Source organism: Allobosea sp. LjRoot90 (genome assembly GCF_964254315.1).
Taxonomy (GTDB): Bacteria; Pseudomonadota; Alphaproteobacteria; order Rhizobiales; family Beijerinckiaceae; genus Allobosea.
The window spans coordinates 54,601-164,569 of record NZ_CAXUTF020000009.1 but is presented as its reverse complement, the minus strand read 5'-3'; the positions used below and the strand labels follow the sequence as shown (position 1 = coordinate 164,569).

The 109,969-nt window shown below is 66.6% G+C and carries 112 protein-coding genes and 1 tRNA gene (2 of these 113 running past the window's edge); 66 read left to right on the top strand and 47 right to left on the bottom strand.

All coding sequences use genetic code 11. The features are described from left to right. From ACSQ3M_RS25605 to ACSQ3M_RS25575, 7 genes are all read left to right on the top strand, one after another. Positions 1–773 carry the 3' portion of a carbohydrate ABC transporter permease gene (locus ACSQ3M_RS25605; protein WP_436152893.1) on the top strand. The gene continues 79 nt to the left of window position 1, outside the view, so 773 of the gene's 852 nt are visible here — the last part of the coding sequence; the start codon falls outside the window, past its left edge; its stop codon occupies positions 771–773. 46 nt (positions 774–819) lie between these two features. Further along, positions 820–1,917, top strand: coding sequence for a Gfo/Idh/MocA family protein (locus ACSQ3M_RS25600; RefSeq protein ID WP_436152892.1), 1,098 nt, complete (start codon positions 820–822; stop codon positions 1,915–1,917). 17 nt (positions 1,918–1,934) lie between these two features. Beyond that, positions 1,935–2,576: a ThuA domain-containing protein gene (locus tag ACSQ3M_RS25595; RefSeq protein WP_436152891.1), complete on the top strand. Its 642-nt coding sequence runs from the start codon at positions 1,935–1,937 to the stop codon at positions 2,574–2,576. Next, positions 2,576–3,625 carry a LacI family DNA-binding transcriptional regulator gene (locus tag ACSQ3M_RS25590; RefSeq protein ID WP_436152890.1) on the top strand — a complete coding sequence of 350 codons (1,050 nt, stop codon included), beginning with the start codon at positions 2,576–2,578 and terminating at the stop codon, positions 3,623–3,625. Before ACSQ3M_RS25595 ends, ACSQ3M_RS25590 begins: the two co-directional genes overlap by 1 nt. A gap of 481 nt (positions 3,626–4,106) precedes the next feature. Next, positions 4,107–5,024 carry a LysR family transcriptional regulator gene (locus ACSQ3M_RS25585; protein ID WP_436152889.1) on the top strand — a complete coding sequence of 306 codons (918 nt, stop codon included), beginning with the start codon at positions 4,107–4,109 and terminating at the stop codon, positions 5,022–5,024. A 90-nt stretch (positions 5,025–5,114) separates the two neighbouring features. Then, entirely contained in the window at positions 5,115–7,166 is a 2,052-nt protein-coding gene (locus ACSQ3M_RS25580) for a hydantoinase/oxoprolinase family protein (RefSeq protein WP_436152888.1), read from the top strand. A 2-nt stretch (positions 7,167–7,168) separates the two neighbouring features. Further along, positions 7,169–9,172 carry a hydantoinase B/oxoprolinase family protein gene (locus tag ACSQ3M_RS25575; RefSeq protein ID WP_436152887.1) on the top strand — a complete coding sequence of 668 codons (2,004 nt, stop codon included), beginning with the start codon at positions 7,169–7,171 and terminating at the stop codon, positions 9,170–9,172. A 10-nt stretch (positions 9,173–9,182) separates the two neighbouring features. On the opposite strand, the gene ACSQ3M_RS25570 is transcribed toward ACSQ3M_RS25575, so the two are convergent. Genes ACSQ3M_RS25570 through ACSQ3M_RS25555 form a run of 4 tightly spaced genes read right to left on the bottom strand, consistent with a single transcriptional unit; the run spans position 9,183 to position 13,488 of the window. Further along, complete coding sequence (locus ACSQ3M_RS25570; RefSeq protein WP_436152886.1) at positions 9,183–9,896, bottom strand: MOSC domain-containing protein; 714 nt, start codon at positions 9,894–9,896, stop codon at positions 9,183–9,185. After that, positions 9,893–10,783, bottom strand: a complete 891-nt coding sequence (locus tag ACSQ3M_RS25565) for an ABC transporter permease (RefSeq protein WP_436152920.1) — start codon at positions 10,781–10,783, stop codon at positions 9,893–9,895. Before ACSQ3M_RS25565 ends, ACSQ3M_RS25570 begins: the two co-directional genes overlap by 4 nt. 5 nt (positions 10,784–10,788) lie before the next feature. Next, positions 10,789–11,745, bottom strand: coding sequence for an ABC transporter permease (locus ACSQ3M_RS25560; protein WP_436152885.1), 957 nt, complete (start codon positions 11,743–11,745; stop codon positions 10,789–10,791). Between the two features lie 60 nt (positions 11,746–11,805). Further along, on the bottom strand, positions 11,806–13,488 hold the full coding sequence (locus tag ACSQ3M_RS25555; protein WP_436152884.1) for a peptide ABC transporter substrate-binding protein: 1,683 nt from the start codon (positions 13,486–13,488) through the stop codon (positions 11,806–11,808). Between the two features lie 279 nt (positions 13,489–13,767). Here ACSQ3M_RS25555 and ACSQ3M_RS25550 point away from each other — a divergent pair, with 279 nt between their 5' ends. Both ACSQ3M_RS25550 and ACSQ3M_RS25545 read left to right on the top strand, forming a co-directional pair. Further along, a complete protein-coding gene (locus ACSQ3M_RS25550) occupies positions 13,768–15,096 on the top strand; it encodes an NAD(P)/FAD-dependent oxidoreductase (protein ID WP_436152883.1) in 1,329 nt (442 codons plus the stop codon). Positions 15,097–15,160: 64 nt separating this feature from the next. Next, complete coding sequence (locus tag ACSQ3M_RS25545; RefSeq protein WP_436152882.1) at positions 15,161–16,483, top strand: NAD(P)/FAD-dependent oxidoreductase; 1,323 nt, start codon at positions 15,161–15,163, stop codon at positions 16,481–16,483. Between the two features lie 3 nt (positions 16,484–16,486). Here the strand turns inward: ACSQ3M_RS25545 and argE are convergent, their stop codons facing one another. Beyond that, positions 16,487–17,629 (bottom strand): acetylornithine deacetylase, encoded by a 1,143-nt coding sequence (gene argE, locus ACSQ3M_RS25540; RefSeq protein WP_436152881.1) that lies wholly within the window; start codon positions 17,627–17,629, stop codon positions 16,487–16,489. A 213-nt stretch (positions 17,630–17,842) separates the two neighbouring features. On the opposite strand from argE, the gene ACSQ3M_RS25535 reads away from it, so the two are divergent. Continuing rightward, positions 17,843–18,511 (top strand): haloacid dehalogenase type II, encoded by a 669-nt coding sequence (locus tag ACSQ3M_RS25535; RefSeq protein WP_436152880.1) that lies wholly within the window; start codon positions 17,843–17,845, stop codon positions 18,509–18,511. A gap of 4 nt (positions 18,512–18,515) precedes the next feature. Then, positions 18,516–19,985 carry an aldehyde dehydrogenase family protein gene (locus ACSQ3M_RS25530; RefSeq protein ID WP_436152879.1) on the top strand — a complete coding sequence of 490 codons (1,470 nt, stop codon included), beginning with the start codon at positions 18,516–18,518 and terminating at the stop codon, positions 19,983–19,985. A gap of 13 nt (positions 19,986–19,998) precedes the next feature. Here ACSQ3M_RS25530 and ACSQ3M_RS25525 read toward each other — a convergent pair whose 3' ends face one another. Further along, positions 19,999–20,952, bottom strand: a complete 954-nt coding sequence (locus tag ACSQ3M_RS25525; RefSeq protein ID WP_436152878.1) for a LysR family transcriptional regulator — start codon at positions 20,950–20,952, stop codon at positions 19,999–20,001. Between the two features lie 230 nt (positions 20,953–21,182). On the opposite strand from ACSQ3M_RS25525, the gene ACSQ3M_RS25520 reads away from it, so the two are divergent. From ACSQ3M_RS25520 to ACSQ3M_RS25495, 6 genes are read left to right on the top strand one after another with little or no spacing between them, the layout of a single operon-like run. Beyond that, positions 21,183–22,268 (top strand): ABC transporter ATP-binding protein, encoded by a 1,086-nt coding sequence (locus ACSQ3M_RS25520; RefSeq protein WP_436152877.1) that lies wholly within the window; start codon positions 21,183–21,185, stop codon positions 22,266–22,268. 27 nt (positions 22,269–22,295) lie between these two features. Further along, positions 22,296–23,000, top strand: a complete 705-nt coding sequence (locus ACSQ3M_RS25515; RefSeq protein WP_436152876.1) for an HAD-IA family hydrolase — start codon at positions 22,296–22,298, stop codon at positions 22,998–23,000. A gap of 5 nt (positions 23,001–23,005) precedes the next feature. Next, the gene (locus tag ACSQ3M_RS25510; protein ID WP_436152875.1) at positions 23,006–24,322 is read left to right on the top strand and encodes an NAD(P)/FAD-dependent oxidoreductase; all 1,317 of its coding nucleotides are present in this window, start codon (positions 23,006–23,008) and stop codon (positions 24,320–24,322) included. A gap of 37 nt (positions 24,323–24,359) precedes the next feature. Beyond that, on the top strand, positions 24,360–25,415 hold the full coding sequence (locus tag ACSQ3M_RS25505) for an ABC transporter substrate-binding protein (RefSeq protein WP_436152874.1): 1,056 nt from the start codon (positions 24,360–24,362) through the stop codon (positions 25,413–25,415). Between the two features lie 51 nt (positions 25,416–25,466). Beyond that, positions 25,467–26,336, top strand: coding sequence for an ABC transporter permease (locus ACSQ3M_RS25500; RefSeq protein WP_436152873.1), 870 nt, complete (start codon positions 25,467–25,469; stop codon positions 26,334–26,336). Then, a complete protein-coding gene (locus tag ACSQ3M_RS25495) occupies positions 26,333–27,118 on the top strand; it encodes an ABC transporter permease (RefSeq protein WP_436152872.1) in 786 nt (261 codons plus the stop codon). The genes ACSQ3M_RS25500 and ACSQ3M_RS25495 overlap by 4 nt, the downstream gene beginning before the upstream one ends. Positions 27,119–27,364: 246 nt before the next feature. On the opposite strand, the gene ACSQ3M_RS25490 is transcribed toward ACSQ3M_RS25495, so the two are convergent. Further along, positions 27,365–28,642 (bottom strand): NAD(P)/FAD-dependent oxidoreductase, encoded by a 1,278-nt coding sequence (locus ACSQ3M_RS25490; protein ID WP_436152871.1) that lies wholly within the window; start codon positions 28,640–28,642, stop codon positions 27,365–27,367. A gap of 169 nt (positions 28,643–28,811) precedes the next feature. Between ACSQ3M_RS25490 and ACSQ3M_RS25485 the strand changes: the two genes are divergently transcribed. Then, the gene (locus ACSQ3M_RS25485) at positions 28,812–29,675 is read left to right on the top strand and encodes a GNAT family N-acetyltransferase (protein WP_436152870.1); all 864 of its coding nucleotides are present in this window, start codon (positions 28,812–28,814) and stop codon (positions 29,673–29,675) included. A 3-nt stretch (positions 29,676–29,678) separates the two neighbouring features. On the opposite strand, the gene ACSQ3M_RS25480 is transcribed toward ACSQ3M_RS25485, so the two are convergent. From ACSQ3M_RS25480 to ACSQ3M_RS25450, 7 genes are all read right to left on the bottom strand, one after another. Beyond that, positions 29,679–30,155: an Lrp/AsnC family transcriptional regulator gene (locus ACSQ3M_RS25480; protein ID WP_436097952.1), complete on the bottom strand. Its 477-nt coding sequence runs from the start codon at positions 30,153–30,155 to the stop codon at positions 29,679–29,681. Positions 30,156–30,290: 135 nt separating this feature from the next. Next, positions 30,291–31,685: an aminotransferase class III-fold pyridoxal phosphate-dependent enzyme gene (locus tag ACSQ3M_RS25475; protein WP_436152869.1), complete on the bottom strand. Its 1,395-nt coding sequence runs from the start codon at positions 31,683–31,685 to the stop codon at positions 30,291–30,293. A 9-nt stretch (positions 31,686–31,694) separates the two neighbouring features. Then, positions 31,695–32,138 carry a helix-turn-helix domain-containing protein gene (locus ACSQ3M_RS25470; protein ID WP_436152868.1) on the bottom strand — a complete coding sequence of 148 codons (444 nt, stop codon included), beginning with the start codon at positions 32,136–32,138 and terminating at the stop codon, positions 31,695–31,697. A 149-nt stretch (positions 32,139–32,287) separates the two neighbouring features. Continuing rightward, positions 32,288–33,757: an NAD-dependent succinate-semialdehyde dehydrogenase gene (locus ACSQ3M_RS25465; RefSeq protein WP_436152867.1), complete on the bottom strand. Its 1,470-nt coding sequence runs from the start codon at positions 33,755–33,757 to the stop codon at positions 32,288–32,290. Positions 33,758–33,769: 12 nt separating this feature from the next. Then, positions 33,770–34,696, bottom strand: a complete 927-nt coding sequence (locus ACSQ3M_RS25460) for a 2-hydroxyacid dehydrogenase (protein ID WP_436152866.1) — start codon at positions 34,694–34,696, stop codon at positions 33,770–33,772. Between the two features lie 19 nt (positions 34,697–34,715). After that, a complete protein-coding gene (locus tag ACSQ3M_RS25455; protein WP_436152865.1) occupies positions 34,716–35,576 on the bottom strand; it encodes a GNAT family N-acetyltransferase in 861 nt (286 codons plus the stop codon). A gap of 36 nt (positions 35,577–35,612) precedes the next feature. Beyond that, the gene (locus tag ACSQ3M_RS25450) at positions 35,613–36,320 is read right to left on the bottom strand and encodes a cupin domain-containing protein (RefSeq protein WP_436152864.1); all 708 of its coding nucleotides are present in this window, start codon (positions 36,318–36,320) and stop codon (positions 35,613–35,615) included. A 386-nt stretch (positions 36,321–36,706) separates the two neighbouring features. Between ACSQ3M_RS25450 and ACSQ3M_RS25445 the strand changes: the two genes are divergently transcribed. The 11 genes from ACSQ3M_RS25445 to ACSQ3M_RS25395 all read left to right on the top strand — a co-directional run bounded on the left by ACSQ3M_RS25445 (position 36,707) and on the right by ACSQ3M_RS25395 (position 49,879). Continuing rightward, entirely contained in the window at positions 36,707–38,557 is a 1,851-nt protein-coding gene (locus ACSQ3M_RS25445; protein WP_436152919.1) for an ABC transporter substrate-binding protein, read from the top strand. Positions 38,558–38,657: 100 nt separating this feature from the next. Next, positions 38,658–39,662, top strand: a complete 1,005-nt coding sequence (locus ACSQ3M_RS25440; RefSeq protein WP_436152863.1) for an ABC transporter permease — start codon at positions 38,658–38,660, stop codon at positions 39,660–39,662. Further along, positions 39,662–40,525, top strand: coding sequence for an ABC transporter permease (locus tag ACSQ3M_RS25435; protein WP_436152862.1), 864 nt, complete (start codon positions 39,662–39,664; stop codon positions 40,523–40,525). Before ACSQ3M_RS25440 ends, ACSQ3M_RS25435 begins: the two co-directional genes overlap by 1 nt. Continuing rightward, entirely contained in the window at positions 40,522–41,532 is a 1,011-nt protein-coding gene (locus tag ACSQ3M_RS25430) for an ABC transporter ATP-binding protein (protein WP_436152861.1), read from the top strand. The genes ACSQ3M_RS25435 and ACSQ3M_RS25430 overlap by 4 nt, the downstream gene beginning before the upstream one ends. Then, on the top strand, positions 41,529–42,374 hold the full coding sequence (locus ACSQ3M_RS25425) for an ABC transporter ATP-binding protein (RefSeq protein ID WP_436152860.1): 846 nt from the start codon (positions 41,529–41,531) through the stop codon (positions 42,372–42,374). Before ACSQ3M_RS25430 ends, ACSQ3M_RS25425 begins: the two co-directional genes overlap by 4 nt. Beyond that, complete coding sequence (gene arfA, locus ACSQ3M_RS25420; protein WP_436152859.1) at positions 42,371–43,906, top strand: arabinosylfuranosidase ArfA; 1,536 nt, start codon at positions 42,371–42,373, stop codon at positions 43,904–43,906. The genes ACSQ3M_RS25425 and arfA overlap by 4 nt, the downstream gene beginning before the upstream one ends. Before the next feature lie 19 nt (positions 43,907–43,925). After that, the gene (locus ACSQ3M_RS25415; protein ID WP_436152858.1) at positions 43,926–44,954 is read left to right on the top strand and encodes an ArsR/SmtB family transcription factor; all 1,029 of its coding nucleotides are present in this window, start codon (positions 43,926–43,928) and stop codon (positions 44,952–44,954) included. Positions 44,955–45,157: 203 nt separating this feature from the next. Next, positions 45,158–46,219, top strand: a complete 1,062-nt coding sequence (chvE, locus tag ACSQ3M_RS25410; RefSeq protein ID WP_129158153.1) for a multiple monosaccharide ABC transporter substrate-binding protein — start codon at positions 45,158–45,160, stop codon at positions 46,217–46,219. 91 nt (positions 46,220–46,310) lie between these two features. Next, entirely contained in the window at positions 46,311–47,840 is a 1,530-nt protein-coding gene (gene mmsA / locus ACSQ3M_RS25405) for a multiple monosaccharide ABC transporter ATP-binding protein (protein ID WP_436152857.1), read from the top strand. 11 nt (positions 47,841–47,851) lie between these two features. Next, entirely contained in the window at positions 47,852–49,036 is a 1,185-nt protein-coding gene (mmsB, locus tag ACSQ3M_RS25400) for a multiple monosaccharide ABC transporter permease (RefSeq protein WP_436152918.1), read from the top strand. A 102-nt stretch (positions 49,037–49,138) separates the two neighbouring features. Next, positions 49,139–49,879, top strand: coding sequence for a FadR/GntR family transcriptional regulator (locus ACSQ3M_RS25395; RefSeq protein WP_436152856.1), 741 nt, complete (start codon positions 49,139–49,141; stop codon positions 49,877–49,879). Between the two features lie 235 nt (positions 49,880–50,114). Here ACSQ3M_RS25395 and ACSQ3M_RS25390 read toward each other — a convergent pair whose 3' ends face one another. Continuing rightward, positions 50,115–50,642 (bottom strand): hypothetical protein, encoded by a 528-nt coding sequence (locus ACSQ3M_RS25390; RefSeq protein ID WP_436152855.1) that lies wholly within the window; start codon positions 50,640–50,642, stop codon positions 50,115–50,117. Between the two features lie 170 nt (positions 50,643–50,812). Here ACSQ3M_RS25390 and ald point away from each other — a divergent pair, with 170 nt between their 5' ends. Both ald and ACSQ3M_RS25380 read left to right on the top strand, forming a co-directional pair. After that, entirely contained in the window at positions 50,813–51,928 is a 1,116-nt protein-coding gene (gene ald / locus ACSQ3M_RS25385) for an alanine dehydrogenase (protein ID WP_436152854.1), read from the top strand. Between the two features lie 100 nt (positions 51,929–52,028). Further along, positions 52,029–52,526, top strand: coding sequence for a transposase (locus ACSQ3M_RS25380; RefSeq protein WP_436152853.1), 498 nt, complete (start codon positions 52,029–52,031; stop codon positions 52,524–52,526). 13 nt (positions 52,527–52,539) lie between these two features. Here ACSQ3M_RS25380 and ACSQ3M_RS25375 read toward each other — a convergent pair whose 3' ends face one another. The 5 genes from ACSQ3M_RS25375 to thrS all read right to left on the bottom strand — a co-directional run bounded on the left by ACSQ3M_RS25375 (position 52,540) and on the right by thrS (position 57,688). Next, entirely contained in the window at positions 52,540–53,163 is a 624-nt protein-coding gene (locus ACSQ3M_RS25375; protein WP_436152852.1) for a GDYXXLXY domain-containing protein, read from the bottom strand. Next, positions 53,160–54,449, bottom strand: coding sequence for a DUF2157 domain-containing protein (locus ACSQ3M_RS25370; RefSeq protein ID WP_436152851.1), 1,290 nt, complete (start codon positions 54,447–54,449; stop codon positions 53,160–53,162). The genes ACSQ3M_RS25375 and ACSQ3M_RS25370 overlap by 4 nt, the downstream gene beginning before the upstream one ends. 96 nt (positions 54,450–54,545) lie before the next feature. Further along, positions 54,546–55,043, bottom strand: coding sequence for a hypothetical protein (locus ACSQ3M_RS25365; RefSeq protein WP_436152850.1), 498 nt, complete (start codon positions 55,041–55,043; stop codon positions 54,546–54,548). Between the two features lie 42 nt (positions 55,044–55,085). Continuing rightward, a complete protein-coding gene (locus ACSQ3M_RS25360; protein WP_436152849.1) occupies positions 55,086–55,514 on the bottom strand; it encodes a hypothetical protein in 429 nt (142 codons plus the stop codon). Between the two features lie 173 nt (positions 55,515–55,687). After that, a complete protein-coding gene (thrS, locus tag ACSQ3M_RS25355; RefSeq protein WP_436152848.1) occupies positions 55,688–57,688 on the bottom strand; it encodes a threonine--tRNA ligase in 2,001 nt (666 codons plus the stop codon). Between the two features lie 283 nt (positions 57,689–57,971). On the opposite strand from thrS, the gene ACSQ3M_RS25350 reads away from it, so the two are divergent. Further along, positions 57,972–60,515 (top strand): hypothetical protein, encoded by a 2,544-nt coding sequence (locus ACSQ3M_RS25350; RefSeq protein WP_436152847.1) that lies wholly within the window; start codon positions 57,972–57,974, stop codon positions 60,513–60,515. Here the strand turns inward: ACSQ3M_RS25350 and yidD are convergent. Continuing rightward, entirely contained in the window at positions 60,496–60,837 is a 342-nt protein-coding gene (gene yidD, locus ACSQ3M_RS25345) for a membrane protein insertion efficiency factor YidD (RefSeq protein WP_436152846.1), read from the bottom strand. The genes ACSQ3M_RS25350 and yidD overlap by 20 nt on opposite strands. A 181-nt stretch (positions 60,838–61,018) precedes the next feature. Here yidD and ACSQ3M_RS25340 point away from each other — a divergent pair, with 181 nt between their 5' ends. Further along, positions 61,019–61,651 carry a phosphatase PAP2 family protein gene (locus ACSQ3M_RS25340; protein WP_436152845.1) on the top strand — a complete coding sequence of 211 codons (633 nt, stop codon included), beginning with the start codon at positions 61,019–61,021 and terminating at the stop codon, positions 61,649–61,651. Between the two features lie 2 nt (positions 61,652–61,653). Here the strand turns inward: ACSQ3M_RS25340 and ACSQ3M_RS25335 are convergent, their stop codons facing one another. Beyond that, positions 61,654–62,103, bottom strand: a complete 450-nt coding sequence (locus ACSQ3M_RS25335) for an iron-sulfur cluster assembly scaffold protein (protein ID WP_436152844.1) — start codon at positions 62,101–62,103, stop codon at positions 61,654–61,656. A gap of 154 nt (positions 62,104–62,257) precedes the next feature. On the opposite strand from ACSQ3M_RS25335, the gene folE reads away from it, so the two are divergent. The 3 genes from folE to ACSQ3M_RS25320 all read left to right on the top strand — a co-directional run bounded on the left by folE (position 62,258) and on the right by ACSQ3M_RS25320 (position 64,781). Beyond that, positions 62,258–62,899, top strand: coding sequence for a GTP cyclohydrolase I FolE (folE, locus tag ACSQ3M_RS25330; RefSeq protein WP_436152843.1), 642 nt, complete (start codon positions 62,258–62,260; stop codon positions 62,897–62,899). Positions 62,900–63,098: 199 nt separating this feature from the next. Beyond that, the gene (hisI, locus tag ACSQ3M_RS25325) at positions 63,099–63,551 is read left to right on the top strand and encodes a phosphoribosyl-AMP cyclohydrolase (RefSeq protein WP_436152842.1); all 453 of its coding nucleotides are present in this window, start codon (positions 63,099–63,101) and stop codon (positions 63,549–63,551) included. Between the two features lie 270 nt (positions 63,552–63,821). Then, positions 63,822–64,781, top strand: coding sequence for a patatin-like phospholipase family protein (locus ACSQ3M_RS25320; RefSeq protein ID WP_436152841.1), 960 nt, complete (start codon positions 63,822–63,824; stop codon positions 64,779–64,781). A gap of 54 nt (positions 64,782–64,835) precedes the next feature. Here ACSQ3M_RS25320 and ACSQ3M_RS25315 read toward each other — a convergent pair whose 3' ends face one another. Both ACSQ3M_RS25315 and ACSQ3M_RS25310 read right to left on the bottom strand, forming a co-directional pair. Further along, on the bottom strand, positions 64,836–65,267 hold the full coding sequence (locus ACSQ3M_RS25315) for a CBS domain-containing protein (protein ID WP_436152840.1): 432 nt from the start codon (positions 65,265–65,267) through the stop codon (positions 64,836–64,838). Between the two features lie 190 nt (positions 65,268–65,457). Beyond that, a complete protein-coding gene (locus tag ACSQ3M_RS25310) occupies positions 65,458–66,276 on the bottom strand; it encodes a rhomboid family intramembrane serine protease (protein ID WP_436152839.1) in 819 nt (272 codons plus the stop codon). A 369-nt stretch (positions 66,277–66,645) separates the two neighbouring features. Here ACSQ3M_RS25310 and ACSQ3M_RS25305 point away from each other — a divergent pair, with 369 nt between their 5' ends. From ACSQ3M_RS25305 to ACSQ3M_RS25295, 3 genes are all read left to right on the top strand, one after another. Next, positions 66,646–67,218, top strand: a complete 573-nt coding sequence (locus ACSQ3M_RS25305) for a PAS domain-containing protein (RefSeq protein ID WP_436152838.1) — start codon at positions 66,646–66,648, stop codon at positions 67,216–67,218. A gap of 63 nt (positions 67,219–67,281) precedes the next feature. Continuing rightward, complete coding sequence (locus ACSQ3M_RS25300) at positions 67,282–67,896, top strand: PilZ domain-containing protein (RefSeq protein ID WP_436152837.1); 615 nt, start codon at positions 67,282–67,284, stop codon at positions 67,894–67,896. 465 nt (positions 67,897–68,361) lie between these two features. Continuing rightward, positions 68,362–68,994 (top strand): transglutaminase-like cysteine peptidase, encoded by a 633-nt coding sequence (locus ACSQ3M_RS25295; protein WP_436152836.1) that lies wholly within the window; start codon positions 68,362–68,364, stop codon positions 68,992–68,994. 203 nt (positions 68,995–69,197) lie between these two features. Here ACSQ3M_RS25295 and ACSQ3M_RS25290 read toward each other — a convergent pair whose 3' ends face one another. Both ACSQ3M_RS25290 and ACSQ3M_RS25285 read right to left on the bottom strand, forming a co-directional pair. Further along, on the bottom strand, positions 69,198–69,728 hold the full coding sequence (locus ACSQ3M_RS25290) for a gamma carbonic anhydrase family protein (RefSeq protein WP_436152835.1): 531 nt from the start codon (positions 69,726–69,728) through the stop codon (positions 69,198–69,200). 50 nt (positions 69,729–69,778) lie between these two features. Next, positions 69,779–70,108: a DUF6949 family protein gene (locus tag ACSQ3M_RS25285; RefSeq protein ID WP_436152917.1), complete on the bottom strand. Its 330-nt coding sequence runs from the start codon at positions 70,106–70,108 to the stop codon at positions 69,779–69,781. A gap of 174 nt (positions 70,109–70,282) precedes the next feature. Here ACSQ3M_RS25285 and ACSQ3M_RS25280 point away from each other — a divergent pair, with 174 nt between their 5' ends. Further along, entirely contained in the window at positions 70,283–71,008 is a 726-nt protein-coding gene (locus tag ACSQ3M_RS25280; RefSeq protein ID WP_436152834.1) for a hypothetical protein, read from the top strand. A 125-nt stretch (positions 71,009–71,133) separates the two neighbouring features. Here ACSQ3M_RS25280 and ACSQ3M_RS25275 read toward each other — a convergent pair whose 3' ends face one another. Beyond that, positions 71,134–71,346 carry a DUF3126 family protein gene (locus ACSQ3M_RS25275; protein WP_436152833.1) on the bottom strand — a complete coding sequence of 71 codons (213 nt, stop codon included), beginning with the start codon at positions 71,344–71,346 and terminating at the stop codon, positions 71,134–71,136. A 170-nt stretch (positions 71,347–71,516) separates the two neighbouring features. On the opposite strand from ACSQ3M_RS25275, the gene ACSQ3M_RS25270 reads away from it, so the two are divergent. Next, a complete protein-coding gene (locus tag ACSQ3M_RS25270) occupies positions 71,517–72,881 on the top strand; it encodes a serine hydrolase domain-containing protein (protein ID WP_436152832.1) in 1,365 nt (454 codons plus the stop codon). Positions 72,882–73,063: 182 nt separating this feature from the next. On the opposite strand, the gene glyA is transcribed toward ACSQ3M_RS25270, so the two are convergent. Further along, positions 73,064–74,389: a serine hydroxymethyltransferase gene (gene glyA, locus ACSQ3M_RS25265; RefSeq protein ID WP_436152831.1), complete on the bottom strand. Its 1,326-nt coding sequence runs from the start codon at positions 74,387–74,389 to the stop codon at positions 73,064–73,066. A 120-nt stretch (positions 74,390–74,509) separates the two neighbouring features. Here glyA and ACSQ3M_RS25260 point away from each other — a divergent pair, with 120 nt between their 5' ends. Then, the gene (locus ACSQ3M_RS25260; RefSeq protein ID WP_436152830.1) at positions 74,510–75,391 is read left to right on the top strand and encodes a LysR substrate-binding domain-containing protein; all 882 of its coding nucleotides are present in this window, start codon (positions 74,510–74,512) and stop codon (positions 75,389–75,391) included. Between the two features lie 183 nt (positions 75,392–75,574). Further along, positions 75,575–76,159, top strand: coding sequence for a DUF6647 family protein (locus ACSQ3M_RS25255; protein ID WP_436152829.1), 585 nt, complete (start codon positions 75,575–75,577; stop codon positions 76,157–76,159). Between the two features lie 190 nt (positions 76,160–76,349). On the opposite strand, the gene rpsI is transcribed toward ACSQ3M_RS25255, so the two are convergent. From rpsI to ACSQ3M_RS25240, 3 genes are all read right to left on the bottom strand, one after another. Next, positions 76,350–76,829 (bottom strand): 30S ribosomal protein S9, encoded by a 480-nt coding sequence (rpsI, locus tag ACSQ3M_RS25250; RefSeq protein WP_436152828.1) that lies wholly within the window; start codon positions 76,827–76,829, stop codon positions 76,350–76,352. 2 nt (positions 76,830–76,831) lie between these two features. Further along, a complete protein-coding gene (gene rplM / locus ACSQ3M_RS25245; protein ID WP_129155826.1) occupies positions 76,832–77,293 on the bottom strand; it encodes a 50S ribosomal protein L13 in 462 nt (153 codons plus the stop codon). A 171-nt stretch (positions 77,294–77,464) separates the two neighbouring features. Then, positions 77,465–77,881 carry a PaaI family thioesterase gene (locus ACSQ3M_RS25240; protein WP_436152827.1) on the bottom strand — a complete coding sequence of 139 codons (417 nt, stop codon included), beginning with the start codon at positions 77,879–77,881 and terminating at the stop codon, positions 77,465–77,467. A gap of 106 nt (positions 77,882–77,987) precedes the next feature. On the opposite strand from ACSQ3M_RS25240, the gene ACSQ3M_RS25235 reads away from it, so the two are divergent. Next, positions 77,988–78,794, top strand: a complete 807-nt coding sequence (locus ACSQ3M_RS25235; RefSeq protein WP_436152826.1) for an enoyl-CoA hydratase — start codon at positions 77,988–77,990, stop codon at positions 78,792–78,794. A gap of 67 nt (positions 78,795–78,861) precedes the next feature. On the opposite strand, the gene ACSQ3M_RS25230 is transcribed toward ACSQ3M_RS25235, so the two are convergent. After that, positions 78,862–79,302, bottom strand: a complete 441-nt coding sequence (locus ACSQ3M_RS25230; protein ID WP_436152825.1) for a hypothetical protein — start codon at positions 79,300–79,302, stop codon at positions 78,862–78,864. A 155-nt stretch (positions 79,303–79,457) separates the two neighbouring features. Between ACSQ3M_RS25230 and ACSQ3M_RS25225 the strand changes: the two genes are divergently transcribed. The 4 genes from ACSQ3M_RS25225 to ACSQ3M_RS25210 all read left to right on the top strand — a co-directional run bounded on the left by ACSQ3M_RS25225 (position 79,458) and on the right by ACSQ3M_RS25210 (position 83,616). After that, the gene (locus ACSQ3M_RS25225; RefSeq protein WP_436152824.1) at positions 79,458–79,988 is read left to right on the top strand and encodes a CoA-binding protein; all 531 of its coding nucleotides are present in this window, start codon (positions 79,458–79,460) and stop codon (positions 79,986–79,988) included. A gap of 65 nt (positions 79,989–80,053) precedes the next feature. Next, entirely contained in the window at positions 80,054–81,028 is a 975-nt protein-coding gene (locus ACSQ3M_RS25220) for a Bug family tripartite tricarboxylate transporter substrate binding protein (protein WP_436152823.1), read from the top strand. Between the two features lie 14 nt (positions 81,029–81,042). After that, positions 81,043–82,266, top strand: a complete 1,224-nt coding sequence (locus ACSQ3M_RS25215; protein ID WP_436152822.1) for an FAD-dependent oxidoreductase — start codon at positions 81,043–81,045, stop codon at positions 82,264–82,266. A 72-nt stretch (positions 82,267–82,338) separates the two neighbouring features. After that, a complete protein-coding gene (locus tag ACSQ3M_RS25210) occupies positions 82,339–83,616 on the top strand; it encodes an O-acetylhomoserine aminocarboxypropyltransferase (RefSeq protein WP_436152821.1) in 1,278 nt (425 codons plus the stop codon). Between the two features lie 123 nt (positions 83,617–83,739). Here ACSQ3M_RS25210 and ACSQ3M_RS25205 read toward each other — a convergent pair whose 3' ends face one another. Then, a complete protein-coding gene (locus ACSQ3M_RS25205) occupies positions 83,740–84,798 on the bottom strand; it encodes a COX15/CtaA family protein (protein ID WP_436152820.1) in 1,059 nt (352 codons plus the stop codon). A 128-nt stretch (positions 84,799–84,926) separates the two neighbouring features. Here ACSQ3M_RS25205 and ACSQ3M_RS25200 point away from each other — a divergent pair, with 128 nt between their 5' ends. Both ACSQ3M_RS25200 and ACSQ3M_RS25195 read left to right on the top strand, forming a co-directional pair. Then, complete coding sequence (locus tag ACSQ3M_RS25200) at positions 84,927–85,136, top strand: DUF2842 domain-containing protein (RefSeq protein ID WP_436152819.1); 210 nt, start codon at positions 84,927–84,929, stop codon at positions 85,134–85,136. 246 nt (positions 85,137–85,382) lie between these two features. Further along, positions 85,383–86,393 carry an amino acid ABC transporter substrate-binding protein gene (locus ACSQ3M_RS25195; protein ID WP_436152818.1) on the top strand — a complete coding sequence of 337 codons (1,011 nt, stop codon included), beginning with the start codon at positions 85,383–85,385 and terminating at the stop codon, positions 86,391–86,393. A 197-nt stretch (positions 86,394–86,590) separates the two neighbouring features. On the opposite strand, the gene ACSQ3M_RS25190 is transcribed toward ACSQ3M_RS25195, so the two are convergent. Continuing rightward, entirely contained in the window at positions 86,591–87,643 is a 1,053-nt protein-coding gene (locus ACSQ3M_RS25190) for a polysaccharide deacetylase family protein (protein WP_436152817.1), read from the bottom strand. 116 nt (positions 87,644–87,759) lie between these two features. Between ACSQ3M_RS25190 and ACSQ3M_RS25185 the strand changes: the two genes are divergently transcribed. Further along, complete coding sequence (locus ACSQ3M_RS25185; protein WP_436152816.1) at positions 87,760–88,995, top strand: GNAT family N-acetyltransferase; 1,236 nt, start codon at positions 87,760–87,762, stop codon at positions 88,993–88,995. 69 nt (positions 88,996–89,064) lie between these two features. Beyond that, on the top strand, positions 89,065–89,436 hold the full coding sequence (locus ACSQ3M_RS25180) for a GFA family protein (protein WP_436152815.1): 372 nt from the start codon (positions 89,065–89,067) through the stop codon (positions 89,434–89,436). Positions 89,437–89,442: 6 nt separating this feature from the next. Here the strand turns inward: ACSQ3M_RS25180 and ACSQ3M_RS25175 are convergent, their stop codons facing one another. Further along, the gene (locus tag ACSQ3M_RS25175) at positions 89,443–91,620 is read right to left on the bottom strand and encodes a GumC family protein (RefSeq protein ID WP_436152814.1); all 2,178 of its coding nucleotides are present in this window, start codon (positions 91,618–91,620) and stop codon (positions 89,443–89,445) included. 185 nt (positions 91,621–91,805) lie between these two features. Here ACSQ3M_RS25175 and ACSQ3M_RS25170 point away from each other — a divergent pair, with 185 nt between their 5' ends. The 6 genes from ACSQ3M_RS25170 (at position 91,806) to ACSQ3M_RS25145 (ending at position 96,794) form a co-directional block, all read left to right on the top strand. Further along, positions 91,806–92,363 carry a polysaccharide biosynthesis/export family protein gene (locus ACSQ3M_RS25170; protein ID WP_436152813.1) on the top strand — a complete coding sequence of 186 codons (558 nt, stop codon included), beginning with the start codon at positions 91,806–91,808 and terminating at the stop codon, positions 92,361–92,363. Between the two features lie 24 nt (positions 92,364–92,387). Then, positions 92,388–93,551: a glycosyltransferase gene (locus ACSQ3M_RS25165; protein WP_436152812.1), complete on the top strand. Its 1,164-nt coding sequence runs from the start codon at positions 92,388–92,390 to the stop codon at positions 93,549–93,551. Positions 93,552–93,678: 127 nt separating this feature from the next. Next, positions 93,679–94,206 carry an RNA polymerase sigma factor gene (locus ACSQ3M_RS25160; protein ID WP_436152811.1) on the top strand — a complete coding sequence of 176 codons (528 nt, stop codon included), beginning with the start codon at positions 93,679–93,681 and terminating at the stop codon, positions 94,204–94,206. Further along, the gene (locus ACSQ3M_RS25155; RefSeq protein WP_436152810.1) at positions 94,190–94,954 is read left to right on the top strand and encodes an anti-sigma factor family protein; all 765 of its coding nucleotides are present in this window, start codon (positions 94,190–94,192) and stop codon (positions 94,952–94,954) included. Before ACSQ3M_RS25160 ends, ACSQ3M_RS25155 begins: the two co-directional genes overlap by 17 nt. A 101-nt stretch (positions 94,955–95,055) precedes the next feature. Further along, positions 95,056–96,429 (top strand): sulfite oxidase, encoded by a 1,374-nt coding sequence (locus ACSQ3M_RS25150; RefSeq protein WP_436152809.1) that lies wholly within the window; start codon positions 95,056–95,058, stop codon positions 96,427–96,429. A 5-nt stretch (positions 96,430–96,434) separates the two neighbouring features. Next, positions 96,435–96,794 carry a hypothetical protein gene (locus ACSQ3M_RS25145; RefSeq protein ID WP_436152808.1) on the top strand — a complete coding sequence of 120 codons (360 nt, stop codon included), beginning with the start codon at positions 96,435–96,437 and terminating at the stop codon, positions 96,792–96,794. 175 nt (positions 96,795–96,969) lie between these two features. Here the strand turns inward: ACSQ3M_RS25145 and mdtI are convergent, their stop codons facing one another. Both mdtI and ACSQ3M_RS25135 read right to left on the bottom strand, forming a co-directional pair. Further along, positions 96,970–97,308 (bottom strand): multidrug/spermidine efflux SMR transporter subunit MdtI, encoded by a 339-nt coding sequence (gene mdtI / locus ACSQ3M_RS25140; RefSeq protein ID WP_436152807.1) that lies wholly within the window; start codon positions 97,306–97,308, stop codon positions 96,970–96,972. Next, positions 97,305–97,673, bottom strand: a complete 369-nt coding sequence (locus ACSQ3M_RS25135; protein WP_436152806.1) for a DMT family transporter — start codon at positions 97,671–97,673, stop codon at positions 97,305–97,307. Before ACSQ3M_RS25135 ends, mdtI begins: the two co-directional genes overlap by 4 nt. Before the next feature lie 515 nt (positions 97,674–98,188). Here ACSQ3M_RS25135 and ACSQ3M_RS25130 point away from each other — a divergent pair. Next, on the top strand, positions 98,189–99,730 hold the full coding sequence (locus tag ACSQ3M_RS25130) for an undecaprenyl-phosphate glucose phosphotransferase (protein WP_436152805.1): 1,542 nt from the start codon (positions 98,189–98,191) through the stop codon (positions 99,728–99,730). Continuing rightward, positions 99,727–100,980, top strand: coding sequence for an O-antigen ligase family protein (locus ACSQ3M_RS25125; RefSeq protein WP_436152804.1), 1,254 nt, complete (start codon positions 99,727–99,729; stop codon positions 100,978–100,980). Before ACSQ3M_RS25130 ends, ACSQ3M_RS25125 begins: the two co-directional genes overlap by 4 nt. Here the strand turns inward: ACSQ3M_RS25125 and ACSQ3M_RS25120 are convergent. The 5 genes from ACSQ3M_RS25120 to ACSQ3M_RS25100 form a co-directional block, all read right to left on the bottom strand. After that, the gene (locus ACSQ3M_RS25120) at positions 100,953–101,765 is read right to left on the bottom strand and encodes a class I SAM-dependent methyltransferase (protein WP_436152803.1); all 813 of its coding nucleotides are present in this window, start codon (positions 101,763–101,765) and stop codon (positions 100,953–100,955) included. The two genes, ACSQ3M_RS25125 and ACSQ3M_RS25120, sit on opposite strands and share 28 nt — an antisense overlap. 235 nt (positions 101,766–102,000) lie before the next feature. Beyond that, a complete protein-coding gene (locus ACSQ3M_RS25115; RefSeq protein WP_436152802.1) occupies positions 102,001–102,435 on the bottom strand; it encodes a translation initiation factor 2 in 435 nt (144 codons plus the stop codon). Positions 102,436–102,741: 306 nt separating this feature from the next. Further along, a tRNA-Pro gene (locus tag ACSQ3M_RS25110) sits at positions 102,742–102,819 on the bottom strand. A 68-nt stretch (positions 102,820–102,887) separates the two neighbouring features. Beyond that, entirely contained in the window at positions 102,888–103,091 is a 204-nt protein-coding gene (locus tag ACSQ3M_RS25105; RefSeq protein WP_436152801.1) for a hypothetical protein, read from the bottom strand. A 116-nt stretch (positions 103,092–103,207) separates the two neighbouring features. Next, entirely contained in the window at positions 103,208–103,543 is a 336-nt protein-coding gene (locus tag ACSQ3M_RS25100) for a hypothetical protein (RefSeq protein ID WP_436152800.1), read from the bottom strand. Positions 103,544–103,614: 71 nt separating this feature from the next. On the opposite strand from ACSQ3M_RS25100, the gene ACSQ3M_RS25095 reads away from it, so the two are divergent. From ACSQ3M_RS25095 to ACSQ3M_RS25085, 3 genes are all read left to right on the top strand, one after another. Further along, positions 103,615–103,917, top strand: coding sequence for an SH3 domain-containing protein (locus ACSQ3M_RS25095; RefSeq protein ID WP_436152799.1), 303 nt, complete (start codon positions 103,615–103,617; stop codon positions 103,915–103,917). Between the two features lie 99 nt (positions 103,918–104,016). Continuing rightward, positions 104,017–104,850: a 3-keto-5-aminohexanoate cleavage protein gene (locus tag ACSQ3M_RS25090; protein ID WP_436152798.1), complete on the top strand. Its 834-nt coding sequence runs from the start codon at positions 104,017–104,019 to the stop codon at positions 104,848–104,850. A gap of 106 nt (positions 104,851–104,956) precedes the next feature. Then, positions 104,957–105,106 carry a hypothetical protein gene (locus ACSQ3M_RS25085; protein ID WP_436152797.1) on the top strand — a complete coding sequence of 50 codons (150 nt, stop codon included), beginning with the start codon at positions 104,957–104,959 and terminating at the stop codon, positions 105,104–105,106. Positions 105,107–105,112: 6 nt separating this feature from the next. Here the strand turns inward: ACSQ3M_RS25085 and ACSQ3M_RS25080 are convergent, their stop codons facing one another. Together ACSQ3M_RS25080 and ACSQ3M_RS25075 are read right to left on the bottom strand one after the other, a co-directional pair. Continuing rightward, complete coding sequence (locus ACSQ3M_RS25080; RefSeq protein ID WP_436152796.1) at positions 105,113–105,742, bottom strand: alpha/beta hydrolase; 630 nt, start codon at positions 105,740–105,742, stop codon at positions 105,113–105,115. Positions 105,743–105,811: 69 nt separating this feature from the next. Next, on the bottom strand, positions 105,812–106,744 hold the full coding sequence (locus tag ACSQ3M_RS25075) for a ring-cleaving dioxygenase (protein WP_436152795.1): 933 nt from the start codon (positions 106,742–106,744) through the stop codon (positions 105,812–105,814). 184 nt (positions 106,745–106,928) lie between these two features. On the opposite strand from ACSQ3M_RS25075, the gene ACSQ3M_RS25070 reads away from it, so the two are divergent. From ACSQ3M_RS25070 to ACSQ3M_RS25060, 3 genes are all read left to right on the top strand, one after another. Then, a complete protein-coding gene (locus tag ACSQ3M_RS25070; RefSeq protein ID WP_436152794.1) occupies positions 106,929–107,354 on the top strand; it encodes a DoxX family protein in 426 nt (141 codons plus the stop codon). 94 nt (positions 107,355–107,448) lie between these two features. Next, positions 107,449–108,417, top strand: coding sequence for a LysR family transcriptional regulator (locus tag ACSQ3M_RS25065; RefSeq protein WP_436152793.1), 969 nt, complete (start codon positions 107,449–107,451; stop codon positions 108,415–108,417). Positions 108,418–108,421: 4 nt separating this feature from the next. Further along, positions 108,422–108,592, top strand: a complete 171-nt coding sequence (locus ACSQ3M_RS25060) for a hypothetical protein (protein ID WP_436152792.1) — start codon at positions 108,422–108,424, stop codon at positions 108,590–108,592. Between the two features lie 30 nt (positions 108,593–108,622). On the opposite strand, the gene sugE is transcribed toward ACSQ3M_RS25060, so the two are convergent. The 3 genes from sugE to ACSQ3M_RS25045 form a co-directional block, all read right to left on the bottom strand. Continuing rightward, positions 108,623–108,937 carry a quaternary ammonium compound efflux SMR transporter SugE gene (gene sugE, locus ACSQ3M_RS25055; protein ID WP_436152791.1) on the bottom strand — a complete coding sequence of 105 codons (315 nt, stop codon included), beginning with the start codon at positions 108,935–108,937 and terminating at the stop codon, positions 108,623–108,625. Between the two features lie 130 nt (positions 108,938–109,067). Then, positions 109,068–109,622 carry a MerR family transcriptional regulator gene (locus tag ACSQ3M_RS25050; RefSeq protein ID WP_436152790.1) on the bottom strand — a complete coding sequence of 185 codons (555 nt, stop codon included), beginning with the start codon at positions 109,620–109,622 and terminating at the stop codon, positions 109,068–109,070. A 35-nt stretch (positions 109,623–109,657) separates the two neighbouring features. Continuing rightward, on the bottom strand, positions 109,658–109,969 hold the 3' portion of the coding sequence (locus ACSQ3M_RS25045) for an integration host factor subunit alpha (RefSeq protein ID WP_284173039.1). Its footprint extends 3 nt past the window's final position; only the last 312 of its 315 coding nucleotides appear in the window; the start codon falls outside the window, past its right edge; its stop codon occupies positions 109,658–109,660.

Sequence of the window (109,969 nt, the reverse complement as noted above, 5' to 3'; positions counted from 1 at the left end):
CCGCCTTCGTCGTCGTGCCGCTGCTCGCCACCGTGCTCGGCGGCTTCAAGACGCTGGGCGAATTGCGCACCAACCCGTTCGGGCTGCCCGAGAGCTGGGAATGGGAGAACTATGCCGGCATCCTGTTCTCGGGGCGCTACTGGCAGATGCTCTGGAACTCGCTGGTGATCTCCAGCCTGACCGTGGTGCTGACGCTGATCGTCGCCTCGATGGCGGCCTTCGCCTTCGCCCATATCCACTTCTTCGGTAGCTCGATGATGCTGAGCTACCTGACCATGGGGCTGCTCTTCCCCGCCGCGACCGCGATCCTGCCGCTGTTCATCAAGGTGCGCGATCTCGGCCTGCTCGACAGCTATCTCGGCGTGGCGCTGCCGCAGGTCGCGTTCGGGCTGGCGATGAGCATCCTGTTGCTGCGGCGCTTCTTCAAGGACCTGCCGCATGAGCTGCTCGAGGCCGCGCTCGTCGACGGCTGCAGCTATGTCGAGTTCTTCCGCCATGTGACGCTGCCGCTGTCGCGGCCGATCCTCGCCACCGTCGGCACCATCACCTTCGTCCATAGCTGGAACAGCTATCTCCTGCCGCTGGTGATGCTGAATTCGGAAGCGCTCTATCCCTGGCCGCTCGGCATCATGATCTACCAGGGCGAGTTCTCGGCCGACTGGCATCTGATCCTGGCGTTTATCACGCTGACCCTGCTGCCGACGATCCTGCTGTTCATCTTCGCCCAGAAGCACATCGTTGCCGGCCTGACCGCCGGCGCCGTCAAGGGCTGAGCAGTCCCGGCGGACCGGCCCCCGACAATCAGCAATGGAGACAAGCATGCGCAGGGTAGGTATCGGCGTCATCGGCTGCGGCAACATCAGCACGAAGTATCTGGAAGCGATGCAGCGCTTCCCGGTTCTCGAGCTCAAGGCGGTCGCCGACATGCGCAGCGCGGCGGCGGAGAAGCGCGGCGCCGAATTCGGCGTGCCTGGCCTGCGCGTCGACCAGCTCTTGAGGCGCGACGATGTCGAGATCGTCGTCAACCTCACCGTGCCGCTCGCCCATACCGATGTCAGCCTCGCCGTGCTCAACGCCGGCAAGCACGTCCACTCCGAAAAGCCGCTCGGCATCAACACGACCGAGGCGCGCAAGGTGATGGACCTTGCCGCGCAGATGGACCTGCGCGTCGGCTGCGCGCCCGACACCTTCCTCGGCGGCGGCCACCAGACGGCGCGCAAGCTGATCGACGACGGCGCGATCGGCAGGCCGGTCGGCGGCAGCGCCTTCTTCGGCTGCCCCGGCCATGAAAGCTGGCACCCAGCGCCGGGCTTCTATTATCTGCGCGGCGGCGGGCCGATGCTCGACATGGGTCCGTACTACATCACCGATCTGGTGCAATTGCTCGGGCCGGTCGCGTCCGTGATGGGCTCGACGGCCCGGCCGCGGTCCGAGCGCCTCGTCACCAGCCAGCCGATGAACGGCGCGCTGATCCCGGTCGAGGTCGAGACCCATGTCGCCGGCACGCTGGAATTCGAAAGCGGCGCCGTCGTCTCGGTCACGATGAGCTTCGACGTGCCCCAGCACGCTCATGCGCCGATCGAGATCTATGGCGACAAGGCCAGCCTTCTGGTGCCGGACCCCAACAAGTTCGGCGGCGAGGTCAAGGTGGCGAAGCCGCGCGGCGCCTGGGAGGCAGTCGTGCTGACGCATGGCCATGCCGACGGCGAGTTCCGCTCGATCGGCGTCGCCGACATGGCGACGGCGATCGTCACCGACCGGCCGCACCGGGCCAGCGGGGCGCTCGCCTTCCATGTGCTGGAGGTGATGGAGGCCTTCCAGCTCTCCGCCGACGAGGGCCGCCGGGTCAGGATCGAGAGCCGCGTCGACAGGCCGGCTGCCCTGCCCGCCGGGCGCGAGATTGGTCAGATCGACTGAGTGAGGGGATCAAGGTAATGCGCAAGGCAATGATCGTATGGGGCGGCTGGGCCGGGCACGATCCCGATCTCTGCGCCTCGATGATGCGGGGTTGGCTGAAAGCGGAGGGCTTCGAGGTCCGCGTCGAGACGCAGACGGCCGCCTTCCTCGATCCGGCGATCCGCGATCTCTCGCTGATCATCCCGATCTACACCATGTCGAAGATCGAGAAGCCCGAAGCGCTGGCACTGTGCGAGGCGGTGCGCGGCGGCGTCGGCCTCGCCGGCCATCATGGCGGCATGGGCGATGCGTTCCGCGAATCCGTAGACTACCAGTTCATGTGCGGCGGGCAATGGGTTGCCCATCCTGGCAACATCATCGACTACAAGGTCGACATCACCCGGCCCGACGATCCCGTCATGGCGGGGATCGCCGGGTTCGAGCATCGTTCGGAGCAGTATTACATGCATGTCGACCCGGCCAACGAGGTGCTCGCGACGACACGATTCAGCGGCGAGCATGCCGCCTGGATCGAGGGTGTCGAGATGCCGGTGGTTTGGAAGAAGCGTTATGGCGCAGGCCGGGTGTTCTACTCCTCGCTCGGCCATCGCGCCTATGAGCTCGACGTGCCGGAGATTCGCACCATCATGATCCGTGGGATGCTCTGGGCGGCACGCTGATGACGAATGGCGAGGCACGCCTGGCCGCCCGGGCGAGGTTGGAGGATGTGGCGCGCGAGGCCGGCGTCTCCCTCGCGACTGCCGACCGCGTCGTCAACCGCCGCGACGGCGTGCGCGAAAAGACGATCGCGCGTGTCGAGGCGGCGGTCGCGCGGCTCGGCTATCGCGCCGACCCCGCCGCGGCCCGCCTCGCCCGCAACCACAGCTTCCGCTTCCTTTTCATCCTGCCGACCGGCGCCAACAGCTTCATGACCCTGCTCGCCGAGCAGGTCGAGCGCACGGCGGAGTGGCTCGCCAGCCAGCGCGCCTTCATCGATATCCGCCATGTCGATGTGTTCGAGCCGGAGGCGCTGGCGGCCACGCTGGAGACCGTGCCGCCCGGCTATCATGGCGTCGCCACGGTCGCGCTCGACCATCCGCGTGTCAGGGCGGCAATCGACGATCTCGCCGATCGCGGCGTGCCAGTCGTGACCCTGGTATCGGACGTGCCGAGCTCGCGCCGCCTGCATTATGTCGGCATCGACAATCCGGCAGCGGGCCGGACGGCAGCGACGCTCATGGGCCGCTTCCTGTGTGGCCGCAAGGGCGTCATCGGCGTCATCGCCGGCTCGCTGGCCCTGCGCGATCATGCCGAGCGCCAGTTCGGCTTCACCCAGGTGATCTCGCGCGAATATCCAAGCCTCGTCGTCCTGCCCGCGGTCGAGGGGCGCGACGACAGCGAGCGCACCCGCCTCGCTACCGCGACCTTGCTCGAACGGGAGAAGGATCTGATCGGCCTTTACAATGTCGGCGCCGGCAATCGCGGCGCCGCCGCGGCACTGAAGCAGGCCGGGCGGAGCGGAGAGATCGTCTGGATCGCGCATGAGCTGACCGCGCATAGCCGCCGCTGCCTGCTGAACGGCGAGATCGCCGCACTGATCAGCCAGAATCCAGGGCATGAGGCCCGCTCGGCCGCGCGCGTGCTCCTGGCCTATTGCTCAGGCGATCCGCTGGTGCCGGATCAGGAGCGCATCGGTATCGACATCTTCCTGCGCGACAACCTGCCATAGTCGCTCACCGACACACCGAAGCAGTTTTACGACGGACTGCAGCGGGAACACCAGTACATCCTTGAGGGCCTAAGTCGTAATCGCGGCTTCGTCGGCAAGGTGATCATCGGCTTTTTCGTAATTCAATTCCCCTAATTTACATGAATTCTGGGGGCGACTGAGGAGTTCACAGCTGTTGGCGCGTTCTATGCCGGTTAAGCCTTGGCCTATTGAAGCATTTTGCGGATCGCCGCTGGCGGGAAGCTATCCAGATCGGGTGGAGCGACAGCCCCATTCACCCGTCTGACGGCGTTGCCTGCCGCTGCGATGGCCTTGTCGCTAAAGCCGCTTGAAGATGCCAGCTGCTGACAGCCGCTGGGCTTGCTTCTAGAGTATTTCCGCGCTTCTCCGAATCGCAGAAATGCTCCAGGCCCTTGTTTTATCGCATTTTCTTCACGCGAACCGGTACCCACTTCGCTCGAAAATGCTCTAGGATCAGGCCATGCGTGCGCGCCAGATCGAAGTCTTCCGCATGGTCATGCGCTGCGGCACGCTGACCGGCGCCGCCGAGGCGCTCAACGTCTCACAGCCGGCGCTCAGCCAGATCCTGCTGCACACCGAGGACGAACTCGGCTTCAAGCTGTTCCTGCGGGTCAAGGGCAGGCTGATCCCGACCCCGGAAGCGGAGGAGATCTACCCCGAGGTCGAGCGCCTGTTCGGCGACCTTGAAATGCTCAGGCGGCGCACGCGCGACCTGCGCCATGGCAAGGCCGGCCTCGTGCGCCTCGCCGCCTCGGCGCCCCCATCCCTCTCCTTCGTTCCGGAGGCGCTGCGTCATTTCCGCGCCGCCCATCCGAACACGCGCGTGCGCTCCTATGTCGTGCCGGCCGAGGTCATCCTCACCATGCTCGACCGTGACCAGGCCGGGCTCGGCATTGCCATGATGGACCAGCCGACGCCCTTCATCGAAACCGAGGTCGTCGGCTACACCCGCGTCGTCTGCGTGCTGCCCGCCGGCCATCCGCTGGCCGAGCGCGACGCCATCGGCGCCGAGGATCTCGATGGCGAGACGCTGATCTCGTACCGCGCCGAATCGTTGCCCGGGCAATTGCTGCGGGATGCGCTGGCCAAGGAAGGCCAGCCGTTCCGGCCCGAGATGGAGATCGACGTCTCGATCATCGCGCTTGCCTTCGTGCAGCAGGGGCTCGGCGTCGCCGTGGTCGACGGCCTGCTGCCCTGGCACAATTTTCCCGGCCTGGTGACGCGTCCGTTCCGGCCGCATATCGCCTTGCCGCTCTGCCTGCTCACCAGCACGCGCCGGCCGCTCTCGCGCAGCCACGAGTTGCTGCGCAACCACATCCGCACGGCCTGCCAGCAGCTCGACCTCGACCGGCCCGAGCCCAAGACGCCCGAGGCATAAGGCCGGCTTATCCAGCATCGTGGTTTTGGTGTTGGACCCTTGCAGGCGCCCCCGCCAAGACTGGCATGTCCTTCCTTGAGCGGGCCCATCATGAGCTGGCGTATCGGCGTCGACATCGGCGGCACCTTCATCGACTTCTGCGCACTGGAAAGCGGCAGCGGTCGCGTCGAGACGATCAAGGTGCTGACCACACCCGATGCGCCGGGGCGCGAGCTTCTCGCCGGGCTCGACCTGCTGAACGAGCGCCATGCCGTCCCATCGGAGGAGATCGTCTCCTTCGTCCACGGCACCACGGTCGGCATCAACACCATCATCCAGCGCAAGGGCAGTCGCCTCGGCCTGATCACCACCGCCGGCTTCGAGGATGTGATCGAGCTAGCGCGCCTGCGCATGCCGGACATGTATTCGCTGTTCTGCGCCCGTCCGGAGCAGCTCATCCCGCGCGACCGCGTCTTCGGCGTTGGCGGGCGCATCCTCTCCGACGGCAGCATCGCCGAGCCGCTCGACCGCGAGGCGCTCGCGGATGCGGTTGCCAAGCTCAAGGCGCGCAGCGTCGACGGCGTGATCGTCTCCTTCCTGCACGCCTACCGCAATCCAGTTCATGAGGCAGAGGCGCGGGCGCTGATCGCCGAGCTCGCGCCGGATCTCTTCGTCTTCAGCACCAGCGAGGTCTGGCCGGTCATCCGCGAATATGAGCGCACCACGACCGCGATCCTGAACGGCTATGTCCATCCACGCGTCTGCGGCTATCTCGAAGCCCTCGAGGAGGCGCTCGCCTCGCGCGGTGTGCCCGCCGGCCCGATGCTGACCAAGTCGAATGGCGGGGTGATGAACGCCGCGACCGGCAAGCGCGCCTGCGTCAACATGCTGCTCTCGGGCACGGCCTCGGGGGTGATCGGCGCGGCCTATCTCGCCGAGCAGGCGGGCGCGAAGAACATCCTCACCCTCGACATCGGCGGCACCAGCGCCGACCTTGCCCTGATCATCGAGGGCCAGCCGCAATTCGGCACCGGCGAGGTCGTCGGCGACTTCCCGCTTTATGTGCCGAGTGTCTCGGTGACCTCGATCGGCGCTGGCGGCGGCTCGATCGCCTGGGCCGACGCCTTCGGCCTGCTCAAGGTTGGCCCCGAAAGCGCCGGCTCGACGCCCGGCCCCGCCTGCTATGGACGCGGCGGCGCCCGCGCCACGGTCACCGACGCGATGGCGACCTGCGGCCTCCTCGGCCACACCGCCCTCGCCTACGACCAGATCGGCATGCGCCGCGACCTGGCGGAGAAGGTCGTCGGCGAGGTCGCCGCAATGCTCGGCCGCAGCGCCGAGGCCACCGCCGAGGCGATCATCGCCATCGCCGTCTCCGAGATGTTCGTCGAGGTCAACAAGCTCGTCGCCCGCTACGGCGTCGACCTGCGCGATTTCGCGCTGATGCCGTTCGGCGGCGCCGGGCCGATGCTCGGCTGCTTCCTGGCGCGCGAACTCGGCATCCCACGCGTGCTGGTGCCGCGCCGCCCGGGTGTCGTCAGCGCCCTCGGCGGGCTGATCGCCGATGTGAAGGGCGACTTTATCCAGAGCCTCTTCGCAGCGGCGGAGCCCGCCTCGCTGCCGCAATTGCGCCAGGCGCTGGCGCGCCTGAAGCAGGACGGGATCGCCTGGATTCGCGACGACCAGCGTTTCACCGGGCCCGTCGTCGAGAGCCTGAGCGCCGACATGCGCTATCACGGCCAGTCCTTCGAGATCGAAGTGCCGCTCTCGGAAAGCTGGCTCGCCGAGGGCGACCTCGCGGCGATACGCGCCGCCTTCCATCGCCAGCATCTTGCCATCTACGACTTCAACGACGAGGCGGCGGAGGTTCAGATCGTCAATCTGCGCCTCGTCGTCACCGGCGCGACGCCGCGGCCCGAGCTCGCCCCGGCGAGCAAAGCGGTCGACGAGGCGGCAATCCCGGCGCGCTCAATCACGGTCTGGCTCGATGGCAGCGAGCGTGAGGTCGCGCTCTTCCATCGCGAGGCGCTGCGCTGCGGCCAGCATTTCTCCGGCCCGGCCGTGGTCGCGCAGGAGGACACCACGATCTGCATACCCGCCGGTTTCGAGGCGAAGGTGGATGCCTTCCTCAATCTCCATCTCATCCTGCGCGAGGGAGCCTGATCATGGTCGACAAGGTGACCTTGCAGGTCCTGGCCAATCATTGCCGGGCCGCGGCCGAGAACATGGCCTACACGCTCTACCGCACGGCGCATTCCACCTTCGTCAAGGAGACGGAGGACTTCACAGTGATGGTGATGGACCGCACCGGGCGCGTCGTCGCCGTGCCGATGGACCTGGGCGCGACCTGGTATCCGGGCATGAACTACAACCGCGCCATCGAGATGGTGCCGGACTATCGCCCGGGCGACATCGCCTTCACCAACGATCCCTATAGCGGCTATCTCGCCACCCACGCCCCCGACACGCATCTGTGGAAGCCGATCTTCCACGAGGGCGAGATCGTCTGCTTCGTCGGCGGCCATGTCCACAATACCGACATGGGCGGCGCGGTGCCGGCGAGCCTGTCGCGCTCGCTCACCGAGATCCATCAGGAGGGCATCCGCTTCCCGCCGATGACGCTGATGCGCGACGGCGCCTTCGACGAGACGGTGCTGCGCATCATGATGATGAACGTGCGCAAGCCGGCGCTCAACATGGGCGACCTCAAGGCGCTGGCCGGCGCGCTCAACACCGGCGAGCGCAAAATCCAGGCGATGGTCGCCAAGTTCGGCGCCAAGGGCTTCATGGATGGGCTCGACGGGCTGATGGACTATGCCGAGCACCAGGCCCGCGAAATCCTGCGCTCGATCCCCGACGGCGAGTACGTCTTCTCCGACTATGCCGACGAGGACGGCGTCGACGGCAATCCCTGCCGGCTGGCGCTGACCCTGACCATCAAGGGCGACGAAGCGGTCCTCGACTTCACCGGCTCGGACCCGCAGCTCGGCTCCTCGCTCAACGTGCCGACCGGCTCCGACCCGCGCCATACGCTGCTGCTCGTCGGCGTCTACTATGTGCTCTACACGCTGAACCCGCAGCTCCTGCTCAATTCCGGCCTGACCCGGCCCTTCACCTGCATCGCGCCGGAAGGAACGGTGCTGAACCCGTCGTTCCCGGCTGCCGTCGGCATGCGCAGCCTGACCTGCGCACGCTTACGTAGCCTGATTTTCGGCGCCTTCAGCCTCGCCGCGCCCGAGCGCCTGCCGGCAGCGCCGGCCGGCTCCAGCTCGATCGTCAACGTGATGACGACCGACGAGAAGACGCATCGCAGCGTCATCGCCGCGATCAACCCGGTGGTCGGCGGCGGCGGTGGCATGCCGCATCGCGACGGGCCGAACGGCTCGGGCGCCGACGCCGCCTATCTCAAGAACACCCCGATCGAGATCACCGAGACCGAGGTGCCGATCCGGTTCATGCGCTATGGGCTGCTGCCGGATTCGGGCGGCGCCGGACGCTGGCGCGGCGGGCTCGCGACGGTGATGGAGTTCAAGGTGTTCTCGCCGAACTCCCGCATCACCGTGCGCAACCGCGATCGCTCGCATTTCCGGCCCTGGGGCACGCTCGGCGGGCTGTCCGCCGAGACCTCGAACTTCATCATCAACCCCGGCCGCCCCAATGAGCGCGTCCTCGGCAACACCGACATCGCCATCGCCGAGCCGGGCGACGTGATCCATATCCATTCGCCGGGCGGCGGCGGGCGCGGCTCGCCGCTGGAGCGCGAGCCGGAGCGGGTCCTGCTCGATGTCGAGCGCGGCTATGTCAGCCTTGAGGCGGCGCAAGCGCTCTATGGCGTGGTGATCGAGAAGGGCACCGTCGATCCCGATGCGACGGCGACGCTGCGAGAAAAGCTGAGGACGCGGGCCCACCAGACACACTTCCATTTCGGCCCGGAGCGGGACGCTTTCGAGCAGGTCTGGACAGCGCGCAATTACGCCGCGCTGACACGGCTGCTGGCGGGCCTGCCGGTGCATTGGCGCTTCTTCACCAAGACAAAGCTCTTCGCCGTGATGCGGGACGGTTCCGGCGCACTGGATGTCGGCGCCGCCTTCGCTGCCGTTCGGCGGGATTATCCTCAAATCCCGGAAGTCGCACAGGATATTCCTGAAATCGCGCGGGCAGCCGAATAGCTGCTTGGCTTCAGTCGACGATGACGGTCGCGCCGGCGGCGATCTCGCCGGGCGTCACCACGTCGCAATAGATCCCGAAATTGCGTTCGTGGCGCTTGACCACCGTCCGCAGGATCTCGACGTCAACAGGTAGACCCTCCTGGGCGATCGTGATGAAGCCGCAGCGCCCGCAGGGCTCTCGCCCCCGCAGGACGACCTGCCCGATCCTGATCTCGCGACCGATCCAGCCATGCTCCGGCACAGCCTCCGCCCCATCCGGCCAGTCCACGAGGATATTGGGCCGGAAGCGGCGCGCATCGATGACGCTGTCCGGGAGTTCGCGTGAAAGGCTGCGCAGTGCGGCCGTGGTGACGAGATGGACCGGCGCATGCTCGTAGCGAGGCCGGAATCCGCCCGATCCGACGGCATCGAACGGCTTCAGCACCGGCATGAAACCGAAGGCCTGCGACAGCCCCTCCAGCAGCTCCGCATCGTCCGGCCCCGCCCAGGTCTCGCCGTCGAGCGAGAGAGCGACGCCGCTCCTTGCGACCCTGGCATGGGCACGCGGCACGCCGACGAAGTGCTTTTCGCGGCCAGGCGAGGCGATGCGCCCGGTGGCGGCGTCGAGCAACCCCCAGATCCGGTCGCCGGCGACGCCGCCGACCTCGACGCGGGCCCGTGCCTGCCGCTCACCGGCCATCGAGCTGACCGGGTAGCGCCAGAGCTCCGCGACCTCTCCCCTCACTGGCCTTCCATCCTCGGATCGAGCGCGTCGCGCAGGCCGTCTCCAATGAAGTTGAAGCTGGTGACCGCGAGCGTGATCGCGGCGCCCGGAATGATAGCGAGCCAGGGCGCGCTGGTGAGATAGCTCTGGGCGCTTTCCAGCATGTTGCCCCAGCTCGGCGTCGGCGGCTGGATGCCGAAGCCGAGGAAGGAGATGTAGCTCTCGGCCAGGATGGCGTGAGCGACATTGAGCGTCGCGGCGACGACGATCGGCGCGATCGCATTCGGCAGCAGCTCACGGACCATGATGCGCCGGTTGCTCGCGCCGAAGGAGACCGCCGCCTGGGCGAATTCGCGCGTCTTCAGCGAGCGGATCTGCGCCTCGACCACGCGGGCGACTTCCATCCAGGAGGTCATCGCGATCAAGAGGATGATCGACGGCACCGAGGGGGCGATCAGCGCCGAGATCGCGAGCAGCAGGAAGATCGACGGGAAGCACAGCATCGCATCGACGAAGCGCATCAGCACCGCGCCGAGCGCCCCTTCGTAGAAGCCGGCGATCATGCCGATCACGATGCCGATCGCCATCGCGATCGCCATGGCCGAGAACCCGACTGCGAGCGAAATCCGCCCCGCCATCAGGAGGCGCGCGAGGATGTCGCGCCCGAGCGGGTCGGTCCCGAGCACATGCGGGCCCGAGAACGGCGGCGCGAAGCGGTTGCGAATGTCGATGAAGGTGTCGGTGTAAGGCATGAGCCAGGGACCGACGATGCAGGCGAGCGTCAACAGGACGATCGTCGCGGCGCCGAAGACGGCGAGCTTGTGCCGGCGGAAGCGGCGCAGGCCAGGGCTGTTCCAGAAGCCGGGGGCCGGCGGCAGAGCGGGCTCGGCCGTGCTGGTGAAGGGCATGCCGCTCATCGCCCGCTCCTCGAGATGCGCGGGTCGGCGGCGCCGTAGAGCAGGTCGGCGAGCAGGGAACCGAGCAAAACGAGCACGGCGGTGAACATCAGGATGCCCATCACGACGGGGTAGTCGCGATAGCTGATCGAATCGAGGAAGAGCCGGCCCATGCCGGGCCAGGTGAAGACGGTCTCGGTCACCAAGGCCCCCGACAGCAGGGTCGGCACATGCAGGCCAGTGATGGTGATCATCGGCAGCAATGCGTTACGCAGGGCATGGCGCAGCAGGATCTGCCGCTCCGGCACGCCCTTGGCGCGGGCGGTGCGGATGTAGTCCTGGTTGACCACCTCCAGCATGGATGAACGCATGTAGCGGCTCCAGACGGCGGTCGAGACCAGCGCCAGCACGATGCAGGGCCCGATCAGGTGGTGCACCTGGTTGAGGAACGAGCCGTCGCCCATCGTGTAGCGATTGCCGGACGGCAGCCAGCCGAGCCCGACCGAGAAGACGTAGATTATCACGAGCCCGAACCAGAAGGTCGGGATCGAGAGCGCGATCATGGCGCCGACCGTGGCGAGCGAATCGAACAGCGAATAGCGCCGGATCGCGCCGAGGATGCCGACCCAGGCGCCGATCAGCATGGCGAGCAGCGTCGAGGTCAGCATCAGTTCCAATGTCGCGCCCAGATGCGAGGTGATGATGTGCAGCACCGGCTGCTGGTCGCGATAGGACACGCCCCAGTCGCCGCGCAGCATGCGCCAGAGCCATTCGATGTATTGCACCGGCAGCGGGCGGTTGAGCCCGAGCTGTTCGGCGATGCGGTCGAGATCGGCCTGGGTCATGTCGCCGCCGGCGGCGAACTGCGACATCGGCCCGCCGGGAGCCAGATGCAGGATGGCGAAGCCGATCACCGAGACGATGAGCAGCAGCAGCAGCGACTGCCCGAGCCGGCGCAGCAGGAAGGCGATCATGGCGCTGTCCCCCTGGCGGGAACCGGCCTCACGCCGGTTCCATTCATGTCCCGCGTCACGTCACTTGGCCCAGTACCACTGGCCCATGTTCCAGGTGTTCTGCCGCGCGTTGATGTTGGGCTCGTAGCCGATCAGCCCCTCCTTGTAGCCCTCGACCGGCGCGTACTGGTAGATCGGCAGGATCGGCAGTTCCTCGCGCACCAGCACCTGCAGCTTCCGGTAGATCGCCTTGCGCTTCTCCGGGTCGAAGACCTCCTGGCCCTGCTTCATCAGCGCGTCGGCTTCAGCGTTCTGCCACTGCATCTGGTTGGCGCCGTTGCCGCTCTTGGCCGGGATCGCGTCGGAGCCGAAGCGATGCGCCGGATCGGGATCGATCACCGTGCGGAAGGCGGTGCCGACCAGCAGGGACTGGAACTTGGAGCGGGTATAGAACTCGCCCCAGATCACGGCGGCAGGCATGTTGTTGATCGCCATCTTGATGCCGATCTGCTGCCAGTCCTGCTGCATCAGCTGCTGGCATTGTTCGCGCAGGGCGGCGCCCGTCGTGGTCGAGACGGCGAATTCGAGCGGCACGCCATTCTTCATGCGCACGCCCGAGCCGGAGCGCTTCCAGCCGGCATCGTCGAGGATCTTGCCGGCGAGAGCCGGGTCGTAGGACTGCTTCGGTAGGCTCGGATCGTAGGCCCAGGATTCCTGCGGCATGAAGGATTCGGTCGGGATGTGCAGGCCGTAGAAAACGATGTCGATGATCGCCTGTTTGTTGATCGAGGCGTAGAGCGCCTTGCGCACCGCCTTGTCTGACAGCGCCGGGTGCTCGAGGTTCGGCATCAGCACCTCGAGCGAGGCGCTTGGGATCTTCACCACCTTGCGGCCGGGCAGCTTGACCGCCTCGGCATAGAAATTGGCCGGGATGCCGGTGCCGATGATCAGGTCGACCTGGCCGGTGCGGAACTGGGCATAGAGCGCGGTCTGGTCGGGCACGTATTTCAGGATGGCCTTCTCCAGATACGGCCCCTTGCCGTGGTATTTCTCGTTGGCGACGAGCTGGATGTTGTCGCCCGGCGTGCGCGTGCCCCATTTGAACGGGCCGGTGCCGACCGGAGCGCCGTTGAAGGGAGCGGTATTGGGATCGGCCGCCTTCTCCAGGATGTGCTTGGGCACGATGAAGGTGTTGGAGAGCAGCGCGAGGTAGGGCGCGTAGGCCTTCTCCATGCGCCAGGAGATTTCCAGCGGGCCGGTGACCTTGATGTCCTTGACCAGCGAGTGGCCGACGCGGGTGCGCGCCTTGAAGCCCGGCGCGTTGATCAGCTCGAGGGTGTACTTGACGTCTTCGGCGGTGAAGGGCGCCCCGTCGTGCCAGGTGACCCCTTCGCGCAGCTTGACCTTCCAGGCGAGGCCGCCTTCCGAGATGCCGCCATTGGCCTCGCTCGGCACCTCGGCCGCGAGGTCGGGAACCAGCGAGCCGTCGGGCTGGGCCAGCCACATCGTGTTGAACACCTGCATCCAGACGGTCTCGTCAACCTCGATGCCGGGCATCAGCGGGTTGAAGGCGGTCGGCTCCTGCGACAGGCCGACCACGACCTGGCCAGCCGGCTTGGCGGGCGGGGGCGGCGGCGCCTTGCCCTGGGCGCGGGCGCCGAGACCGGACGCGGCAAGGATGCCGCCGGCGCCCAGCGCCAGGACCTCGCGGCGATGCAGGGCAGGCAAAGCGAGGCCAGGCGTCTTCGTGGACGGCTTGTTCATCGTCGATCCCCTTGTTGTCGACGGCCTGCAAGGCCGTGGCACGGTCACCGCCTTTTGCCTGGCGGTTGGCCGTATCGACCGTCGAACTGACGGCCCGGCCTCATCATAGGCAGGCCACGACCGGCGATGGTCACCGTCCTTGGCCGGGACAACCAAAAGAATCTGCCGAATCCGACCCTTCCTTTGGCATAGGGTTCCAGGTGGTTCGGGCTTGAATACCGGCCTCCCGCCCCCGGTCGGCGCCGCCGGCACGACCTCCCCGCCAAGGACAACGCCGCCATGTCGCCCCCGGTCAACCGCGTCCAAAGCGACGAAGCCTTGCCCGCAGCCGCCGATATCGTGGTCATCGGCGGCGGCATCGCCGGCGTAACCGCGGCCTACCATCTGGCCAAGAAGGGGCATTCGGTGGCGCTGGTCGAGAAGGGCTATCTCGCCGGCGAGCAGTCGAGCCGGAACTGGGGCTGGTGCCGCCAGCAGAACCGCGATCTGCGCGAATTGCCGCTGGCGATGCGGGCGGTCGAGATGTGGAATGGACTCTCCGAAGAGGTCGGGGCCGATGTCGGCTTCCGCCGCAGCGGCCTGACCTATCTGACGACCCGCCAATCCGACCTCGATGCCTGGGAGGGCTGGGGCGAGAAGGCCCGCCAATACCAGATGCAGACGCGCATGCTGAGCCCCGAGGAAGCCCGAGCTCTGGCACCGCACGCCAAGGGGGAGTGGGTCGGCGGCGTGCATTCGCCGACCGATGGCCGGGCCGAGCCTGCCATGGCCGTTCCCGCCATCGCCGAGGCGGCGCGCCGTCTCGGCGTCACCGTCCATCAGGATTGCGCGGCGCGCGGGCTCGAAACCGCCGCTGGGCGCGTCTCAGGCGTCGTCACCGAGAAGGGCACGATCCGCACCTCGACGGTGCTGCTCTCCGGTGGTGTCTGGACTGCGATGTTCGCCCGGCACCACGGTATCCGCATGCCGCTCGCAGGCATCAAGTCGACCTCGTTCTTCACCGGGCCGGCGCCGGAGATCACGACCGGCGGCATCTCGACGCCGGACCTCACCATCCGCCGCCGGGTCGATGGCGGGTACACGGTCGGCATCAGCGGGCGCGGCCTGCTCGAGCTCTCGCCGCACGGCATGCTCAATGCCAGGCCGTTCTGGCGCACCTTCAAGAAGCGCCACAGACTCCTCACCATCCGCGCCGGCAAGTCCTTCTTCTTCGGCCCCGAGGCGCTGATGCGCTGGAGCAACGATACGATCTCGCCCTTCGAGCGGATGCGGACCTACGACCCGCCGGCGCAGGAGGAGCTGATCACCTTTGCCAAGAAGCGGCTCGCCGAGATCTTCCCGGAACTCGCCACTGTCGAGATCAAGCACAAATATGGCGGGCTGATCGACTTCACGGCCGACTGGGTGCCGGTCATTTCGGCCATCGACCAGCTGCCGGGCCTGCATGTCTCGGCAGGGTTCAGCGGCCACGGCTTCGGCATCGGACCGGCGGCGGGGCGTCTCGCGGCCGACATCGTCACCGGCGACAATCCGATCGTCGATCCCCATCCCTATCGCTACAGCCGCCTCGTCGACGGGACCGACCTCGGCGAGCCGGGGCTGATGTGACGCTCGCCCTGCCCTAGTCGCGCAGTCCCGCCGCCTTGTGGCGCGGCTTCTTTCGGAGCTTTCCATGTCGCCGACCATCGAACGCATCGCCAGCAGCGAGGCGCTGCCCGCGGCAGCGGATGTCGTCGTCATCGGCGGCGGCATCGTCGGCGCCGCCGCCGCCTATTATCTGGCGCGGCGCGGCCGCTCGGTGGCGCTGGTCGAGAAGGGCGTGGTTGGCGGCGAGCAGTCGAGCCGCAACTGGGGCTGGTGCCGCAAGCAGAACCGTGACGCGCGCGAACTGCCGCTCGCGATCCGCGCCATGGAGCTCTGGGAGAAGTTGAGCGAGGAGCTCGGCCGCGACAGCGGCTTTCGTCGTTGCGGGCTGGTCTATGCCAGCAACGATGCCGCGCAGCTGGCGCAATGGGAGCGTTGGCGCGAGACCGCCAAAGCCTTCGGTGTCGAGACTAGGATGCTGACCGGGCCCGAGACCGCGGCGATGACCGCTGCCAGCGGGCAGAGCTGGCTCGGCGGACTGCATTCCGTCACCGATGGCAAGGCCGAGCCGGCGCTCGCAGCGCCACTGATGGCCGACGGCGCTCGCCGTAACGGCGCCAGTGTCCATCAAGGCTGCGCCGCGCGGGGGCTCGACATCACCAATGGTGCCGTCACCGGCGTCGTCACCGAGAAAGGCACGATCCGCACCAATGCGGTAATCCTCGCCGGCGGCGCCTGGGCCTCCGCCTTCTGCCGCCGCCATGGCATCGCCTTCCCGCAGGCGAGCATCCGCGCGACCAGCCTGCGGACCGAACCGGCGCCAGAATTCCTCGACGCTTTCTACACCCCGGAGATTGCGCTGACCCGCCGCCTCGACGGCAGCTACACGGTCGCGATCAGCGGCAAGGGTACGCTCGAGATCACGCCGCAGGGCCTGCGCTATGCCCGCGAATTCCTGCCGATGTTCGTCAAGCGGCTGAAGGCGGTCGAGCTCGGCATCGGCTCCTCCTTCTTCAAGGGGCCGGAGGCGTTCGGGAGCTGGGCGCTCGACGAGGTCACGCCCTTCGAGACGATCCGTGTGCTCGATCCGGCGCCGAGCCGGCGCGCGCTCAAGACCCTGCTGGAGCGCGCCCACGCCGTCTTCCCGGCTCTGAAAGACGTCGCCGTGCGCGAAAGCTGGGGCGCCTATATCGATTCGACGCCCGATGCGGTGCCGGTGATCTCGCCGGTCGCCGGCCTCTCCGGCTTCGTGCTCGCGGCCGGCTTCAGCGGCCACGGCTTCGGCCTAGGACCCGCCGCCGGCCATCTCGCGGCCGACCTTGCGACCGGCGATGCGCCGATCGTCGACCCGCGCCCGTTCAGGCATTCCCGCCTCGTCGACGGCTCCCGCGGCGAGATCGGCGAGTTCTGAGCCTCAGCAGAGCCGATCGGCGACGCGCGCGATCATCGCCATCGCCCCGGCGAGCTCGGCGTCGGTGATGTACTCTTCCGGCTTGTGGGCGCGGTCGACGTCGCCGGGTCCGCAGACGATCGCGGCGATCCCGGCCCGCTGGAACAGACCGGCCTCGGTGCCGTAGCTGACGGCGGCTTGGCGAGCCTCGCCGGAAACGGCCTCGGTGAAGGCGACCAGCGGGTCGCTCTCGTCGAGCGCGAGCGGCGGGTAGTCGCTCAGGGTCTCGAAGCTGAAATCGACCTTGTGCCCTGTCGCGGCCGCCTCGCGCCGGATCCGCTCGGCGGCACCTTGCAGGAAGCCGAGCAGCGCGGCGGGCTCCTGCCCGGCGATGGCACGGGCCTCGACCTCGAAGACGCATTGCGCCGGCACGATGTTGATGCCGGTGCCGCCCTTGATCACGCCGACCTGGATCGTCGAATAAGGCGGCGCGAAGGCCTCGGCGAAAGGCCCCTGCATGGCATGGCGCAGCGCCTCCTCATGGATCGCAGCGATCAAGCCGGCAGCGTAATGGATCGCGTTGTCGCCGAGATCGGTGCGCGAGGAATGCCCGGCCTTGCCATCGACCATGACGCGCTGGGCGATCTTGCCCTTATGGGCCAGCACCGGCCGCAGCCCGCTCGGCTCGCCGACGATGCAGCCGAGCATGGGCGGAGCGAGCTCCGGCAGCCGGGCGATCAGATGGCGCACGCCGACGCAGCCGACCTCCTCGTCATAGGACAATGCGATGTGCACCGGCCGCGCCAGCGGCATCGCGACGAGGGCGGGCACGCTCGCCAGCACGCAGGCCGCAAAGCCCTTCATGTCGACTGCGCCGCGCCCGATCAGACGCTCGCCGTCGCGCCGTAGCTTGAAAGGATCGCCGAGCCAGCCCTCGGGCGGCGCCGGAACCACGTCGAGATGCGCCGAGAGGATGATCCCGCCCGGGGCCTTCGGTCCGATCGTGGCGAACAGATTGGCGCGGTCGCCCTCCGGCCCCGGCACGATCACGCTATCGACGCCGTGGCCGGCGAGATAGGCGCGGACATGCGCGATGATCACCCCGTTCGGCGTGCGGCAGATCGAGGGAAAGCCGACGAGGTCGGCGAGGATGGTTTCGACGGTCATAGGGATTCGCAGCGAGGTTGGGCCGGGCGAACCTCGGCGAGAGCGCCCGGTCTGTCCATCCTGCCTCGGCACGCACGGCAATCCATGCCGAAGCATACCCATTCATCGGCAGAATATTCGGTCATGCCGATCGGATTCCGTCTCCCTGCCCGCGCTCGCACTCTAGCCTTTTCCCAGCGGCAGACAGCCGTCGCAACCATCGAGAGCGAGACGATGAGCAGCTTCCGGCCGAAATTCATCACCTTCGACTGCTACGGCACGCTGATCTATTTCGAGATGGCTCCGGCCGCCCGGCGCGCCTATGCAGGCCGGCTCGCGCCTGAGCAGATGGACGCCTTCTGCGATGCCTTCTCGAACTATCGCCTCGACGAAGTCCTCGGCCCGTGGAAGCCCTATCAGGACGTTGTCCGGAACGCTGTCGAGCGGAGCTGCAAGCTCCTCGGCCTCCCCTATGATCCGGCCGATGCCCAGGCCATCATCGACGAGATCCCGAGCTGGGGTCCCCATCCGGACGTGCCAGCCGGCCTCGCCAAGGTCGCCAGGGAAATCCCGCTCGTCGTCCTCTCGAACTCGATGACCGACCTGATCCCGCATTCGATCGCCAGGCTCGGCGCGCCTTTCCACGCGGCTTATACAGCGCAGGAGGCCCAAGCTTATAAACCCCGCATGCGCGCCTTCGAGTACATGTTCGACATGCTCGGCTGCGGTCCGCAGGATGTGATGCACTGCTCGTCGAGCTTCCGCTACGACCAGATGACCGCCTACGACATGAAGATCGGCCGCCGCGTCTTCGTCAATCGCGGCCATGAGCCGGCGAACCCCTATTACAGCACCGACGAGATCAAGGACATTGGCGGCCTGCCGGGCCTGGTCGGGCTCTGAGGTCATGGCCGATTTCGCGCCTGAATCGGTCGCCTTCGCCACGGGCCATTTCATCGGCGGCACCCATGTCGATGACGGCGAGCGCATCCCCGTCGCCCGTCCGTCCGACCGCGCCGACTATGCCGAACTGCCGGTCGCAGATGCCGCGACCGTCGACCGGGCGGTCACCGATGCGGCACGCGCCGTCCGAACGAGCGGCTGGGCGACACGGGCACCGCGCGAGCGGGCCCGCGTCATGCGCCGCTGGGCCGACCTGATCGAGGAACGCGCTGTGGAGCTCGGCCGGCTGGAGGCGCTCGGCTCGACCCGGCCGATCGCCCAAGCGGTGACCGGCGACGTTGCCAGCGTCGCCGACGGCATCCGCTTTTTCTCCGAATGGGCCGACAAGCTCGGCGGCGAGGTCGCGGCGACGCGCGCCGACCATCTCGGCATGATCGTCTCGGAGCCCTATGGCGTCGTCGGCGCGATCACGCCGTGGAACTTCCCGCTCAGCATGGCGAGCTGGAAAGCCGGGCCAGCGCTCGCCGCCGGCAACGCCATCGTCCTGAAGCCCTCCGAGCTGACGCCGTTCTCGACGGTGCGGCTGGCCGAGCTTGCGGTCGAGGCCGGCATCCCGGCCGGCATCTTCAACGTCGTCCAGGGCACTGGCGCCGTGACGGGCGACGCGCTCAGCCGCCATCCCGGCATCGCCAAACTCTCTTTCACCGGCTCGACCCGCACCGGCATCGCGGTGATGAAGGCCGCCGCCGAGAGCGGCATCAAACCGGTCACGCTCGAGCTCGGCGGAAAAAGCCCGCAGCTCGTCTTCGCCGACGCCGATCTCGACAAGGCGGCCGCCTGCATCGCCGGCTCCCTGCTCGCCAATGCCGGGCAGGCTTGCGTCGCCGGCTCGCGGCTGATCGTGCAGGCATCTGTCGCGCAAGCGCTGGTCGCGGCGCTGCAAAGCAGGCTCTCATCGGTCACGCCCGGCCCGACCTGGAAGGCCGCGACTGGTTTCGCCCCGATCATCTCCGAGCCGCAGGCGCGGCGTATCGATGCCATCCTGGCGCATAGCCGCGATCAGGGCGCCGAGATCCTGATGGGCGGCGGGCGCATCGAAGGCCATTGCGGCGCCTTCTACCAGCCGACCCTGATCGGCAATGTCGGCGCCGGGACGGCGGCGGTGCGCGAGGAGGTCTTCGGGCCGGTCCTCACCATCCAGACCTTCGCCGACGAGGAAGAGGGCTTCGCCCTCGCCGATCATCCCGAATACGGCCTCGCCGCCGGCGTCTACACGCGCGATCTCGGCCGCGGCTTACGCGCCGTGCGCCGGCTGCAGGCCGGCAGCGTCTGGGTCAACCGCTACAGCCGTACGCTCGATTTCATCCTGCCGACCGGCGGCTACAAGAGTTCGGGCATCGGCAAGGATCTCGGCCGTCAGGCGGTCGAGCAGAACCTGCGCCACAAGACGGTGCTGATCGACATCGCCAGCTGACGCGCGCATGCCGTCAGCCGTAGCAGGCCTGCATCAAACCAAGTCCGGGATGAAGTGCGTTGATCGCCTCGATCTCGGCCTTGAGCTCGGTGCCGATCCAGTGCCGGATCTCGCCGACGACCGGACGCGGCTGGCGGTTGCGCGGCGTCAGCAGTACGCAATTGCGCTCACCCCGTGTCAGCCGGTCGCTGGCCGGCACCAGCGCGCCCGACATCAGCGCATGCGACACGACCGTGATCCAGCCGAAGGCGACACCCTGGCCGAGCAGTGCCGCCTGCACCACCACGGCATAGTCCGAGAAGCTCAAGGTCTTGACCGGCCCCAGCCGGCCAGTGGCGAAGGGTGGGTAGTGCTCGGCCCAGTCGAGGGCGGAATCGGTCAGGTTGATGATCGTGTTGCCGTCGCCCGCCACCCCGGCCTCCGGCTCGCTCTGTCGGTAGCCGGGACTGCAGATCGGCAGCATGACCTCGTTCACCACCATCGCCTCGACCGGCACCAGTTCAGCGGCACCGACGAAGCGCATGCCGAGATCGACATTGTCGACCGGCCCGCGCAGCGAGCCGGCGATCATCTGGAAGCGCAGGTCGACGCCCGGGAAGCGCTTCTGGAAACGGTCCATGCGCGGCATCAGCCAATGCGTGGTGAAGGCGGAAGAGACCGAGATCGTCACGATCTCTTTGCCGGCACGCAATTGCTCGATCTCGACGAGCCCGGCCTCAATGCTGCGGAAGCCGGCCGCCACCCGGCGATAGAGCACCTCGCCCTGCGGCGTGAGCACAGCGCCCTGCCGGCCGCGCTCGAACAGGCGCAGGCCGAGATGGCTCTCGAAGCGCGACAGCATGCGGCTGACCGCCGGCTGGGTGACGTTCAGCTCCTCCGCCGCGCGGGTAAAGCTGCCGCTGCGCGCCGCCGCCTCGAAGACAAAGAGCGCATTGCTCGACGAGACCATGCGGCGCAGCTCAGACATTACATGAGGTTATGCTCCCCCTGATTATTTGGCAATTGCGGCAAGCGGCCGAAATCCCCTTTCATGAGCTGATCGAATGCAGCTTGCGGTGACGGTCCGGCAGAGGCTTGCACCGCCTGATGGCACCAGCGCCGGTGCGGCTCTCCATAAGAACACCTTATGGCCCGTCCCGAAAACGGTCTTTGCCTGCGCAGTGCCGCGATGTCGCTGTATCCGGACAGGAGAATGCCATGGCCAACATAGGCGGCGAACGCGTCGAGATCAGGTCCGCGAGCAAGCATTACGGCTCGGTGCGCGCCCTCGACGACGTCTCGCTCGACATCGCCCCGCAGGAATTCGTCTCGCTGCTCGGCCCGTCCGGCTCGGGCAAGACCACCCTGCTCGGCATCCTCGGCGGCTTCATCCAGCCCTCCGGCGGCTCGGTCCATCTCGGCGGGCGCGACGTCACCTATACCCCGCCGCACAAGCGCGACATCGGCATCGTCTTCCAGAACTACGCGCTGTTCCCGCATATGAGCGTCGGCGAGAACGTCGCCTTCCCCTTAAGGGCCCGGCGCCTGCCCAAATCGACCTATGCCGACAAGGTCCGCGGCGCGCTCGCCATGGTCGACCTCGCCGGCTACGAGGAACGCGGCATCGGCCAGCTCTCCGGCGGCCAGCGCCAGCGCGTCGCGCTCGCCCGCGCCATGATCTTCGAGCCGCGCCTGATCCTGATGGACGAGCCGCTCTCGGCGCTCGACAAGCAACTACGCGAAAACATGCAGATCGAGCTGCGCCAGCTCCACAAGCGGCTGGGCGCGACGATCATCTACGTCACCCACGACCAGCGCGAGGCGCTGACGATGAGCGACCGGGTCGCGATCCTGAAGGACGGCAAGCTCGTCCAGATCGACAAGCCCGAGCGCCTGCACGACCACCCCGCCAACGCCTTCGTCGCCAGCTTCATCGGCGAGGCGACGCTGCTGCCGGTCGAGCGCGTCGGACAGGACAGCGTTTCACTCGCCGGCACGGTGCTGAAGAGCGCCCGCCCGATCGCTGCGAACGGCGAGCTCGTGCTCGCCATCCAGACCGAGAAGCTGCTGGTCGAGGATGGCTCCGGCAGCCCGGAGCGCAACCGGCTCGAAGCCCGCGTCACCGATGTCGTCTTCCAGGGCGAGAGCCTGCGCGTCTTCCTGGCTCTCGACGACGGCACGCTCTTAAGCCTGCGCCAACCCAGCCATTACGAGGCGGCCCGCCGCATCCCGCCGGTCGGCGAGCGCCTCGCCCTCAGCCTGCACCCGCAGGACACGATCATCGTGCCGAAAGCCGGCGCCTGACCCCCTCCCCAGCAGAGACACCAGACCATGGCCCTCAGCGATTTCAAGGTTCTCACATTCGACGTCGTCGGCACGCTGATCGACTTCGAGGCCGGCGTCCTCGGCGCGGTCCGGCGCCTCGGCGGTCCGGCCGCCGCCAAGCTCAGCGACGACGAGATCTTCGCGCCTTACCTCAAGGGCCGCGAGCTGCATTACGAGCGCTCCAGCGAAGTGATGAAGCTGGTCTACATCCACCTCGCCAAGGAACTCGGCCTGCCGCATGACGATGCCACGGCCGACGCCTTCCAGCTCGCCATCCTGCGCCACCCAGCCTTCCCGGATTCGACCGCGGCGCTGGCGCGGCTGCGCCGGCACTACCGGCTGGTGGCGATGACCAATGCCGACCGCCCGAGCTTCACCTGCTACTCGCACACGCTCGGCAATCCCTTCCACGACAGCATCACCGCCGACGAGGCGATCCACCCCAAGCCCGATCCGCTCTACTTCGCCTTCAACCGCGGCCGGCAATCGGCCTTCGGCTACAAGCAGGAGGAAATCCTCCACGTCGCGCAGAGCCAGTATCACGACATCCGCGTCGCCAAATCGCTCGGCTATGCCACCTGCTGGATCGAGCGGCGCCAAGGCCAGAAGGGCTTCGGTGGCACGCCGGCGGTGCCCGAGATCGCGCAGCCCGATTTTCATTTCCCGACGCTGAAGGCGCTTGCCGACGCGGTCGAGGCGGCACGGGCCTGATCCCTGTGACGGCCGCGCCGACATCCTGGCAGGCCCTCGACGCCGCTCCCTCGCTCTGGCGGGCGACGGCTGCGCCGCTGCCTGCCCTGCCGCCGCTTGCCGGCGACGCGCAGGCCGACGTCGTGATCATCGGCGCCGGCTATACCGGGCTCTCGGCCGCCCATCATCTCGCCACCAGCGGCCTTGCGCCGCTGGTGCTCGAGGCGAACGAACCCGGCTGGGGCGCGAGCGGGCGCAATGGCGGGGTCATCACCGCCAAGTTCCGCCTGTCCTTCCCGGCCATCGCCGCCGCCCATGGCCGGGGCATGGCGAAAAGAATGTACGATATCGCCCATGAGGCGACCGATATCGTCGCCGAGCTGGTCGACGCCTGCGGCATCCATGATGCCGGATTGACCCGCGCCGGCCAGGTCAAGGCCGCGCACAACCACGAAACGCTGGCCTATGCGGTGAAGGAAGCGCAGTGGCTTCGCGCCGAACTCGGCGACACCACGATGACCGTGCTCGATGCCGGACAGGTGCGCGAGGAGACGGGCTCCGCCGGCTTCGTCGGCGGCGTACTCAATGCCGGTTCGGGCGGCATCCATCCGCTCAACTATCTGCGCGGCCTCGCGCGCAGCGTGGCCTCGCAGGGCATCCCCGTGCACAGCCACACGCCGGCGCTCCGCCTCAAGCGCGAGCGTGACGGCGTGCTGGTCGAGACGCCGCGAGGCACCGTGCGGGCCAAGCAGGCGATCGTCGCGACCAACAGCTATTCCGACCTGACGCCCGCGACCCGCGCGTACCAGCGCACGCTGATCCCATTCCGCAGTGCGATCATCGCGACCGACAGGCTCCCGCTGGGCCTCGCCGCCAGCGTGATGCCGACGCGGCGGACCTATACCGAGACCAAGCGGATGATGCGCTGGTTTCGCATGGTCGACGACCGGATCGTCTTCGGCGGTCGCGGCGCGTTCGGCAAGGCGGATTCCGCCGCCGCCTTCGGTGCCTTGCACAAGGCGATGGTCGGCATCTTTCCGCAGGTCGCCGATGTGCCGCTGGCCTTTTCCTGGTCGGGGCTGGTGGCGATGACGCTCGATTCCGTGCCGCATGTCGGGCGCGTCGACGACCGCCTGCTGACGGCCATGGGCTACAACGGCGCCGGTGTCGCCATGTCGAGCCTGATGGGGCGCTACCTCGCCGCCTTTGCGCGCGGCGAACGCCCCGATGTCGGGCTGCTCGACATAAGCCGCATGCGGCCCGTGCCCTTCTACCCGCTTCGGGAGCCGGCCGTCCGTCTGGTCGCCGGTTGGTACCAGTTTCTAGACGCGATCGGACGGTAGGCCTCGAAGCTCCGATCCAACAACAGGGGAACAGGACATGGCTAAGAGCTTGAAGATCCGGACGGCCTGCGCAGCTGCAGGCTTATCCCTCGCGCTGCTCGGCTCGGCTACTGCCGCAGAGCAGATCATGTTCGTCTCGCAGGGCGGCGCCTATCAGAAGGCGCAGACCATCGCGATCCTCGACCCGAGCGCCAAGAAGCTCGGCATCACCATCAACCAGGACAGCGTGCCCGACGCCTGGCCGATCATGCGCTCGCAGGTCGCATCGGGTAAGCCGACCTGGGATGTCGTCGACGTCGCCACCAATTTCTGCCTGCGCGGCGGCGAGCAGGGCATCGTCGAGAAGCTCGACTTCAGCAAGATCCCGAACGCAGCGGCGATGCCGGCCGAGTATCGCAGCGACTATTCGGTGGCCTACGAGTTCTATTCGAGCGTGCTCGGCTACAACCTGAAGAAATTCCCGGACGCCGCCAGCGCGCCGAAGAGCTGGGCCGATTTCTGGGACGTGAAGAAGTTCCCCGGCCGCCGCTCGCTGCGCAACCACCCGCTGGCGACGCTGGAGGCCGCGCTGATGGCCGACGGCGTCGCCCCCGACAAGCTCTACCCGCTCGACGTCGAGCGCGCCTTCAAGAAGCTCGAGGAGATCAAGCCGAACATCACGGTGTGGTGGACCTCCGGCGCCCAGTCGGCACAGCTGCTGAACGATGGCGAGGTCGACATGGTGATGGCCTGGAACGGCCGCATCAGCGCCCTCGCGAAGGAAGGCGCCAAGGTCACCTACACCTACAACCAGGGCATCCTGCAGAGCACGTCACTCTGCGTGCTCAAGGGCGCGCCCAACCTGCCGACCGCGATCAAGTTCCTCAACGAGGCGGTCGATCCGGTGCACCAGGCCAACCTGCCGCTGCATATCGACTACGGCCCGGCCAACCCGAAGGCCTACGACACCAAGGTCATCTCCGAGGCGCGGGTCAAGGAGCTGCCGAGCGCGCCCGAGAACGCCAAGGTGCAGGCCCTGATGTCCTATGCCTGGTGGACCTCGCCGGCCGGCGAAGCCGCCGAGAAGCGCTGGCTGCAGTTCATGCAGAAGTGAGCCGACGCAGGAGATGCTCGGGCCACGCCCGAGCATGACGAGGGCGACGAGATGAGCATCAGCACGATCGACCCATCCCTCCGCCATCAGCGTCGCGAGCAGGCGCTGATGGCCCTGCTCGCGACGCCGGCCGTGCTGGTGATCGTCGCGCTGGTGGTGATCCCGGTCGGCTGGCTGGCGGCCCAGTCGGTCTATGACAACGGCTTCACGCTCGAGCATTACCGCCGCATCTTCACCGAGGAGGTCTACTGGCGCAGCTTCGCGCTGACCTTCCGCATCGCCCTGATGGTGACGCTCCTCACCTTGCTCCTCGGCTACCCGGTCGCCTATGCGGCGGCCCACGCCAAGCGGCCCTGGAACGTCCTGATCCTGGCCTGCGTGATGCTGCCGTTCTGGACCAGCGTGCTGGTGCGCGCCTATGCCTGGCTCGCGCTGCTGCAGCGCACCGGCGTTGCCAACCAGCTGCTCGAACGCTTCGGGCTGATCACAGAGCCGCTCGCGATGGTCCACAACGAGCTCGGCACGGTGATCGCGACCGTGCACATCCTCCTGCCATTCATGGTGCTGCCGCTCTACTCGACCATGCAGAAGATCCCGCGCGAGCTGATGCTCGCCGGCGCCAGCCTCGGCGGCGGCCCGCTCTACAGCTTCCTGCGCATCTTCCTGCCGCTGTCGCTGCCGGGCGTCGTCGCCGGGCTCACCCTCGTCTTCGTGCTGACGCTCGGCTTCTACATCACGCCCGAGCTGCTCGGCGGCGGGCGCACCGTGATGATCTCGATGGTGGTGAGCCGCAATGTCGAGCTCTACGCGCAATGGGGCGCCGCCAGCGCCGTCGGCGTCGTGCTGCTCGCCTGCGTGCTCTTAATCTTCGCCGCGGTCGGCCGCATCATTCCGCTCGACAAGATGCTGGGGCAGAAATGAAAACCTCGCTGCTGCCGCGCCTCGCCTTCGGCCTCGTCGTCGGGCTGGTCCTGATCTATCTGATGCTGCCGGTGCTGATCATCGTGCCGATGTCGTTCTCGAGCACGCGCTTCCTGACCTTCCCGCCGCCGGCGCTCTCGCTGCGCTGGTACAGTGAGTATTTCGGCAATCCGAACTGGATGCAGGGCACGCGGATGAGCCTGATGCTCGGCGTGCTGACCGTGCTGATCGCGACGCCGCTCGGCACCGCGGCGGCCTATGCGATCAGCAACGCCCAGAACCGGCTGATGCGTTCGCTGCACATGGTGCTGATGCTGCCGCTGATCGTGCCGATCATCATCGTCGCGATCGGCATCTTCTTCGTCTACGCCAAGCTCGGCCTGATCCAGACGCTGACCGGGCTGGTGCTGGCCAATGTCATGCTCGGCCTGCCCTATGTCATCACCTCGGTCGTCGCCGGCCTGCAGAGCTTCGACAAGACGCAGGAGATGGTGGCGCGCAGCCTCGGCATGAACCGCCTGCGCGCCTTCCTCACCGTGACGCTGCCGCAGATCAAGGCCAGCGTCTTCGCCGGCGCAGTCTTCGCCTTCATCTCGGCGATCGACGAGACGATCATCGCGCTCTTCGTCTCAGGCGGTCAGTACCAGACCCTGACCAAGCGCATGTTCACCGCGCTGCGCGACGAGATCGACCCGACCATCGCCTCGATCTCGACCCTCCTGACGGTCGCCTCCTTCCTGCTCGTCCTGCTCGCCATGAGCGGACAGAAGAAGGAGGCGTAGCGACGCGTGTTCTCTGTTGCCTGAAGCATCGCGTGAACGAAGAGCGCGGGGAACCCTTCTCCCGAGTGGGAGAAGGGTAGGGATGAGGGCCTGCCCTAACCGCAGAAGACGCAACGGTGCCGCGTCGCCTCAATAATCAGCGGCGGTCCCTCACCCCTGCCCCTCTCCCATCCGGGAGAGGGGTTCCCCGCGCATGTCTCGGCGGTCATTTCCAGCTGAAGTAGTGAGCATGAGCGAGACCGGCTCTCAGTGCCGCCAGTCCTGGTAGCGGTAGTACATCCCGACGAAGGGCAGGAACCACGGCGGGCCGAAATGGCCGGGCACCGCCGGCCAGTCGAGTCCGGCGAAGGGGTTCGCCTTGACGTCCCCGCCCATCACCCTGGCCATCGCCTGCCCCATATGCACCGACATCTGCGTGCCGTGGCCGCTATAGCCGAGCGCATGGAAGACGCCGTCGCGCTCGCCGGCACGCGGCAGCCGGTCCGCCGTCATGTCGACGAGCCCGCCCCAGCAATAGTCGATGCGCGTGCCGGCAAGCTCCGGGAAGAGCTCCAGCATGCGGGCCCTCAGGATCGCGCCGCTCTTGGCGTCCGATGCCGGGCTCGACAGAGCAAAACGCGCCCGTCCGCCGAAGATCAGCCGGTTGTCGGGGGTGAGCCGGAAATAGTTGCCGATGTTCTTCGTCGTCGTCGCCGTCCGCCGCGTCGGCATGATCGCAGCCGCACGCTCGGCGGAAAGCGGTTCGGTGACGATGATGAAGCTGCCGACCGGCACGATGCGCCGCCTCAGCCAGGCGAAGGGGCCGCGGCGCGAGGTGCCGGTCGCGAGCAGCACCTGCCCCGCCTCCAGCGCACCGCGGCTGGTGACGACGCGGTGGGCCTGGCCGTTCAGCCGCTCGAGCCCCGTCACCGGCGCGTTCTCGTGGATCGCCGCGCCCTGCCGTGCCGCCGCCTCGGCCAGGCCGACGCCGAAGCGGCCCATGTGCATATGGGCGCTGCGCGGATGGACGAGGCCGCCGAAGAACCCGTCCGAGCCGATCTCGCGGCGCGTCTCGTGCGGCGGCACCACGATCAGGTTCGGCTCGACGGTGCGCTGCAGCAGGGCGGCGCTCTTCTCCAGCTTGGCGAAATGCTCCGGCTTGGCCGCGAGCTTGACCTTGCCGGTGCGGATGAAATCGCAATCGATCGCCTCGCGCGCGACCAGCGCCTCGACGGTGTCGACGGCACTGTCGAAGGCGCGATAGAGCGCGACCGCCCTGTCCTCGCCGAGGCTGGCGGCGAGGCCGCCAAGGTCATGAGCGAGGCCGTTGTTGCAATGTCCGCCATTGCGGCCGGACGCCTCGCCGATCACGCGCCCGGCCTCCAGCACGGCGACGCTCGCCCCCGATTTGGCCAAAGCGAGCGCTGCCGACAGGCCGGTGAAACCGCCACCGACGATGGCGACGTCGACCTTGCCGGCGATCGGGGCGGTGGAGCCGGCGGTGAATCTTGGCGCCGTCGCGAGCCAATAGGGTTCGAGCTTCATGGAAGACAGGGCCTCAGCGCTCCGGACAGGGCGGCACGGACCGCACTCCGCCGAGAATACCGCCTTGCCGGGCAGGTTATTGGACAATTTTGCAGTTCTCCGCAGCTCGGAGCCTGCCTATAGTCACCTCGCATTCGAGGAACGAGGCCTGCAAACAGTGGCTCACGGTATGGCTCGGCGCCGGCTCGACTACGAGCTCGCCATCAGGCCGATGACAGAAGCGGATATCTCCCAGGCGCACCAGCTCTCCGTCGGCGTCAGCTGGCCGCATCGGCCGGAGGACTGGCGCTTCGTGCTGGAGGTCGGCCACGGCTTCGTCGCCTGCGACGCGATCGACCGGGCGCTGGCTTCGGCGATGTGGTGGCCGTACGGGCCGCATTTCGCCACGGTGGGCATGGTGATCACCTCGCCGCGCCTGCAGATGCAGGGCGCCGGGCGACGGCTGATGGACACGATCTTCGAGCAGGCGGGCGACCGCGACCTCAGGCTCAATGCGACGCGGGCCGGCTACCGGCTCTATCGCTCGCTCGACTTCCAGCCGATCGGCCGCATTTTCCAGCACCAGGGCCGCGTCCAGGCGCCCTCGGGCGCTGCGTCCGACGAATTCGCCGTCCGGCCGGCGACCGCCGCAGACGGTGACGCGATCGCGCGGCTCGACGCCGACGCCTATGGCGCCGACCGTTCGCGCGTGATCGCCGCGCTGATGAAGCTCGCAACCGGGACGGTGATCGAGCGGGACGGCGCGCTCGTCGGCTTCGCACTCTGTCGCCGCTTCGGCCGTGGCCATGTCGTCGGTCCGGTCGTCGCCGAGAGCGACGAGGCGGCGATCGCACTCGTGCGGCCGCATATGCTGGCGCATGACGGCCAGTTCCTGCGTATCGACACCGCCCAGGAGCAAGGCAAGTTCGGCGGCTTCCTCGAAGATTGCGGCATGACCGTCTTCGACACGGTGACGACGATGATCCGCGGCCGCAATCACGGCCCGAGCGGCCAGGCGCGGACCTTCGGCCTCGTCACCCAGGCGCTGGGCTGAACTTTACAGGTCGAACAGCACCGGCAGCGGATAGCCGGGCTTCTGGATCGGCGATTTGATCACGATGTAGCTGAAGTATTTGGAGATGCCGATATTGCGGTCGAGCAGCGTCTCGATCAACGACTGGTAATGGGTCAGCCCGCGCGTGACGAACTTGACGAGATAGTCGTAGCCACCGCTGACCATGTGGCACTCGACCACCTCGTCGACGCGTCTGAGCGCCATCTCGAAGCGGATGAAGTATTCCTTGGTGTGGTCCGCCAGGGTGATCTCGGTGAAGACGGTGATCGTCTCGCCGAGCTTCTGCAGGTTGATGATCGCGCCATAGCCGGAGATGAAGCCGGCCTGCTCCAGTCGCTTCACCCGCAGCAGGCATGGGCTCGCCGACAGGCCGACCGCATCGGCCAGGGTGACGTTCGTCATCCTGCCGTTGTTCTGCAGCTCGATCAGGATCTTCATGTCGATGCGGTCGAGCCGCACGCCCGGTGTCACGACGAAAGCCTCATGCCAGAGCCGCCTTACGCAGCCAGACGGCGAACACCATCCGGCTGCGCCACCCTAAAGGCTGTCGCGTCCTCTCGACAAGGAACGGCGGTATAGCCAAGTAAGCAAATCTCACGCCGCCTTCGTCGTCGCCAGGCTCGCCGCCACCTCCGGCAGCGCCATGACCTCGTCGAGCGTCTTGCGCAGCCGCGTCACGATCAGGTCGATCTCCGCCTCGCTGCAGCAGAGGGGCGGCGCAAGGCCGATGATGTCGTCGGCGAAGGCGCGGAAGATCACGCCGTTGGCGTAGCCGCGCGCAAAGAGATGGTCCGACAGCTTCGCCTCGCGCGGCAATTTCTCCTTGGTGCGCTTGTCGGCGACCAGCTCGACGCCGGCGAGCAGGCCGCGCGCCCGGACCTCGCCGACGAGCGGATGGTCGGCGAGCGTCGCCAGGCGCTTCTCGAAATAGGCCCCGACGCGCTGGCCGTTGGCGAGGATGCCGCCCTCCTCGTAGAGACGCAGCACCTCGAGCGCCACCGCAGCGCTGACCGGATGACCGGAATAGGTGTAGCCATGGCCGATCGGCCCGCCGGCCGGGGCGTTGTCGGCGATGGCGCGGTAGACCTTCTCGCCGATGGCGAGTGCGCCGAGCGGCGCATAGCCCGAGGTCAGCCCCTTGGCCATAGTCATCATGTCGGGCACGACGCCTTCGGCCTCGCAGGCGAACATCGGACCGGTACGGCCGAAGCCGGTGATGACCTCGTCGGCGACGAAGAGGATGTCGAGCTCGGCCGCCATCTCGCGCATCGCCTTGAGCCAGCCCTTCGGTGGCACGACGACGCCGCCCGAGCCCTGCACCGGCTCGCAGAAGAAGGCCGCGACATTGTCCGCGCCGAGTTCCTCGACCTTGGCGCGCAGCGCCCCAACGCTCGCCGCAATCACCGCCGCATCGTCGCTTCCGGCCGGGTTACGGTAGGGATAGGGCGAGGCGATGTAGTGCTGGCCTTCCGCCGGCAGGTCGAAGCCGGCATGGAAGGCCGGCAGCGCGGTAACGCCCGCGCCCGTCGAGCTCGAGCCGTGATAGCCGCGCTCCAGTGAGATGATGCGCTTCTTCTGCGGCCGGCCGGTGACGTTGTAGTAGAAGCGGATCAGCCGGAGCGCGCTATCGACCGCGTCCGAGCCGCCCAGCGAGAAATAGATGTGGTCGAGATCGCCAGGGGTGAGCTCGGCGAGCTTGGCGGCGAGCCGGATCGTCGGCTCGCTACCGAAGCTGAAATAGCCGGTGGCATAGGGCAGTTCGCGCATCTGGCGGGCCGCCGCCTCGACGATGCTGTCATGGCCGTAGCCGACATTGACGCACCAGAGCCCGGCGAAGCCATCGATCAGCTCGTGGCCGTCGATATCGGTGATGAACGCGCCCTTGGCCGACTTGATCACGGTGACGCCGCGCTTCTCGTGGCCGGCCCAGTTGGCGACCGGATGGACCCAGTGGCGACGGTCGAGGGCTTCGAGGGAGTTGACGCTCATGGCGGGACCTCAAGCGGGACGGGAGCTTGGAACGGGAGAGAACGCAGCCGGTGCCGGATAAGTGACCCGGCCGGGCCGCAACGGCGAGGAGCGCAGCTGTTCGCGCAGATAGCGCCCGGGCGTCATGCCGTAGGCGCTCTTGAAATGGCGCAAGAGATGGCTCTGGTCGAAGAAGCCGGCCTCGAGCGCGGCCTGCGCGGCCGGAACACCATCGGCGAGCAGCGCCGTGGCGTAGCGCACCCGGCGCCGGCAGATGAAGCGGTGCGGCGTCAACCCGACCTGGCGACGGAAGACCGTGACGAAACGGCAGACGCTGAGGCCCGCCAGAGCCGCCAGCTCGCCGAGATAGACGGCCTCGGCGAAGTGCCGCTCGATATGGGCCAGCGCCCGCCGGATGCCGGGGCTCTGCGGCTCGGCCGCTCGGGCGGCAGGACTGGAAACAGACTGGAGCATGGACCGCCTCGTCCTCCTCTGACGGCGATAGCGCCTGTCTGGAAGGCTAGGAGCGGCTGGCCGGGCAGTGCGGCGGCTTTGGTGCGCCGCTTTGGTATCCCCTGCCCAATTCAGGCGCGCGATCGGCAGATCGTGCTTCGTCCTGGCAGTCAGCCGGACGTCAGCCCGCCGATGTGGAAGCTCTTCAGCTCGAGATACTCCTCGATACCGGTCGCGCCGCCTTCGCGGCCGATACCGGACTGCTTGACGCCACCGAACGGTGCTACCTCCATCGAGACCGAGCCGGTATTAAGGCCGACCATGCCGAACTCGAGCCGCTCGCCGACCCGCCAGGAGCGTTTCAGGTTCTCCGTGTAGAAATAGGCGGCGAGCCCATAGGGCGTGCCATTGGCGATCTCGATCGCCTCGTCCTCGTGCTTGAACCGGAACAACGGCGCCACCGGACCGAAGGTCTCTTCATTGGCCAGCCGCATGCGCGTGGTCGCGCCGGTCAGCACGGTCGGCACCACGAAGCGGGAGGCGTCGACCTCGCCCTGCGCCCCGGCGAACCGCGTCGCGCCGAGCGTGACTGCGTCGTCGAGATGCGCCTGAACCTTCTCCACCGCCGCCGCATTGATCAGCGGCCCGATGGTGACGCCGTCCTGCCGCCCGTCGCCGACCCGCATCGCCGCCACCGCCTTCGCGAGACGATCGGCGAAGGCGTCGTGGATGCCGTCCTGTACCAGGATGCGGTTGGCGCAGACGCAGGTCTGGCCGGCATTGCGGAACTTGCTGGCGATGGCGCCGGCGACGGCGGCATCGAGATCGGCGTCGTCGAAGACGATGAAGGGCGCATTGCCGCCGAGCTCCAGGCTCAGCCGCTTCAGCGTGTCGGAGCATTGCCGCATCAGCAGGGCGCCGACCCGGGTCGAGCCGGTGAAGGAGAGCTTGCGGACCACGGGGTTCTGCGTCAGGGCCGCGCCGACACCTTGCGGCATGCCTGTGACGATGTTGATCACGCCGGGCGGGAAGCCGGCGCGCTCAGCCAGCACGCCGAGCGCCAGCGCCGAATAGGGCGTCAGCTCCGAGGGCTTCACCACGATCGTGCAGCCGGCGGCGAGCGCAGGCGCACATTTGCGGGTGATCATCGCATTGGGGAAGTTCCAGGGCGTGATCGCGGCGGAGACGCCAACCGGCTCCTTCAACACGAGAATACGGCGGTCGGCGGTCGGCGCCGGCACGGTGCTGCCATAGATGCGCCGCGCCTCCTCGGCGAACCACTTGATGAAGCCCGCACCGTAGAGCACCTCGCCCTCGGCTTCCGCCAGCGGCTTGCCCTGCTCGGCGGTCATGATGCGGGCGAGGTCCTTGCGGTGCTCCAGCAAGAGGTCGTGCCAGCGCTCCAGCAAGGCGGCCCGCTCGGCCGCCGGCCGCGCCTTCCAGGCCGGAAACGCGGCCTCAGCCGCGGCGATGGCGGCGTTGGTTTCCGCCTCGCCGCAGGCCGGAATCGTGCCGATCTCGATGCCGGTCGCCGGATCGCGCACCGGCAATTCCTCTCCTGAGGCAGCCCCCACCCACTCGCCGCCAATCAGGGCGCGGCCGACGAAAAGGGCACGGTCTTCGAGAGCGACGATCGACATGGAGAACCTCTTTCAGTAGCCGCGACCGCGATCGATCAGGCCGATCAGGGGCTCGCCGGCCTGGTGGCGCCGCAGGTTCTCGAGGACGATGTCGAGCGAGGCCTCAGAGCGCGAGCGGCTGGCGATATGCGGCGTGAGCAGGACCTTGGGATGGTTCCAGAGCGGGTGCCCTACCGGCAATGGCTCCGGCTCGCAGACATCCAGCACCGCCGCAGCGATCTTGCCGCTATCCAGCGCCGCCAGCAGGGCGTCCTGATCGAGATGGCCGCCCCGGCCGGCATTGACCAGCATCGCGCCCTGCGGCAACCGGGCGAAGAGGTCGGCGCCAAGCAGGCCGCGCGTCGCATCGGTCAAAGGCAGCAGGCAGATCAGGATGTCGCTGCGGGCGAGGAAGTCCGGCAACTCGTCATCACCGGCGAAGGTCGCGATCCCCTCGACCTCATGCCGCGAGCGGCTCCAGCCGGCGACCTTGAATCCGAATTCGGCGAGCTTCAGCGCACAGGCCTTGCCGAGCATGCCAAGCCCGAGCACGCCGACACGGCGCTCCGAGGCCGGCCTGATCCTGAGCGGCGCCCAGGCCTGCGCCCGCTGCGCGGCGATGTAAGGGACGAGATCCCGATGCAAGGCCAGGACCGACATGGTGACGTATTCGACCATGCTGTCGACGAGGCCGGGCTCGATCATCCGCACGATCGGCAGCTGCGCCGGGATGTCCGCCAGGTTCAGCTGGTCGACACCGGCGCCGACCGAGACCAGCAGCTCGAGATTGGGGAACTGGCCGAGCAGGTTGTCGGGCGGAAGCCAGGCGGCGAGATAGCGGATATCGGCGGGGTCGCCGATATCCGGCCAGATCCGGAACGGCAGCTCGGGCGCCTTCTCCGCCAAGAGCCGCGTCCATTCCTCGCCGCGGGCGGCATCGGACTTGAGCAGTAGCGTCATCGTATCGACCTCGCGGACATCAGCCGAGCGCCTGGTTGATCAGGGCGTGGAGGCGCGCCGGGCCGGGCGCGGCCGGCAGATCGCCGCGCACCATTGCGACAACGTCTCCGGCAGGCGCAAGACCATGCTGCTCCAGCCAATCCCCGAGCCCGGAGCCGAGCCGCAGATCGACCCGGATGAACTGGCCGGTCCGGCCATGCAGCCAGCAGGCGATCAGCGTACGCGCGTCGGCTTCGTCAGCCGCCACGACCGGGCCGATCACATGGCCGCGGCCGAAGGCCCGCAGGATACTGAAGCCGACGGGCTGGCCGGCCCTCTCCAACACCAGGCACTCGCCACATCCCAGCAGGGCCGCAAGGGTCGGCCCGCGCTCCAGGCCGGTCGCGGCGCGGTCGAGACGCTCCAGAATGGGCAGGTCGGCGGAGCTTGCCGGGCGCAGCCGCTCGCCAGCGCCAAGTTGCGGCGCGGCAACGGCGAGCGCGTGCCCGTGCTGCTGGCGTACGCTACCGCAGGGCCGGAAGCCGCTTTTGGCATAGAGCGGCTCACCAGCGGCTGTGGCATTCAGCATCAGCGAGCGCCCTTCGGCCTGCACGAGCAGGGCCTGCATGAGGCGCCGGCCGATGCCGCCCCCTTGCGCCTCGGGCGCGACGATGATCATCCCGAGCGTCGCATGGCTCTTGCCATAGGGCCACCACAGGGCCGAGGCGACGAGCTTGCCGTCTCGCACGCCGACGACGCCACCGCCGAGTCCGATCGCGAACTCCCAGTCCTCGCGGCGATACGGCCAGCCGACGCGCCGCGACAGCTCCGCGCCGAGCGCCGCGTCGCCGATGCCGATCGCGCGTAGCGTCAGCGCTTCCGGAGCGTCGACTTCAACCATTGGCGATCCCGGCCATGGCACCACGTCCCGCGGCGCTCACGCTCCGACCTCCTGGACGACGTAGACCTTGGCGACATGCTCGTCGCTGTCCCAGGCGCATGGCGTGCCCTGGGCAACGAACACGCTCTCGCCCGCCGCAATCCGGACCGGGCGCCCATCCGTCCCGGTGAGCGTGACGCTGCCGACGAGGATGTGCATCAGCTCGTTGACGGGTTGCGGGCGCAATATGCGTCGATACGGCGTCGAATCCCAGATGCCGGCCCGCAGGCGCGACGCCTCGTCGGTGAAGGCGTTGAAGCTCCGGCATTGCGGCACCGGCCCTTCGAGAAGATTGGCTGGCGGTGGAGACGAGGGCGCAAGTGGCGCGTCGGCCGGCAGCTCCGTCACGCCGGGCGCTGCGGACGTCACGCCGATGCTGGCGCAGAAGGCCCAGCGGGTCCCGGGCGCAGCCTCGACGCGCAGGGCGGTGCCGCGCGCGATCACGATGCTCTCGCCGGGCTGGAGCGTGCGGCCGTCGCCGCCCTCGAACGACAAATCGAGGCGCCCGGCAGCAACGACGAGGATTTCCGTGTGCGGGAAAGCCGCGATGTCCGTTGCGCCGGAGAACGCGACACTCCCCACCGTCAGATCCTGCGCGCCGCTCCAGACGAGTTCTCGGCCAGCGGCGAACGGATCGGCTTTAGACAGCGGCCCGGCCCCGGACCTGCCGGCATGATTGGCGAGTACGATCGGAAAAGTCGGCATGAAAGCTCCACCCAGCATGAAGGTACCGAGCTAAGGCGTTTCGCGCCCGGCGGATTGGAGGAAATTCTCGGGGGCGACATGTCGGTGTCGCGCAGCAACGATGTTGAACGGCTCTCGGAAAGAGCCCTCGATGTCTGATCATCGGCACGGACCGCGCCTGCCATCGAAGCTGAACAAGACAAACGAAAAGCAATAATCACTTTAAAAACAATATCTTATGTTATCTATATCCAACCTTCTGATATAGATCAAATCCGTCGTTGCCCCTGTTTTCGGCGCCCCCTAAGCTCCCAGTCATGAAGGGCGAGAAACGCCCCGCTTGAAGGGAGGAGACTATGACGCGTCTACGCGCCTGGCTGCTTGCCGCTGCGATACTGACCCCGGCGATGGCGGTTTCGCCCACGCCCGCGACAGCGCAGGGCATTCCCCAGAACATTCCACGCAAGGAGCTCTTGATCCTCGAGAATCCGGAAGGAACGATCAAGAACGCCGGCTGGTTCAACATCTGGACGATCAACGCCGGCAGCCAGTCGAACGGGCTGCAGCAGGCGGCGCTCGACACCCTCTGGTACATCGACCCCGAGAAAGGCCTCGACGGCCCCTGGTATAACTCGCTCGCCGCCGAGAAGCCGATCTACAATGCCGACTTCACCGAGATGCGGGTCAAGCTCCGGCGCGGCCTGTTCTGGAGCGACGGCGTGGAGTTCAGCTCCGCCGACGTCAAGGCCACAGTCGACATCCAGGTCAAGAACGCGAACATGCGCTTCTCCGCGGTGCTGGCGAACAACGTCGCCTCCGTCGAGGCGCCCGATGCGGAAACGGTGATCTTCAAGCTGAAGAAGCCGAATTCCCGCTTCCACACCAACTTTACCGTCCGCTGGGGCGCGATCTGGATCCTGCCGAAGCACGTCTTCGACAAGGTCGAGGATCCCCTGAAGTTCGACTTCAACAAGCCGGTCACGCTCGGCGCCTATACGCTGCACTCCTTCGACCCCGACGGAAAGTGGTACATCTGGCAATTGCGCGAGGACTGGCAGCGCACCTCGCTCGGCAGCCTCGGCAAGCCCGGGCCGAAATACCTCGCCTATATCGATCCCGGCCCGCCCGACAAGCGCGTCATCGCCCAGCTCAACCACGAGCTCGACGTCATCCATGACATCGCGCCCGAGGGCATGTTCACGCTGGCGAAGCAGGACAAGGGCACGCGCGCCTGGTTCAAGGGTTTCCCCTACGGCCATCCGGATCCGACCCTGCCGGCGGTGATCTTCAACACCCAGAACGAGAACCTGAAGAACCGCGACGTGCGCTGGGCGCTGGCGCTGATGATCGACGTCAAAGCGGTGTCGATGGCGGCCTATCGCGGCGCCGCGACCATCTCGGCGATCGCCGTGCCCCCGACCGGCATCCATCCGGAGGCCTATCACAAGCCGATGGAGGCCTGGCTCAAGGATTTTGAGATCGATACCGGCACGAGCAAGGTCAAGCCTTACGACCCGACGGTCGGCAAGCAGATCGCCGACATGCTGCGCCCCTCCATGGGTGATCAGATCCCCTCCGATCCGGCGGTGATCGGCAATTCCTTCGGCCTCGGCTGGTGGAAGACCAATGTCGCCGCGGCCGGCGAACTGCTGACGCGCGCGGGCTTTCGCAAGCAGGGCAACCAGTGGCTGACGCCCGACGGCAAGCCCTTCGTGGTCAGGCTCATGGTCGAGGGCGATCTTCGGCCGGTGATGACGCGGGCCGGCACGATGATCGTGCAGCAATGGAAGCAGGCCGGCATCGATGCGCGCATCGACATCGCGCAGGGCACGCTGCTGACGCGACGCGCAGCCGGCGACTTCGACAGCTTCATCGGCTGGAGCGTCGAGACCTGGGGCGGGCATCAGGACCTGTCCTATTTCATGGACAGCTGGCATTCCCAGTTCGTCGCCGAGCCCGGCAAGCCGCAACCGCTGCGCAACTGGCAGCGCTGGACCCATCCCGAGCTCGACAAGATCATCGAAGACATCCGCAAGATCGACTTCGACGATCCCAGGGGCGTCGAGCTCGGCCGCGACTACGTCAAGCTGATGACCCGCGAAATGCCGATCATCCCGCTGATGGCCTACAACGTCTTCACCGCGATGGATCAGACCTACTGGACCGGCTACCCAACGGCCGACGACCCCTACGCGAACCCGGTCACGAACTGGGGCAACTCCCGCTACATGTTCGTGCGGCTGAAGCCGGCGAACTGAACAGGCCCGGGCCGCTTCTCGGAGGCGGCCCGACCTTCCTTGCGAGGATAATCACCAGCCGGCGGCGCACCGCCCGGGCCGGTCGAGCTTTCGGGATCGCATGAACGCCTATCTTGCCTATTTCGCGAAGCGGCTGGTCCAGTTCGTCGTGGTCGTCTTCATCGGCGTCAACCTCGCCTTCGTGATCACCCATGCCTCGCCGATCGACCCGGTCGAGCAGTCGATCGCGGCGGTGACGTCCTTCGGCAGCACCGCGCCCGAGGCGATCGCGGCGATGCGCTCCTCGCTGCAGGAGCTCTACGGGCTCAAGGGGACGCTGGCCGAGCAGTACGTCACCTTCTGGAGCCGGGTCCTGCGCGGCGATTTCGGCCCCTCCCTCTCCGCCTTCCCGACGCCGGTCTCGGCCCTGATCGGCCGGGCGCTGCCCTGGACGGCCGGGCTGCTGATCGTCTCGACGCTGATCACCTGGGTGCTGGGCAATCTGCTCGGCGGGCTCGCCGGCTACTACCAGCGCAACCGCACGCTGAAGCTGATGGGCGTGGTGGCCATGGGCGTCCACCCGATCCCCTACTACATCGTCGCGCTGATGCTGCTCATCATCTTCGGCTTCCTCTGGCCGGTGCTGCCGATCACCGGCGGGTCGGCGATGAACCTGCAGCAGGGCTGGAACTGGCCCTTCGTCTCGAGCGTCGCCCGGCATTCGATCCTGCCGGCGCTCTCGCTGATCCTGATCGGGCTCGGCAGCTGGTTCCTCGGCATGCGCTCGCTGGTCTCGAACATCGTGACCGAGGACTACGTCGTCTATGCCGAGACCGCCGGCCTCGACAGCCGCCGGGTGCTCGGCTCCTACGTCATGCGCAATGCGCTGGCGCCGCAGGTGACCGGGCTCGCCATGTCGCTCGGCGGCATCTTCAACGGCGCGGTGATCACCGAGAAAGTCTTCGGCTATCCCGGCGTCGGCACCCTCCTCGTCGACGCGGTCTATGCCGGCGATTACGGGCTCGTGCTCGGTGTCACCACCGTCTCGATCATCGCCGTCTCGGTCGGGGTCCTGGTCATCGACCTGCTCTACCCGCTGATCGACCCGCGCGTGGAGCTGCGCTGATGCTGGCCATTCTGCGCGACCTGATCCGCTACAATCTGGAGTTCCGGATCGGGCTGTTCCTTGTCTCCATCGTGGTTGTGATGGCGACGCTCTCCGTCGTCTCGCCCTATCCGGCGGGCGACGTCTATGTAGTGCCACCCGACCTGCCGCCGTCCACCGCCCATTGGTTAGGGACGACCTCGCGCGGGCAGGACGTGTTCTGGCAACTCACGGCGGCGATCCGCAACACGCTCTTCTTCGGCATCATGGTCGCGGCGCTGTCGCGGGTGATCGCGCTCGTCGTCGGGCTGCTCGCCGGCTACAGCGGCGGCTGGATCGACCGGGTGCTGATGTCGATCAACGACACCTTCATCATCATCCCGCTCTTCCCGATCCTGATCCTGTTCTATTTCGTGCTGCGCGATTCGATGTCGACGCCGCTGCTCGCCACCATCATGGCCTGCCTCGGCTGGGCCTATGACGCCCGCCTGATCCGCTCGGTCGCGCTCAGCCTCAAGACGCGCGAATTCACCCAGACGAGCATCTTCTCGGGAATGAAGACGCACGAGATCCTGGCGCGCGAGCATCTGCCCTATGTGCTGCCGATCGTGTTCTCGACCACGATGAACAACATGAACTGGTCGATCGGCATCGAGGTCACCCTCGCCGTCCTCGGCTTCACCGACATCAACACGCCGACCATCGGCGGGATGATCTACTGGGCCAATCAGCACACGGCGCTGGTCGCCGGCATCTGGTGGTGGATCGCCTTTCCGATCGGGCTCGTGGTGATGACCTTCGTCGGCCTCTTCCTGCTCGCCGTCTCGATGAACGAATATATCGACCCGCGCAGCCGCCTGGCCCGCATGGGAGGCAGCCGATGAGCGGCGCGGCCGAGCAGGCACCGGTGCTGCAGGTCCGCGACCTGCAGGCGCATTTCCGCACCCATTATTTCGGCGTCAACCGCGAGGTCAGGGCGGTGGACGGCGTCAGCTTCGACGTGAACCGCAACGAGATCTATGGCCTGGCGGGTGAGTCCAGTTCCGGCAAGACGACGCTGATCAAGACGATTGCCGGGCTGCTGAAGCCGCCGCTCGAAATGGTCGGCGGCTCGGCCCGCTTCTCCTTCCTGCCGGACTGGGACGCGGTCGGGCGGGCGCCGCCGGAGGTGGTGCGCGCCATCCGCTGGCGGCACCTCTCCTACATCATGCAAGGCTCGATGAACGTGCTGAACCCGCTCAGGCGGATCAAGCACAGCTTCCGCGATTTCGCCTGGCGCCATCTCGGTGGCAGCAAGGCCGAGTTCGACTTGAGGGCGGCGGCGCATCTGGAACGCGTCAAGCTCGATCCTTCCGTGCTCGCCGCCTATCCGCACGAGCTCTCCGGCGGCATGCGCCAGCGCGTCACCATCGCGCTCGCGACGATCTGCAAGCCGGATTTCATCATCGCCGACGAGCCGACGACGGCGCTCGACGTGGTCGTGCAGAAGGACGTGCTGGGGATGATCCGCACGATCCAGCAGGAGATGGGATCGAGTGTGCTCTTCATCACGCACGACATGGGCGTGCACGCGGCGCTGACCGACCGGCTCGGTATCATGTATGCCGGGCGGCTGGTCGAGGATGGCGAGACGCCCGAGATCTTCGCGCGCCCGCTGCATCCCTATACGCGCCACCTGATCGGGAGCCTGCCGCGCATCGGCGATACCAAGCAGCGCGAGGGCCTGGAAGGCACGCCGCCCAACCTCGCCGCCCCACCACCGGGCTGCCGCTTCCATCCGCGCTGCCCGCTCGCCATGCCCGTCTGCACGACGACCGTGCCAGCCATGGTCGAGACGCTGCCCGGCCATCGCGTCGCCTGTCACGCAGTCAATCCGGGGATGGCGGCATGAGCGCGCTCATCGAGCTCGACCGGGTCAGCAAGAGCTTCTCGCGCGGCGGGCTGTTCTCGACGCGACGCGTCGAGGCGGTGAAGGAGGTGAGCTTCGCCCTCGAAACGGACAAGCCGGAGATCTTCACCGTGATCGGCGAGTCGGGCTCGGGCAAGTCGACCCTGGCGCGGATGATCCTCGGCATCCACACGCCGAGCTCCGGCCAGGTCAGGCTCGGGGGGCGCGATGTCGGAACCTATGAGCGGCGCGCCTTCATGGCAGAGGTCCAGCCGATCTTCCAGAACCCGTTCGAGGCGTTCAACCCGCTAAAGCAGCTCGACCGCTACCTGTTCATGACCGCCGAACGCTTCGGCGGCGCCTCGGGCAAGAGCGCGGCCGAGAAGCAGGCCGACAAGGCGCTCAGGCAAGTCGGGCTGTCGCTCGCCGAAATCAGGGGGCGGTTCCCGCACGAGCTTTCCGGCGGCCAACTCCAGCGCGTCGCCATCGCCCGCGCGCTCGTCGCCAAGCCCAGGCTGATCGTCGCCGACGAGCCGGTCTCGATGGTCGATGCCTCGCTGCGCATGTCGATCGTCAACCTGTTCGGCCGGCTGCGCGACGAACTCGGCCTGTCGATCGTCTACATCACCCACGATCTCGCCACCGCCTACTACATCAGCGACCGGCTGATCATCATGCAGAAGGGCGTCGTGGTCGAGCAGGGGCCGGCGCGCGCCGTGCTCTCGGCGCCCACGCATCCCTATTCCCGCCAGCTCCGCGACGCCGTGCTCACGCCCGACAGCGCGGGAGCTTTCCGTGCCGATCATCCACGCAAAGCCGTTGCTACACCCGGAGTCACGTCATGAGAAAAGCCAGCATCACCTTCGACCGCGCCTTCGCCATCGGCGACACCGATCCGCGGCTCTTCGGCGCCTTCGTCGAGCATCTGGGCCGCTGCGTCTATGGCGGCATCTACGAGCCCGGCCATCCCACCGCCGACAAGCGCGGCTTCCGCAAGGACGTGCTCGAGCTCGTCAAGGAGCTCGGCCCGACGATCATGCGCTATCCGGGCGGCAATTTCGTTTCCGGCTACAATTGGGAAGACGGGGTCGGCCCTATCAAGGACCGGCCCGCCCGGCTCGATCTCGCCTGGTTCACCACCGAGCCCAACAGCTTCGGCACCAACGAGTTCATGGACTGGTGCCGGGCGGCGAAGATCGAGCCCATGCTCGCCGTCAATCTCGGCACGCGCGACGGCGATGCAGCGCGCAATCTCGTCGAATACTGCAACCACCCCGGCGGCACGGCCTGGTCGGATCTGCGCATCAAGCACGGCTGGAAGAAGCCGCACGGCGTGAAGTTCTGGTGCCTCGGCAACGAGGTCGACGGCCCTTGGCAGATGGAGCACAAGACCGCGACGGAATACGGGCGCGTCGCGCATGAGGCGGCGAAGATGATGCGCTGGATCGACCCGTCGATCGAGCTTGCCGCCTGCGGGTCCTCGGGCCGCAACATGCCGACCTATGGCCATTGGGAAGACAAGGTGCTGGAGCACACCTTCGACCAGGTCGAGTTCATCTCGCTGCACACCTACTTCAACAACTATGCCGGCGACACGAAGGCCTTCCTCGCCAGCCCCGACCTGATGGACCAGTTCATCGAGGAGGTGGTGGCGATCTCGGACGCGGTCGCGGCGCGGCGCCGTTCCGACAAGCGCATCATGCTGAGTTTCGACGAATGGAACGTCTGGTACCGCACCCGGCGCGTCAGGGCGGATCGCGTCAAGGAAGGCTGGCCGGTGGCGCCCCCGATCCTCGAGGAGATCTATTCGATGGAGGACGCGCTGGTCTTCGGCGGCGCCTGCATCTCGCTCCTGAACCATGCCGACCGGGTGAAGGCCGCCTGCCTCGCGCAGCTCGTCAACGTCATCGCGCCGATCATGACCGAAACCGGCGGCCCGGCCTGGCGGCAAACGATCTTCTGGCCCTTCGCCCAGATGAGCCGTCTCGGGCGTGGCACTGTGCTCAAGGCCATCGTCAAGTCGGAAAGCTACCAGGCCAGCTACTTCGATCCGCGCGGCAAGCAGGACCTCTTCTATCCGATCGACGCGCCCTATCTGAAGGCGTCGGTGGTGAGCGACGATAAAGGCGTCTCGCTCTTCCTGCTCAACCGCGACCTGGAAGGCGGGCTCACCGTCACGGTCGATGCGCGCGGCTTCGGCAAGCTCAAGGTTACCGAGGCAACCGAGCTGCATCATGCCGACCTCAAAGCGGTCAACAGCAAGAAAGAGCCGCTCAAGGTCAAGCCCGCGACGTTGAAGGGTGTCTCGACGAAGTCCGACGGGGTCACTCTGGAATTGCAGCCGGCTTCGTGGAATGTGATCAGGCTCGAAAGCTGACAGGACGGCACCCGCAAGGATGAACCAGAGCCCGCCATCATCGCCTCGCGGACGCCGCAGCAATGGCGGCAAGGCGTTGCGCGCCGAGGGCCGGCAGGATCTCGGCTTCCTCGTCGTCAACGCAGACCGGCAATATCAGGTGCTGCGCGGCCTGGCCTCCCCGGTCAGGCTCCGCATCCTGAAACTGCTCAACCGGCACGGGCCGAAGAACATCAACCAGATCGCCGAGGCGCTTGGCCTGCCGCAATCGACGATTGCGACCAATGTCCAGGTGCTCGAAGAGACCGAACTGATCTCGACCTCGCTCGGCAAGGCGGCGAAAGGCCAGCAAAAGATCTGCGCAGCGCGCTATTCCGAGATCGTCGTCAATCTCGACCCGGACGATCCGAGCCGCGACCGTAATATTGTCGAGGTCGAGATGCCGCTCGGGCTCTATACGAGCTCGAACGTCTCGGCGCCCTGCGGGTTCTGCTCGACCGAACGCATTCTCGGCGTGCTCGACGTGCCCGAGCTGTTTCTCGATCCGCGCCGGGTCCAGGCCGCGCTGATCTGGTTCGGCCGCGGTTATGTCGAATACAAGTTCCCGAACAACGCCAAGGTCCTGAACCAGGCGATCACGGCGCTCGAATTCGAGATGGAGATGTCCTCGGAGGTGCCGGGCACGAATACCGACTGGCCGTCCGACATCAGCCTTTGGGTCAACGAGCGCAAGGTCGGCACCTGGACCTGCCCCGGCGACTATGGCGACCGCCGCGGGACCTATACCCCACCCTGGTGGAAGCTCGAAGGCTCGCAATACGGCATCCTGACGACCTGGCGCATCACGGCCGAAGGTACTTTCCTCGGCGAACGCAAACTCAGCGATACCGCCACGACGGATCTCGACCTCGATCGCCATCATTCGATCCGGCTGCGCATCGGCATCGATGACAAGGAGGGCCGCCCAGGGGGCGTCAATATTTTCGGACGCGGCTTCGGCAACCACAATCAGGACATCAAGATGCGGCTCTACCTGCGCGGCATGGACGCCCTGCCTCACGCGTTCTGACGGCCTGTCGGTGCGCAAAGCGTGGAGTTCCAAGCGCAGCTCGGCGCCGGGATCTGACATTGAGTTCTGCCTGGAAGCGGACATTGCGCGATTGACAGGCGCTGCAGGCTCTGCCCAGATGGCTGCGTCCGATGGCATATTATATGACTAATTGGATTGATCGACCGAAGAGTCGTGCCACAGAGCAATCTGGGAGAAGACGCATGAAGGCAGTTCGATGGATGATGGCGCTTGCCCTTGGCGCTTTCGCTTTTGCACCGCTGGCCCAGGCCCAGCAGAAGGGCACGATCGGCGTCTCGATGCCGACCAAATCCTCGGCGCGCTGGATCGCCGACGGCGACAACATGGTGAAGTCGCTCAAGGAGAAGGGCTACGGCGTCGACCTGCAATATGCGGACGACGACATCCCGAACCAGCTCGCCCAGATCGAGAACATGATCACCAAGGGCGTCAAGGTCCTGGTCATCGCCGCGATCGACGGCACCACCTTGTCGGACGCGCTGCAGCAGGCGGCGAGCAAGGGCGTCAAGGTGATCGCCTATGACCGCCTGATCCGCAATTCCAAGAATGTCGACTACTACGCGACCTTCGACAATTTCCAGGTCGGCGTGTTGCAGGCGAGCTATATCGAGAAGGCCCTCGGTTTGAAGGAAGGCAAGGGGCCCTTCAATATCGAGCTCTTCGGCGGCTCGCCTGACGACAACAACGCCTATTTCTTCTACAACGGTGCGATGTCGGTGCTGGAGCCCTACATCAAGAGCGGCAAGCTCGTGGTGCGCAGCGGCCAGCTCGGCATGGACAAGGTCTCGACGCTGCGCTGGGATGGCGCGGTCGCCCAGGCCCGCATGGACAACCTGCTCAGCGCCTACTACGCCGACAAGCGCGTCGATGCCGTGCTCTCGCCTTATGACGGCCTGAGCATCGGCATCATCTCCTCGCTCAAGGGCGTCGGCTATGGCAGCGGCAAGCAGGCCATGCCGGTGATCACCGGGCAGGACGCCGAGGTCCAGTCGGTCAAGTCGATCCTCAACAAGGAGCAGACCTCGACCGTGTTCAAGGACACGCGCGAGCTCGCCAAGATCGCCGCCAACATGGTCGACGCCTCGCTCTCGGGCAAGGAAGTCGAGGTCAACGACACCAAGACCTATGAGAACGGCGTCAAGACCGTGCCGTCCTATCTGCTGAAGCCGGTCAGCGTCGACGCCTCGAACTGGCGCGAGACGCTGATCGCCAGCGGCTACTACACCGAGAACCAGGTGAAGTGAGCACGATCCGGCGCGCTCGCCGCGCCGGATCCATTCGCCATCTCCCCGCGGGCACCCGTTGCCCGCGCCCCCTTCGCTGCGGGATGGATCGATGCAAGCGATTCTCGACATGCGTGGGATCACCAAGACGTTTCCGGGCGTCCACGCGCTCGATAATGTCAACCTGACCGTCAGGGCCGGCGAGATCCACGCCCTGGTCGGCGAGAACGGCGCCGGCAAGTCAACCTTGATGAAGGTGTTGAGCGGCGTCTATCCGCACGGCTCCTATTCCGGGGCGATCCATTTCGACGGGCAGGAGCGCCAGTTCCGTGGCATCGCCGACAGCGAGAGCCTCGGCATCATCATCATCCACCAGGAGCTCGCTTTGGTGCCGCTGCTCTCGATCGCCGAGAACATCTTCCTCGGCAACGAGCAGGCGAGCCATGGCGTCATCGACTGGTCGGCGGTCTCGGCCCGCGCCAAGGAGCTGCTCGCCAAGGTCGGACTGAAGGAGGCGCCGGAGACGCTGGTCACCACGCTCGGCGTCGGCAAGCAGCAGTTGGTCGAGATCGCCAAGGCGCTGTCGAAGAAGGTCAGGCTGCTCATCCTCGACGAGCCGACCGCGAGCCTGAACGAGAGCGACAGCGACGCCCTGCTCGAACTGCTGCTCGAATTCAAGAGGCAGGGCATCTCTTCGATCCTGATCTCGCACAAGCTCAATGAGATCGCCAAGGTCGCAGACGCGATCACCGTGCTGCGAGACGGCGCCACGGTCGAGACACTCGACTGCCGCGGGCAGGCGGTCAGCGAGGACCGCATCATCAAGGGCATGGTCGGGCGCGAGATGGCCGATCGCTACCCCAAGCGGGAGAGCCATCCCGGCGAAGTCCTGTTCGAGGTCGAGAACTGGACGGCGCACCATCCGATCCACGCCGAACGGCAGGTGGTGAAGAACGTCAACCTCACCATCCGCCGCGGCGAGATCGTTGGCATCGCCGGGCTGATGGGGGCGGGACGCACCGAATTCGCCATGAGCCTGTTCGGCCGCTCCTATGGCCAGAAGATCAGCGGCACGGCGAAGCTCGCCGGCAGGGAGATCGATGTCGGCACGGTCGAGCGCGCCATCGCCAGCGGCCTTGCCTACGCGACAGAGGATCGCAAATCCCTCGGCCTCGTCCTCGAAGAGGACATCCGCAAGAACATCACCCTCGCCAATCTGGCAGGCGTCGCCGAGCATGGCGTGATCGACGAGATGCGCGAGCTTGCCGTCGCCAACGACTATCGGGCCAAGCTCAGGATCCGCAGCCCGAGCGTCTACCAGCAGGCCGTCAACCTGTCCGGCGGCAACCAGCAGAAGGTCGTGCTGAGCAAATGGCTCTTCGCCGACCCGCAGGTGCTGATCCTCGACGAGCCGACGCGCGGCATCGACGTCGGCGCCAAATACGAGATCTACACGATCATCAACCAGCTGGCCGGAGCCGGTAAGGCGGTGCTGATGATCTCCTCGGAGATGCCGGAGCTGCTCGGCATGTGCGACCGCATCTATGTGATGAACGAAGGGTCGTTCGTCGCCGAACTCGACGCCGCTGAGGCGTCCCAGGAAAAGATCATGCAAGCCATCATGAGATCGGGGAGACGTTGATGGATACGAGCCTGACCGACGATGTGCGCGGCTCGAAGGGCGCGTCCTCGCTGGGTTTCATCAAGTCGCATTTCCGCGATTACGGCATGCTGCTCTCGCTCCTGGCGATCATGCTGTTCTTCCAGTTCATGACCAACGGCACGCTGCTGAAGCCGCTCAACCTGACCAACCTGATCCTGCAGAACAGCTATATCGTCATCATGGCGCTCGGCATGCTGCTGGTCATCGTCGCCGGGCATATCGATCTCTCGGTCGGCTCTGTGGTCGGTTTCGTCGGCGGCCTCGCCGCAGTGCTGATGGTGCGCTACGGCTTCCACTTCGTGCCGACCATCATCATCTGCCTGATCGTCGGCGGGCTCATCGGCGCGGCGCAGGGCTACTGGGTGGCCTATTTCCACGTACCGTCCTTCATCGTCACGCTCGCCGGCATGCTGGTCTTCAAGGGGCTGACGCTCGCTTTGCTCGGCGGCATGTCGGTCGGCCCGTTCCCGCCGACCTTCCAGAAGCTCTCCTCCGGCTTCATCCCCGACCTGTTCGGCATGGAAGCTTTCAATCTGACGTCGCTCTTCCTCGGCACCGCCTGCGTTGCCGCCATGGTCTATTTCAGCCTGCGCAGCCGCAACAACCAGGTCCGCCACGGCGTCGAGACCTCGCCTTTCACGCTCTTTGCCGCCAAGAACGCGTTGCTGGCTTTGCTGGTCGTCGCCTTCTGCTATCAGCTGGCAACCTATCGCGGCCTGCCGAACGTGCTGGTGATCATGTTCCTGCTGATCGCGCTCTACGCCTTCGTCACCAACCGCACCGTGATCGGCCGGCGCATCTACGCGCTCGGCGGTAACGAGAAGGCGGCGCGGCTCTCCGGCATCAAGACCGAGCGCCTGACCTTCCTGGCCTTCGTCAACATGGGTGTGCTCGCCGGGCTCGCCGGACTGATCTTCGCGGCGCGCCTCAACACCGCGACGCCGAAGGCGGGCCTCGGCTTCGAGCTCGACGTCATCGCCGCCTGCTTCATCGGCGGTGCCTCGGCGTCCGGCGGCGTCGGCAAGGTCACCGGCGCGGTGATCGGCGCCATGGTCATGGGCGTGATGAACAACGGCATGTCGATCCTCGGCGTCGGCATCGACTATCAGCAGGTCATCAAGGGCCTGGTCCTGCTCGCAGCGGTTTCAATCGATGTCTACAACAAGAAGAAATAACCCTGCGGTGCTTTCCACGGGCGGCCGGGCTCTGCCCGGCGTGCCCGAGCGAAGAGTGCCGCCCGCATCATGAACTCGCCACAGCCCGCCTTGGCCCTGCCAATGCCGTCCCGTTCCGCGCACGAGTTCGTGGTGCACGGCATCGGGCGCCGGATCGTTGCTGGACAGTATCCGATCGGCAGCACTTTGCCGGGCGACGCCGACCTGACGGAGCGCTTTTCCGTGTCGCGCTCGGTCCTGCGCGAAGCGCTCAAGACGCTCGCCGCAAAGGGCCTGATCGAGCCGAAGACCAAGGTCGGCACGCGCATTCTCGAAGAGAAGCGCTGGAACATGTTCGACGCCGACATTCTGCGCTGGCGGTTGCAGCGCGGGGCCGACGCGCCCTTCTTCGAGAACCTGTTCGACATCAGGCAGGCGCTCGAGCCGCTCGCGGCCGCTTCGGCGGCGCTACGCCGCAGCGACGAGGACATCTGCCGGATCGAGGCAGCCTGGCGCCGCATGGGCCCGCCGGACCAGACGCGCGATGGCTTCACCTCGGCCGATCTCGCCTTCCACCGCGCCATCCTCGACGCTTCCGGCAATCCCTTCCTGCATTCGATCGGCTCGGTGATCGAGACCGCACTCGCCGCTGCCTTCGCGCTGAGCGCGCCGGTTGACGATCCCGAGCGCTTCGCTCTCGCGCTGCGCCAGCACCGCACCATTCTCGATGCGATCGTCGCGCGCGATGCCGATGCGGCGAGCGCTGCGATGACGATCGTGATCATCGAAGGCACGCGCTGGACCAGCATGGAAATACTGAGGGCGCCAAGCATCGAGATCACGCTAAAACTGTTTGGCCGCTAGAGCATTTTCGAGCGAAGTGGACACCGGTTCGCGTGAAGAAAATGCGATAAAACAAGGGCCTCGAGCATTTCTGCGATTCGGAGAAACGCGCAAATGCTCTCGAGCCGGATGATTTCAGATGGAACCACTTTGCGATTCCATCTGAAATCTGAATCCGTCTCTCATCAAAGAGTTAGAGCAGGATTCTCGCGAAAAACCGGGTCCCACTTTTTCGCATCCTGCTCCAGGCATCGCGTCAGGTGCACACCCGTTCGCGCACCGCACACCGCGTGCCTGTCCGCTCGCAAGCCTGCACGGCCTGATCCTCGGCCTGCCGGCGCGTCGGCGCAGCCGCGGCGAAGACGACGCCGGCGGCCGGTCCGCTATAGTTCCGGGCTGTGTAGCTCATACCGACCAGAGCCTGCACGGCATGACGATCGGCAGCTTCGTTGTTCCATGACGACTGGACGTCGTATTTCGCGCCATTCGTCAGCAATTCCCCGAGGACGGGGAACACGGTGGAGCAGCTCTTCAAGCCCGCCTGCCTGGCGTGTTGCAGGAAGGGCGTTTCGGGGCGAGACGGGTCGGCCTTGTTCGTTTCCGCGATCGCCGGTTGCGAGACGAGGTTTCTGATCGTGGCATAATTCATCGAGCTATAGGCGAGCCCGCCCAAGGTAACGATGCTGATGGCCGAATAGATCGCGATCCGGGTCCAGCTGCGTTTGGACGCGACGCGGTCGTTGCCATAGCCTGGCCGGGCCGAATGGCCCTGCTGCCGCGACATGATCCGATCATGGATGGATTGACGCCGGCGGATCGCTCGAGTGGGTTAAAACGTTTGGACTTTCCCCGGGGACACGCGCCAGGGACGGCCGCAAGTCGGTTTGCGAAACCAACAGCGGCTTCCTCGCCACGATCTCAGGGTAGTCCCGCAAAGCCGGTCGGAGGAAAACCATGCGTGTCGGCGTTCCCAAGGAAATCAAGGTCCACGAATACCGCGTAGGGCTGACGCCCGAAGCGGCGCGAGAATACGTATCCGCCGGTCACGAAGTGATCATCGAGAAGGGCGCGGGGGCTGGCATTTCGGCGTCCGACGCCGCTTACGAGTCTGCCGGCGCCCGCATCGCTGCGAACGCGGCCGAGGTGTTTTCCGAGGCCGACATGGTGGTGAAGGTCAAGGAGCCGCAGCCGGTCGAATGGGCGCAGCTGCGAGAAGGTCAGATCCTGTTCACCTACCTGCATCTCGCGCCCGATCCGGCGCAGGCCGCCGGCCTGGCGGAATCCGGCGTTACAGCCATAGCCTACGAGACCGTCACCGACCGCTTCGGCGGCCTGCCTCTTCTTGCGCCGATGAGCGAGGTTGCCGGGCGGCTCGCGATCGAGGCTGCGGCGGCTTCCCTCAAGCGCCATGCAGGAGGACGCGGCATATTGATTGGCGGCGTGCCCGGCGTTCCCCCCGCGCGCATCGTCATCATCGGCGGCGGCGTCGTGGGTACGCATGCCGCCCGCATGGCGGCAGGCCTTGGTGCGGACGTGGTGATCCTGGACCGATCGCTGCCGCGCCTGCGGCAACTCGACGAGCTGTTCGGCGGTCGGGCGCGTACGCGCTTCTCGACTCTCGATGCGATCGAGACGGAGATCCTCGCGGCCGATGTCGTCATCGGGGCTGTGCTCATCCCGGGTGCCGCGGCGCCGAGGCTCGTCTCGCGGGCACAGTTATCGGGCATGAAGCGCGGCGCGGTGCTCGTCGACGTCGCGATCGACCAAGGCGGCTGCTTCGAGACCTCTCGAGCGACCACCCATGCCGATCCGACCTACGAGGTGGACGGCGTGATCCATTATTGCGTCGCGAACATGCCGGGCGCCGTGCCCCTCACGTCGAGCTATGCCCTGAACAACGCCACTCTCCCATTCGGGCTGGCCTTGGCTGCGAAAGGGCTCGATGCCATTCGCAGCGATCCTCACCTGGCGGCCGGCCTCAATGTTCATCGCGGGAACATCACGAATGCACCTGTCGCGGCGAGCCTTCAGAAGCCCTACAGATCGATAGAAGACGCCTTGGCCGCGTAGGAGGAAGGGAGATCGGAGGCCCCTTACAACGCCCTGCTCGCAACCGAGGCTTTCCTCGCTCGGCCAGGTCTTCGGAATTCCCGCTTGGCGCGCCGATGGGATGAATCCGCTCGCGGTTCATCTCGCCATGATTGCGGCGGTCACGCATATGCGGCGCCGGCAAGGGACCGACCGCGCTCGATCATTCGCTCCAGTCGCGGGCCGACACGCCAAGAGACATAAAACGATCGCAGGTCGAGGACGGCCGGACCGGCTCGCGCAGATCAGCGCGGATCGCCTTCCAGCCAGCGCCGCTTCGACTGCTCCCGATCTCCTCGAAGGTCAGGAAGCCGACGCGGTGCTGGCCGACAAAGCCTATGACAGCGATGATTTACGCAACCAGATTGCCGCAATGAAGGCGCAGGCGGTGATCCCGTCCAAGCGCAACCGCAAGGTCTTCATCCCTCACGACGGCGAGATCTACAAACACCGCAACCGGATCGAGCGATGCTTCAATCGTCTCAAGCGCTTCGGCCGCTTCGCCACACGCTACGACCGCAGAACCATCCACTTCACAGGCTTCGTCCACCTCGCCACAGCCATGATCTGGCGACGCTGAATGTCGATCCGCTCTAGTAAGGCGGCTCCTGATGGACGAGCTTGCCGTCGATCAGCAGGCGCTTGATCGCCGCCTGCCCCGAACTCGATACGGCGGCAACGATCTCCAGCCGCTTGTGCTCGGTGGTCTCGATGGCGCGGCCGGTGCCTTGCGGTACGAAATAGCTTTCGAGGCCATAGCTCACACGGATGGCGCGGCGGCCGGCACTGCAATCGGGGTCGCCATTCGCATTGGTCACGCAGGCGCCGATCGAGGTGACCCTGCCTTCGAGCACGGAACCGCCGGCCGCAGCTGCCGGGCGGGCGAGATAGACGCCCTTCGCTTCGGCCAGGCCATCGACTCCGGGCGCGACGCTGACGAAGACGGGCTGGTTGCGCTCGAAGGCCTTGTCGCCGTCGAGCTTGGCGGTATCGAGCGTGCTGATCTTGTAGTTCAGGATCACGTAGTCGCCACGGAAGAGGTCGCGCGGATCGACCGGCGCGGTCGCCAGCCTGACTTCCGTGCCGGAGCGCAGGATGCGGGCACGCGACTCGACCAGAGCAAGGGTGAGCCCACAAAGCAACAGGATGGCGGCGAGCCCGCGCCAGAGCGGCGAGATCCGCCCGGTGAAGGCGTCGGCGGATGGCAGGCGGATCATGGCGCTGCCCCCGTCGGCTTGCTGAATTTGGCGAGGAGCCGCCGCATGCCACTGGCGAGGCCGATCAGGAGCGCGCCACCGACCAGGAAGAACAGCGACTGGTCGAGCAAGGTGCCGATGGTCTGCCAGAGCAGGATCACGATCGCGATGGCGAACAGCGCCGAGCCGGCGAGGCTGAGCCGGCGCACGCCACCGCCCGCACCGGCAATGACGATGCCGATCGCGATCGCCAGGATCAGCGCGGCGACGACGATCTTGCCGGCCATGCTGACCGCGCCGCCGCTCCAGAACAGCACTGGCACCAGCAGCGCCATGAAGAGCGCAAGCCCAAGCGGCAAGGCGAAGCGGCGCTCCCGCGCCATTAAGCCGAGCCCGATCACCGCCGGCAGCGCCAGCGCATAGGCGAAATAGTTCAGCCAGAGCGCCGTGCCGGCCTTCGCCTCATTGGGTTCGAGGATGCGGGCGAGCTCGACATTGAGCGACAGGATCAGCCCGATCAGGCCCCAGGGCAGGCAGGCGGTGAGCAGGCCCGGCCCGCCGCGATCGAGCGCCAGCGCGCCGAGGGCGACGAACAGCACCGAGACCGCCAGCCAATAAGCGAGCAGGCCATAATCGAAGCGGAAGAAGGCGTACTGGCCCGGCAAGGTCGCGAACCAGCCGAGCAGCACCAGCACAGCAAGGTGATGGACAAGGCGGTTGTGCCGGGTCGCGGCCAGCCAGAGCGCCGGCAGGAAGGGCAGCCAGAACAGGAGATGGGCGTTCGCCTCGCGCTCGTCCCAGCGGCCGCCGCTCCAGGCGGCGATCGCGACGAGTGCGACGACGAGCGCCCCGTTCGAGCGCAGCAGGAAGGCGACGATGAGCGCGCCGATGGCGATCAGCAGCGCCCCGCCCGCCCAGTCGGTCGGCAAATGATACATCTGGCCGACGAGCGCGACGCCGGCAGCGAAGATTAACGTGCCGCAGGTCGCGGCGGCATCGGCGCCGCCGGTCGAGCCGCGGCTTTCCAGCCGGACCGCGATGCCGAGCGCGCCGGCGACGCCGAGCAGCACCATGGCGAGCTTCACGAGACGGGGGATTTCCTCCCAGTTCGCCGCGACGAAGGCGGAGACGCTGGATGCGATCAGGAGGCCGCCGAACAGGCCAAGCAGAGCGGGCAGCTTGAAGCCGCCGCCCTCCTGCGCCAGCGAGCGGCGGATGGTCGTAGCGCTCTCGGGGCTGACCAACCCCTCCCCCACCCAGCGACCGAGATCGGCTTCAAGCCGTTTGCGATAGGAACCCGTCAGCATCGCGCCTATTTGGCACGGGCTGACGGGTTTTGGCGAGATGTTCGACGCTTGGCATATGGGATCAACTTGCGCCGCTATGAGCGCGATGACCCACAGTCAAATGAAATAGAAATCGATCCCGCCGACAGTGGCGTGCAGTTTGAAACTGCCACCTGGAGAGGAGGCACCGCCTGTTCTCCATCCCGTCAGGAGGCCCGTCGAGGGATCAGCAACCGTCTGATTTTCCGCGACATCAATGGCCGCCTCGATGAAATCGGTGAACTCCTGCGCTCGCCGATCCTTCGCATTGTTTGCGATATCAAGCATTTTCTGTATTCGCGTGCTGATACTCCCGTCATAGATGGGATATTTCTCAAACCCCGCGAACTGCCCCTTTGCCTTGATGATATCGATAATGTTTTTGGCGCTCGCAGCCCCGAACTGGGACGGCTTGTTTTGCAAGCGATTATAGAGAACGCGATCCATAAACTGCATCGCACGCTTGGATTCACTGAGAACATAACTTGAAAACGCTGGGCCACGCGCCTCGGCGAGAAGCAACCGAACCTCTGCGCCCGTAACGGAATTGCGGTCGGGCAATGCGAGCTTGGCCACCGGAGTAACCCCTAGGTTGCAAGGGGCATCATAGGAGCGGTTTCAGCGTTGTATAGTCATGCGTTGGCCCCTGGCCTCGCAATCCCTGGTGAGATCGGCGACCCATTTGCGAGTGACGCGATAGGTGCTGCCTTTCAGGGCCCGCTCATCAGCAACGACATCCTTCTTCAGATCGATCACACGGCGTGAGAACGTTAGGTCATCCGAACCCGGCTCCAGCAGGATGATCTGCCGCGCCGCGCTCCAGATCACCCACGCAGCCCGGCTGCTGTCTCCCGCAACGAAGCCAATCACGCAGATCTCGGTTCTTTTCGCCTTGCCCTTTTCAAGAACATAACGGCGCACGACATCGCGATAGGACGCGAATTGAGGGTCACCGCCAATATCGAAGAAGGTCGATTCCGCCCGGACAACGCCGCCCAGGCTGCAGAGAACAGCAGCGATGCAGATCAGAGCCTTCAAGCGCGTCACGATCGGCCCCCCGCCAACTCAAAGCACCTGCGGATACCGCTTCCGCGATGATCACCACCGATTTCTCGTTATCCAACCGAGCGCTCTTTGGCCTCCGGCCTAACGCGCGCCGGAGGCCAAACAGCATTCTCTCGCATGTGCCGGCGGCATTCAACCGCCGGCCCGCGTTCTTGCTAGATGGCCGCCTTGACCTTCTTCTTGCGGGCGAGATCGGGCGGCGTCGCCTCTTCGGTCAGCGCCGCGACCACGGCGTCGAGGCTCATCACGGTCTGAGCCTGGCTGCCGAGGCGGCGCACGGTCACCGTCTTCTCCTCGGCCTCGCGCTTGCCGACGGCGAGGATGACCGGGACCTTGGCCAGCGAGTGCTCGCGCACCTTGTAGCTGATCTTCTCGTTGCGCAGGTCGGCGCGGGCGCGCAAACCGGCCGAGAGCAGCGCCATGGTGACCTCCTCGCCATAGCCGTCGGCCTCGGAGGTGATCGGGCAGACGACGATCTGCTCGGGCGCCAGCCAGAGCGGGAAATGCCCGGCATGGTGCTCGATCAGGATGCCGACGAAGCGCTCCAGCGAGCCGCAGATGGCACGGTGGACCATCACCGGCTGCTTCTTCTCGCCGTCCGAGCCGATATAGAAGGCCCCGAAGCGCTCCGGCAGGTTGAAGTCGACCTGGGTCGTGCCGCATTGCCAGTCGCGGCCGATGGCGTCGCGCAGGACATATTCGAACTTCGGCCCGTAGAAGGCGCCCTCGCCCGGATTGATCTCGGTCTTGATCCGGTTGCCGGACTGCTTGGCGATCGTCTCCAGCACCCTGGTCATGACGTCTTCGGCATGATCCCAGACCGCATCTGAGCCGACGCGCTTCTCCGGCCGAGTCGAGAGCTTGATGACGAGCTCCTCGGTGAAGCCGAAATCCTCGTAGACCGAGAGGATCAGGTCGTTGATCATCAGGCACTCAGCGGCGAGCTGCTCTTCCGTGCAGAAGACATGCGCATCGTCCTGGGTGAAGCCGCGCACCCGCATCAGCCCGTGCAGCGCGCCCGAAGGCTCGTAGCGATGGACATTGCCGAACTCGGCCAGCCGGATCGGCAGGTCGCGATAGCTCTTCAAGCCATGCTTGAAGAGCTGGACATGGCCCGGGCAGTTCATCGGCTTCAGCGCAAACACCTTCTGGTCACGCGTCGGATCGTTCGGGTTCTCGAAAGCCGAAGCCGACTTCACCGCGAACATGTTGTCCTGGTACCAACCCCAGTGGCCCGAGGTCTCCCAGAGCGACTTGTCGAGGATCTGCGGGGCGTTGACCTCCTCATAGTCGGCGGCGAGGCGCCGGCGCATATAGGTCAGCACCTCCTGGAACAGCCGCCAGCCCTTGGAGTGCCAGAAGACGACGCCCGGCCCCTCCTCCTGGAAGTGGAACAGGTCCATCTCACGGCCGATCCGGCGATGGTCGCGCTTCTCGGCCTCCTCGATCTGCTTGAGATGAGCGTCAAGCTCCTCCTGCCGGGCGAAGGCGGTGCCGTAGATGCGCGTCAGCATCGGGTTCTTGCTGTCGCCGCGCCAATAGGCGCCGGCCACCTTCATAAGCTTGAAGGCGTTGCCGACCTTGCCGACCGAAGTCATGTGCGGGCCGCGGCAGAGGTCGATCCAGTCGCCCTGCGCATACATCTTCAGCGTCTGGTCTTCCGAGATCGCGTCGACCAGCTCGACCTTGAAGGCCTCGCCCTTGTCACGGAAGAAGGCCTTGGCCTTGTCGCGGCTCCAGATCTCCTTGGTGAAGGGTTTGTCGCGCGCGACGATCTCGCGCATCTTCTTCTCGATCGGCGCGAAATCCTCGGGCGAGAACGGCTCGTTGCGGAAGAAATCATAGAAGAAGCCGTTCTCGATGACCGGGCCGATCGTCACCTGCGTGCCGGGATAGAGTTCCTGCACCGCTTCGGCGAGGAGGTGGGCGCAGTCGTGCCGGATCAGCTCCAGCGCGCGCGGATCCTCGCGGTTGAGGAACTCGATCTTCGCATCGGCGGTGATCGGATCGGCGAGGTCGACGATAGTGCCGTCGAGCGCCATCGCGACCGTGCGCTTCAGGAGCGAGGGGGAAATGCCGCCGGCGAGCTCCTTGCCGGTAATGCCGGAGGGGAATTCGCGCTGCGCGCCATCGGGAAATGTCAGGGAGATCGTCATCGATCGGCTCCTGCTCACTCGGGGATACAAGCCCCGTAAGCCAAGGCCGGCTGCATGAATGAGCGGGGCGACGCGGCCTGCAGCCGGTTCGGCACGCGCGCCGGCTCCGCCTATACGAGCCGGGCGAGACAGGCAATCGCGGGATTGCAAATCGCAGCCACGCGCTTGCAACCACGGCGAGATTGACGATAGGTTATGCAATCGACTTCCGATCCCGGCAATCGGTTCGACAGCCATGCAGCCAGCAATGTCACCGGGCGCTGCGGCGCCCATCCTGCGAGACGTGGACTCGTGGCCTTTCAACTGGATCGGTGACCTGCTGCGGGTCATCTATGCCTGCCGCGTCGCCGCGATCTCCGTGCTCCTTGGTTACATCCTGCTGACTCAGGTTCCGCAGGCGCGCGACCTCTTCCTGGTCTTCCAGGGGCCGGCTTTCGGACCGGGAACCGAGTATCCCCGTTTCTGGGAGATGCTCTTCCGCTGGCTGGTCTACTTCGTCATCCACATCATCGCCTGGAGCAGCGCCGTCCAGGCTTCGGCGGAGCACCTGCTGGGCAACAGCTCCTGGCTGATCGGCCCCTCCCGCGAGCTGACACCGCGCGACATGGCGATCTACGATCGCCGCTTCCGCGCCTTCGTGGTCGTCCTGCCCTACGGGCTCGCGCTCCTGACCTTCTTCGCGGTCTGGTGCGGCTACGAGGCGGCGCTGGCTGACTTGCCGCGCGACGGCGTCGGCTCACTGGCTTTGTCGGCGGGCATTCTCCGCAGCGGCTCAAGCGGCTTCTATGTCGCCCTCGCCTGCGGCATTACGGCCCATCTCTTCCTGTGGGGCCGCAATATCCGGGAGATCGCGAAAAGCGAGGCTCATTTCCGCGAGCAAACCAAGACCGCAAAGGGCGGAACCGGCTGGCGGGAGGCGGTGAGCCTGCACGCCGCCGTCTGGCTCGCGCTCGGCCTGGTCATGCTCGTGGCAGTCGCCGCCTTCGGCGATCGCCTGTTGGCAGTGGCCTCGGGCATTTATCTCGTGCCCATCCTGTTCGGCGCCTGGATCCCGGTCTTCACGCAGATCGGGATGGCGAGCCAGCGGACCCGCTTCCCCTTCACCTTGCTCCTGCTGGTCGCCTGGCTCCTGGCGGCCAGCTCCTGCGGTCACTCGAATCTCGTTTCGCGCGCGAAGCAGGAACCTCAGCCTGCCATGGAGTTCGGGGAGGCTGTCGCAGCCTGGAAGCAGGCGAATTGCGAAGGCAACACCTGCCCGCGCCCGATCCTGGTGACGATCGCGGGCGGCGCTTCGCGAGCCGCCTTCTTTGCCGCGACAGTCCTCGGCGAACTACTCGACAATCCCTGCATGGAGCCCGGCCGTACCTGTGAAAAGCCGGACGCCGCCGTGCCCCTGCTGGCAAAGCGCGTCTTCGCGATCTCAGGGGTTTCGGGCGGCTCGCTCGGCGCGGTCCAGGCCGTCGCCGCGATGAGCGATGCGCGCCGCGACCCAAAGGACCCGGCACTCGCACCGCCCTGCATCGACAAGACGCCGGCGCATTTCTTCAAGACGCCGAATGACAGAAAATGGCGCGACTGCCTTCAGGTTCTCGCCAGCGAAGACTTTCTCTCGCCAACCGTGCTTGCCCTGGTGACCAGCGAGCCGTTCCTGTTTCTCGAGCCCGTGCTCGGCCGCTTCTGGCCCAACGGCTTCTTTCTCGATCGTGCCGCCATCCTCGAGAACAGCTGGATCAACCATTATCAGGACAATGTGGTCGCGCCGGCGCAGACCATGCCGGCGCGGGGAGACCTCGCGCAATCGTTCACCCGCTTCGGCCAGGACGCGCGCAAGGACGGCAACTGGCTTCCCCTCCTCGTCCTCAACGCGACCTCCGAAGAGACGGGCAAACGCGTTCTCGCGAGCCAGCTCGCAAACCAGGTCGCACATCCCACCCAGATCACGCTCAAGAGGCCGACGCTGTTCGTCGACGCCTTCGAGGCCTCGCGCTTCTTCGGCGAACTGGCTGGGAGCAAGCCGGCCTGCGCCATCGCGCGCGGCAACGGCTTCGATCTCACGCTGGCCAGTGCGGCGCTGAACAGCGCCCGTTTTCCGATCGTCTCGCCGGCCGGGCGCTTCGCCGACGGTTGCAACGTCACGCTCCGGGTGGTCGACGGTGGCTACTTCGAAAACGACGGGGCGACCACGACCGCGGAGATCGCCGATGCGCTGAAGCGCTTCGGCCTCGCGCCTGTCGTGCTGCATATCGCCAACGACCCGGTCGATCTGATTGCCGACCCCGAGCGCGACCAACGCCCGCCACCGCGCGAGGATTCGCTGATGCCGCTGCTGATGGCGCCGGTCAACACGGTACTGTCGACACGCAGCGCCCGTGGCTCCTATGCGCTCGCCGCCCTCGCCGGGACGGTCGACCAGGACAATGTCGCAGATTTCCTCGTTTTCGGTGAGCCGTCCGTTCCGACGCGAGACAAGTTTTCCGTCGTTCAGGGGCTCACCGGCTTCGAAGCCGTGCCAGCCGATATCGAAGCCCCGCAATGCTTCGAGCGGACGAGTGCACCCAGCGAACTCGCTCCGGATGCGAAAGCGCCCGGCGACGGAGCTCCTTCGCCAACAGTGCCGAACAGGGCGACCGCGCTGAAGGAAGTCTCGATGAGCTGGTGGCTCTCGAAGCCGGTTCAGGAATACCTCGACCGGCAGACCTTTCACCGGCGCAACTGCCAGTCCTTGAAAAAGGTGCGTGCCTGGCTCAACGAGCCTCTTTCCGCCCCGGCCCAGAAGACGATCGCCGAGCAGCCGACAAGCGCGCCGGTCAAGATGCCGGACCGTTAACGCCGCGCCAGCGGCCATAGGCCCAGGGCTTGTACCAGGCGCCTTGGGGCGGCAGCTCCTCGCAGACCAGGTCGATGCCGGAGGTGCCGAGCGGCGTGCAGCGGCAGATGCGGGAAAAGCCGACCCAGCCGCCGGCCCAGAGCCCGTGGCGCTGGATCGCCTCGTCGGTGTATTCCGAGCAGGACGGCCAGTGCCGGCACTGCCGGCCGATCAGCATGGAGAGGCTGAGCTGGTAGCCGCGGATCAGGAGGTGAGCACCCCGGCGCGGAGCAAGCGCGAGCCCCTGCCACCAAGAAAGGCTTTTTTCAGCATGTTTAGGCAAGTATGACTCGGCTGAACTCTGCCGACTCCCTCCCGCCGACCTTCCATCGTCCCCTTCGGTCCCGCCTTCCCACCCCCCGGTCATGATGCGCGCACGTTTCCTTGCCTCCGCCACCGCCCTCTGCGGGCCGCTGCTCGTGCTCGCCCTGGCCACGCCGGCGGCGGCGCAGCAGAGATCTTATATGATCTGGCTCGACGCGGCCAAAATCGACGTCGCCAAGGTGATGGGCCTGCCGCCAGCGCAGAATTCACCGGAGCACCGCGCCGAGTTCGAGAAGGTCCTCGCCATCTCCGCGGCCCGCACGCCCGAGCGCGAGAAGCAGGCGCTCGCCGATCAGTACCAGACGCTGAACGCCTTCGTGAACGGCATCGACCACGCCTATGTCGAAGGCACCCACCGCGAGACGCGCCTCCTGATGCGCGAGGCGCAGGTCGAGCTCGCCATCCTCCTGAAGAGCGTCAACCGCCTGACCAGCCGCATCCGCCCCTTCCAGATGTGGAACAAGGTCAGGGTCAAGCCCTGCCCCGGCGGGCGGCCGGAAGGCACTTCCTTCCCCTCGGCGCACGCCGCGACGGCTGCGCTCTATGCGACACTGCTCTCCGAGGTCGTGCCCGAGCTCGCCGACAAGTTCGAGGAGCGGGTCAAGAGCTATGACGAGAGCCGTCTCGTCTGCGGCTTCCACTACCCGACGGACCTGGAGGCCGGCGACAAGATCGGCCGCGTCGTCGCCAAGGCGCTGCTCGCCGACAAGACCTTCCGGGTCCGCTTCGACGAAACGCGGGTCGAAACCCGGCAGGCCTTCGGGCTGAAATAGCGTCAGCCTGCGACCGGCTCGCCCCGCTTCGCCTCGATCTGGCCGATCGCGTCGACGACCGCATCGAAGGTCAGCATGGTCGAGGCGTGGCGCGCCTTGAAGTCACGGACCGGCACGAGCACGGACAGCTCGGCCCATTTTCCGCCGGGCGGCTCGGCTCCCTCCTTCAGGATCGCGCGGGCCCGCTCACGAATTTCACGCAGTTCCGTGGCCGTCGAGCCGACGACATGGCGTGCCATGATCGAGGACGAGGCCTGGCCGAGCGCGCAGGCGCGGACATCGTGGCCGAAGCCGGTGACGACATCGGCATCCATGGTGAGATCGATGGTCACCGTCGAACCGCACAGGCGCGAATGGGCCGTCGCCGTCGCATCGGGCGCCGGCAGGCGCTCGAGCAGCGGGATGTTTCCTGCCAATTCCAGGATTCGCTTGTTGTAGACGTCGTTCAGCATGGGTTGCCCTGCCGGGGACTGGAGTTGCCGGCTTTCGCAACCAATATAGAGTGCCGGCGCGCTCTTAGGGAGAGCGTGTCATCGCTGGACGAGAGGGCGAACTTGTCTGACCTGCCCGCCGCAAGGCGGGCATAACCGAAACGGGAGGCTCCACATGGACAATGTGGTTAAGTCCTTGTCCGTAGAGCGGGCACGCAGCCCCTCCGCAGACAAGTTCATCATCACCCAACCGACGCAGAGTGAGGCCGAGGAGGCCGTGCGCACCCTGATCCGCTGGGCCGGCGACGATCCGTCGCGGGAGGGACTGCTCGATACACCGCAGCGCGTCGCCAAGGCCTATCGCGAATTCTACAAGGGCTATCGCGAGGACGCGCACGATATGCTCGAGCGCGTCTTCGAGGAGGTCGACGGCTACAAGGACATGGTCCTCGTTCGCGACATCCCGTTCTATTCGCATTGCGAGCACCACATGGTGCCCTTCGTCGGCAAGGTCCATATCGGCTACTACCCGAGTGGCGGCGTGGTCGGCCTGTCGAAGCTCGCCCGCGTCGTCGAGGTCTATGCGCGCCGATTGCAGACGCAGGAGGCGATGACGGCACAGATCGCCCAGGCGATCGAACGGACGCTGAAACCCGGCGGCGTCGCCGTCCTCGTCGAGGCCGAGCATATGTGCATGTCGATGCGCGGCGTGCAGAAGCAGGGCTCTTCGACGATGACGACGCAGTACACCGGCCGCTTCCGCGATCCCGCCGAACAGGTGCGCTTCTTCACCATGGTGAAGTCGCCCGGGCTGTGATCCGATAACTCACAGCGTCACGAAGACGCGTCATGCTCGGGCTTGACCCGAGCATCTCAGGCCGGAGGAGGCTCCAGTCGGCGCCTACTGGTCCTGAGATTCTCGGGTCTGCGCTTCGCTCCGCCCGAGAATGACGGAGAGGCGATGACGGGATGCTTTCCGCGTCCTATATGCGAGGCGCTACTCTCAGGATCCTCACATGACCGCCTTCCCCACCCTCTCCAGCAAGGCCGAGATCGAGGAAGGCGCGGTACTCGCGCCGAAATTCGACCGCGACGGCCTCGTCACCTGCGTCACCACCGATGCCGCGAACGGCGAGGTGCTGATGGTGGCGCACATGAACGCCGAATCGCTGCGCCTCAGTATCGAGTCCGGCGAGGCCTGGTACTGGTCGCGCTCGCGTCAGGCACTCTGGCGCAAGGGCGAGACCTCCGGCCAGCTCCAGAGCATCGTCGAGATGCGGGTCGACTGCGATCAGGATGCGATCTGGATCAAGGTCGATGTCGGCGGCGACGGCGGCTGCTGCCATACCGGCCGTCACAGCTGCTTCTATCGGATTAAGCCGGTCGGAGTGGCCGCCGACGGGCCACTGGAGCCCGTTCCGACCAGCTTGCACCGCAAGCTGGTCGGTAAAACGGTCTCCAAATCATAAGTAAGAGACGGATTCACCGATCAGGTTGATTCAACCTGATCGGATCCGGCTCTAGCCCTTCTGACCCGGGAACGCCTGCTTCGTTGGCAATCCTTTCACCAAGCTTTCATGTTTCCTTCAAAAGCAACTGATAGCCGCCTAGGGTCCCGGCGCCGTTCACCTTTCACTCATCGGCTGGCGCGATCCTGATTCTCCCGCGGAGGGATCGCGCCGATGATGCTGGAGAACATCGCTAGACGGGCTTTCGGATTGGGCGGCAGCGGAGCTGCGATGAACCATCTCGTTTCCGAACCGGCCCCGCGCTTCAGCCGGCCGAGGATCGGCCTGGCGCTCGGCGGCGGCGCTGCGCGCGGCTGGGCTCATATCGGCGTCCTCGATGTCCTGACCGAGGCCGGCTACGCCCCTGAGGTGATCGCCGGCACCTCGATCGGCGCGGTCGTCGGCGGTTGCTACGCCGCTGGCAAGATCGAGCCGCTGCGCGAGTTCGCGCTCGGCCTGACCAAGCGCCGCGTCGTCGGCCTGATGGACTTCCACCTCGGTGGCGCCGGGCTGATTTCAGGCGGCCGCCTGAAGCGCCTGCTCGAACGCGACCTCGCCGGGCTGCAGATCGGCGAGCTGAAGCAGACCTATGCCGCCGTCGCGACCGAGCTCGGCACCGGCCACGAGATCTGGCTGACCCGCGGCTCGCTGGTCGACGCGCTGAGCGCCTCCTATGCGCTGCCGGGCGTGTTCGACCCGGTGAAGCTGGGCGGCCGCTGGCTGATGGACGGTGCGCTGGTCAATCCGGTGCCGGTCACGGTGGCCCGCGCGCTCGGCGCCGACGTCGTACTTTGCGTCAACCTGAACAGCGACATGACCGGCCGCGGCACGGTGATCCAGTCCTATGGCGCCGATGCCGATCCGGACCCCGCGCCCGCGCAGCGCCCGGCCACCGGCTGGTTCGGCGGCATGCGCGAGCGCATGCGCGGCATCGTCGGCAAGGCCAACAACGATCAGCCGGGGCTCGCCGGTGTGATGGTCGATGCCTTCAACATCACCCAGGACCGGATCTCGCGCTCGCGCCTCGCCGGCGATCCGCCCGATGTGATGATCGGCCCCAAGCTCGGCCGCGTCGGCCTGTTCGACTTCCATCGCGCCGACGAGGCGATCGCGCTCGGCCGGCAGGCGGCAGAACGGGCGCTCGACGAGATCGGCGCGATCGTCGCCGCCAATCACCTGCCGCTGAATTAGCTGGTCGTTCCGGGGCGGGTCGCAGACCGGACCCCGGAATGCCGGCGATAAGCCTCAGGCCATCGCGATATAGTCGCGCATCGCCCGGCTCTCGGCCTCGATCTCGGCGACGCGATGCTTGACGACGTCGCCGATCGAGACGATGCCGGCGATCTTGCCACCATCCACCACCGGTACATGCCGGAAGCGACCCGAGGTCATGATCTCCATCAGCTCGTCGACGCTGGTGTCCGACCGGCAGGTCACGACCTTGGCGGTCATCGCCCGCGACACAGGAGTCTCGAGCGCTGCGGCGCCGTCGGTGCCCAGGGCCTTGATGATGTCGCGCTCGGACAGAATACCGAGCAGACCGCCATCGGCGCCGGTCACGACCACCGCCCCGATCCGCCTCTCGGCCAAGGTCCGCGTCGCCTCGCCGAGCGTGCGGTGCGGCTGCACCGAGACCACCTCACCCCCCTTGTTGCCGAGAATATGAGCGACGTTCATCGACTTCTCCTCCGACGATAGCGGCGCCGTTGGCCGGCGCACGTTTATGGGTTTCGACGAGAGCAGCGCCGGGGGCCAACGGACCATTCCGTCCGCGGTGCGACGCCACGCTGGACTGAGTCCAATGTGGGCGAAGTCTGAGGCGACGGCAAGGCGGTCGCAGGACGAAGCTTGCTCGCTCCGGTTGCGGTCAGCGCCGGACCGGCCCGCGATCCAGCAGCGGGAACAACAGCAACCCGGCGAGGAAGCCGCCGATATGCGCCTCCCAGGCGATGCTGGTCTCTTCGCCAAGGATCGGCACCAGGCCGGCCCCGAACAGGATGTTGGTGACGAACCAGATCACGACGAAGAGCATGGCCCGCGAATTACGCCAGAGGCCTCCGAGCGGCTCGGCTGGAATTGCACGCACCACCTCATCATGGCCAAGCCCGCCGAAATGCACGCCGGGCGAGAAGACAAAGCGGATTGCCGCCGCCGTCGCACCCGAGACGCCGGCGGAGGCCCCGACCAGCGGCAGCACATCGAGCTCACGCGACCACCAGTGCAGCAAGGCGCCGGCAATGGTCGAGAGCGCCATCAGCAGCAGGAAGCGCCCTGCCCCGAGCCGGCGCGCGACCGGGCTGCCGAAGGCAGCCAGCCAGACGACGTTCGAGATCAGGTGCAGCCAGGAGCCGTGCAGCAGCCCGTAGCTGAGCAAGGTCCAGAGCTGGCCGCCGCCATCCGCCAGCAGGAGGCGCACCAATTGCAGGCGCTGAACGACATCCGGCGTGCCGGAGGTTCCCAGCGAGCGGGCGACCTCCTCCAGGCGCTCGGGCGCGAGCCAGAGCGTCAATCGCGCCGGGACGAAGGACAGCCAGGAGACGAGGAGGAAATCGTCGCGAGCGCTGAGCAGCTCGCGCGCGCCCTGGATCAGCGCCAGTGCGGCGATCAACCAGACGACGGCACCGGGCAGGTTGAAGACCGGCTCGCGCGCCGGAGGACCATAGGGATCGTCTGGATGTTCCGCCATCACGCCCTCAGTCGCGCATCGGTCGTCTGCAGGCAACAGAAAAGGGGAGAGCTCACGCTCTCCCCTTTTCTCCCCGGCCGGTCACGCCCCCGCGCCCCCCGCCTTTCCGGTTGAGTCCGAACCGTTCGGACGGACTCGAATTCGACGCCGGATTTATCCGGCATTTTACCGATCTTCCACAAGCTTAACCCTTGCTTAACCTTAACAACCCCTGCCGCCTCCCCCTGTCCGGGCCACGTGGCAAGACGGCATGCGTGCTGCGTCCTACCGATTCGCAAGGACCCGACCGTCCCCGCCTCGAACGAATGCGCTCCGATTTGGCACGCCTTCGCGCGAACAAGGACAGCGCAGACCGGACTGGACAGGATAATGAAAAACCCGAGCACCCGCCTGGTTTTCAACTACTGGGACACGCTGCGCGGCGAGCGGAGCGCCCCTGAACGGGGTGAGATCGAGCCGGGCGCGCTGCGTCATGCGCTCGCCGACACCTTCGTGCTCGAGAACGAGCCGATCGGACCAGTCTTCCGCCTGGCCGGAACGCGGCTCTGCGCCTTGTTCGGACGCGAATTGCGCGGGCGCGCACTCGTCGCGCTCTGGCCGGATGTCGAGGCGCAAGGCGACATCCGCCGCCTCGTTCAGACCGTGATGGACGAGACGGCGGGCGCCGTCGCCGGTCTCTCGGCGCAGACGCAGAACGGCGCCACCGTCCATCTCGAGCTCTTGCTGCTGCCCTTGCGCTATCGCGGGCGCACTCATGCCCGCATCCTCGGCGCGCTCTCGCCGACCCTGTCACCGGAATGGCTCGGCCTCGACACGCTCGATTCGATGCGGATGATCTCGCTCAGGATGATCTGGCCGGATGCGCGCGCGCTGCGTCAGGCCGAGCCTTCGGGCCAGGACAAGCGGCCGAAACTGATGCTTCTGCCGGGTGGGCGTGTTTGATACGACTAACCGCCTCTTAACCGGCGGACCGCTAGCATGCACCTGTTAGGAACAAGGTTTGCAATGCTGACGGCGCCCAAAAATCCGAAAACGGGCTCAGTTCCGGTCGAGCGCCGGCGGCATCAGCGCATGAAAGTCGTCCTGCTGGGGCGCTACATGCTGCCTAACCGCATGGAATATCCGTGCCAGACGACCGACATCTCGCCGGGCGGCCTGCATATGGTTGCGCCGGCGAAGGCCGCAATCGGCGATCGCGTCATCGTCTATCTCGAACATCTCGGCCGCATCGAGGGCACGGCGGTGCGCACGACGCCCGCCGGCTTCGCGATGACGATCACCGCGACCAGCCGCAAGCGCGAGAAGTTCACGGCACAGCTGACCTGGCTCGCCAATCGCGAGGAACTCGGCCTGCCCGAGGACCGCCGCCATGAGCGGATCGTGCCGCGCAATCCGCGCTGTGTCCTGATCCTCGAGGACGGGACCGAGCACGCCGTGCGGCTGATCGACTTCTCGCTGTCTGGCGCGGCCTTCGCCAGCGACCATCAGTTCGAGATGGGCACAGCGATCCGGCTCGGCAGCACCGCGGCGATGATCGTGCGCCGCTTCGACGGCGGCTACGCCGCCCAGTTCCGCATGCCCCTCTCCGCCGACCTGCTCGACGAGAATCTCGAGCTCTGAGCCTGAGCATAGGCTCGGGCGCACGTCCTTCCGGTTTAACCGTGTAGTCATTTCGGGTGGAGCTGCACCCGAAGTGCACATTGCGGTGTTCTAGCGCCGTCATGCTCGCCCTTGTGGCGAGCATCCACGTCTTGAACACAGCCCTCGATCAGTGAAGACGTGGATGGTCGGGACAAGCCCGACCATGACGGGAAATGTCGTCCCCAATGGCACGGCCTGTGCCCCGCCTAAACCTGCAGCCGCCCCCTTCCCCGCCATGGTTAAGAGACTGGATGGTTAAGGAAACTCATGGTTAAAAATCTCTGACGCAAGCGCTGAAAATTCTTACCCTCGGTTTTATACATGTTTTTCTCTAAGTACTTTTGCGCTCTATAGGCTCGATTTCAGTAAAATTGTTCGCTTTCATTTCAAGCGATCTCTACAGCGCACAAGCATGGTCGTTCCCGGGACAGGAAAGGGGACGACATGTTTTCGAACTTCCGGGGATTTCGCGGCTTCGCCGCTGCTACCATCATCGCTTTCGCCGGCGTGACCGGCGCCCAGGCGCAGCAGAGCGCCGGGCTGCCAATCGCCAGCGCACCGATCGTCGCCGGCGGCGAGGCCCGCGCGCCCTATGCCTGGACGGATTTCTGCAAGCGCATGCCGAGTGAATGCGCCGTCGACACCCGCGAAGCCGAGTCGGTCGAGCTGACGCCGAAGCTGTGGAAGCAGGTCGTCGCGACAAACCTCAAGGCCAATCGCGAGATCGAGGCGATTACCGATCAGGACCATTGGGGCGTGGTCGACCGCTGGGACATTCCGACCGACGGCAAGGGCGATTGCGAGGATTATGTCCTGCTGAAGCGCCAGCGCCTGGCCGAGGCCGGCGTGCCGCGCCGGGCCATGCGCGTCACCGTCGTGATCGACGAGGAGAATGCCGGCCACGCCGTGCTGATGATCCGCACCGACCGCGGCGACTTCATCCTCGACAACAAGCGCAACGCGATCCTGCCGTGGAGCCAGACCGGCTACACCTATGTGAAGCGTGAATCCCAGGCCCGCACCGGCTGGGCTTCGCTCGGCGGCCTCTCGACCGCGACGGTGGCCTCGCTGCGCTGAACAACAAGACGCGCCGGGCGGGGACGAAACCCGGCGCGACTAGACATCGGCCAAGCCCGGATGGGCTTCGCCACCAGACGACGAGTCCGGTCACGTCCCCACCCACCCGTCCCCGACCGGGCATCGTCCAGGGCCGGCTCCTTCCCCGGGAGCCGGCCCGCTTCTTTTCAGGATAAGTGAACCCCCGTCGGGACGCGGAGCGATCAATCGATCCGCTTCATGCCCTTGGCGAACTGCTTCCAGCGCTCGGAATAGCTGGCGGCCGAGGCGCGTAAGCCAGCGGCTGCCGCCTCGTCGAGGGTGCGGATCGCTCGCGCCGGCGAGCCGACGATCAGCGAATTGTCCGGGAACTCCTTGCCCTCGGTCACCAGCGCATTGGCGCCGACCAGGCAGTTGCGGCCGATCTTGACATGGTTGAGCACGGTCGCGCCCATGCCGATCAGGCTGTTTTCGCCGATGATGCAGCCATGCAGGATGGCGCGGTGGCCGATCGTGCAGCCGGCCCCGACCCTGAGCGGTGCGCCCATGTCGGTGTGGAGCACGCAGCCTTCCTGGATGTTGCTGCCCTCGCCGATCTCGATCCACTCATTGTCGCCGCGCAGCACCGCGCCGAACCAGATCCCAACATCCTTCGCCAACCTGACACGGCCGATCACGTGCGCGTCGGGCGCGAGCCACCATTGCCCTTCCGGCGGCGTTTCCGGTGCGGTTCCGTCGAGCGAATAGAGCGGCATAGCGTCCTCCGAGTTTCACCCCGAGGATTGCAGGGGCGCTCCCCCTGCCGTCAAGCCGCGCCGAACATCATCAGGAGATCGAGCACGACCCGGCCGCTGATCAGGCTCCAGAGCGAGGCGATCATGCTCGCGGCCATGACGAAGAAGAAGGGCCGCCCTTCGATCCGCCGGCCGCGCACGGTGTTGCGCAGGATCAGGAAGGGCGCGCTGAACACCACCACCGGCACGCTCGCCACTGCGCCGACGCCGCCGCTTTGCAGCAACTCGAAGCCGACGCGCTTCTGCGTGAACAGTTCGAAGGCACTCGCCAGCAGCCCGGCAAAGGCGAAGCCGAGGACGAGCGATTTCAGGGCCTCGATGGCGGATGGTTCGAGCGTCACGGGCACGGCTTCCAGCGGATGCTGCCGAACCATGGCGCAAGGTCGCTCAACGCGGAAGCAAAGCTTTAACCAATGGTTAACCACGCCGGGCCCGGACATGGTTTACGGGACGTTAAGGCGGCTCTGGTTGAGTTTCCTGACAGGGCCGCGCGCCGGCCCCCAGGGACGAATCCGATGAGCCTTTACGCCGCGCCCGACCAGGCCCAACCGCCCAGCAGTGCCACCGATGTCGCGGCACTGATCCGCAATCATCTGAAGCGTCGCCCAGCGCCGGTCCTGCCGCGCGGCGACCGGGCGCTCCTGCGGCTCGCGGCCGCCATCGTCGTCCTCGGCTTGGCGGGCACCGGCCTTGCCCTGTTCGCCACCCGCCCCAACCCCGATGCCGGGACCGAGCTGCACCCGACGAGGGTCGGCGACGTGGTGCTGGCGATTCCGGCCAACCTGACCGGTGCCGATAGCGATGAGGGACGCCTGGTCGGCATGGCGCGCCTGCGCCTCGACTGGCCGAGCCTCGGCCCGGTGGCGCCGGAGAATCGGCAACGCCTGCTGGTGACTTTGAGCCCGCCGGACAAGGTCAACGAGCCGGCGACGCAGCTTTCCGTCTATGCCCGCTTCCTGACGCCGACGGTCTGGTCGAATCCGGGCGGGCTGGTCGTGCGTGGCTTCCGCAAGGGCTCGCCCTATGAGGGCGACGAGCTCTATGTCTCGGTGCCGGATGGGCGCGGCTTTGCGGCGCGCTGCCCGGTCGAGACCGCGCAGAGCGGCCTCGACGAGCCCTGCCGCGTGACCTTCCGTCATCGCGGCGTCGATGTGAACATCCGCTTCCCGCGCGCGATCGTCGCCGACTGGCAGATCATGCTGGGCGGCGTGCGCCGCACCATCGACGGGCTGATGCGCTGAGCGCCTGAGCCTCAGAGCCCGTTCCGATCAGCTTGCATCGCAAGCAGATCGGTAAAACGGTCTCTATCTTAAGTTTTAGAGACGGATTCACCGATCAGGTTGAAGCAACCTGATCGGATCCGGCTCTAGTCCTCGAGATCGACGTCGAGGATCGCCATGGTGAGGTTGAACGAGCGGTCGCCGTCCTCATCGTCGACATGGATGATGCCGATGAACTCGTCGGCGAGATAGACCTCGGCCGAGTCGGTCTTCTTCAGCCGCGCGCGCACGCTGATGTTGTGGTTGGCGAAGGTGCGGCGCAGATACGCTTCGAGCTTGGCGAGTTCGGTCTTGTCCACGGTAACGATCCTTATGTGTTGCGCGGACGGATGCCACGCGTCGGCGTCGAGGGCAAGGACGAAGGCGCTCCGGTCGGCAATGCATGGCCCCGCTGCTTTCGGGCGCTGACGCAGCGCCATCGCCCATGCGATGCTTCGTCTCCCGCTTTGCTCGACGATGGATACCCCCGATGAAGCCCTGGCTGCCCGCCGCGCTCGACTATGTCGCAAGCTGGCTCGAATTCCAGCGCCGTTTCCATGACCAGCCCGGTTGCGCGGTCGCGATCGCCGATGGCGGCGAGATCGTGCTCGAGGTCGCCTTCGGCAGCGCCGACCTTGCGACCGGCGAGGCGCTGACGCCGCGCCATGGCTTCCGCATCGCCTCGCATTCGAAGAGCTTCACCTCAGCCGGTATCCTGCGCCTCGCCGAAACCGGGCGCCTGCGGCTCGACGACAAGGCCGGCGCCCATATCGAGGGCCTGCACCCTGAGGTCGCGGCGGTGACGCTGATCCAGCTCCTCTCCAACAGCGCCGGGCTCACGCGCGACGGCGCTGATGCCGGCCAATTCCTCGATCGCAAGCCCTATCTGCGCAAGGACGAGCTGCTCGCCGATCTCGGCAAGCCCCCGGTCTTCCCGGCCGCGCAGCGCTTCAAATATTCCAATCACGGCTTCGCTTTGCTCGGCCTCGTCATCGAGGCCGTGACGAGCGAGCCTTACGCGGACTGGATCGCCCGCGAGATCGTCGTCCCCGCCGGGTTGAAGGAGACCAGGCCCGACATCACGCTCTGGAACGGGCCGATGGCGAAAGGCCATAGCGGCAAGCTGCCGCTCGGCCGGCGCGTGGTGATCCCGGCGGACAATCCTGGCAACGCCATGGTCTCGGCCGCCGGCTTCGTCGCGACCGCAGCCGACATCGCCCGCTACATCGCCCAGCTCTCGCCGGCGGCCGAAGCCAGCGTGCTGTCGCCACTCAGCCGTCGCGAGATGACGCGCCGGCTCTGGCCCGACGCCGAGAGCAGCCTTGGCCGGCATTACGGGCTCGGCACGATCTCGGGTGGCGGCGACGGCTGGGACTGGGTCGGCCATTCCGGCGGCTTCCAGGGCTTCATCACCCGCACCGCCACCGTTCCCGAGCAGGGTCTCACCGTCTCGGTGCTGACCAACGCCATCGACGGCCTCGCCCATCCCTGGCTCGACGGCGTGATCCAGATCTTCCGGGCCTTCGCCGAGCACGGCGCGCCGACACCCGCGACCGAGCGCTGGCGCAAGCGGCTGTGGACGGTCTGGGGCGCCGGCGACCTCGTCCCGGTCGACGGCAAGGTGCTGATGGCCAATCCGGCGCTGTTCAATCCGTTCCTGGATGCCGGCGAGATCGTGCCCGAAGCCGAGGATCGCGGCCAGATCGTCAAGGCCTCGGGCTTCGCCAGTCCCGGCGAGCCAGCCCGGCTCGTCCGCAATGCCGCCGGTGAGATCGAGTCAGCCTGGCTCGGCGCCGCGCATGTCGTCAGCGAAACGGTGCTGCAGGCCGAGATGCTGGAGCGCTATGAAAGCTGAAGCGCGTCATGCATACGCGGGATCCCCTCTCCCGGATGGGAGAGGGGTAGGGGTGAGGGACCGCCGTTGATTGCTAGGGCGATGCGGCGGCGATGCGCCTTCTCAGGTTAGGGCAGGCCCTCATCCCTGCCCTTCTCCCACACGGGAGAAGGGTTCCCCGCGCCCGTGATTTGCGCCCCGCCTCACCTCACATAGTGCAGTCTGCCGAAGCGCCGGCGGAAAGCGGTGACATCGCTGGCGACCGCCTCGACCGGGCGCGCGCCTGAGAGCCCATCGGCGATGTAGCCGGCGAGCTCCGGCATGTGCTCGGGCTTCATGCCGAAACGGGCGATCTCGGGCGTGCCGAGCCTGAGCCCGTTGACGTCACCGGCGACCTCCGCCAGCGGCAGGCCGATGCCACAGCTCAAGATGTTGACAGCACGCAGCCGCTTCGCCGCGGCCTGCCCGCCACCATAAGGAGCGGCCTCGATCGCGAACTGGTGCGAGGTCGTCATGCCGCGATCGCGGGCGAAGACTGGGACTTGCCGCTCCGTGAGAGCCTCGGCCAGCGCCTTGGCCGTCGCCGCCATCATCGCCGCGTAGTCGCGGCCGAATTCCTGCCAGTCCATCATGGTGATCGCCAGCGCCGCCGACTTCGCCGCGTCGAAATTGGCGGTGAGGCCGGGATAGGCGATGGCGTCGAGCTTCTCGGCGATGCCGGCGTCATTGGTGACGATCAGCCCCGAGGGCGGGCCGCCCAGGCTCTTATAGGTGCTCATCGTCATGACGTGAGCGCCCTCCTCCAGCGGCTGCTGCCAGCCATGGCCGGCGATCATGCCAGAGAGATGGGCCGCGTCGAACAGCACGATCGCACCGACCTCGTCGGCGATGGCGCGGATCTCGCGGATCGGATGCGGGAACAAATTGAGGCTGCCGCCGATGCTGATCACCTTGGGTTTCAGCCGCAGCGCGTCCTCGCGCAAGCGCGCGACATCGACCGTATAGCCATCGGCATCGACCGGCGCCGGATGGCTGACGACGCCGTAAAGACCCGCCGCACCGGCGCCGTGATGAGTGACGTGGCCACCGATCGCGGGCGGCGGCGCGATCACGACATCGCCGGGCTTCGCAGCGGCCATGAAGACATAGAGGTTGGCGATCGCGCCGGAGGGCACCCGGATCTCGGCGTAAGCAGCGCCGAAGACCTCGGCCGCCAGCTCGGCCGCCATCACCTCGATCTGCTCGATCGCCTCGAGGCCCATCTCGTACTTGTCGCCGGGGTAGCCGAGCGAAGGTCGCGACCCGAGCCCCTGCCCGAGCACCGCCTCGGCACGCGGGTTCATCACATTGGTCGCCGGGTTGAGATTGACGCAGTCGCGCTCGTGGATCGTGCGGTTCTCGGTGATGAGATCAGCGAGTCTGGTCTCGCGCATCGCGCGATCCTGACCGGCGACCTCGCCGGCGATCCTGAGCACGTAATCCTCGCTCGCCGCCGGCACCCAACCGCGCCGTGCCAGTTTCACCGTCATCGCCATCCCTCACCAAACCTTGTTTCGTCACACCATTGCAGCGATTTGCCGGGGCGGATGCAAACCAGTTATCGTCGCGTCGAGGCCTAGAAAATCTCGGCCTTTCCGCCGGTACCGAGCATGCCCGTCAGACCGCCTCGCCCGCCTTTGCCGCCACTCAACGCGCTGCGCGCCTTCGAGGCAGCGGCGCGGCTCGGCAGCTTTTCACGGGCGGCCGAGGAGATCGGGGTGACGCAGGGCGCCATCGCCCAGCAGGTTCGACATCTCGAAGCTTTTCTTGGCCTGACCCTGTTCCGGCGCTTGCCGCAGGGCGTCGCGCTGACGGAAGCTGCGCAGGAAGCGCGGCCTCGTCTCAGCGCCGCCTTCGATGCGCTCGCCATGACCGTGCAGGAGCTCAAGGCGAGCCATGCCGGCCGGGCGCTCGCCATCGCCGCCCTGCCCTGCATCGCCCAACTCTGGCTGTCGCCGCGCCTGCCGGCACTGCAACAGGCCTTCCCGGGCCTTGCGGTCTCGATCAGCGCGATGGAGGAGCCGCCGGCGGGCAGGCACGACAGTTTCGATCTCGCGCTGTTCTACCTCGCCAAGCCACCGGCCGATGCGCTGGCGCTCGCCGAGGACAGCCTGTTCCCGGTCTGCACCTCGACGCTCGCCCTTAGCTTGCGGACACCGGCTGATCTCGCCGGGCAGACCCTGCTGCACGACGCCGTCTGGCGCAGCGACTGGGCGCGCTGGCTGCGCCATGCCAGCGCTGGTGGGATCGATGCCGGCCGCGGCCCATCCTATTCGCTCTATGCGCTGGCGCTCGATGCGGCGCTCGGCGGCGCCGGTATCCTGGTCGGCCGCAGGAGCCTGGTTGCGCCCTACCTTGCAGACGGGCGGCTGGTTGCCCCCTTCGCAGATGAACTCAGGAGCGGCGATCGTCTGACCATGCTGTTCCCGCCGGCCGGCAAGCCACATCCGCGACGCGCCGAGGTCGTCGCCTGGCTGGAAGCCAATGCCTGATCCGGCCCGTTGGCCACCAGGTGCACGCCATAGCTGAAGGATGATGCAGCGGGAGCGGACAAGTCGGTGGGGATCGCCTCCGGGATCTGTTACCTTGCGGAACTGGCGATCCTCCCGTGAAGCACACGCGGCGGTGCCGACGGCCAGTATCGCAATAGACGGCATTTGTTCCGGACGACTGCCATGAAAGCTGTCGGACGCTGCCTGATCGCGGTCGTTGCCGTGCTCGTGTCATCTTCGCTCCGTGAAGCTCGGGCGCGCGACGAGACAATCGAGCGCCTGCGCCTCGGCTCGGGCTTCGAAATCGTTATCGGTGAGAGGCAACCCGATCCGGGAGGACGGCTGCTGGAGGCCCTTGCGATCTGGGTCGGCGCGAAGCTGGGGCAGCCAGTCCCCACCTCACTGCCGAAGCTTGTATTCAAACCGGCGGACCAAGTGACCGTGTTACGGTTCAAGCAATATGCGTCCGAAATAGTACAGCAACAAGATCGACCAAACATCATCTCGATCTACGATTCGCGCGAGAACATCATCTATCTGAGAGACACATGGAGAGGCGCAACGGCAGCGGATCTATCTGTCCTGGTTCACGAACTGGTTCATCATTTCCAGGAAGTACACCAGGAAAAGTTTGAATGCGACGCAGCGCGCGAGGCCAAGGCTTTTGAACTGCAGGAGAAGTGGCTGAGACTATTCGGGGAGTCACTCGAAGAGGAATTCCAGATCGATCCGTTCACACTCCTGGTAAGGACATCCTGCGGGATGTGAGACCGGCGTTTCCGCGCGTCAGGAGCGCAGACATTTTCCGGGTGGCCAGTCCGGCGCTGAAGGGGTCATCCCCTGCGGAACGAACGCTACCGAATCTCAATGAGGCCGAGGCGTCAGCGGCAACCTGTCAAAAAACGAAAGGGGGCGGCATTTCTGCCGCCCCCTGAACGAACGTTCTGTCTGACGCCAATCAGCGCTTCGAGAACTGGAAGCTGCGGCGGGCCTTGGCCTTGCCGAATTTCTTACGCTCGACGACGCGCGAGTCGCGGGTCAGGAAGCCTTCCTTCTTGAGCGGACCGCGCAGCTCGGGCTCGTAGAAGGTCAGAGCCTTGGAGATGCCGTGGCGGACCGCGCCGGCCTGGCCGGAGAGGCCGCCGCCCTTGACCGTGACGACGACGTCGTACTGGGTCAGGCGATCGACCAGCATCAGCGGCTGCTGCAGGATCAGGCGCAGCACCGGGCGGGCGAAGTAGACTTCCTGGTCACGCGTGTTGACCGTGATCTTGCCGGAGCCCGGCTTGATCCAGACGCGGGCGATGGCGTTCTTGCGCTTGCCGGTCGCATAGGCGCGGCCGTAGGCGTCGATCTTCTTGACGTGGACGGGAGCCTCGGCCTGGGTGCCCTTGGCGACCTGACCGAGCTGCTCGAGAGACTGGAGAACCTCGGCCATGATCAGACCCTCGCATTCTTGCGGTTGAGCGCCGCGACGTCGAGCGCCTCGGGCGACTGGGCGGCATGCGGATGCTCAGCGCCCTTATAGACGCGCAGATTGCCGAGGATCTGGCGGAAGAGCGGGCCGCGCGGCAGCATGCGCTCGACAGCCTTCTCGACGATGCGCTCGGGGAAGCGACCTTCGAGAATGAACTTGGCGGAGCGCTCCTTGATGCCGCCGGCATAGCCGGTGTGGTGGTAGTAGATCTTCTGGTCGCGCTTGCGACCGGTCAGCACCACCTTATCGGCGTTGATGACGATGATATTGTCGCCACAGTCGACATGCGGGGTGTAAGCGGCCTTGTGCTTGCCGCGCAGACGCATCGCCACCAGGGTGGCGAGACGGCCGACGACGAGCCCGGAGGCGTCGATCACAACCCACTTCTTCTCGACATCGGCGGGCTTGAGCGAGATGGTCTTCATCGCGGCACCCTTCGGCTGCTTGAAAAAAGGACAAGCCGCCAGCGAACCGGCGGCGGTGTGGGCGCTGGATAGGCGGCTACCCTACCGATGTCAAGCAGAGATAACGCAGCTCTTTTCCAGAAAATGTATTGTTTTCAGTACGATACAGAAAACGGTATCAGGATACCGCAATTATCTCTTAGCCGGGATCGAATAGGTCCCGGTGGCGTGGCAGACCATCTCGCTCTCGCCCGCCGAAAACATCCGGACCTCGCCGACGGCGAGCCGTTTCCCGAGCTTGAGCAGCTGGCACTCGGCGATCAGCGCCGCCTGCCTCGGCTTGCGCAGGAAATTGTAATTGAGGCTCGTCGTCACCGCGAGGCCAACCGGGCCGATCTGCGCGAGGATCGCGACATAGAGCGTGAGATCGGCGAGCGCCATCATGGTCGGCCCTGAGATGGTGCCGCCTGGCCGCAAAAGCTTCTCATGATAGTCGCAGCGCATGCGCGCGGTGAGTGGGCCGACTTCCTCGACGAAATAGGTCCGCCCGCCATAATGCAGCTGTGGGAAGACCTGATCGAGATAGGCCTCGATCTCGGCGGCGTTCATGCGGGTCGTCATCGTGCGGAAAACCGGGGTCTGATCGGACGTGACGCCCCTTGCAGCACGGCACCTGCCTCCCGACAATAGGGCAAACAGCGAAAGGCTTTTCGCCATGAACGCCCATGCCGGACCCCAGCTGCTGCTGCGCGAGGATGCCGACGGCATCGCGACCTTGACCCTGAACCGGCCCGAAGCGCGCAATCCGCTGAGCGAGGCGATGCTGGCCGCCCTGTCGGAGACGCTCGCCGCGATCGCGGCCGATCGCAGCGTTCGCGCCGTGGTGCTGGCAGCGGCAGGCCCGGTGTTCTCAGCCGGGCACGACCTCAAGGAGATGAGTGCGCGCCGGGCCGATGCCGATCGCGGTCGCGCTTACTTTGCCGAGATCCTCGGGCGCTGCTCGGGCGTGATGCAGCAGATCATCGCCCTGCCCCAGCCCATGATCGCGGCTGTCGAGGGCACGGCGACGGCAGCCGGCTGCCAGCTCGTCGCGACCTGCGATCTCGCCGTCGCCGGCGAAGGCGCGCGCTTCTGTACGCCCGGTGTCCATATCGGGTTGTTCTGCTCGACGCCGATGGTCGCTCTCTCGCGCAACCTCTCGGCCAAGCATGCGATGGAGATGCTGCTGCTCGGCGAGATGGTGCCGGCGCAGGAGGCCGCCCGCATGGGCCTCGTCAACCGCGTCGTACCGGCAGGCGAAGCGCTCACCGAGGCGAAGCGGCTCGCCGCAGTGATCGCGTCGAAATCGGCGGCGACGGTCAAGGTCGGCAAGCGCGCCTTCTACGAGCAGCGTGAGATGGGGCTGAAGGCAGCCTATGATCACGCCTCGGCGGTGATGGTCGAGAACATGCTGGCGCGCGATGCGCAGGAAGGCATCGGCGCCTTCATGGAGAAGCGCCAGCCGGATTGGCGTCACAGCTGAAAGGGCGGGCTCGCCCGAGGACGAGTCCGCCATCCTGAGGGACGCTTGCGCGCCTATGATCGTCCGGTCAGATGCCGAAGATATAGACCGGCTCGTCTTGCGCCCGCGCCGGTTCCGCCTCGATCGTCGCGGCCCGCTGCGCCTGCTCGTCCGCCGGCAATTGCAGCACAGTCGCGGTCTGGCCCTCCGACAGGTTGGTCAGGAGCACGATTTGCCCGTCGGGCAGCTCGATCGCATCGTGATGGGCGTAGGGCTTGTCGAGATCGACCTGGCGGAAGCGCGCCAGCGTCGCCGCGAGCCGGCGATGCGGCAGGAAGCCGACCGCCCTGTCGCATTCGATCTCAGCCGCGAACGCCAGCTCCGTGCCGGGCAGGACACAGACCGCGACACTCGGCTCGGCAGCGGCGCTGAAGCCCCTGGTGCTCGATCCGATGAAGCTGGTGGTCTTGAGGACATCGCCAACTTTGGCAGGAGTCGACATCACATGGTGCAGACTGTAGTCGCACATGGCAGGCCCTCCTCTTTACAGAAGAGCGGGATTTGCTCTTCCCTCCTCAAGATGGGGAAGGAGCTTGGCGGTGCCATGGTCTTGCCGCAAGCGGGCTTCCGTCTCTGATTCAGGAATTCCGGCCAACCGGTTCAATTCTCTGGGGTTTTGGTTTCGTGACTCACGATGCTTACGACGATGCGCTTATTCGCCGCATCCTGCGCGAGGTGAAGACGATCGCTCTGGTCGGCGCCTCCGCCAACGAGGCGCGGCCGAGCTGGATCGTCACCAAATACCTGCTCGATCGCGACTATGACGTGATCCCGGTCAATCCCGGGCTCGCCGGCCAGACGCTGCTGGGCAAGACCGTCTACGGCTCGCTGAAGGACATCCCCGGCCCGATCGACATGGTCGAGATCTTCCGCAATTCGGAAGCCGCCGGGCCGATCACCGACGAGGCGCTCGGCCTCACGCCGCTGCCCAAGGTGATCTGGATGCAGCTCTCGGTGCGCAATGACGAGGCCGCGGCGAAGGCCGAGGCCAAAGGCGTCACCGTGATCATGAACCGCTGCCCCAAGATCGAATACGGCCGGCTTTCCGGTGAGATCGGCTGGCAGGGCATCAATTCGCGCATCCTGTCGGCAAAGAAGCCGGTGCTCGCTGGCAAGGGCTTCCAGAAGCTGTCGATCAACCGCCCGGGGACTTAAAGACTCTTCCCCGCCGGCGGGCGATCGCTAATCTCGGCGCTCCCGCTCTTCGCCGGAGAAGGCCGATGCCCCCTCTCGATCGCCGCACCATCCTGCTCGCCGGCCTTGCGAGCGCTCTCGGCGCCGGCAGCGCCCGCGCCGCCTTCCCCGAGCGGCCTATCCAGCTCATCGTGCCCTTCGCGCCGGCAGGCGGCACGGACATCGCGGCGCGCCGGCTCGGCGAGACCTTGGCGAGACAGCTCGGCCAGTCGGTGATCATCGACAACCGGCCGGGCGCCAACGGCATCGTTGCCGGGCAGACCACGGTCAGGGCGCCGGCCGACGGCCATACGCTCCTCATCGCAACCGCGGCGAGCTTCGCCGCCGCCCCGGCGCTCGGGCAGAAGCTGCCCTATGACGTCGCGCACGACTTCGTCCCGGTCGGCATGCTCGGCCTGTTTCCGCTGGTGCTGAACGCCTCGCCGACGCTGCCGGTCGATTCGCTCGCCGAGTTCATCGCCTATGCCAGGCAGCGGCCGGGCCAGCTCAACTTCGCCTCGGCCGGCGTCGGCGGCACCAACCACCTGGTCTTCGAGATGATCATGCAGGCGGCCGGGATCCGGCTGGCGCACGTGCCCTATCGTGGCGCCGGGCTCGCCGCAGCCGACCTGATGTCGGGCCAGGTCCAGGTGATGATCGACAGCCTGGCCGCCAGCCTCGGCAATATCCAGGGTGGCAAGCTGAAAGCGCTCGCCGTCACCACCGATGCGCGCCAGCCGCAGCTGCCTGATCTGCCGACGCTGAAGGAGCAAGGCGTCGACGTCGTCTATCCCGGCTGGGCCTCGCTCGTCGCGCCGGCCGGCATCGCGCCCGAGACGCTGCGCATCCTGAGCACCGCGATCAACGCGGCGATGGGCGATACCGAGCTCGCCGCCCGCTATCGCGAGCTGGTGATCGAGCCGGTCGCCTGGAGCCCGCAGGAGACCGGCGCCTTCATGGCCCGCGACCGCGCGACCCTGACGGAATTAGTAGCGAAGACCGGGATCAAGCTGACCGAATAGGCGGAGGCAAGGGCATGCGCCAGGAGAGCACGACCTGCTGCATCGCCGGCGGCGGCCCGGCCGGGATGATGCTCGGCTTCCTGCTGGCGCGCGCTGGTGTCAAGGTGATCGTGCTGGAGAAGCACGCCGATTTCCTGCGCGATTTCCGCGGCGACACCATCCACCCCTCGACCATGGAGGTGATGCACGAGCTCGGCCTGCTGGAAGAGTTCCTGAAACTGCCGCATGTCAGGGAAGACGACCTCGTCGCCCGCTTCGGCACTGAGGACATCACCGTTGCCGATTTCAGCCATCTGCCGGTCAAGGCGCCCTTCATCGCCTTCATGCCGCAATGGGATTTCCTCGATTTCCTCGCCGACCACGGCCGGACCTATCCGAGTTTCCGGCTGCTGATGCGGACCAGGGCAACCGGGCTGATCGAGGAGAACGGGCGCGTCGCGGGACTGAACGCTGACGGGCCGGACGGTCCGCTGGAGATCCGCGCCGACCTTGTCGTCGCGGCGGATGGGCGGCGGTCCGACGTCCGCGCCTCAGCGGGCTTTGCGGTCACCGAACTCGGCGCGCCGATGGATGTGCTCTGGTTCCGATTGAGCCGCCGGCCGGACGAGCCGGCCCAAGCCTTCGGCCAGGTCGCGGCCGGGCGCTTCTTCATCCGGCTCAACCGCGGCGACTACTGGCAGTGCGCCTTCATCATCCCGAAGGGCTCGCTCGACCAGCTGCGCGCAGCCGGGCTCGACGCCTTCAAGGCCGGGCTCGTCGCGCTCGCGCCAGAACTCGCCGACCGTAGCGGCGAGCTCGCCTCATGGGACGACATCAAGCTGCTTTCGGTCGCGGTCGACCGGCTGGTGCGCTGGTGGCGGCCGGGGCTGATCTGCATCGGCGATGCCGCCCATGCCATGTCGCCGATCGGCGGCGTCGGCATCAATCTGGCGATCCAGGACGCGGTCGCCGCCGCCAATCTGCTGGCCCGCCCGCTACGCGAACACGGGCTGACGGATAGCGATCTTGCTGCCGTGCAGAAGCGGCGGGAATGGCCGGCCAAGGTGACGCAAGCCGCCCAGATCACGATCCAGAACCGAGTCATCACACCGCTGCTCGCGGCGGACAAGCCGGTCGCGCCGCCCTGGCCACTCCGCCTGCTGCAACGCTTTCCGCTGTTGCGTCGGCTGCCGGCGCGGATGGTCGGGATGGGCGTGCGGCCAGAGCACATCGGGCCGGAGCTAAGGCCGCGGCGCTGATTTGACGCCTCGCGGACCGTTCGTTAAATCGAACGGGACCGTTTCACGATCAGAATTGTCAGGGAGCACGCCATGACCGACCGCGCACCGGGTTTCCACACGCTCGCCGTTCATGCCGGCGCCGCTCCCGACGCAGCCACCGGGGCGCGCGCCACGCCGATCTACCAGACGACCTCCTTCGTCTTCGACGATGTCGACCACGCCGCCTCGCTGTTCGGACTGCAGGCCTTCGGCAACATCTATACCCGCATCGGCAACCCGACGAATGCAGTGCTTGAGGAGCGCGTCGCGGCGCTCGAAGGCGGTACGGCCGCCCTCGCCGTGGCCTCAGGCCACGCCGCCGAGTTCCTCTGCTTCCATGCACTGATGCAGCCGGGCGACGAGTTCGTCGCGGCCAAGAAGCTCTATGGCGGCTCGATCAACCAGTTCAACCATTCCTACAAGAACTTCGGCTGGAACGTGATCTGGGCCGACAGCGACGATCTCGATGCCTTCGCCGCGGCGGTGACGCCGAAGACCAAGGCGATCTTCATCGAATCCATCGCCAATCCGGGCGGCGTCATCGTCGACATCGAGGGCATCTCGAAGATCGCCAAGAAGCACAATATCCCGCTGATCGTCGACAACACGATGGCGAGCCCCTATCTGATCCGCCCCTTCGAGTTTGGGGCCGACATCGTCGTGCATTCGGCGACCAAGTTCCTCGGCGGCCATGGCAATTCGATCGGCGGCATCATTGTCGACGGCGGCTCGTTCAACTGGGTCGGCGACGAGCGCTACCCGATGCTGTCCAAGCCGCGGCCGGAATATAACGGCATGGTGCTGGGCGAGACCTTCGGCAATTTCGCCTTCGCGATCGCCACCCGCGTGCTCGGCCTGCGTGACATGGGCCCGGCGCTCTCGCCGTTCAACGCCTTCATGATCCTGACCGGCATCGAGACGCTGCCGTTGCGCATGCAGCGCCATTGCGAGAACACGGTGAAGGTGGCGACCCATCTTGCCAAGCATCCGGCGATCGAGTGGGTGAACTATGCCGGCCTGCCGGACAACAAGTACCACGCGCTCGCCCAGCGCTATTGCCCCAAGGGCGCCGGCGCGGTCTTCACCTTCGGCCTCAAGGGCGGCTACGACGCCGGCGTCCAGCTGGTCACGAACCTCAAGCTGTTCTCGCACCTCGCCAATATCGGCGATACGCGCTCGCTGGTGATCCACCCGGCCTCGACCACGCACCGCCAGCTCTCGGATGCGCAGAAGACGGCATCGGGCGCCGGCCCCGAGGTGGTGCGCCTCTCGATCGGCATCGAGGATCCCGAGGACCTGATCGCGGATCTGGATCAGGCCCTGGCCTGAGCGGGCCGGACCGTCATTCTCGGGCGAAGCGAAGCGCAGACCCGAGAATCCCGTGACGCGAAGGCGCCGACCGGAACCTCATCCGGCCTGAGATGCTCGGGTCAAGCCCGAGCATGACGCGCTTCAGCTCGTCGCCTGCTGCGTGCGCGTCAGATGCACGACGCCCATCGCCAATACGGTGAAGCCGAGCGCCTGATGGGCGAGGCCGGCCCAGAGTGGCACGACCAGCAGCAGCGTCACGATGCCGAGCGCAGATTGCGCCAGCACGAGCCCGGCGATGACCGTCGCGCGCTTGGCGGCGCCTGAGCCCGGCGCAGCGCGGCGTAAGGCCAGCACGTGCCAGAGCGCGAAGGCGAGCAGGGCATAGGCGCCGAGACGGTGGTTGAACTGCACCAGCGCGACATTGTCGACGAAGTTCTCCCAGACCGGCGTGCCGGCGAACAGCGTCGCGGGCGGCGGCATCAGCGCCCCATCCATCAGCGGCCAGGTATTGAAGGTGAAGCCGGCCTTGGAGCCGGCGACGAGACCACCGAGCGCGATCTGGACGAACAGCAACAGCAGGAGGAACCAGGCGGCCGCCCTGCCCCAGGCCGGCTCGACCCGGCGCAAAGGCGTCAGCCAGGTGGCGAAGGCGACGACACTCGCGAAGAAGAAGCCGGCGAAGGTCAGGTGCAGCGTCAGCTTCACCGGCGCGACCGCGACCATGCCGGGCTCCAGCCCCGAGGCGACCATGATCCAGCCGATCGTGCCCTGCAGGCCGAGCAGCAGGCCCATGCCGAACAGGATCGCCGTTTCGCGCCAGGGCATCGACCGTCGCGCCAGCACGACGAGAAAGCCGGCGAGGTAGAGCAGCCCAATGAAGCGGCCGAGCTGGCGATGGCCCCATTCCCACCAGTAAATAAACTTGAAGTCGGCGAGCTCCATGCCTGCGTTCAGGAGCTGGTATTGCGGGCTCAAGCGATACTTCTCGAATTCGAGCGCCCAGGCGGCATCATTGAGCGGCGGGATCGCGCCGGTGACGGGACGCCATTCGGTGATCGAGAGGCCGGAGCCGGTCAATCGTGTCGCGCCGCCGACCACGACCATGACGAAGACGAGGAAGGCGACGGCCCAGAGCCAGCGGCGGATGCCGGCATGGTTCGCAGCGGCCGAAACGGCAGGCTGATCGAGCGCGATCGTCACGGCGGCGGGACCTCGGGTCGCAGGGAGCAGGCTTGAATATGCTTCACAAGCACGGCGGCAGGTGACAGATAGTCCGCCGTCGAAGCCCGAACAACGCCCGCAATGCCGCAGCCCGGACCAGAATCGCCATGAGGCAGACCCATCGCAAGCTCGTCGGCACGGTCGTGATGATCGTCTTCGTCTGCGTCTACGCGCTCGTCGCCATGGCGCTGGCGCAGGGCCGGATCACCGAATCCTCGAAGCTCGTGCAGACCATCGCCTATATCGTGCTCGGGCTCGTCTGGGTGCTGCCGCTTTTGCCGCTGATCAAGTGGATGGAGCGCAAGGACGAGGCCTGACCGCGCCTTCCGCCCTCCGGCGCGGCTGCGCCACATCCCAGCCAAGTCCGTGTCACTGCAACCGACTCGAGCGCTCCCAAGGGCGCTTTGTCGTTTCCTGCGTTTTTGAACCTCCGATCTTAAAAAACGTGCAGCCGGGCTAGCCATTCAGAGCGCTTCTCTCGCCGCAACCGCAATAACGTTTCGCCGCGATCGAAAGTGTCGCCCGGCATGACGCATGTCGCGGATGAGATGGAGGCTCGGGTCATGAAGACGTTGTTGCAGCTGGCTTCTCTGGCCCTGGTCCTTGGCGGAGGGCTCGCAGAGGCCGGCACGCTGGAAACCGTGAGACAGCGCGGCGTCCTGAAATGCAGCTCGACCATGGGCACGCCGGGCTTCTCCCTGGCCGACGCGACCGGACGCCATCGCGGCCTCGACGTCGATGTCTGCCGCGCGGTGGCCGCGGCCGTGTTCGGCGATCCCGAAAAGATCATGATCGTGCCGCTCCCGGCTGCGGCTCGCTTCACGGCGCTTCAGTCCGGCGAGGTCGACATCCTCTTCAACACGACGACCTGGACGATGGGGCGCGAGACCACGAACGGCATCCTGTTCGCCGCGGTGACCTATTACGATGGCCAGGGGATCATGGTGCGCTCGGGCGAGGTCAAATCCGGCAAGGAACTGAACGGCGCGACGCTCTGCACCAACCAGGGCTCGACCACCGAGCTCAACCTGACTGACTTCTTCCGCACCAACAATCTGAAGAACGAGATCGTGGCGTTCGCCTCGCAGGAGGAGGCGCTGCAGGGCTACCAATCCGGCCGCTGCGACGCCTTCAGCTCCGACCGCTCGGTCCTCTACGCCTTTCGCTCGAAGCTGACCGAGCCCCAAAAGCACGTCGTGCTGCCCGACACGTTGTCCAAGGAGCCGCTCGGCGCCGCCGTCCGGCAGGGCGACGATACCTGGTACAACGTCGTCAGATGGTCGGCCTATGCGATGCATGCGGCAGAGGAATTCGGGCTGACGTCGAGCACGGTCGAGCAGGTCGCGGCGTCGACGAAGGACCCCAACATCCTGCGCCTGCTCGGCCGCGAGGGCGCAATCGGCGAATCACTCGGACTATCGCGCGACTGGGCGCTGAACATCGTCCGGAAGGTCGGCGCCTATGGCGAGGTCTTCGACCGCAACATCGGCAAGGACAGCCCCCTGAAGATCGAGCGCGGGTTGAATGCCTCCTGGAAGCAAGGCGGCCTGCACTACGCCCCGCCGATCCGCTGATTGCGTCGGGACGGTTTTGAGGACGGGTCCACCCGGCTCGACCCCGTGTCCCTTCTCCCGGATGGGAGAAGGTGGCGCGGAGCGCCGGATGAGGGCCTGCCCTATCCACAGAAGGCGCAGCGGCCACCACCCGCTCTAACAATCAGCGGCGGTCCCTCACCCCTACCCCTCTCCCATCCGGGAGAGGGGATCCCGCGCTAACCGACGCTTACTTTTCGTCCCCGATTCCACAACAGGAACGGCAGCCCCGACAGCAGCGCCTTGAGTGCCGCCTCGCTCTGGTGCAGGCCGTTGAGCGAGACGCGCGGCAGTGCGTGCAGATGCTGCGCGTGCTCGGCGAAGAGGTGCCCCGGCCTTGTCGTCACGGCGCTGGCGAACCCGGCTTCCTTCGCCAGTGCGAATTCGCGCGGGCCGGCGGAGGTAAGGTCGCCGACCGGATAGGCGAAGTGGTGGATGGGCCTGTCGAGCGCCTCCTCCAGCCACGCCTTGCTCTCGACGATCTCACGGCGCGCGACCTCCTCAGGATGCTTGGCCAGCACCGGATGGCTCAGCGTATGGGCGCCGATGGTGACGCCCGGCGCGCCCGCGAGCGAGCGCAGCGTCTCGGTCGGCAGGCATTCGCGCTCGACCAGCGCGGCAGGGTCGATACCGGCCTGCGCTGCGAGTCCGGAAATCGTCGAGAGCAGAATCGCTTCCGGCCCCTTGCGCAGACGCCAGTAGAGCTGATCGAACGCCCTTTGCTTTTCGGCCTCGGTTCCGGCCAAAGCGTCGAAGCGGCCGTCCGGCAATTCGACCGATACCCGCGGCAACGCCCGGGTCGCCTCCTCCAGCTCCAGCCACCAGAGCCGGGCCGTGCGCTCGGCGAAGCCGCGAACGACATAGAGCGTCCAGGGCGCCCCGTGCTTCGCCAGTACCGGCCAGGCGTGGTCGAGATTGTCGCGATAGCCGTCGTCGAAAGTGAGCGCGACGAAGAAACGGCCGGGCTTGGGATCGGCCAGCCGCACCAGTGCCTCGTCGAGCGAGACGATGTCATAGACCTCGGCCCGGATCAGGGTCAGCGCCCGGTCAAGGAAACCAGGCGTGACCTCGAGCAGCCCGTTGGGCTGGAAGCCGCCGGCCGCCGCCGGGCGGACATGGTGCAGCGTCAGGATGGCGCCCTTGCCCTGGGCGATCCCCCTGCCCCAGCGGTCGGCGCCGGTCGCCGCGATCATCCGGAACGCGGCGGAAAAAGCCTTGTGGCGCAGGCTCATGCCCGGCGTCTCCGAGACATCGATTCAACCCTTCGCTAACGCTGTTCGGCGATGGCGTCATGCAACGCCAGCGATCATGGCAGGTCCGTTCACAATGCCGGGTTAAGGATCCCGGCATGTCCGCCGTCGCCGATAGCGCGCCCAGCCTGCCCGTCCTTCCTGCCTTGCGGCGGGACGCAGAAGCGCGCCTCTGGCACCGGCTCAGCGCCAGCAGCGATATCGCCGCGCAGGAAGCGGATTGGCGCGTACTCGAAGCGAGCAGCCTGGTGACGCCCTACCAGGCCTATGACTGGGTCCGGCCTTTCGTCGACACGATCGGGCGCGCCGAAGGCATGGAGTTTCGTTTCGTCCGGGTCGAGGCTGGCCATGGCGAACTGCTCGCACTGTTTCCGCTGGTGATCACCCGACGCCTGGGCACGCGCTTCGCCGAGTTCATCGGTGGCAAGCACGCCAACTATCACATGGCGCTGTACCGGCGCGATTTCGCCGAAGCGCTCGATCCGGCGGCGACGCAACTGCTACTTCACGAGATTGGCGCGACTCTCGGCGAGATCGACGCGCTGTTCCTGATCAACCAGCCGATCGCCTGGCAGGGCATCGCCAATCCGCCGGCAAGGCTCGCCGCGGGGCAGAGCCCCAGCCGCGCCTATAAGCTCGCGCTCGAACCGGGCGATTGCGAGGGCACGCTCAGGCGCTCGATGAGCAAGCATGCCCGCAAGAAGCTGACGACGAAGCGCAACCGTTTCGCCGAATTCGGCCCGTCCGAACTGGTCAGGGCCCATGGCGACGCGGAGATCGAGCGCGTGCTCGACGCTTTCCTGGCGCAGAAGGCCGCCCGCTTCGCCCAGATGGGCGTGCCCGACCCGTTCGCAGCGCCGGCGATCCGCGCCTTCCTGCGTCAGGGTGCGACCCAGCAGTCCGACCGGTCGCCGGTGATCGAACTCTATTCGCTCGACCTCGCGGGTCGTTCGGTCGCGACCTATGTCGGTGCCGTCCAGGGCGCGCGCTTTTCCGGCATGGCGACCTCCTTCGATCTCGCCTCGGAAACGGCACGCACCAGCCCCGGAGAGCTCCTGCTGGTCGAGCTGATCAAGCGCAAATGCCAGGCCGGCCTCACCATGTTCGACCTCGGCATCGGTGAAGCCCGCTACAAGACGACGATCTGCGATGACAGCGACGATCTGGTCGACACCTTCTTCCCTCTGACGGCCAAGGGCCGTGCTTATGCCCGCTACAGCCGGGTCAAGCGCGCGCTGAAGCGGCGGATCAAGGCCTCGCCCATCGCCCTCAAGGCAGCACAGCGCGTCCTCGGCTGGCTGAGGCGCCGCAAACCAGCCGACGCAGACGAATAGCCCGCTCCTGCCATATGCTGACAAGGGCCTGGGATTGATCTGCCCGCATATTCCTTCTGGAGCGGCGACATGACGATCATCAGCGGTGGCTGCCATTGCGGCGCGACGAAGTTCGAGGTTCTGGAGCCGGTCACCGAGGTGGTCGCCTGCACCTGCTCGATCTGCTCCAAGCGCGGCGCGCTATGGAGCTATCACAAGCCCGCCCAGTTCCGGCTGCTGACGCCGCGCGAGAGCCTTTCGACCTATCGCTGGCAGAGCAAGATGGTGGCGCATCATTTCTGCGGCGAGTGTGGTTGCACCACCTTCACCGAATCGCCCGACTGGTCGAATGGCGAGCCCGATTTCGACAATCCGAAGATCGCGGTGAACGCGCGCGTGCTCGACGATTTCGACCTCGGTGCCGTTCCGGTTACCGTGATCGACGGCAAGAACCTCTGGTAACCGACCTCAGGCCGGCACCGGGTCCTTCTCCTGCACGGTCAGCTCGACCCGCTCCGGCGCATCTATCATGACGAGCGCGATCGGAGCGCCGGTCAGGTCGGTGAGGCGATAGGCGGCTTCGACCGCGTGGCCGTTGCCGGCATGGCCGGCCATGACCAGCGCGCCCTGGGCTCGCGCCAGCAGCGGCGTCAGCACCTCGGCTTCGTCGGTCGAGGCCGTCGCGACCAGCACCCAGTCATAAGTCTCGCAGAGCGCGTCGAGCGCGACATCGACGATGTCGGGCGCCGCCAGCACCGCGGCGCGCCCGGCCCGGCCCGGCGCGATCTCGTGCAGGCGCGAATCCTCTTCGCGGGTGATGATGTCGGAGAACATCGCCTCGCCGGCGAGCAGCTCGGAGAAGCCGGCGCGGTCGCGGCCGTCGCTGGCGAGATCGACCAGGATGCAGCGGCTGCGCTCGGAGAGGAGCAGTGCCAGGGCGCGCGGCGAGGCTTCGCCCGGCTCCGCGCCATCGAGCACCAGGACGAGCGGCGCGTGGCCCTCGCTCGCCTTGTTGATGCAGGCGGCGAGTTCGGCCGCGCCGGCATCGGGATCAGTGAGGTCGAGATGGAGTTGGCCGATACGCCCGCCATGGGTCAGAAGGCCGGCAATGCGCTCGCGGCGACGCGGCGGCGGGGCTGCCACCTCGTCCTCCCCGTCCTCATCCCCCGATTTGCCGACGGCCGGTTCGACACGGCCCGGCGCCTTGCGCCGCGGCGCGTCTTCGGCCGGCTGCGGCGAGCCGCCATTCAGGAGCTCACGCGAGACCACCGCCGCCAGCGCCACCAGGAAGGTCGCCAGCGTCGCGACGAGCATCGTCGGCAGCTTCTTCGGGAAGGACGGCTCGGTCGGCTCGATGGCGCGCGAGATGACGCGCGCATCGGCCGGCGTCGCGTTCTGGCTGTCGCGGGCGAGCGCCTCGCGATAGCGCAGCATGTACTGCTCGAGCTGGTCCCGCTGGGTCCGCGCCTCGCGTTCGAGCGCGCGCAGCTGGACCTCGTCGTCATTGGCGCCCGAGGCGGTCTTCTTCTGGCCTTCGAGTGCGGCGGTGACGCTCTCGACGCGCTGGCCGGCGATCTTGGCCTCGTTCTCCAGCGTGCGTACGGCGCGCTCGGCGGCGGCGCGGATCTGACCTTCGAGGTCGGCGAGCTGGGCGTTCAGTTCCTTGATGCGCGGATGCTCGGACAGGAGGTTGCGCGATTCGAGCGCGAGCTGGGCCCGCAGGTTGACGCGCTGCTCGATCAGGCGGCGGACGAGCTCGTTATTGGCGACATCCGGAATCTCGAAGGTGCGCCCGCTCTTGATCGCGTCGCGGATGATCCCGGCCTTGGCCTGCGACTCGGCCTGCTGGTTGCGCGCATTGGAGAGCTGCGTCGACAGGTCGGCAAGCTGCTGGGCCGTGATCGTGGTGTTGTTGGTGCCGACGAGCAGGCCGTGGCGGGAGCGGAACACCTCGACCTTGGCTTCCGATTCCGCCAGCCGCTTGCGCAGCGGCTCGATCGTGGTCGAGAGCCAGGACGAAGCGCTGCGCGCCGTATCCTGCTTGGCCGCCTCCTGCATCTCCAGATAGACGGCGGCGATCTCGTTGGCTGCCTTGGCCGCAAGCGCCGGATCCTGCGAGGTGAACTCGATCGAGACGATGCGCGAGCGCCCGACAGGGAAAACCAGGAGCCGGTCGTAATATTTCTCCAGCACCCGCTCCTCCGGCGACCGATCGGCCGGATGGGCGCCGATGCCAAGCAGGACACCGACCTTTTTCAGCGCGCCGAGCGCGCCGGCACCTGAGTCGAACTCCGAATTACCGACTAGGCCGATCCGCTTGATCGCCTCGCGCGCCAGATCGCGCGACATGATGACCTGAACCTGACTCTGCACGCCCTCGGCGTCGAATTGCTGGCCGGAGGTCTCCGACGCCGCCTGCCCCGGCCGTGTGTAGAAGCTGTCACGATTTTCGAGCAGCAGCCGCGCTTCGCCGGTGTAACGCGGCGTGACGGCGTTGACCGCGATGAAGGACAGCCCGAGCGCTGCCAGCGTCGGCCCGATGATCCAGAGCTTGCGCGCCTTGATCGCGGCCCAGAGGGCCGGCAAGTCGAGCAGATCGGAGCGGCTCTCGCCGGCGGCCGCGACGGTATCGTAGCGAGCGGTCATGAGGCTTCCATTCACGCAGAACTCTCGCATCTCGCGAGAGACGCAGCGTCATGTGAGCCCATTAAGGTTAGTGGTGGGTTAAGAGCCACAACCTTTAATATCCCTCGAAGGGCCAGCCCGATCAGGTTTTGTTAACCATGACGACCTATCCCTAGGGACATGTCTCGATGGGTCCGCCGGTGATGATGAGTAGACATCCCGTATGTCTGGCGCTTGCCGCTGTGCTGGCCATGGCCGGCTGCGCGCCTCGCATGGTCGCGCCGGAATTCGCTGTCGAGACGGCCGCTCCCTATCAGCTCGCCAGCGGTGATCGGTTGCGCGTCATCATCTTCGGCCAGGACAATCTCTCCAACGTCTACGCCGTCGACGGCTCTGGCCGGATCTCGATGCCGCTGATCGGCGCGGTCGAGGTTCAGGGCCGTACAACGCAGCAGCTCGAGCGGGCGATCGAGGCGAAGCTGCGCGGTGGTTATCTGCGCGAGCCCAAGGTCTCGGTTGAGGTCGACGCCTATCGCCCGTTCTTCGTGCTCGGCGAAGTCACCAACTCCGGCCAGTTCCCCTTCGTCAACGGCATGACGGTGCAGACGGCCGTGGCGATCGCCGGCGGCTTCACGCCGCGCGGTCAGCGCAACTATGCCGAGGTCACCCGGCTGATGGACGGCCAGCTCGTCACCGGCACGGTGCCTGTCACCTATCCGGTCAGGCCCGGCGACACGATCGTGATCAAGGAACGCTGGTTCTGACCACGGCCCGGAGCTTTTAAGACCATGTCCGCCGCGGCCGGCTCCGCCCCCCTGACGATCCTGCACGTCTTCCGTGCGCCGCTCGGCGGGCTCTTCCGGCATGTGCTCGACCTCGCGCGCGGCCAGATCGCGCGTGGCCACGCCGTCGGCATCTTCTGCGATTCGACCACGGGCGGGGCGCGCGCCGACCAGGTATTCGCCGAGCTTGGGCCGCAGCTCTCGCTTGGCGTCACGCGTGTGCCGATGTCGCGCTATCCGAGCCTGACCGACATGCGCGCGCAAGTCTCGGCCGCATCGACACGCAAGCGGATCGCGCCACAAATCGTGCATGCGCACGGCTCGAAGGGCGGCGTCTATGCCCGCCTGCCCGCGCTGGTCTCACCCGGGCGGCGCTATATCACCGCCTACACGCCGCATGGCGGCAGCTTCAACTACAAGCCGGGCGGCACCGAACACCGGATCTACATGGCGATCGAGCGCCTGCTCGAGCCGGCGACGGACATGTTCCTGTTCGAGAGTGCCTTCATCGCCGGGCGCTTCGAGGCTTGTACCGGGCACAAACCACGCACCGACCACAGGATCGTACTGAACGGGATTTCCGAGGCAGAGTTCGAGCCGATAGACCACGCCGAGGCCACGTTCGATCTCGTCTATCTCGGCGAATTGCGCTCGGCCAAGGGTGTCGACACGCTGATCGAAGCGCTGGCGCTGCTGAAGCACCGCGACGGGCTGGCGCCGCGAATCCTGATCGTCGGCTCCGGCCCGGACGAGGCCTTGCTGCGGCAGATGACGGTCGACCAGGGCGTCGCCGCGCAATGCGTGTTCGAGCCACCGGGCCCGATCCGCACCGCGCTCGCCAAGGCCCATGTGATGGTGATCCCATCGCGGGCGGAATCGCTGCCTTACGTCATCCTGGAGGCGGCAGCGGCGGCGCAGCCGCTGATCGCGACCGATGTCGGCGGCATCAAGGAGATCTACGGCCCCGGCCATGCCGGCCGGCTGATCCCCCCGAACGAGCCGATCGTCCTGGCCGACGCGATCCGGAAAACGCTGGCGACGCCCGCAGCTGAGAGACTGGCGCAAGCGGCCGATCTCGCCGAGCATGTGAAGGCCAATTTCCGGCTCGACGCCATGGTCGACGGCGTTCTCGACGCCTATCGGGCGGCGCTCACCAGGCGCATTGGCTGAAGGCGGACAGGCGACCAACCTCCTCCGGTTCCGCTTTCGCGAATCCTCACCTATGCTCTCCGGCGTCGCGGGCACCCGGCGTTGGCCCTCTCCGCTCGCGACATGAACCGGTTCGGATGGCGCGAGCATGTGGCGCGACGAACGCAAGGCGACGGCGCGCAATGCGCGGCTCGAACGCGAATGGACGCGGCTTTACCGCTATGCCTGCGCGCTGACGCGCGACCGGGAGCGCGCGGGCGACGCCGCGCAGGAGGCAGCCTTGCGGGTGCTGACGGCCAGGAGCGAACCGGCGGACGATCCCGCCTATCGCCGCTGGCTCTACAGCATCCTGCGCAACCTGCTGATCGACCAGAGCCGGCGACAGCAGCGCGAGCAGGGAACCCCGGCGCCGGAGCCGGCCGACTGGCATTTTGACGAACGTGCACTCAGCGCGATCACGGTGCGGCAGGCGCTGGAACAGCTGCCCGTGGCGATGAAGGAGGTGGTGGTCTTGGTCGACCTCGACGGCTTCAGCTATGCGGAAGCGGCGGCGCTGATCGGCGTGCCGGTCGGCACGGTGATGAGCCGACTGTCGCGGGCCCGCGCCATGCTTCTGACGATCATAGGGGGAGCGAATATCCGCGTGCTCCCGGTTCGCCATGCCGTATCGAGCTGATCCGCACGCTCCCGACGATTGGGAGACACTCAATGCCTTCGCCGATGGCGAGCTGGCGCCGGCGGATCAACGCGCCGTCGCGGAGCGACTGGCCGGCTCGCCGGAGGCGGCTGAGAGACTGCGTGGCATCATCAGACTGAAGCAGGAGCTGCGTGCGCTGCCGGCGGACGAGGCGCCGTTCCTGCCTGCGCTCTCCGCACCACCACGCTCGCGCTGGCGACAGGTTGCAGCGATCGCGGCCGCCCTTGTCATCGCCACCGCTGTTGCGCTGGCGCCGATGCTTTTGTGGCGCGACACCTCCGGGAGCTTCCTCGCGGCGTCCCTGGCGGCGCATGAGCAATTCGCGAGCTCAGCACGATCTCAGCCCATGGCAACGGTCGCGCCAGCGGCAGCCCTTCCCGTCACGAGCGAGTTCGCCCGTCTCGGCCTCGAGCCGATCTGGCAGGCGACCTCAGCAACGGGACAAATCCGGATCGGCTTCGTCGGCGCGCGTGGTTGCCGGCTCAGCCTGCATGTCAGCCCACAGGCGGAGCCGGCGCTTGCACCCGATCAAGCCGTCGCGACGCTGACGGGCTGGAACGCCGGCGGGCGCGGCTACCTCCTGATCGCGACCGGGATGCCGCCGGCACGTTTCGAGATGATCGCCGGTTTCATCAAGGCCCTGACGAGCGAGCCGGCGGACAGGGTCGAGCCGCTGCGCACCGCGCTGCAGAACGATTGGCGCAGTGCGCAACCCTGCCTCGCCTGAATCGCGCCGAGATTCTTTTTCGACCAGATGGAATGATCCGGCTCGCTCGCGCGTCTTGTTCCTGAACCCGGCGCTAGGACGACGCCGCGAAGGAGGACACCATGGCGAAGCAGGAACGCTCAGTCAGCGAACTCTATGGCGACGATCCGGAGCGCGGCGACGCACTGGCTTTCGGACGCCGGACCGGTTCCTCACGCCGCGGCTTCCTCGGTGGCGCCGGGCTCGTGACGATGGGCGCCGCAGTCGGCGGCACGATCCCGTTCTCGGAGCATATGCCGGCCGGGCTGATCCCGGCCGCCCTGGCGCAAGGCGCACCGCCCGCCTCCCCCGCCCCGTCCTCGGCACCCGCGGCAGCCGCTGCGCCGAAGGGGCCGCAATTGCTCGACTTCCCCGGCAAGGCCAAGGGCCTCGTCCTGCTCGGCGACCGGCCGCTCGTCGCCGAGACGCCCGAGCACCTGCTCGACGACGACACCACGCCGTTCGAGAAGTTCTTCGTGCGCAACAACGGCCTGACGCCCGACGACTTCAAGGAGGGCGACGCCTGGGAGTTTTCGATCGACGGCGAGGTCAACACGCCGCTGAAGCTCAAACTCGGCGAGCTCAAGCAGAAGTTCACGCACAAGACCTTCCGCATGGTGCTGGAATGCGGCGGCAATGGCCGCTCCTTCTTCCAGCCGCAGGCGCGGGGCAACCAGTGGACCAATGGCGGCGCCGGTTGCGCCGAATGGACCGGCGTGCCGCTCGCCGATGTGCTGCAGAGCGCCGGCATCAAGTCGAGCGCGGTCCACACCGGCAATTACGGCGCCGACCAGCATCTCTCCGGTGATGCGAGCAAGGACGCGATCTCGCGCGGCGTGCCGATCGCAGCGGCGCTGGAGCCGCATGCGCTGCTGGTCTGGGCGATGAACGGCCAGCCGCTCCCGGCCATCCATGGCGGGCCGCTGCGGGTGATAATCCCTGGCTTCCCGGCTTCGGTCTCGCATAAATGGCTGAAGCGGATCGCCATCCGCGACAAGGAGCATGACGGCCAGGGCATGGGCGGCACCTCCTATTCGGTGGCGATCAAGCCGATGATCCCCGGCGGCAAGACCGACGATTCCAATATGCGCACCATGACCGACATGCCGGTGCGCGGCATCATCACCAATCCGGCGAACGGCACCCGCCTGGCGGCCGGCACCCGCAAGCTCGCATTGCGCGGCGCGGCCTGGGACGGACATGAGGGCGTCTCGCGCGTCGACGTCTCGATCGATTTCGGCGCGACCTGGAAGCAGGCCAAGGCGGCCGAGCCACGCAACCGCTATGACTGGCGGCGCTGGACAGCCGAGGTCGAATTGCCATCCGACGGCTATTACGAGCTCTGGGTCCGCGCGACCGACAGCAAGGGCCGTGGGCAACCGCATGTCGCCGGCGGCTGGAACCCGCAGGGCTACGGCGCCAACCCGATGCACCGGGTCGCGGTGCTGGTCGGGTGAGCGCCATGATCGGACGCATCCGCCGCGCCGGGCTCGTGCTCGGCGCGGGGCTTCTCTTCGCCGCGTCGGCGGCGCTGGCGCAGGTCCCAGCCCCCTCGGAGGAAACGCCGGAGATGTTCCCGGCAGGGCCGAACCGCGACGAGGCCTTCTATGCCTGCATCGCCTGCCACAACTTCAAGCTGGTCGCGGCGCAAGGGCTGAGCCGCGAGAAATGGGGCGAGACGCTCGACTGGATGGTCACAAAGCACAACATGCCGGCCCTCGCCACGGACGAGCGCGGCAAGGTGCTGGACTATCTCGCCGAGGTCTTTCCGCCGAAGGCTCCGGCCCAGCAGGGCGGGTGGAAGAACCCGTTCCTGAACTGAGTGGTTTCGGCTCACTCCCCGTCATTCCGGGGCAGGCCGAAGGCCTGAGCCCGGAACCCAGAACCGATGCCGTATCCGAAGCAGTCCGTCGGCTGTCGCACCTCCACGATGGCTGACAGCGGTTCTGGATTCCGGGCTCGGCGCTTCGCGCCGCCCCGGAAAGACGGCGCACTATTCAGAACAGCTTGAGCGCGACCACGCCGGCGACGACCAGCGCGATGCCGAGCCAGCCGGCCGGGCGGATGCGCTGGCCGAAGGCAAGCGAGCCGACCACGGCCGTCAGCACCAGGCCGACACCGCCCCAGACGGCGTAGGCGACCGAGAGATCCATGCCGCGGATCGCCTGCGCCAGGGCGGCGAAGGCGCCGACGACGCAGAGCACGCCGAGGGCGCCGACGAGCCGGCGCTTCAGCCCGTCGGAGAGCTTGAGCAGGCTGGTGCCGATCACCTCAAGGGCGACGGCGAGCGCCAACCAGGCCAGCGCGAAGGCCTGCGCGGAAGCAGCGAAGGTCACACCAGCCTCCGCTCATCCTTCTCGCGGGCGGCATGGTCGACATCCTGGCCGACGCCGCGTTCCAGCAGCACGATGCCGCCGATGATCAGGGCGAGCGCCAGGATGCGCGAGACCGTGAGGTGCTCGGCGAAGAAGGCATGGCCGATCAGGGCGATACCGACAATGCCGAGGCCTTCCCAGACCGCGTAGGCGACAGCCAAGGGGATGACGCGGAGCGCGATGCTGAGCAGGGCGAAAGACAGTCCGATCAGCACGAGCGGCAGGACCGCGACGAAGACCGGCGCCGCGACGAAGGCCTTGAGCGCCGACGTCGCGAGCAACTCGACGGCGATGGCCGCGAGCAGGATCAACCAATGAAAAGACATAAGTCACACAAGGGCGCTGGCCCGGGGCGCAGGCGACGCGGGTGCGGCGTCTGCGGGGTGCGCATCGTTAGCGTTTAAGAGACGATGTTCGAGATGAAGGGAGCGCTCAGGCTTTCGCCGAAGGCCAGCACACCACCATGCCCAAATGTTACGGAAATACCCGTGGGCAAAGTCGATAAAATATGTGCTTCTCAGACACTCATCGAGGCCTTAAGTGCCTGAATCTATGCTTTTTGTCAACTCGACCATAACTTTTGCGGTACTTTTCGGTCTATTTTCGACTGGTGAAACCACCAGCTAATACCTTGAAGGCCCGAGCGAAAATCAACCTTTCCATACGTCCGGAAAAAGATGCTCCGCCGCCGCCGTTTTGGGGCGTTCCCGATGGCATAAAATCGCTTCAAATCCCGATCGCTTCCGCAGAGTCCGATTAAGTCTTCCGAGAGCAATTTGCGCTAGGTCACGAGGGCTTTCAGCGCGGCTGTGTCAGTCGCCGCGCGCGAGGACTGGACCACATGGGCGCTTTCGACGTTCGCGACCTGATCAAGGCGGATTCGGCCGGCACAGCGCCGACCAGCGGAGAGGCTGCCAGCACGCGGGCCTTCCATCCGCTGGCCGAGCGCATCGCCGCCATGCCGGTCAAGCAGACGCTGTCGCCGGTGCTGATCGAGGGGTTGGTGCGCCTCGCCGATGTGCTGGTGATCCTCAGCGTCGGCGGGCTGATCTTCGCCTTCTATGTCGCCGGCGCAGTCGATTACACCCTGCCCTATCACGTTACCGTGCCGCTGCTGGCGGTCGGTGCACTCGCTGCATTCCAGGCGCTGCACCTCTACCATGTCGGCGCGCTGCGCAATTTCATCACCATGGCGGTGCGGATCATCGCCGGCTGGACCGTGTTGTTCCTGCTGGCGCTCGCCGGCTTCTTCTTTCTCAAGGTCGGCGACCAGGTCTCGCGCGTCTGGCTTGCCAGCTTCTATGCGGTCGGCCTTGCGCTTCTGCTGGTCGAACGACTGGCCGCCTCCCTCATCGTGCTGCGCCTCACCCGGATGGGCCGCCTCGAGCGGCGCACCGCGGTCGTCGGCGGTGGACCGGCCGGCGAGGAACTGATCAAGGCGCTGGAAGCGCAACGCGACACCGGCCTGCGCATCTGCGGCGTGTTCGACGACCGCAATGACGACCGCTCGCCCGATCTCGTCGCCGGCTATCCCAAGCTCGGCACGATCGACGATCTCGTCGAATTCGCGCGCCGCACCAAGCTCGACCTCGTGATCTTCACGCTGCCGATCTCGGCCGAGGCGCGCCTGCTCACCATGCTGCGCAAGCTCTGGGTGCTGCCGATCGATATCCGGCTCTCGGCCCATATGTCGAAACTCAGATTCCGGCCGCGCTCCTATTCCTATATCGGCGCGGTCCCGGTGCTCGACGTGTTCGACCGGCCGATCGCCGACTGGGACATCGTCGTCAAATGGCTGTTCGACAAGATCGTCGGCACGCTGGCGCTGATCGCGCTCTCGCCGCTGATGCTGGCAACCGCCATCGCGGTCAAGCTCGACTCCAAGGGACCGGTCCTGTTCCGCCAGAAGCGCTACGGCTTCAACAACGAGATGATCTCGGTGCTGAAGTTCCGCTCGCTCTATCACGAGATGAGCGACCATGCCGCCGCCAAGCAGGTGACCAAGAACGATCCGCGCGTCACCCGCGTCGGCCGTTTCATCCGCAAGACCTCGATCGACGAGCTGCCGCAGCTCCTCAATGTCGTGTTCAAGGGCAATCTCTCGCTGGTCGGCCCGCGCCCGCATGCGATCCACGCCACCGCCTCGAACCGCGCCTATGAGCAGGTCGTCGATGGCTATTTCGCCCGCCACAAGGTCAAACCCGGCATCACCGGCTGGGCCCAGGTCCATGGCTGGCGCGGCGAGACCGACACGGAGGACAAGATCCAGCGCCGCGTCGAGCATGATCTCTATTACATCGAGAACTGGTCGGTGCTGCTCGACCTCTACATCCTGATCAAGACGCCGTTCTCGCTGATGACCAAGAACGAGAACGCCTATTGAGCACGCTGGCGCAACGGCAGGATGGCGACGCCCGCCGCAGGCGGCTGACCATCTCCCATGCCGCGATCAAGCGCGGCGCGCTGTGGCTGCTGATGGCGGTGAGCTGGATCGCCCTGATCGAGCCCTCGCCCTATGAATTCGTCTTCCTGATCGCGCTGCTCGTCTTCGCGCTCACCGGCATCCGCTTCTCGCAGAAGCTGCTGCCGATGGCCCTCCTGCTGCTGCTCTACAATATCGGCGGCGTGATCGCCCTGATCCCGTGGATGGACGAGCCGGCCTCGGTCCGCTTCACCGCCGTCTCGGTCTACCTGATGCTGACGGCGATCTTCTTTGCCGCGATCATGGCGGAGGACACGCTCGCAAGGCTCAACACCCTGAACAGCGGCTATCTGTTCGCCGCCTGGTGCGCCGGCCTGGCCGGTATCGTCGGCTATTTCGACATTGCCGGGCTGGGCAGCGTCTTCACGCTGAGCGGCCGCGCTTCGGGCACCTTCAAGGACCCGAACGTGCTCGGCCCCTTCTTGGTGCTGCCGCTGATCTATCTGCTGCACGCCGTGCTCATCGGCCGCATAGGGCTGGTGAAGGGTTTCCTGCTGATGAGCATACCGCTGCTGGCCGTCTTCCTGTCATTCTCGCGCGGCGCCTGGGGCAACATCGTCGCTGCGACCTTGCTGATGGTGGGGCTGACCTTCCTGACCTCGACCAGCGCCTCGCAGCGCGCCCGCATCGTCTTCCTGACCTTGATGATGCTGGTGCTGGTGGTGGTGGCGATGCTGATCGCGCTCTCCTTCGAGAACATCCGCAGCGTCTTCGAGATCCGCGCCAGCCTGGACCAGGACTACGACCAGGGCGTCACCGGCCGCTTCGGCAACCAGCTGCGCTCGATCCCGATGCTGCTGGATCTGCCCAACGGCTTCGGGCCGCTGCGCTTCCGTTTCACCTTCCCGGAAGACCCGCACAACGTCTACGTCAACGCCTTCGCATCCTATGGCTGGATCGGCGGCTTCGCCTTCCTGGCGCTGACGGCGGCGACCTGCATCGCCGGCTGGCGCGTCGTGTTCCGCCGCACGCCCTGGCAGGGCCACGCGATCGTGCTGTGGTCGGTGCTGTTCGTCACGATCCTGCAGGGCCTGCAGATCGACACCGATCACTGGCGGCACTTCTATCTGCTGCTCGGCCTGATCTGGGGGCTGGCGGCACTGCCGACGCCAGCCTCAAACGCTCAGCGCTCCTTGCGCACAACCACGTAAGCGTAGGTCGTCACGAAGCGCCAATCGGTCCTGGCCGCGAGCCGGTTGAAGGCGGCATCCAAGCCGCGCAGGCCCGGCATCCGATCAAAATAGCCATGGCCCCAGAAGGGCTGGATATGGATGTCGCTGAAGCCGGCCCGGCGCAGCATCGGTCCGAGCGTGGCGTTGCTGCCGCGGCACCAGTCGTAGAAGGCCGGGAACTTCGGATCGCCACCGCCCTCGCGCCGTGCCGGGAAGAGCGCGTGCACGATGGCGCGCGAGGCCTTTTCCGGCAGGATATGGTTGAGCGCGAAGACCGGCGCCCACAGGGTCGGGACGAAAGCCAGCCCAATGCCGCCGGGCGCCAGCAAGGCGTGGATGTTGCTCCAGGCGCGCTCGACGTCATGGACGTGCTCGAAGACCATGCGCGAGACCATCATGTCATAGCCGCCGCGGGCGATGTCGGGCTCGGAGAGGTCCCCGGCGATGTCGAAGCGGGCGGTGCGCAGCCCCTCTGGCGTCAGGGCGAGCTCGCCGGCGTCGATGTCGTTGACGACGAGGTTGAGCCCATAGCGGCCCGCCTCCTCCGCGCTGAACAGCGGATCGCGGCCGCCACCGATCTCGCAGAGCCGCTTCAGGTTGAACTGGTGCATCAGCGCCAGGATCGTCGCCTCGTAATGGTCCCAGGCCCAGCTCGAATGCCAATCGGGCTGGAGTCCGGCGAAGAAGCTCTCGAGCGAGCCCCTCCCCGTCGCGACGGCGGCCTGCGGCCGCAGCGGCCGACGATCGGTCAACGCCATCGACATGACGATATGTCCCGTTTCCTGCTGTGAGGCGCCGACCCTGCGCCTGCGGCGGAGGCCGCGCAATCGAAGCCCTAAGAAACGGTTAACGCGCGATCGGCGGCATCGCCTCGAAACGAGACGGCGCTCTCTATCCTGCATGCGCTGCGCGGCGCCGGTTGAGCGAGCCCGCGGGATGATGACCGACGGCCTGAAGACAATGCGCCGGCGGCCTCCCGCCGGCGAGGCCCTGCCCGATTCAGGACGTCGTGGCGCGCCCTCTGCGGCCACGCTGAACCGGCGTCGCACGAGGTCTTGCGATCGGCTCCATCCTGGCGAAGACCGGATTCGGATTATGGTCGAGTGCGGCTCCAGTGGCCACATCGACGCCCATGCCGATCACGCCACCAATCAGGACATTGCCGGCAAAACCGGCTGCGCCACCGCCGCTGACATCCGTCCTCACATGGACCTGCTGGTCCTTGTGGCCCTCCAGCGAGAAGGTCGCGACGAACTCCTGTCGGCGCGAGATCGGCAATGTGCACGGCGTTGCCGGACAGGTCAGCCCGGTCGAGGTTCGCATCTCCGCTCCGGGCGGATCGGAGTTGAATGTGACGTCATTGTTCATGCCACGCGTAACCGTGCCGCACGCGCCCAGCCCGAGCGCGACGGCGCAAGCCATCAGCTTCTTCATGTGATTGCCGCCCCATATTCCCCATACCGGGAGTTGCATAGGCGGCTGCATTCGTCGACCGGTCGCGCAACTTTTCCACAGCAGCCGCGCGTTCCGCAGAAGCCTCAGCGGCACTCGGTCAGTTCGCCGTTGCTCACTTTGTGCGTATGGCACGTCGCGGGACGCGCTTCCTCGCGGGCGCAGGCAGAAACCACCAGAGCAAGGAACAACGAAGCGACGATGAGACTGCAAGGCCGATTGGGCATGCGAGTATCCGTCGGAATTTTGTGGTGAGTTTCAGCGCCGGCCTGAAACTAAAGAAAAAAATGGTCGGAGCGAGAGGATTCGAACCTCCGACCCCTTGTCCCCCAGACAAGTGCGCTAACCGGGCTGCGCTACGCTCCGACGCGACGGCTTATAGAGGGCCGGCCGCCGCGATGCAACGCGTCAATCGCCGGGTGGCGCTACTGGATTCACAGCTGTCGATCATCATGCGATGGCGGCGCGACCTCGGCCGGCGTGATGCCCCGTCGGCCCGAGCGGCGGACCAGCGTCCGGACGAGGCCGGCAAGCACGATCACCAGCGGCAGGGCCAGCGCCGCATTGTTCTCGAAGGCGAGCCAGAGTGAGGCCGCGAGCGTCGCGACGATCCCCAGGATCAGGAGGATGTTGGTCATGCCTGCCTCCGTCCGGCTACGGAGCGCCTGGCGGCGAGGCAAAGCCCCGCGCCACGGCCAATCCACAGTTCAGCCGGCCAACCATATCCGGACTTTCCGGGCGAAACCTGGAACCGTCAAGCGAAGGTCGATGCCAGACCCCGGCCTTGGCGCTGAGGTTGCTTGACGGTGGCGCGCGAGCTGCTCCGCACATGGCGCTCGCTGCTTGGACGAGCCGGATGCAAGTCTGCGCCGGCAGCCAACGCGGGCGAGGGCTCCACCGTTGCCGCTGTCAGACCGAGGGGGTCGACGAGGTGCGCGAGGGTCCGCGCGCCGATACGCGCCTGCGCGCTGGCATAGTCGGCAGCCTGATCGCGCACCCTGTCGGCGATGGCCTCGAAAAGCTGGAACATCATGGCATTGTTCTCCGTGCCGCATCGCGGCGTCGCGAAGACAACGCGCGAGAACGACATCGGTGCCGCCGGAGGGCGACGGCCGAAGCGTTTCACGGCATGGTAGGGGCCCGAAGCCAAGGACCGGTGCCATGACCCGCCCTGCCCTGCTCGCTCTGCTCGGCCTTCTTGTCCATGGCGGCGACGCCAGGGCCTCGCTGTTCTGCGTCGTTCCCGAAACGGCCGACGGCTTCGTTGCGCTTCGCGCCGCCCCCAGCGCGCAGGGTCGGCTGATCCTGCGCATGAGGGCTGGCGACGAGGTCCAGATCGTCGAAGGCGGACGCGGCGGCTGGAGCAAAGTCAGGCACTGGCCCGGCGATGCCAGGCTGGCGAACGGCTATACCGGCTTCACCGAGGGCCATGCCGCACGGCGCTTCCTCAGAGATTGCGGCTGAGCGCCGACAGAGCCAATTCCGGCCCATGAAACGCCGCCGTCGACTTTGCCGACACGAACAGAATCGTCTTCATTGAAGCGGAGCTGGAGGCCGCCGCATATGACCACGCCCTGCATCATCACGGTCGCGATCACCGGCTCGCTGCCGGGTAAGCGCGACAATCCGGCGGTGCCGATCACGATTCCCGAACAGGTCGAGTCGACCCAGGAAGCCTTCGAGGCCGGGGCGAGCCTGGCGCATTGCCATGTCCGCAGCGACGAGGGCACGCCGAGCTCCGATCCCGAGCGCTTCGGACGGCTGCTCGAAGGCCTGCGCAAGCATTGCCCCGGCATGATCGTGCAGTTCTCGACCGGCGGGCGCTCCGGCGCAGGCCGCGAGCGCGGCGGCATGATTCCGCTGAAGCCCGACATGGCCTCGCTCTCGACCGGATCCTGCAATTTCCCGACCCGGGTCTACGAGAACAGCCCGGAACTGGTCGACTGGCTCGCAGCCGAGATGAAGGCCCATGGCGTCAAGCCGGAGATCGAGGCCTTCGACCTGTCGATGATTTTCAAGGCGGTCGAGATGGGCGTGGCGGGCGCGATCGAGGGCCCGCTGCACGTCCAGTTCGTCATGGGCGTGAAGAACGCCATGCCGGTCGACCGTGCCGTGTTCGAGTTCTACATCGCGACGCTGAAGCGCCTCGCCCCCGACGCGACCTGGACCGGGGCCGGCATCGGCCGCGACCAGATCACGCTGAACCGCTGGTCGCTCGAGCTCGGTGGCCATTGCCGCACCGGGCTGGAGGACAATGTCCGGCTCGACCGCGATCGGCTGGCACCGTCGAACGCAGCGCTGGTCGAGCGCATCGTCGCCCTCTGCCCCGAATATGGTCGCCGGCCGGCTACGGTGGCGGAGGCGCGCAGCCTGCTGAAACTGCCGCCGGCTGCATGAACAAAGGCCTGCAACGGCAAGGTTTCATTAACGTATTCTGTTCAAATGCGGTTCACAGGGTGAACGTTATCTTCATGATGCTGCCCCGATCACTGGAGGCCTCGTCATGACCCTGGACTGGCGCAACAGCCTGATGCTCGGCTTCATCGCAGCCGTATTCGTCGTCTGCCTGTTCGGCCCCTATATGATCTCGGTGATGCTCGGCGGGCTCGGCCTGACGTGCTATCTTACGAAGCACATCAGGCCTGGAGCATAACCCGCGTCAGGCCGCGAGCGCCTGACGTCCCGCCAACCAATCCCGCACCAGCCCCAGATCCGCCTGCGACAAGCCATGACCGGTCGGCAGGCTGCGATGGAACACCGCAGCCCCTGCCCCACTGAGCGTCGCCGCCAGCCGCGCCGCGTTCTCCTCCGGAATGATCGGATCGAAGCTGCCGGAGACGATCAGCACCGGCTTAGCCGTCAGCTCCGCTGCGGGCGGCTTGAGGAAGGGCGACATCGCCCGCAGCAGCACCGCTCCCGAGAGCACCTCGGGCCTGAGCAACAGCATCGCTGCGGCGATGTTGGCGCCGTTCGAGAAGCCGAGCGCGATCGGCGCCGGCAGCCCGTACTCCGCCCTCGCCCGCTCGACGAAATCGGCGAGCTCATGCGTGCGCCGGCGCAGATCGTCCTCGTCGAAGACGCCTTCGGCCAGGCGGCGAAAGAAGCGCGGCATGCCGGCTTCCAGGGTGCGCCCGCGTGGCGAGAGCAGCGCTGCGCCCGGCGCGACGGTGCGCCCGAGCGGCAGCAGATCATTCTCGTCGCCACCGGTGCCATGCAGCAGCAGGAGCGGCGCCTGGCCGGGCGCGGTCGCCGGCTCGAAGCGATGGATGAAGGTTTCGGGCGCGCTCATGACGCGGCCTCCTTTCATGATGATAGCGGGCATGGGCGCCCCGCCCGAAGGCGGAGCGCATGTTGAGTGTCAGGCCAGCGCCGGCAGGACGGCCTCGATCTCCGCGCGGCGCTTCTCGTACTGCGCCGGCAGCTTGAGCGCGCCACCGAGATCCTCGACCGGCTCGTCGATGGCGAAGCCGGGCGCGTCGGTCGCGATCTCGAACAGCACACCGCCGGGCTCGCGGAAGTAGACGGAGCGGAAATAGTACCGATCCCTCTGCTCCGTGGTGCGCAGACCGAATGTCTCGGCCAGCTGCTTCACCATCCGCTCCTGCTCGGCGTCGTCGCCGGCGCGGAAGGCGATATGGTGCACCGAGCCCGCGCCCATCCGTGCCGGCAGGAAGCCGCCGGCTGCGCGCAGGTCGACGACACCGCCATGAAGCGTGCCTTCGGCCCGCATGCGGACGGTGTTGTCCTCGCGGCCGGCTTCGGTGAAGCCGAACACGTCGCGCAGGATCGCGGCGGTGGTCTCCGTCTTGTCGAGCAGCAGGGTAACGCCGTGGAAGCCGCGGATCGCGAATTCGGCCGGCACTTCGCCATTGTCCCAGGCCGGCTCGCTCTCGCTGCCGGGCACCGCGACCAAAGCGAGCCGCATGCCGTCCGGATCACGGAAGGCAAGCACCGTCTCGCCGAAGCGCTTCCGGGGCACGTCATGTGCGACACCGCTCGCAACGAAGCGATGCGTCCAATAGCCGATCGCCGCTTCCGGGATACGGAAGGCCGTCTCCTGCGTCTCGCCGACACCGAGCCGGCCGGCCGCGACATGATCCCAGGGAAAGAAGGTCAGGATCGTGCCCGGGTTGCCGCCGGCATCGCCAAAATAGAGGTGCCAGGTGGTCGGATCGTCGAAGTTCACAGTCTTCTTGACCAGGCGCAGGCCGAGGACGCGGCTGTAGAAATCGAGATTGCGGCGCGCCGGGCCGGCGATGGCGGTGACGTGGTGGATGCCGTTGATCTGCATGATGTCGTCCTCCGGGCTGCGGGAGACTGCCCTCGTTGACGCCAAGATGATCACGCTTTGCCCGAATACCAGCTCGCAATCATTGCGTACTAGCAATGTCATTATCCTGAAATGCCAATTTGAATTGCGACACCGCCTTCATCATTCTCTGTCGCAGACCACCCCGGTCCTTCGGAGAAAGACCATGATCGACACCCGTTTCGCCCCCTATGGCGCATTGTCCCTACGCGTCGCGCTCGGCGTCATGTTCATTGCCCACGCCTATCTGAAGCTCGCCATCTTCACCGTTCCCGGCTTTGCCGGCTTCCTCGGCCAGATCGGCCTGCCCGGCTTCCTCGCCTGGCCGATCATCCTGGCGGAGACGCTCGGCGGGCTCGCCATCCTCACCGGCTTCTATGGCCGCTATGTCTCGCTCGCCTTGCTGCCGATCCTGCTCGGCGCGCTCAGCGTTCACGCCCCCAATGGCTGGCTGTTCACCGCCCCGAACGGCGGCTGGGAATATCCCGCCTTCCTCGCCGTCGCCGCCCTTGCGCATGTTCTGATCGGCGATGGCGCCCTGGCGTTGCGCCCTGCCGCCTTCGGCGGCGCTTCGAAGCCCGCTCTCGCCTGAGCGCTTCTCACTGTCGGACAGAACGGGCGACAGGTTGCTGCAACCTGTCGCCCGTACCATGTTCAGGGCAGCCTCTTTCGCCTGGAGCCATCCCTTGCCGAACGCCGCCGCTTCCGTCGCCTGGGACGATTTCCGACTGATCAAGGCCATCGCCGAGGCGCGCAGCCTGCCGGCAGCCGCCGAACTGATCGGCCTCAACCACTCGACCGTCTTCCGCCGGCTCGGCCAGATCGAGGAAACCCTCGGCACGCGCCTGTTCGAGCGGCACCGCTCCGGCTACGTGCCCACTCCCGCCGGCGAGGAGATGGCTGCCCTGGCCGAGCGGCTGGAGATCGACATCGCGGGCTTCACCCGCCGCCTCGTCGGCCGCGAAATCCTGCCGGCTGGAGAGCTACGCGTCACCACCAACGACTCGCTGCTGGTCGAGTTGCTGACGCCGCTCTTCGCCACCTTCATGAAACAATGCCCGGACATCCGGCTCGAGGTGCTGCTTGGCAACCAGGCGCTCAACCTCAGCAAGCGCGACGCCGATGTCGCGATCCGCGCCACCGACAGCCCGCCGGAGAACCTGATCGGCCGGCGCGTGGCCCGGATCGGCTGGGCGCTCTACGGGCGCGCCACCGACTTTCCGGAGGGAGCTCCACCCGACCAGTCCGAACTCACCGGGCAGCGCTGGATCTCGCTCGGCGACCAGTTCAGCAACTTCAAGGTGGTGCAGTATCGGCAAAAGCACATTCCGGCCGACCAGACCGTCTACAAGCTCAACACCGTGCTGGGCCTCGCCGAGGCGGTCGAGGCCGGCATCGGCATCGGCTTCCTGCCCTGCTTCATCGCTGACAAGCGCCCAAGTCTGCTGCGGCTCGCGCCGCCACAGACCGGCTACGCCGCCGATCTGTGGCTGCTGACCCATCCGGACCTGCGCCACTCGCCGCGGGTGCGCCTGTTCCTCGACTTCATGGCGGCAGAACTGACCAAGCTGCGGCCGCTGATGGAGGGCGGCGCGATCACGCAAACTGACGCAGAGCCGGCCGTTGAAGCCGGCTCCGACCAGGCATTAGGATGACGCTATGGAACTGCTCATCCCCCTGCTCGCCGGCATGGCGCTGATCTGGCTGGTCGGCCGCCACGTCCCCTGGAACGCCAAGCTGATGACGGTCGTCGTGACGCTGGCGGTCATCGTCGTAATCGTGCTGCTCGAGCGTAACGACCTCTGGCCAGAGGCGTTCCGGCGGCGTTGAGCCGCCGCCGGTTCGGCTGGGCGAGCTGCCTCAGGAGACGAGCTTCAGCCCGACGATGCCGGCGACTATCAAGCCGATGCAGGCAAGACGCAGCGCCGTCGCCGGCTCCCCGAACAGGACGATGCCGAGGATGGCGGTGCCGATCGTGCCGATCCCGGTCCAGATCGCATAGGCCGTGCCGAGCGGCAGGCTCTTCAGCGCGAGGCCAAGCAGGCCAAGGCTCACCACCATGCTGCCGACCGTCAGGGCAGTCGGGATGAGGCGGGTGAAACCGTGCGTGTATTTCAGCCCAATGGCCCAGCCGATTTCGAACAGGCCGGCAAAGAAAAGATAAGTCCAGGCCATGGTGGCCCTCCTCATGAGAAGGGCGGGGTCGTCCACGCCTGTTGGGAAACGCGTGCTCAAAGGCATCGCGGAGGCCGTCCTCGCGGCTGATCTAGCGATCCCTGACCGGCGGTTCAAGCGCTGGCAGCGCTCAGGCGTCCTCGGCGGCCGCGGTCGCCAGGGCGCCGTGCAGCAGGCGGCGGCATTCGATCAATTCGGAAAGCGTCGCCTTCAGGAAGGCGAGATCGTCGGCGCCGATCAGCGGCTGGGCCGAACGCGGCAGGGAAGAGAGCAGCGCCTTCGCAGCGAAGCCCGGCTCGGCGGCAGCTGCAGGGTGATGGTACTGCGCCGATGGCGGCGCCGGCATCGGCTCCGGGCGCGACGATGCGGTTGGCGCAGCAGGCTGGGCAGCGGGAGAGGCGACGATCTCGCCGCCGCGGCCGATCGCCTGGACATGGCGCGGCCCCTGTTCCTTCAGGATGCGCTGCAGACCCTTGATGGTGTAGCCCTCGCCATAGAGCAGGCGACGGATACCCTTCAGCAGGGCGACATCGTCAGGCCGGTAATAGCGCCGGCCGCCACCGCGCTTCAGCGGCTTGATCTGGGAGAAGCGCGTTTCCCAGAAACGCAGGACATGCTGGGGAATGTCGAGGTCATCTGCGACCTCGCTGATGGTTCTGAATGCGTCCGGGCTCTTATTATCCAATTCGGCCTCATATGCGCCGTCGTGGAACTCCAGAGTCACTCTTCCTCGCCCGCGCCGTTCAGTCCGTTGATCTTCGCCTTCATCACGTTCGACGGCTTGAACACCATCACGCGACGCGGCTCGATCGGAACTTCGACGCCGGTTTTCGGATTACGCCCGATTCGCTCGCCTTTGTCGCGCACCACGAAGGAGCCGAACGAGGATAATTTGACGTTTTCCCCACGCGCGACCGCGTCGCAGATCTCGTCCAACACCACTTCGACGAGCTTGGACGACTCTGTCCGCGACAGGCCGATCTTCTGGTAGACGGCCTCGCACAGATCAGCCCGCGTAATCGTTTGCCCCGC

Bases quoted from the DNA above. Each gene is read 5' to 3' on its own strand.
- ACSQ3M_RS25155 (WP_436152810.1), top strand. From the start codon at position 94,190: ATGCCGTATCGAGCTGATCCGCACGCTCCCGACGATTGGGAGACACTC.
- ACSQ3M_RS25340 (WP_436152845.1), top strand. From the start codon at position 61,019: ATGATCTGGCTCGACGCGGCCAAAATCGACGTCGCCAAGGTGATGGGC.
- ACSQ3M_RS25295 (WP_436152836.1), top strand. From the start codon at position 68,362: ATGTTTTCGAACTTCCGGGGATTTCGCGGCTTCGCCGCTGCTACCATC.
- ACSQ3M_RS25135 (WP_436152806.1), bottom strand. From the start codon at position 97,673: ATGTCTTTTCATTGGTTGATCCTGCTCGCGGCCATCGCCGTCGAGTTG.
- ACSQ3M_RS25310 (WP_436152839.1), bottom strand. From the start codon at position 66,276: ATGGCGGAACATCCAGACGATCCCTATGGTCCTCCGGCGCGCGAGCCG.
- ACSQ3M_RS25260 (WP_436152830.1), top strand. From the start codon at position 74,510: ATGCCCGTCAGACCGCCTCGCCCGCCTTTGCCGCCACTCAACGCGCTG.
- ACSQ3M_RS25475 (WP_436152869.1), bottom strand. From the start codon at position 31,685: ATGAGCGTCAACTCCCTCGAAGCCCTCGACCGTCGCCACTGGGTCCAT.
- ACSQ3M_RS25160 (WP_436152811.1), top strand. From the start codon at position 93,679: ATGTGGCGCGACGAACGCAAGGCGACGGCGCGCAATGCGCGGCTCGAA.
- ACSQ3M_RS25575 (WP_436152887.1), top strand. From the start codon at position 7,169: ATGGTCGACAAGGTGACCTTGCAGGTCCTGGCCAATCATTGCCGGGCC.
- ACSQ3M_RS25465 (WP_436152867.1), bottom strand. From the start codon at position 33,757: ATGTCGATCGTCGCTCTCGAAGACCGTGCCCTTTTCGTCGGCCGCGCC.
- ACSQ3M_RS25315 (WP_436152840.1), bottom strand. From the start codon at position 65,267: ATGAACGTCGCTCATATTCTCGGCAACAAGGGGGGTGAGGTGGTCTCG.
- ACSQ3M_RS25190 (WP_436152817.1), bottom strand. From the start codon at position 87,643: ATGAGCCTGCGCCACAAGGCTTTTTCCGCCGCGTTCCGGATGATCGCG.
- ACSQ3M_RS25180 (WP_436152815.1), top strand. From the start codon at position 89,065: ATGACGATCATCAGCGGTGGCTGCCATTGCGGCGCGACGAAGTTCGAG.
- ACSQ3M_RS25565 (WP_436152920.1), bottom strand. From the start codon at position 10,783: ATGCCCTTCACCAGCACGGCCGAGCCCGCTCTGCCGCCGGCCCCCGGC.
- ACSQ3M_RS25335 (WP_436152844.1), bottom strand. From the start codon at position 62,103: ATGCTGAACGACGTCTACAACAAGCGAATCCTGGAATTGGCAGGAAAC.
- ACSQ3M_RS25415 (WP_436152858.1), top strand. From the start codon at position 43,926: ATGAACCAGAGCCCGCCATCATCGCCTCGCGGACGCCGCAGCAATGGC.
- ACSQ3M_RS25470 (WP_436152868.1), bottom strand. From the start codon at position 32,138: ATGCTCCAGTCTGTTTCCAGTCCTGCCGCCCGAGCGGCCGAGCCGCAG.
- ACSQ3M_RS25445 (WP_436152919.1), top strand. From the start codon at position 36,707: ATGGCGGTTTCGCCCACGCCCGCGACAGCGCAGGGCATTCCCCAGAAC.
- ald (WP_436152854.1), top strand. From the start codon at position 50,813: ATGCGTGTCGGCGTTCCCAAGGAAATCAAGGTCCACGAATACCGCGTA.
- ACSQ3M_RS25320 (WP_436152841.1), top strand. From the start codon at position 63,822: ATGAACCATCTCGTTTCCGAACCGGCCCCGCGCTTCAGCCGGCCGAGG.
- chvE (WP_129158153.1), top strand. From the start codon at position 45,158: ATGAAGGCAGTTCGATGGATGATGGCGCTTGCCCTTGGCGCTTTCGCT.
- ACSQ3M_RS25195 (WP_436152818.1), top strand. From the start codon at position 85,383: ATGAAGACGTTGTTGCAGCTGGCTTCTCTGGCCCTGGTCCTTGGCGGA.
- ACSQ3M_RS25240 (WP_436152827.1), bottom strand. From the start codon at position 77,881: ATGAACGCCGCCGAGATCGAGGCCTATCTCGATCAGGTCTTCCCACAG.
- ACSQ3M_RS25280 (WP_436152834.1), top strand. From the start codon at position 70,283: ATGAGCCTTTACGCCGCGCCCGACCAGGCCCAACCGCCCAGCAGTGCC.
- ACSQ3M_RS25430 (WP_436152861.1), top strand. From the start codon at position 40,522: ATGAGCGGCGCGGCCGAGCAGGCACCGGTGCTGCAGGTCCGCGACCTG.
- ACSQ3M_RS25425 (WP_436152860.1), top strand. From the start codon at position 41,529: ATGAGCGCGCTCATCGAGCTCGACCGGGTCAGCAAGAGCTTCTCGCGC.
- ACSQ3M_RS25215 (WP_436152822.1), top strand. From the start codon at position 81,043: ATGCGCCAGGAGAGCACGACCTGCTGCATCGCCGGCGGCGGCCCGGCC.
- ACSQ3M_RS25585 (WP_436152889.1), top strand. From the start codon at position 4,107: ATGCGTGCGCGCCAGATCGAAGTCTTCCGCATGGTCATGCGCTGCGGC.
- ACSQ3M_RS25200 (WP_436152819.1), top strand. From the start codon at position 84,927: ATGAGGCAGACCCATCGCAAGCTCGTCGGCACGGTCGTGATGATCGTC.
- ACSQ3M_RS25515 (WP_436152876.1), top strand. From the start codon at position 22,296: ATGGCCCTCAGCGATTTCAAGGTTCTCACATTCGACGTCGTCGGCACG.
- ACSQ3M_RS25500 (WP_436152873.1), top strand. From the start codon at position 25,467: ATGAGCATCAGCACGATCGACCCATCCCTCCGCCATCAGCGTCGCGAG.
- ACSQ3M_RS25290 (WP_436152835.1), bottom strand. From the start codon at position 69,728: ATGCCGCTCTATTCGCTCGACGGAACCGCACCGGAAACGCCGCCGGAA.
- folE (WP_436152843.1), top strand. From the start codon at position 62,258: ATGGACAATGTGGTTAAGTCCTTGTCCGTAGAGCGGGCACGCAGCCCC.
- ACSQ3M_RS25255 (WP_436152829.1), top strand. From the start codon at position 75,575: ATGAAAGCTGTCGGACGCTGCCTGATCGCGGTCGTTGCCGTGCTCGTG.
- ACSQ3M_RS25520 (WP_436152877.1), top strand. From the start codon at position 21,183: ATGGCCAACATAGGCGGCGAACGCGTCGAGATCAGGTCCGCGAGCAAG.
- ACSQ3M_RS25370 (WP_436152851.1), bottom strand. From the start codon at position 54,449: ATGCTGACGGGTTCCTATCGCAAACGGCTTGAAGCCGATCTCGGTCGC.
- ACSQ3M_RS25530 (WP_436152879.1), top strand. From the start codon at position 18,516: ATGGCCGATTTCGCGCCTGAATCGGTCGCCTTCGCCACGGGCCATTTC.
- arfA (WP_436152859.1), top strand. From the start codon at position 42,371: ATGAGAAAAGCCAGCATCACCTTCGACCGCGCCTTCGCCATCGGCGAC.
- ACSQ3M_RS25120 (WP_436152803.1), bottom strand. From the start codon at position 101,765: ATGTCGATGGCGTTGACCGATCGTCGGCCGCTGCGGCCGCAGGCCGCC.
- ACSQ3M_RS25490 (WP_436152871.1), bottom strand. From the start codon at position 28,642: ATGAAGCTCGAACCCTATTGGCTCGCGACGGCGCCAAGATTCACCGCC.
- ACSQ3M_RS25090 (WP_436152798.1), top strand. From the start codon at position 104,017: ATGACCACGCCCTGCATCATCACGGTCGCGATCACCGGCTCGCTGCCG.
- ACSQ3M_RS25085 (WP_436152797.1), top strand. From the start codon at position 104,957: ATGACCCTGGACTGGCGCAACAGCCTGATGCTCGGCTTCATCGCAGCC.
- ACSQ3M_RS25380 (WP_436152853.1), top strand. From the start codon at position 52,029: ATGAATCCGCTCGCGGTTCATCTCGCCATGATTGCGGCGGTCACGCAT.
- ACSQ3M_RS25150 (WP_436152809.1), top strand. From the start codon at position 95,056: ATGGCGAAGCAGGAACGCTCAGTCAGCGAACTCTATGGCGACGATCCG.
- ACSQ3M_RS25185 (WP_436152816.1), top strand. From the start codon at position 87,760: ATGTCCGCCGTCGCCGATAGCGCGCCCAGCCTGCCCGTCCTTCCTGCC.
- glyA (WP_436152831.1), bottom strand. From the start codon at position 74,389: ATGACGGTGAAACTGGCACGGCGCGGTTGGGTGCCGGCGGCGAGCGAG.
- ACSQ3M_RS25175 (WP_436152814.1), bottom strand. From the start codon at position 91,620: ATGACCGCTCGCTACGATACCGTCGCGGCCGCCGGCGAGAGCCGCTCC.
- ACSQ3M_RS25595 (WP_436152891.1), top strand. From the start codon at position 1,935: ATGCGCAAGGCAATGATCGTATGGGGCGGCTGGGCCGGGCACGATCCC.
- ACSQ3M_RS25485 (WP_436152870.1), top strand. From the start codon at position 28,812: ATGGCTCGGCGCCGGCTCGACTACGAGCTCGCCATCAGGCCGATGACA.
- ACSQ3M_RS25095 (WP_436152799.1), top strand. From the start codon at position 103,615: ATGACCCGCCCTGCCCTGCTCGCTCTGCTCGGCCTTCTTGTCCATGGC.
- argE (WP_436152881.1), bottom strand. From the start codon at position 17,629: ATGACCGTCGAAACCATCCTCGCCGACCTCGTCGGCTTTCCCTCGATC.
- ACSQ3M_RS25590 (WP_436152890.1), top strand. From the start codon at position 2,576: ATGACGAATGGCGAGGCACGCCTGGCCGCCCGGGCGAGGTTGGAGGAT.
- sugE (WP_436152791.1), bottom strand. From the start codon at position 108,937: ATGGCCTGGACTTATCTTTTCTTTGCCGGCCTGTTCGAAATCGGCTGG.
- ACSQ3M_RS25075 (WP_436152795.1), bottom strand. From the start codon at position 106,744: ATGCAGATCAACGGCATCCACCACGTCACCGCCATCGCCGGCCCGGCG.
- ACSQ3M_RS25145 (WP_436152808.1), top strand. From the start codon at position 96,435: ATGATCGGACGCATCCGCCGCGCCGGGCTCGTGCTCGGCGCGGGGCTT.
- ACSQ3M_RS25080 (WP_436152796.1), bottom strand. From the start codon at position 105,742: ATGAGCGCGCCCGAAACCTTCATCCATCGCTTCGAGCCGGCGACCGCG.
- ACSQ3M_RS25560 (WP_436152885.1), bottom strand. From the start codon at position 11,745: ATGATCGCCTTCCTGCTGCGCCGGCTCGGGCAGTCGCTGCTGCTGCTG.
- ACSQ3M_RS25375 (WP_436152852.1), bottom strand. From the start codon at position 53,163: ATGATCCGCCTGCCATCCGCCGACGCCTTCACCGGGCGGATCTCGCCG.
- ACSQ3M_RS25395 (WP_436152856.1), top strand. From the start codon at position 49,139: ATGCCGTCCCGTTCCGCGCACGAGTTCGTGGTGCACGGCATCGGGCGC.
- ACSQ3M_RS25170 (WP_436152813.1), top strand. From the start codon at position 91,806: ATGAGTAGACATCCCGTATGTCTGGCGCTTGCCGCTGTGCTGGCCATG.
- ACSQ3M_RS25305 (WP_436152838.1), top strand. From the start codon at position 66,646: ATGAAAAACCCGAGCACCCGCCTGGTTTTCAACTACTGGGACACGCTG.
- ACSQ3M_RS25300 (WP_436152837.1), top strand. From the start codon at position 67,282: ATGCTGACGGCGCCCAAAAATCCGAAAACGGGCTCAGTTCCGGTCGAG.
- mmsA (WP_436152857.1), top strand. From the start codon at position 46,311: ATGCAAGCGATTCTCGACATGCGTGGGATCACCAAGACGTTTCCGGGC.
- ACSQ3M_RS25060 (WP_436152792.1), top strand. From the start codon at position 108,422: ATGGAACTGCTCATCCCCCTGCTCGCCGGCATGGCGCTGATCTGGCTG.
- ACSQ3M_RS25220 (WP_436152823.1), top strand. From the start codon at position 80,054: ATGCCCCCTCTCGATCGCCGCACCATCCTGCTCGCCGGCCTTGCGAGC.
- ACSQ3M_RS25505 (WP_436152874.1), top strand. From the start codon at position 24,360: ATGGCTAAGAGCTTGAAGATCCGGACGGCCTGCGCAGCTGCAGGCTTA.
- ACSQ3M_RS25550 (WP_436152883.1), top strand. From the start codon at position 13,768: ATGTCGCCCCCGGTCAACCGCGTCCAAAGCGACGAAGCCTTGCCCGCA.
- ACSQ3M_RS25230 (WP_436152825.1), bottom strand. From the start codon at position 79,302: ATGTGCGACTACAGTCTGCACCATGTGATGTCGACTCCTGCCAAAGTT.
- ACSQ3M_RS25210 (WP_436152821.1), top strand. From the start codon at position 82,339: ATGACCGACCGCGCACCGGGTTTCCACACGCTCGCCGTTCATGCCGGC.
- rpsI (WP_436152828.1), bottom strand. From the start codon at position 76,829: ATGGCCGAGGTTCTCCAGTCTCTCGAGCAGCTCGGTCAGGTCGCCAAG.
- hisI (WP_436152842.1), top strand. From the start codon at position 63,099: ATGACCGCCTTCCCCACCCTCTCCAGCAAGGCCGAGATCGAGGAAGGC.
- rplM (WP_129155826.1), bottom strand. From the start codon at position 77,293: ATGAAGACCATCTCGCTCAAGCCCGCCGATGTCGAGAAGAAGTGGGTT.
- ACSQ3M_RS25455 (WP_436152865.1), bottom strand. From the start codon at position 35,576: ATGGTTGAAGTCGACGCTCCGGAAGCGCTGACGCTACGCGCGATCGGC.
- ACSQ3M_RS25115 (WP_436152802.1), bottom strand. From the start codon at position 102,435: ATGAAGAAGCTGATGGCTTGCGCCGTCGCGCTCGGGCTGGGCGCGTGC.
- thrS (WP_436152848.1), bottom strand. From the start codon at position 57,688: ATGACGATCTCCCTGACATTTCCCGATGGCGCGCAGCGCGAATTCCCC.
- ACSQ3M_RS25580 (WP_436152888.1), top strand. From the start codon at position 5,115: ATGAGCTGGCGTATCGGCGTCGACATCGGCGGCACCTTCATCGACTTC.
- ACSQ3M_RS25440 (WP_436152863.1), top strand. From the start codon at position 38,658: ATGAACGCCTATCTTGCCTATTTCGCGAAGCGGCTGGTCCAGTTCGTC.
- ACSQ3M_RS25535 (WP_436152880.1), top strand. From the start codon at position 17,843: ATGAGCAGCTTCCGGCCGAAATTCATCACCTTCGACTGCTACGGCACG.
- ACSQ3M_RS25545 (WP_436152882.1), top strand. From the start codon at position 15,161: ATGTCGCCGACCATCGAACGCATCGCCAGCAGCGAGGCGCTGCCCGCG.
- ACSQ3M_RS25555 (WP_436152884.1), bottom strand. From the start codon at position 13,488: ATGAACAAGCCGTCCACGAAGACGCCTGGCCTCGCTTTGCCTGCCCTG.
- ACSQ3M_RS25070 (WP_436152794.1), top strand. From the start codon at position 106,929: ATGATCGACACCCGTTTCGCCCCCTATGGCGCATTGTCCCTACGCGTC.
- ACSQ3M_RS25435 (WP_436152862.1), top strand. From the start codon at position 39,662: ATGCTGGCCATTCTGCGCGACCTGATCCGCTACAATCTGGAGTTCCGG.
- ACSQ3M_RS25165 (WP_436152812.1), top strand. From the start codon at position 92,388: ATGTCCGCCGCGGCCGGCTCCGCCCCCCTGACGATCCTGCACGTCTTC.
- ACSQ3M_RS25105 (WP_436152801.1), bottom strand. From the start codon at position 103,091: ATGACCAACATCCTCCTGATCCTGGGGATCGTCGCGACGCTCGCGGCC.
- ACSQ3M_RS25495 (WP_436152872.1), top strand. From the start codon at position 26,333: ATGAAAACCTCGCTGCTGCCGCGCCTCGCCTTCGGCCTCGTCGTCGGG.
- ACSQ3M_RS25600 (WP_436152892.1), top strand. From the start codon at position 820: ATGCGCAGGGTAGGTATCGGCGTCATCGGCTGCGGCAACATCAGCACG.
- ACSQ3M_RS25450 (WP_436152864.1), bottom strand. From the start codon at position 36,320: ATGCCGACTTTTCCGATCGTACTCGCCAATCATGCCGGCAGGTCCGGG.
- ACSQ3M_RS25525 (WP_436152878.1), bottom strand. From the start codon at position 20,952: ATGTCTGAGCTGCGCCGCATGGTCTCGTCGAGCAATGCGCTCTTTGTC.
- ACSQ3M_RS25100 (WP_436152800.1), bottom strand. From the start codon at position 103,543: ATGTCGTTCTCGCGCGTTGTCTTCGCGACGCCGCGATGCGGCACGGAG.
- ACSQ3M_RS25460 (WP_436152866.1), bottom strand. From the start codon at position 34,696: ATGACGCTACTGCTCAAGTCCGATGCCGCCCGCGGCGAGGAATGGACG.
- ACSQ3M_RS25390 (WP_436152855.1), bottom strand. From the start codon at position 50,642: ATGTCGCGGCAGCAGGGCCATTCGGCCCGGCCAGGCTATGGCAACGAC.
- ACSQ3M_RS25270 (WP_436152832.1), top strand. From the start codon at position 71,517: ATGAAGCCCTGGCTGCCCGCCGCGCTCGACTATGTCGCAAGCTGGCTC.
- ACSQ3M_RS25130 (WP_436152805.1), top strand. From the start codon at position 98,189: ATGGGCGCTTTCGACGTTCGCGACCTGATCAAGGCGGATTCGGCCGGC.
- ACSQ3M_RS25235 (WP_436152826.1), top strand. From the start codon at position 77,988: ATGAACGCCCATGCCGGACCCCAGCTGCTGCTGCGCGAGGATGCCGAC.